At 42.8% G+C, this 115,343-nt stretch carries 113 protein-coding genes and 5 pseudogenes (2 of these 118 cut by a window edge); 64 read left to right on the top strand and 54 right to left on the bottom strand.

Annotated elements, in window-relative coordinates; all coding sequences use genetic code 11:
* The 3 genes from AACW75_RS00285 to AACW75_RS00295 form a co-directional block, all read right to left on the bottom strand.
* On the bottom strand, positions 1-474 hold the 5' portion of the coding sequence (locus AACW75_RS00285; RefSeq protein ID WP_135454824.1) for an adenosylcobinamide-GDP ribazoletransferase. 333 nt of this gene lie to the left of the window's left edge; 474 of the gene's 807 nt are visible here — the first part of the coding sequence; the start codon lies at positions 472-474; its stop codon lies off the left edge, out of view.
* Positions 474-1,529, bottom strand: coding sequence for a nicotinate-nucleotide--dimethylbenzimidazole phosphoribosyltransferase (cobT, locus tag AACW75_RS00290; RefSeq protein WP_135454826.1), 1,056 nt, complete (start codon positions 1,527-1,529; stop codon positions 474-476). The genes AACW75_RS00285 and cobT overlap by 1 nt, the downstream gene beginning before the upstream one ends.
* 73 nt (positions 1,530-1,602) lie before the next feature.
* Entirely contained in the window at positions 1,603-2,214 is a 612-nt protein-coding gene (locus AACW75_RS00295) for a flavin reductase family protein (protein WP_017075098.1), read from the bottom strand.
* 679 nt (positions 2,215-2,893) lie between these two features.
* On the opposite strand from AACW75_RS00295, the gene AACW75_RS00300 reads away from it, so the two are divergent.
* Both AACW75_RS00300 and AACW75_RS00305 read left to right on the top strand, forming a co-directional pair.
* Positions 2,894-3,589 carry an NAD-dependent epimerase/dehydratase family protein gene (locus AACW75_RS00300; RefSeq protein WP_135454828.1) on the top strand — a complete coding sequence of 232 codons (696 nt, stop codon included), beginning with the start codon at positions 2,894-2,896 and terminating at the stop codon, positions 3,587-3,589.
* Positions 3,590-3,774: 185 nt separating this feature from the next.
* On the top strand, positions 3,775-5,148 hold the full coding sequence (locus tag AACW75_RS00305; RefSeq protein ID WP_017075100.1) for an L-cystine transporter: 1,374 nt from the start codon (positions 3,775-3,777) through the stop codon (positions 5,146-5,148).
* 131 nt (positions 5,149-5,279) lie between these two features.
* On the opposite strand, the gene AACW75_RS00310 is transcribed toward AACW75_RS00305, so the two are convergent.
* Together AACW75_RS00310 and AACW75_RS00315 are read right to left on the bottom strand one after the other, a co-directional pair.
* Positions 5,280-5,672 carry a GlcG/HbpS family heme-binding protein gene (locus AACW75_RS00310; RefSeq protein WP_135454830.1) on the bottom strand — a complete coding sequence of 131 codons (393 nt, stop codon included), beginning with the start codon at positions 5,670-5,672 and terminating at the stop codon, positions 5,280-5,282.
* Positions 5,673-5,681: 9 nt separating this feature from the next.
* Positions 5,682-6,689, bottom strand: coding sequence for an aldo/keto reductase (locus tag AACW75_RS00315; protein WP_135454832.1), 1,008 nt, complete (start codon positions 6,687-6,689; stop codon positions 5,682-5,684).
* A 143-nt stretch (positions 6,690-6,832) separates the two neighbouring features.
* On the opposite strand from AACW75_RS00315, the gene AACW75_RS00320 reads away from it, so the two are divergent.
* The 4 genes from AACW75_RS00320 to AACW75_RS00335 all read left to right on the top strand — a co-directional run bounded on the left by AACW75_RS00320 (position 6,833) and on the right by AACW75_RS00335 (position 11,204).
* On the top strand, positions 6,833-7,723 hold the full coding sequence (locus tag AACW75_RS00320) for a LysR family transcriptional regulator (RefSeq protein ID WP_135454834.1): 891 nt from the start codon (positions 6,833-6,835) through the stop codon (positions 7,721-7,723).
* A gap of 283 nt (positions 7,724-8,006) precedes the next feature.
* Positions 8,007-8,768 (top strand): YdcF family protein, encoded by a 762-nt coding sequence (locus AACW75_RS00325; RefSeq protein WP_135454836.1) that lies wholly within the window; start codon positions 8,007-8,009, stop codon positions 8,766-8,768.
* Positions 8,769-9,289: 521 nt separating this feature from the next.
* A complete protein-coding gene (locus AACW75_RS00330) occupies positions 9,290-10,762 on the top strand; it encodes an aerolysin family beta-barrel pore-forming toxin (protein ID WP_145568279.1) in 1,473 nt (490 codons plus the stop codon).
* Positions 10,763-10,982: 220 nt separating this feature from the next.
* On the top strand, positions 10,983-11,204 hold the full coding sequence (locus AACW75_RS00335) for a hypothetical protein (protein WP_135454838.1): 222 nt from the start codon (positions 10,983-10,985) through the stop codon (positions 11,202-11,204).
* Between the two features lie 190 nt (positions 11,205-11,394).
* Here the strand turns inward: AACW75_RS00335 and AACW75_RS00340 are convergent, their stop codons facing one another.
* Complete coding sequence (locus tag AACW75_RS00340) at positions 11,395-11,916, bottom strand: DUF2058 domain-containing protein (RefSeq protein WP_017075107.1); 522 nt, start codon at positions 11,914-11,916, stop codon at positions 11,395-11,397.
* A 403-nt stretch (positions 11,917-12,319) separates the two neighbouring features.
* On the opposite strand from AACW75_RS00340, the gene AACW75_RS00345 reads away from it, so the two are divergent.
* Both AACW75_RS00345 and AACW75_RS00350 read left to right on the top strand, forming a co-directional pair.
* On the top strand, positions 12,320-13,654 hold the full coding sequence (locus AACW75_RS00345; protein ID WP_135454840.1) for a sphingomyelin phosphodiesterase: 1,335 nt from the start codon (positions 12,320-12,322) through the stop codon (positions 13,652-13,654).
* A 15-nt stretch (positions 13,655-13,669) separates the two neighbouring features.
* Positions 13,670-14,686: a chromosome partitioning protein ParA gene (locus AACW75_RS00350; RefSeq protein ID WP_135454842.1), complete on the top strand. Its 1,017-nt coding sequence runs from the start codon at positions 13,670-13,672 to the stop codon at positions 14,684-14,686.
* Positions 14,687-14,752: 66 nt separating this feature from the next.
* On the opposite strand, the gene AACW75_RS00355 is transcribed toward AACW75_RS00350, so the two are convergent.
* Positions 14,753-15,790 (bottom strand): AraC family transcriptional regulator, encoded by a 1,038-nt coding sequence (locus AACW75_RS00355; protein ID WP_135455089.1) that lies wholly within the window; start codon positions 15,788-15,790, stop codon positions 14,753-14,755.
* 160 nt (positions 15,791-15,950) lie between these two features.
* On the opposite strand from AACW75_RS00355, the gene AACW75_RS00360 reads away from it, so the two are divergent.
* The gene (locus AACW75_RS00360; protein ID WP_145568278.1) at positions 15,951-16,964 is read left to right on the top strand and encodes a DUF2804 domain-containing protein; all 1,014 of its coding nucleotides are present in this window, start codon (positions 15,951-15,953) and stop codon (positions 16,962-16,964) included.
* Between the two features lie 135 nt (positions 16,965-17,099).
* Positions 17,100-17,948 carry a sterol desaturase family protein gene (locus tag AACW75_RS00365; RefSeq protein ID WP_135454846.1) on the top strand — a complete coding sequence of 283 codons (849 nt, stop codon included), beginning with the start codon at positions 17,100-17,102 and terminating at the stop codon, positions 17,946-17,948.
* Positions 17,949-18,043: 95 nt separating this feature from the next.
* Here the strand turns inward: AACW75_RS00365 and AACW75_RS00370 are convergent, their stop codons facing one another.
* The 4 genes from AACW75_RS00370 to AACW75_RS00385 form a co-directional block, all read right to left on the bottom strand.
* Positions 18,044-20,500, bottom strand: coding sequence for a carboxypeptidase-like regulatory domain-containing protein (locus AACW75_RS00370; protein WP_135454848.1), 2,457 nt, complete (start codon positions 20,498-20,500; stop codon positions 18,044-18,046).
* 128 nt (positions 20,501-20,628) lie between these two features.
* A complete protein-coding gene (locus tag AACW75_RS00375) occupies positions 20,629-21,339 on the bottom strand; it encodes a fimbrial biogenesis chaperone (protein ID WP_135454849.1) in 711 nt (236 codons plus the stop codon).
* Positions 21,336-21,773 (bottom strand): DUF4402 domain-containing protein, encoded by a 438-nt coding sequence (locus AACW75_RS00380; RefSeq protein ID WP_135454851.1) that lies wholly within the window; start codon positions 21,771-21,773, stop codon positions 21,336-21,338. The genes AACW75_RS00375 and AACW75_RS00380 overlap by 4 nt, the downstream gene beginning before the upstream one ends.
* Positions 21,774-21,826: 53 nt before the next feature.
* Complete coding sequence (locus AACW75_RS00385; protein WP_017075116.1) at positions 21,827-22,261, bottom strand: DUF4402 domain-containing protein; 435 nt, start codon at positions 22,259-22,261, stop codon at positions 21,827-21,829.
* Between the two features lie 1,068 nt (positions 22,262-23,329).
* On the opposite strand from AACW75_RS00385, the gene sbcB reads away from it, so the two are divergent.
* The 5 genes from sbcB (at position 23,330) to purT (ending at position 28,532) form a co-directional block, all read left to right on the top strand.
* Positions 23,330-24,754, top strand: coding sequence for an exodeoxyribonuclease I (gene sbcB, locus AACW75_RS00390; RefSeq protein ID WP_135454853.1), 1,425 nt, complete (start codon positions 23,330-23,332; stop codon positions 24,752-24,754).
* Between the two features lie 25 nt (positions 24,755-24,779).
* On the top strand, positions 24,780-25,151 hold the full coding sequence (locus AACW75_RS00395) for a CidA/LrgA family protein (RefSeq protein WP_135454856.1): 372 nt from the start codon (positions 24,780-24,782) through the stop codon (positions 25,149-25,151).
* A gap of 2 nt (positions 25,152-25,153) precedes the next feature.
* Positions 25,154-25,831: an LrgB family protein gene (locus AACW75_RS00400; RefSeq protein WP_237297352.1), complete on the top strand. Its 678-nt coding sequence runs from the start codon at positions 25,154-25,156 to the stop codon at positions 25,829-25,831.
* A 470-nt stretch (positions 25,832-26,301) separates the two neighbouring features.
* Positions 26,302-27,189: a cytidine deaminase gene (cdd, locus tag AACW75_RS00405; RefSeq protein ID WP_017075119.1), complete on the top strand. Its 888-nt coding sequence runs from the start codon at positions 26,302-26,304 to the stop codon at positions 27,187-27,189.
* Positions 27,190-27,356: 167 nt separating this feature from the next.
* On the top strand, positions 27,357-28,532 hold the full coding sequence (gene purT, locus AACW75_RS00410; protein ID WP_135454857.1) for a formate-dependent phosphoribosylglycinamide formyltransferase: 1,176 nt from the start codon (positions 27,357-27,359) through the stop codon (positions 28,530-28,532).
* A 201-nt stretch (positions 28,533-28,733) separates the two neighbouring features.
* On the opposite strand, the gene AACW75_RS00415 is transcribed toward purT, so the two are convergent.
* A complete protein-coding gene (locus tag AACW75_RS00415; RefSeq protein WP_135454861.1) occupies positions 28,734-29,387 on the bottom strand; it encodes a thiopurine S-methyltransferase in 654 nt (217 codons plus the stop codon).
* Positions 29,388-29,710: 323 nt separating this feature from the next.
* Between AACW75_RS00415 and AACW75_RS00420 the strand changes: the two genes are divergently transcribed.
* Complete coding sequence (locus AACW75_RS00420; RefSeq protein WP_017075122.1) at positions 29,711-30,487, top strand: RelA/SpoT domain-containing protein; 777 nt, start codon at positions 29,711-29,713, stop codon at positions 30,485-30,487.
* A gap of 218 nt (positions 30,488-30,705) precedes the next feature.
* On the opposite strand, the gene AACW75_RS00425 is transcribed toward AACW75_RS00420, so the two are convergent.
* The 6 genes from AACW75_RS00425 to AACW75_RS00450 all read right to left on the bottom strand — a co-directional run bounded on the left by AACW75_RS00425 (position 30,706) and on the right by AACW75_RS00450 (position 35,003).
* Complete coding sequence (locus tag AACW75_RS00425; protein WP_135454863.1) at positions 30,706-31,143, bottom strand: c-type cytochrome; 438 nt, start codon at positions 31,141-31,143, stop codon at positions 30,706-30,708.
* Positions 31,143-31,595 (bottom strand): cytochrome C, encoded by a 453-nt coding sequence (locus AACW75_RS00430; RefSeq protein WP_237297379.1) that lies wholly within the window; start codon positions 31,593-31,595, stop codon positions 31,143-31,145. Before AACW75_RS00430 ends, AACW75_RS00425 begins: the two co-directional genes overlap by 1 nt.
* Before the next feature lie 17 nt (positions 31,596-31,612).
* Positions 31,613-32,839: a sulfite oxidase gene (locus AACW75_RS00435; protein ID WP_145568276.1), complete on the bottom strand. Its 1,227-nt coding sequence runs from the start codon at positions 32,837-32,839 to the stop codon at positions 31,613-31,615.
* Positions 32,836-33,060, bottom strand: coding sequence for a c-type cytochrome (locus AACW75_RS00440; RefSeq protein ID WP_372195664.1), 225 nt, complete (start codon positions 33,058-33,060; stop codon positions 32,836-32,838). Before AACW75_RS00440 ends, AACW75_RS00435 begins: the two co-directional genes overlap by 4 nt.
* A gap of 438 nt (positions 33,061-33,498) precedes the next feature.
* Positions 33,499-33,795, bottom strand: coding sequence for an integration host factor subunit alpha (gene ihfA, locus AACW75_RS00445; RefSeq protein WP_004734853.1), 297 nt, complete (start codon positions 33,793-33,795; stop codon positions 33,499-33,501).
* 476 nt (positions 33,796-34,271) lie between these two features.
* Positions 34,272-35,003, bottom strand: a complete 732-nt coding sequence (locus AACW75_RS00450; protein WP_135454867.1) for an SDR family NAD(P)-dependent oxidoreductase — start codon at positions 35,001-35,003, stop codon at positions 34,272-34,274.
* A 128-nt stretch (positions 35,004-35,131) separates the two neighbouring features.
* On the opposite strand from AACW75_RS00450, the gene AACW75_RS00455 reads away from it, so the two are divergent.
* From AACW75_RS00455 to AACW75_RS00475, 5 genes are all read left to right on the top strand, one after another.
* Complete coding sequence (locus tag AACW75_RS00455) at positions 35,132-35,890, top strand: helix-turn-helix domain-containing protein (RefSeq protein ID WP_135454869.1); 759 nt, start codon at positions 35,132-35,134, stop codon at positions 35,888-35,890.
* 194 nt (positions 35,891-36,084) lie between these two features.
* Positions 36,085-36,582, top strand: coding sequence for a Fur family transcriptional regulator (locus AACW75_RS00460; protein ID WP_237297353.1), 498 nt, complete (start codon positions 36,085-36,087; stop codon positions 36,580-36,582).
* 60 nt (positions 36,583-36,642) lie between these two features.
* On the top strand, positions 36,643-38,028 hold the full coding sequence (locus AACW75_RS00465; RefSeq protein WP_145568274.1) for a dihydroorotase: 1,386 nt from the start codon (positions 36,643-36,645) through the stop codon (positions 38,026-38,028).
* A gap of 35 nt (positions 38,029-38,063) precedes the next feature.
* Positions 38,064-38,624 (top strand): carbonate dehydratase, encoded by a 561-nt coding sequence (locus AACW75_RS00470; RefSeq protein ID WP_102552926.1) that lies wholly within the window; start codon positions 38,064-38,066, stop codon positions 38,622-38,624.
* Entirely contained in the window at positions 38,614-39,633 is a 1,020-nt protein-coding gene (locus tag AACW75_RS00475) for a CobW family GTP-binding protein (protein ID WP_237297354.1), read from the top strand. The genes AACW75_RS00470 and AACW75_RS00475 overlap by 11 nt, the downstream gene beginning before the upstream one ends.
* Before the next feature lie 128 nt (positions 39,634-39,761).
* Here AACW75_RS00475 and AACW75_RS00480 read toward each other — a convergent pair whose 3' ends face one another.
* Positions 39,762-40,634: an aspartoacylase gene (locus AACW75_RS00480; RefSeq protein WP_145568272.1), complete on the bottom strand. Its 873-nt coding sequence runs from the start codon at positions 40,632-40,634 to the stop codon at positions 39,762-39,764.
* A 265-nt stretch (positions 40,635-40,899) separates the two neighbouring features.
* Positions 40,900-41,814, bottom strand: a complete 915-nt coding sequence (locus AACW75_RS00485) for an EamA family transporter (protein ID WP_145568271.1) — start codon at positions 41,812-41,814, stop codon at positions 40,900-40,902.
* A gap of 104 nt (positions 41,815-41,918) precedes the next feature.
* Between AACW75_RS00485 and AACW75_RS00490 the strand changes: the two genes are divergently transcribed.
* Both AACW75_RS00490 and cqsA read left to right on the top strand, forming a co-directional pair.
* Entirely contained in the window at positions 41,919-43,307 is a 1,389-nt protein-coding gene (locus AACW75_RS00490) for an aminotransferase-like domain-containing protein (protein WP_135454882.1), read from the top strand.
* 215 nt (positions 43,308-43,522) lie between these two features.
* The gene (gene cqsA / locus AACW75_RS00495) at positions 43,523-44,704 is read left to right on the top strand and encodes an alpha-hydroxyketone-type quorum-sensing autoinducer synthase (RefSeq protein WP_135454884.1); all 1,182 of its coding nucleotides are present in this window, start codon (positions 43,523-43,525) and stop codon (positions 44,702-44,704) included.
* A gap of 286 nt (positions 44,705-44,990) precedes the next feature.
* Here the strand turns inward: cqsA and AACW75_RS00500 are convergent, their stop codons facing one another.
* From AACW75_RS00500 to AACW75_RS00510, 3 genes are all read right to left on the bottom strand, one after another.
* Positions 44,991-47,039 (bottom strand): ATP-binding response regulator, encoded by a 2,049-nt coding sequence (locus AACW75_RS00500; RefSeq protein WP_135454886.1) that lies wholly within the window; start codon positions 47,037-47,039, stop codon positions 44,991-44,993.
* A gap of 426 nt (positions 47,040-47,465) precedes the next feature.
* Positions 47,466-48,653: an alpha/beta hydrolase gene (locus AACW75_RS00505; protein WP_145568270.1), complete on the bottom strand. Its 1,188-nt coding sequence runs from the start codon at positions 48,651-48,653 to the stop codon at positions 47,466-47,468.
* A 37-nt stretch (positions 48,654-48,690) separates the two neighbouring features.
* Positions 48,691-49,566: an SDR family NAD(P)-dependent oxidoreductase gene (locus tag AACW75_RS00510; RefSeq protein ID WP_237297355.1), complete on the bottom strand. Its 876-nt coding sequence runs from the start codon at positions 49,564-49,566 to the stop codon at positions 48,691-48,693.
* A 328-nt stretch (positions 49,567-49,894) separates the two neighbouring features.
* On the opposite strand from AACW75_RS00510, the gene AACW75_RS00515 reads away from it, so the two are divergent.
* Together AACW75_RS00515 and AACW75_RS00520 are read left to right on the top strand one after the other, a co-directional pair.
* On the top strand, positions 49,895-50,470 hold the full coding sequence (locus AACW75_RS00515; protein ID WP_017075141.1) for a TetR family transcriptional regulator: 576 nt from the start codon (positions 49,895-49,897) through the stop codon (positions 50,468-50,470).
* 41 nt (positions 50,471-50,511) lie between these two features.
* Positions 50,512-50,871 carry a DUF5329 family protein gene (locus tag AACW75_RS00520; RefSeq protein WP_237297356.1) on the top strand — a complete coding sequence of 120 codons (360 nt, stop codon included), beginning with the start codon at positions 50,512-50,514 and terminating at the stop codon, positions 50,869-50,871.
* A 260-nt stretch (positions 50,872-51,131) separates the two neighbouring features.
* Here the strand turns inward: AACW75_RS00520 and AACW75_RS00525 are convergent, their stop codons facing one another.
* The gene (locus AACW75_RS00525) at positions 51,132-52,034 is read right to left on the bottom strand and encodes a Vmh family MBL fold metallo-hydrolase (protein WP_145568268.1); all 903 of its coding nucleotides are present in this window, start codon (positions 52,032-52,034) and stop codon (positions 51,132-51,134) included.
* Positions 52,035-52,215: 181 nt separating this feature from the next.
* Here AACW75_RS00525 and AACW75_RS00530 point away from each other — a divergent pair, with 181 nt between their 5' ends.
* Together AACW75_RS00530 and AACW75_RS00535 are read left to right on the top strand one after the other, a co-directional pair.
* Positions 52,216-53,109 carry a LysR family transcriptional regulator gene (locus AACW75_RS00530; RefSeq protein WP_145568267.1) on the top strand — a complete coding sequence of 298 codons (894 nt, stop codon included), beginning with the start codon at positions 52,216-52,218 and terminating at the stop codon, positions 53,107-53,109.
* Between the two features lie 143 nt (positions 53,110-53,252).
* Positions 53,253-53,654: an ACT domain-containing protein gene (locus tag AACW75_RS00535; RefSeq protein ID WP_017075145.1), complete on the top strand. Its 402-nt coding sequence runs from the start codon at positions 53,253-53,255 to the stop codon at positions 53,652-53,654.
* 109 nt (positions 53,655-53,763) lie between these two features.
* Here AACW75_RS00535 and AACW75_RS00540 read toward each other — a convergent pair whose 3' ends face one another.
* From AACW75_RS00540 to AACW75_RS00555, 4 genes are all read right to left on the bottom strand, one after another.
* The gene (locus AACW75_RS00540; RefSeq protein ID WP_145568266.1) at positions 53,764-55,650 is read right to left on the bottom strand and encodes a methyl-accepting chemotaxis protein; all 1,887 of its coding nucleotides are present in this window, start codon (positions 55,648-55,650) and stop codon (positions 53,764-53,766) included.
* A gap of 400 nt (positions 55,651-56,050) precedes the next feature.
* Complete coding sequence (locus AACW75_RS00545) at positions 56,051-56,533, bottom strand: enoyl-CoA hydratase (RefSeq protein ID WP_135454897.1); 483 nt, start codon at positions 56,531-56,533, stop codon at positions 56,051-56,053.
* A gap of 155 nt (positions 56,534-56,688) precedes the next feature.
* A complete protein-coding gene (locus AACW75_RS00550; protein ID WP_017075147.1) occupies positions 56,689-57,360 on the bottom strand; it encodes a hypothetical protein in 672 nt (223 codons plus the stop codon).
* Between the two features lie 76 nt (positions 57,361-57,436).
* Positions 57,437-57,898 carry a cytochrome c gene (locus AACW75_RS00555; RefSeq protein ID WP_145568265.1) on the bottom strand — a complete coding sequence of 154 codons (462 nt, stop codon included), beginning with the start codon at positions 57,896-57,898 and terminating at the stop codon, positions 57,437-57,439.
* A gap of 189 nt (positions 57,899-58,087) precedes the next feature.
* Between AACW75_RS00555 and AACW75_RS00560 the strand changes: the two genes are divergently transcribed.
* Positions 58,088-58,711, top strand: a complete 624-nt coding sequence (locus AACW75_RS00560; RefSeq protein ID WP_054546491.1) for a cytochrome b/b6 domain-containing protein — start codon at positions 58,088-58,090, stop codon at positions 58,709-58,711.
* A gap of 37 nt (positions 58,712-58,748) precedes the next feature.
* Positions 58,749-59,177 carry a MarR family winged helix-turn-helix transcriptional regulator gene (locus AACW75_RS00565; protein WP_145568264.1) on the top strand — a complete coding sequence of 143 codons (429 nt, stop codon included), beginning with the start codon at positions 58,749-58,751 and terminating at the stop codon, positions 59,175-59,177.
* 5 nt (positions 59,178-59,182) lie between these two features.
* Here the strand turns inward: AACW75_RS00565 and AACW75_RS00570 are convergent, their stop codons facing one another.
* Entirely contained in the window at positions 59,183-59,899 is a 717-nt protein-coding gene (locus tag AACW75_RS00570; RefSeq protein WP_145568263.1) for a DUF1826 domain-containing protein, read from the bottom strand.
* 278 nt (positions 59,900-60,177) lie between these two features.
* On the opposite strand from AACW75_RS00570, the gene AACW75_RS00575 reads away from it, so the two are divergent.
* The 8 genes from AACW75_RS00575 to AACW75_RS00610 all read left to right on the top strand — a co-directional run bounded on the left by AACW75_RS00575 (position 60,178) and on the right by AACW75_RS00610 (position 68,041).
* Positions 60,178-60,750: a YceI family protein gene (locus tag AACW75_RS00575; protein WP_145568262.1), complete on the top strand. Its 573-nt coding sequence runs from the start codon at positions 60,178-60,180 to the stop codon at positions 60,748-60,750.
* Positions 60,751-60,962: 212 nt separating this feature from the next.
* A complete protein-coding gene (locus tag AACW75_RS00580; RefSeq protein ID WP_145568261.1) occupies positions 60,963-62,207 on the top strand; it encodes an NADH:flavin oxidoreductase/NADH oxidase family protein in 1,245 nt (414 codons plus the stop codon).
* Between the two features lie 155 nt (positions 62,208-62,362).
* A complete protein-coding gene (locus tag AACW75_RS00585) occupies positions 62,363-63,058 on the top strand; it encodes a VC0807 family protein (RefSeq protein WP_017075154.1) in 696 nt (231 codons plus the stop codon).
* 198 nt (positions 63,059-63,256) lie between these two features.
* Positions 63,257-64,138 carry a LysR family transcriptional regulator gene (locus AACW75_RS00590; RefSeq protein ID WP_135454910.1) on the top strand — a complete coding sequence of 294 codons (882 nt, stop codon included), beginning with the start codon at positions 63,257-63,259 and terminating at the stop codon, positions 64,136-64,138.
* Positions 64,139-64,244: 106 nt separating this feature from the next.
* Positions 64,245-65,930: a thiamine pyrophosphate-binding protein gene (locus tag AACW75_RS00595; RefSeq protein WP_135454912.1), complete on the top strand. Its 1,686-nt coding sequence runs from the start codon at positions 64,245-64,247 to the stop codon at positions 65,928-65,930.
* A gap of 383 nt (positions 65,931-66,313) precedes the next feature.
* Entirely contained in the window at positions 66,314-66,589 is a 276-nt protein-coding gene (locus tag AACW75_RS00600; protein WP_004734824.1) for an HU family DNA-binding protein, read from the top strand.
* Between the two features lie 40 nt (positions 66,590-66,629).
* Positions 66,630-66,776 (top strand): hypothetical protein, encoded by a 147-nt coding sequence (locus AACW75_RS00605; RefSeq protein WP_017075157.1) that lies wholly within the window; start codon positions 66,630-66,632, stop codon positions 66,774-66,776.
* A 350-nt stretch (positions 66,777-67,126) separates the two neighbouring features.
* Complete coding sequence (locus AACW75_RS00610; RefSeq protein ID WP_237297357.1) at positions 67,127-68,041, top strand: VirK/YbjX family protein; 915 nt, start codon at positions 67,127-67,129, stop codon at positions 68,039-68,041.
* Positions 68,042-68,166: 125 nt separating this feature from the next.
* On the opposite strand, the pseudogene AACW75_RS00615 reads toward AACW75_RS00610, so the two are convergent.
* Both AACW75_RS00615 and AACW75_RS00620 read right to left on the bottom strand, forming a co-directional pair.
* Positions 68,167-68,403: pseudogene (locus AACW75_RS00615) on the bottom strand (Crp/Fnr family transcriptional regulator); the annotation flags it as partial.
* Positions 68,396-68,548, bottom strand: a pseudogene (locus AACW75_RS00620) (nicotinamide riboside transporter PnuC); the annotation flags it as partial. The pseudogenes AACW75_RS00620 and AACW75_RS00615, both read right to left, overlap by 8 nt.
* Before the next feature lie 371 nt (positions 68,549-68,919).
* Here AACW75_RS00620 and AACW75_RS00625 point away from each other — a divergent pair.
* The gene (locus AACW75_RS00625) at positions 68,920-69,120 is read left to right on the top strand and encodes a hypothetical protein (RefSeq protein ID WP_017075162.1); all 201 of its coding nucleotides are present in this window, start codon (positions 68,920-68,922) and stop codon (positions 69,118-69,120) included.
* A 43-nt stretch (positions 69,121-69,163) separates the two neighbouring features.
* Here AACW75_RS00625 and AACW75_RS00630 read toward each other — a convergent pair whose 3' ends face one another.
* Together AACW75_RS00630 and AACW75_RS00635 are read right to left on the bottom strand one after the other, a co-directional pair.
* Positions 69,164-70,255, bottom strand: a complete 1,092-nt coding sequence (locus tag AACW75_RS00630; protein WP_145568258.1) for a transporter substrate-binding domain-containing protein — start codon at positions 70,253-70,255, stop codon at positions 69,164-69,166.
* A gap of 212 nt (positions 70,256-70,467) precedes the next feature.
* The gene (locus tag AACW75_RS00635; protein ID WP_145568257.1) at positions 70,468-70,905 is read right to left on the bottom strand and encodes a PaaI family thioesterase; all 438 of its coding nucleotides are present in this window, start codon (positions 70,903-70,905) and stop codon (positions 70,468-70,470) included.
* Positions 70,906-70,940: 35 nt separating this feature from the next.
* Here AACW75_RS00635 and AACW75_RS00640 point away from each other — a divergent pair, with 35 nt between their 5' ends.
* Positions 70,941-71,219 (top strand): DUF134 domain-containing protein, encoded by a 279-nt coding sequence (locus AACW75_RS00640; protein ID WP_009846970.1) that lies wholly within the window; start codon positions 70,941-70,943, stop codon positions 71,217-71,219.
* A gap of 41 nt (positions 71,220-71,260) precedes the next feature.
* Here the strand turns inward: AACW75_RS00640 and nqrM are convergent, their stop codons facing one another.
* The 4 genes from nqrM to AACW75_RS00660 all read right to left on the bottom strand — a co-directional run bounded on the left by nqrM (position 71,261) and on the right by AACW75_RS00660 (position 74,252).
* A complete protein-coding gene (nqrM, locus tag AACW75_RS00645; RefSeq protein ID WP_145568256.1) occupies positions 71,261-71,458 on the bottom strand; it encodes a (Na+)-NQR maturation NqrM in 198 nt (65 codons plus the stop codon).
* A complete protein-coding gene (locus tag AACW75_RS00650; protein ID WP_145568255.1) occupies positions 71,455-71,916 on the bottom strand; it encodes a NifB/NifX family molybdenum-iron cluster-binding protein in 462 nt (153 codons plus the stop codon). Before AACW75_RS00650 ends, nqrM begins: the two co-directional genes overlap by 4 nt.
* Before the next feature lie 274 nt (positions 71,917-72,190).
* Positions 72,191-73,594 (bottom strand): sensor histidine kinase, encoded by a 1,404-nt coding sequence (locus tag AACW75_RS00655; protein ID WP_237297358.1) that lies wholly within the window; start codon positions 73,592-73,594, stop codon positions 72,191-72,193.
* Entirely contained in the window at positions 73,578-74,252 is a 675-nt protein-coding gene (locus AACW75_RS00660; protein ID WP_145564763.1) for a response regulator transcription factor, read from the bottom strand. The genes AACW75_RS00655 and AACW75_RS00660 overlap by 17 nt, the downstream gene beginning before the upstream one ends.
* A gap of 249 nt (positions 74,253-74,501) precedes the next feature.
* Here AACW75_RS00660 and AACW75_RS00665 point away from each other — a divergent pair, with 249 nt between their 5' ends.
* From AACW75_RS00665 to AACW75_RS00700, 8 genes are all read left to right on the top strand, one after another.
* The gene (locus AACW75_RS00665) at positions 74,502-74,999 is read left to right on the top strand and encodes a GlcG/HbpS family heme-binding protein (protein ID WP_145568253.1); all 498 of its coding nucleotides are present in this window, start codon (positions 74,502-74,504) and stop codon (positions 74,997-74,999) included.
* Between the two features lie 225 nt (positions 75,000-75,224).
* A complete protein-coding gene (locus AACW75_RS00670) occupies positions 75,225-75,947 on the top strand; it encodes a DUF1007 family protein (protein ID WP_145568252.1) in 723 nt (240 codons plus the stop codon).
* Between the two features lie 97 nt (positions 75,948-76,044).
* Positions 76,045-77,160 carry a nickel/cobalt transporter gene (locus AACW75_RS00675; RefSeq protein WP_145568251.1) on the top strand — a complete coding sequence of 372 codons (1,116 nt, stop codon included), beginning with the start codon at positions 76,045-76,047 and terminating at the stop codon, positions 77,158-77,160.
* Positions 77,161-77,458: 298 nt separating this feature from the next.
* Complete coding sequence (locus AACW75_RS00680; RefSeq protein WP_237297359.1) at positions 77,459-77,971, top strand: YcxB family protein; 513 nt, start codon at positions 77,459-77,461, stop codon at positions 77,969-77,971.
* A gap of 79 nt (positions 77,972-78,050) precedes the next feature.
* On the top strand, positions 78,051-78,776 hold the full coding sequence (locus tag AACW75_RS00685; RefSeq protein WP_145568249.1) for a metallophosphoesterase family protein: 726 nt from the start codon (positions 78,051-78,053) through the stop codon (positions 78,774-78,776).
* Between the two features lie 166 nt (positions 78,777-78,942).
* On the top strand, positions 78,943-80,145 hold the full coding sequence (locus AACW75_RS00690) for a YbfB/YjiJ family MFS transporter (protein ID WP_145568248.1): 1,203 nt from the start codon (positions 78,943-78,945) through the stop codon (positions 80,143-80,145).
* A 14-nt stretch (positions 80,146-80,159) separates the two neighbouring features.
* Positions 80,160-80,789, top strand: coding sequence for a glutathione S-transferase family protein (locus tag AACW75_RS00695; RefSeq protein ID WP_145568247.1), 630 nt, complete (start codon positions 80,160-80,162; stop codon positions 80,787-80,789).
* Positions 80,790-80,891: 102 nt separating this feature from the next.
* Positions 80,892-82,952 (top strand): FUSC family protein, encoded by a 2,061-nt coding sequence (locus AACW75_RS00700; RefSeq protein ID WP_145568246.1) that lies wholly within the window; start codon positions 80,892-80,894, stop codon positions 82,950-82,952.
* A gap of 134 nt (positions 82,953-83,086) precedes the next feature.
* Here AACW75_RS00700 and AACW75_RS00705 read toward each other — a convergent pair whose 3' ends face one another.
* Both AACW75_RS00705 and AACW75_RS00710 read right to left on the bottom strand, forming a co-directional pair.
* Positions 83,087-84,109, bottom strand: coding sequence for a DUF2955 domain-containing protein (locus AACW75_RS00705; RefSeq protein WP_145568245.1), 1,023 nt, complete (start codon positions 84,107-84,109; stop codon positions 83,087-83,089).
* A 12-nt stretch (positions 84,110-84,121) separates the two neighbouring features.
* Positions 84,122-85,171 (bottom strand): HlyD family secretion protein, encoded by a 1,050-nt coding sequence (locus AACW75_RS00710; RefSeq protein ID WP_145568244.1) that lies wholly within the window; start codon positions 85,169-85,171, stop codon positions 84,122-84,124.
* A gap of 403 nt (positions 85,172-85,574) precedes the next feature.
* Here AACW75_RS00710 and AACW75_RS00715 point away from each other — a divergent pair, with 403 nt between their 5' ends.
* Positions 85,575-85,817 carry a hypothetical protein gene (locus AACW75_RS00715; protein ID WP_017075180.1) on the top strand — a complete coding sequence of 81 codons (243 nt, stop codon included), beginning with the start codon at positions 85,575-85,577 and terminating at the stop codon, positions 85,815-85,817.
* Positions 85,818-86,266: 449 nt separating this feature from the next.
* Here AACW75_RS00715 and AACW75_RS00720 read toward each other — a convergent pair whose 3' ends face one another.
* Together AACW75_RS00720 and AACW75_RS00725 are read right to left on the bottom strand one after the other, a co-directional pair.
* The gene (locus tag AACW75_RS00720) at positions 86,267-86,629 is read right to left on the bottom strand and encodes a NirD/YgiW/YdeI family stress tolerance protein (protein ID WP_017075181.1); all 363 of its coding nucleotides are present in this window, start codon (positions 86,627-86,629) and stop codon (positions 86,267-86,269) included.
* A 446-nt stretch (positions 86,630-87,075) separates the two neighbouring features.
* A complete protein-coding gene (locus tag AACW75_RS00725) occupies positions 87,076-88,887 on the bottom strand; it encodes a PLP-dependent transferase (protein WP_145568243.1) in 1,812 nt (603 codons plus the stop codon).
* Between the two features lie 142 nt (positions 88,888-89,029).
* Here AACW75_RS00725 and AACW75_RS00730 point away from each other — a divergent pair, with 142 nt between their 5' ends.
* The gene (locus AACW75_RS00730; protein ID WP_017094327.1) at positions 89,030-89,485 is read left to right on the top strand and encodes an Lrp/AsnC family transcriptional regulator; all 456 of its coding nucleotides are present in this window, start codon (positions 89,030-89,032) and stop codon (positions 89,483-89,485) included.
* Between the two features lie 11 nt (positions 89,486-89,496).
* On the opposite strand, the gene AACW75_RS00735 is transcribed toward AACW75_RS00730, so the two are convergent.
* The gene (locus tag AACW75_RS00735) at positions 89,497-90,123 is read right to left on the bottom strand and encodes a type II secretion system protein (protein ID WP_145568242.1); all 627 of its coding nucleotides are present in this window, start codon (positions 90,121-90,123) and stop codon (positions 89,497-89,499) included.
* Positions 90,124-90,533: 410 nt separating this feature from the next.
* Between AACW75_RS00735 and AACW75_RS00740 the strand changes: the two genes are divergently transcribed.
* From AACW75_RS00740 to folM, 9 genes and pseudogenes are all read left to right on the top strand, one after another.
* Positions 90,534-91,442 (top strand): dienelactone hydrolase family protein, encoded by a 909-nt coding sequence (locus AACW75_RS00740; protein WP_145568241.1) that lies wholly within the window; start codon positions 90,534-90,536, stop codon positions 91,440-91,442.
* A gap of 287 nt (positions 91,443-91,729) precedes the next feature.
* A complete protein-coding gene (locus AACW75_RS00745; protein WP_145564721.1) occupies positions 91,730-92,533 on the top strand; it encodes a MetQ/NlpA family ABC transporter substrate-binding protein in 804 nt (267 codons plus the stop codon).
* Positions 92,534-92,734: 201 nt separating this feature from the next.
* Positions 92,735-93,415 (top strand): haloacid dehalogenase type II, encoded by a 681-nt coding sequence (locus AACW75_RS00750; RefSeq protein ID WP_145568240.1) that lies wholly within the window; start codon positions 92,735-92,737, stop codon positions 93,413-93,415.
* Between the two features lie 80 nt (positions 93,416-93,495).
* Positions 93,496-93,588 (top strand): annotated as a pseudogene (locus AACW75_RS00755) (Lrp/AsnC family transcriptional regulator); the annotation flags it as partial.
* Positions 93,589-94,021: 433 nt separating this feature from the next.
* Positions 94,022-95,641: an endonuclease gene (locus AACW75_RS00760; protein WP_145568239.1), complete on the top strand. Its 1,620-nt coding sequence runs from the start codon at positions 94,022-94,024 to the stop codon at positions 95,639-95,641.
* Positions 95,642-96,077: 436 nt separating this feature from the next.
* Positions 96,078-96,575 carry a 2-amino-4-hydroxy-6-hydroxymethyldihydropteridine diphosphokinase gene (gene folK / locus AACW75_RS00765; protein ID WP_145568238.1) on the top strand — a complete coding sequence of 166 codons (498 nt, stop codon included), beginning with the start codon at positions 96,078-96,080 and terminating at the stop codon, positions 96,573-96,575.
* Between the two features lie 156 nt (positions 96,576-96,731).
* Positions 96,732-97,103: a dihydroneopterin triphosphate 2'-epimerase gene (gene folX, locus AACW75_RS00770; protein ID WP_004734786.1), complete on the top strand. Its 372-nt coding sequence runs from the start codon at positions 96,732-96,734 to the stop codon at positions 97,101-97,103.
* 17 nt (positions 97,104-97,120) lie between these two features.
* Positions 97,121-97,759: a GTP cyclohydrolase I FolE gene (gene folE, locus AACW75_RS00775; RefSeq protein WP_145568237.1), complete on the top strand. Its 639-nt coding sequence runs from the start codon at positions 97,121-97,123 to the stop codon at positions 97,757-97,759.
* Complete coding sequence (gene folM / locus AACW75_RS00780) at positions 97,756-98,472, top strand: dihydromonapterin reductase (protein ID WP_145568236.1); 717 nt, start codon at positions 97,756-97,758, stop codon at positions 98,470-98,472. The genes folE and folM overlap by 4 nt, the downstream gene beginning before the upstream one ends.
* Positions 98,473-98,588: 116 nt before the next feature.
* On the opposite strand, the gene AACW75_RS00785 is transcribed toward folM, so the two are convergent.
* From AACW75_RS00785 to AACW75_RS00795, 3 genes are all read right to left on the bottom strand, one after another.
* Complete coding sequence (locus tag AACW75_RS00785; protein ID WP_108189161.1) at positions 98,589-98,957, bottom strand: hypothetical protein; 369 nt, start codon at positions 98,955-98,957, stop codon at positions 98,589-98,591.
* A gap of 15 nt (positions 98,958-98,972) precedes the next feature.
* Complete coding sequence (locus AACW75_RS00790; protein ID WP_108117319.1) at positions 98,973-99,845, bottom strand: patatin-like phospholipase family protein; 873 nt, start codon at positions 99,843-99,845, stop codon at positions 98,973-98,975.
* An 82-nt stretch (positions 99,846-99,927) separates the two neighbouring features.
* Positions 99,928-100,266, bottom strand: a complete 339-nt coding sequence (locus AACW75_RS00795) for a hypothetical protein (protein ID WP_004734781.1) — start codon at positions 100,264-100,266, stop codon at positions 99,928-99,930.
* A 509-nt stretch (positions 100,267-100,775) separates the two neighbouring features.
* Between AACW75_RS00795 and AACW75_RS00800 the strand changes: the two genes are divergently transcribed.
* Together AACW75_RS00800 and AACW75_RS00805 are read left to right on the top strand one after the other, a co-directional pair.
* Positions 100,776-102,284: a DUF3360 domain-containing protein gene (locus AACW75_RS00800; protein WP_017080605.1), complete on the top strand. Its 1,509-nt coding sequence runs from the start codon at positions 100,776-100,778 to the stop codon at positions 102,282-102,284.
* Positions 102,285-102,948: 664 nt separating this feature from the next.
* Entirely contained in the window at positions 102,949-104,031 is a 1,083-nt protein-coding gene (locus AACW75_RS00805) for an MBL fold metallo-hydrolase (protein ID WP_145568235.1), read from the top strand.
* Between the two features lie 91 nt (positions 104,032-104,122).
* Here the strand turns inward: AACW75_RS00805 and AACW75_RS00810 are convergent.
* The 4 genes and pseudogenes from AACW75_RS00810 to AACW75_RS00825 all read right to left on the bottom strand — a co-directional run.
* Positions 104,123-104,230: pseudogene (locus AACW75_RS00810) on the bottom strand (alpha/beta fold hydrolase); the annotation flags it as partial.
* Between the two features lie 10 nt (positions 104,231-104,240).
* On the bottom strand, positions 104,241-105,383 hold the full coding sequence (locus AACW75_RS00815; RefSeq protein WP_145568478.1) for an MFS transporter: 1,143 nt from the start codon (positions 105,381-105,383) through the stop codon (positions 104,241-104,243).
* A 519-nt stretch (positions 105,384-105,902) separates the two neighbouring features.
* Positions 105,903-106,751 (bottom strand): hypothetical protein, encoded by an 849-nt coding sequence (locus AACW75_RS00820; RefSeq protein ID WP_237297360.1) that lies wholly within the window; start codon positions 106,749-106,751, stop codon positions 105,903-105,905.
* Positions 106,752-107,149: 398 nt separating this feature from the next.
* Positions 107,150-107,287, bottom strand: a pseudogene (locus AACW75_RS00825) (alpha/beta fold hydrolase); the annotation flags it as partial.
* Positions 107,288-107,356: 69 nt separating this feature from the next.
* Here AACW75_RS00825 and AACW75_RS00830 point away from each other — a divergent pair.
* Together AACW75_RS00830 and AACW75_RS00835 are read left to right on the top strand one after the other, a co-directional pair.
* Complete coding sequence (locus tag AACW75_RS00830; protein ID WP_108155592.1) at positions 107,357-107,614, top strand: hypothetical protein; 258 nt, start codon at positions 107,357-107,359, stop codon at positions 107,612-107,614.
* Between the two features lie 60 nt (positions 107,615-107,674).
* Positions 107,675-107,797: a hypothetical protein gene (locus AACW75_RS00835; RefSeq protein WP_258183960.1), complete on the top strand. Its 123-nt coding sequence runs from the start codon at positions 107,675-107,677 to the stop codon at positions 107,795-107,797.
* Between the two features lie 119 nt (positions 107,798-107,916).
* Here the strand turns inward: AACW75_RS00835 and AACW75_RS00840 are convergent, their stop codons facing one another.
* Positions 107,917-108,789 carry an alpha/beta fold hydrolase gene (locus tag AACW75_RS00840; RefSeq protein WP_145568233.1) on the bottom strand — a complete coding sequence of 291 codons (873 nt, stop codon included), beginning with the start codon at positions 108,787-108,789 and terminating at the stop codon, positions 107,917-107,919.
* 328 nt (positions 108,790-109,117) lie between these two features.
* Between AACW75_RS00840 and AACW75_RS00845 the strand changes: the two genes are divergently transcribed.
* Both AACW75_RS00845 and AACW75_RS00850 read left to right on the top strand, forming a co-directional pair.
* On the top strand, positions 109,118-111,148 hold the full coding sequence (locus AACW75_RS00845; RefSeq protein WP_145568232.1) for a PHP domain-containing protein: 2,031 nt from the start codon (positions 109,118-109,120) through the stop codon (positions 111,146-111,148).
* Positions 111,123-111,422 (top strand): hypothetical protein, encoded by a 300-nt coding sequence (locus AACW75_RS00850; RefSeq protein WP_145568474.1) that lies wholly within the window; start codon positions 111,123-111,125, stop codon positions 111,420-111,422. The genes AACW75_RS00845 and AACW75_RS00850 overlap by 26 nt, the downstream gene beginning before the upstream one ends.
* A gap of 171 nt (positions 111,423-111,593) precedes the next feature.
* Here AACW75_RS00850 and AACW75_RS00855 read toward each other — a convergent pair whose 3' ends face one another.
* The 4 genes from AACW75_RS00855 to pheT form a co-directional block, all read right to left on the bottom strand.
* On the bottom strand, positions 111,594-112,361 hold the full coding sequence (locus AACW75_RS00855) for a hypothetical protein (protein WP_237297361.1): 768 nt from the start codon (positions 112,359-112,361) through the stop codon (positions 111,594-111,596).
* 2 nt (positions 112,362-112,363) lie between these two features.
* Positions 112,364-113,416 carry an AAA family ATPase gene (locus AACW75_RS00860; protein ID WP_145568230.1) on the bottom strand — a complete coding sequence of 351 codons (1,053 nt, stop codon included), beginning with the start codon at positions 113,414-113,416 and terminating at the stop codon, positions 112,364-112,366.
* Positions 113,409-114,524 (bottom strand): DUF262 domain-containing protein, encoded by a 1,116-nt coding sequence (locus AACW75_RS00865; RefSeq protein WP_145568229.1) that lies wholly within the window; start codon positions 114,522-114,524, stop codon positions 113,409-113,411. The genes AACW75_RS00860 and AACW75_RS00865 overlap by 8 nt, the downstream gene beginning before the upstream one ends.
* Before the next feature lie 195 nt (positions 114,525-114,719).
* Positions 114,720-115,343, bottom strand: partial view of a phenylalanine--tRNA ligase subunit beta gene (gene pheT / locus AACW75_RS00870; RefSeq protein ID WP_145568228.1) — the 3' end only. 1,764 nt of this gene lie beyond the right edge of the window; 624 of the gene's 2,388 nt are visible here — the last part of the coding sequence; the start codon falls outside the window, past its right edge; it ends in the stop codon at positions 114,720-114,722.

Genomic DNA, 115,343 nt, shown 5'->3' on the forward strand with positions numbered 1-115,343 from the left:
ATAACTGGTCACGATAACCATAAACAAAGCAGTCATGTTGACCAGTTCATTCAATAGCACCCACTTTCCAAGCAGAGCCATGATTAAGGCCGAGGCTCCATAAGTGCCAATGCGGCTATCTTTCATGATGGTTAAACGGCGCTCAAGCGTCATACCACCGCCGATACCATCAGCCATATCGGTTAGACCATCTTCATGAAAAGCCCCCGTCAGCATCAAGCTAAAGCTCATCATCAAGAAGATAGCAACTGCACTCGGCAATGCCGTATCGAGTAGCAAGAATACACCGCTACACAGAACACCAAGTAACAAACCAACCGTTGAAAAGTAACGTCCAGAACGATTCATACGCTCTGATGAATAGGGAGTGTTCTTCGGCATAGGTAAACGAGAAAAGAAGCCCATTGCCAATGAAAACAGTTCCCATTGATAATTGACTTTGTCTTTCAATGATCGTTGTGGCGCGTCACTCATTAGACTGTGACTCCTGCACTCTCGAAGCTCGCCATGTTGTTGTAAAACTCAGCCGCGGCGCGAATGATTGGCATTGCCAACGCCGCGCCCGTGCCTTCGCCTAGTCTCAATCCAAGATCAAGCAATGGCTCTGCGGCCAACAGTTCTAATACAATTTGATGTCCCGACTCTTCAGAGCGATGAGCAAAGATCATGTAGTCGCGGCAATTAGGTTCAATTAAGGTCGCGACATACGCAGCAACTGAAACGATAAAGCCATCGACCAACACAGGGGTTTTGGTTTGGTAAGCGCCAAGGAAGCCCCCCACCATTTGAACAATTTCATAGCCGCCCACTTGAGCAAGCACTTCTTTAATATCTTTAAGCTCTTTAACTTCTTTAAGCTCTAAACCTTTGCAACGAGCAACACCTTGTTCCACAACCGCTTTCTTACGTTCCAGTTGCTCACTGTTAATGCCGGTTCCTAGGCCAACACACTCCGATGCAGCACGATTCGCTAATGCACTTAAAATCGCTGAAGCGCTGCTGGTGTTGCCGATGCCCATTTCACCAAACATGATGATATTCGTGCCATTTGAAATGGTTCTAGATACAAGCTCTGTGCCTAGTTCAATCCCACGTTCAACCGTTTCTAAACTCATTGCCGCTTCGTTGGCAAAATTATTGGTTCGCGTACCTAAGCGCTGAGAGATCAGCATCGGGCTATCAGATTCCACAGGTAACAAAATACCAGTATCTACGACAGTGATATCAATATCATTTACGGTACAGAAACAATTAATGGCCGCGCCGCCCTGTAAGAAATTCAACACCATTTGTTGTGTTACAGCACTTGGAGCAATACTCACGCCTTCATCTGCTATGCCATGGTCGCCAGCAAAAATGATAATACTTGGCTTGTTCAATTCGATATGTTCTACCGCAGCTTCTTTGCCTTGGCTCTGAATCAAAGCGAGCTGATGAGCGACGTTTTCTAATAAGCCCAGCGCGCCTAGCGGCTTAGTTTTTTGATCAATGCGATGTTGGATGTATTGTGAGTATTTGGTATCTAGCATAAACGTAAGGGCACTTAAATTTGAGGAGACGAGTTTCAATAACACTGATTCTGCTTGAGCTGAATTGATCGCACTATTTAGGACGAGCCACTGAGAACACATTGGAAAGCGTGGCGTATTCACCACCGCCGAGTCGAGATAACGGGTCAAGAGCTAACGCATCGATCTTAAGGCGATCGCTGTCTTTATCGATCACATCTTCAGAGATGTACACGGTCTCAACTTGAGCAAAGATAAGGCTTTGTGGAACATCACCGACTTCTTTTACTTCATACAGTGTGCAACCAAAAGCCACAGCGCACTCTTTAACTCGAGGTAGAGAAAAGCCATCAAATTCAACCAACTCGATATTATTCGCAGTCACTTCTGATTCACCATGATCGAGTGTTGCCGCTGTTGCGGTCATCGCTTCTGCAGAGCTTGCTGATGCAATATGAATCACCATTTTACCCGTTTCAAGGGCATTACGGGTGGTATCTTTAATCTCACCACTTGGCTTCTTGCCAACCGACAACATCAATAAAGGTGGGTTACTCGACACTGGTGTGAAATAAGAAAAAGGGGCCAAGTTGAATACTTGTTCAGAAGACTCCGTCAATGCCCACGCTATAGGGCGAGGCACAACCGTTTGGGTCATCAAGTGATAGATCTGAGTGGGTGCGAGAGTGTCGAACTTGAGGTTCATAGCTCATCCTTGTCTATGTAAATTTCAAGCCAGTTTACGTGTTAAGAAGAGTCGTATCTATGGCTATCTGGTAGAAAACGCAGAGAGTGTTCCTTATTTGAACAAATACACCTCATCATTTCTCAAATTGAGAATCAAAAAGACAGAAAAGTAACACTAAGCAACCACCCAAGCGAAAAATCAACAACTTACGTTTTGGCATTGATTATGCTTTGTTTAAAGAGACTTATTAATCTCTCCATTGATAGGTTGACAACAAAGCAAGTTAAGCAAAAGAGTAAGTTAAGTAAGAACGTAACAAGTAACAAAAAGTGATTGCCCTCACTTGAAACAAACAGTCGACTACTAGCAAAAAGCAACAAACTAAAGAATAAATAAAACAAAGATTTAGGAGGTGGAATGTTCGCAAACCAAAGCAAAAGAAAACCAATTAAATCGAGTAAGAAAACAAGTAAAAAGGTGAAGAAAATCCCACTGTCCTTCACCTAAAAAGCGAAAAGCCCGTTGCCCAGCGGGCTTTTCGCTTTCTAGCACTTTATTTTCCCACTATCAGTACTGATAACTTTTGACAATCATTGGATTGCTTTAGCGCTGAACACTGCCTTATGTAAGTTTTATTCGCTTAAAACTCAAACACTGTTTATATTAAACAAGCACTTGCAAAGCGTTAAGGATAGCTATGAGTATTTCTGGAGATAAAACATCGGTCGTTGTGGCTGGTGCTACTGGGCTAATTGGCCATCACGTCATAAAGTTACTTATTGACGAACCCGCGGTCGAAAGTATCTATGCTTTATCCCGACGATCACTTGATTCACAATTTAGCTCGAACAAACTCCACACACTCATTCACAATGACTTGCAAGTAACCAGCTGGGACGACGCGAAATCAACACCCACTCTTGGCGTTATCTGCCTAGGAACCACCAAGAAAAAGGCGGGTTCAAAAGAAGCATTACGTAAAGTCGATGTAGAGTTGGTTAGCCAGGTTGCTCAATCGATGAAGTTTCTCGGCGTTCAAAGAGTCGCAGTGGTATCCAGTTACGGTGCTGCCCCTGATTCCTATTCACACTACCTTCGTTGCAAAGGGCAAATGGAGCAAAACTTAAAACGTATTGGCTTCAAGCAGCTTTTCATCGCACGTCCTGGGCCGCTAGTGGGCCAAAGGGATGAACCGAGAACCGACGAAAAATTTCTACAAAGTGTCTTTCCTCTGTTATCGCCATTTATGTTTGGGAAGTTTAAAAACCTACGCCCTATTCAATCGAAAGATGTCGCTCAAGCCATGTTGTTCAGATTATTCGAAAATAACTTCCAAAATATCGAAATTTACTCGTCAAGTGACATGCTCAATTTATTGGCAAAATATCGCTAAAAAGGTCATCTATTCACCATAATGTTGAATATCCACCCATCCCATTGAGTGGATATTACTAATTGTTCTATTAAATTACTTTTCCTTATTTCACGTTTTGTTACAGGTCGCTACTGTAGCTAACAGTATCAGCGCCCATATATCTAAGCGCCCTATCGATTTAAAGAAATTCATAAGGAAAACAAATGTCATTTTCAGCTATCGCTGCCTTAGCGGTATTCACTGGTATCCTCTTCTTTCTCTACGGACAGCAGAAAAAAGAAAACACGCTTTCTCGCCTCGTTCTATTAGGTTTGGTTTTTGGTAGCGCTTTCGGATTAGGCTTACAGCTGCTACTGGGTGAAGGCAACCCAGCCGTCAAAGAAACTTTGGATTGGGTAAACGTTGTTGGCAGTGGTTATGTCGGCCTACTGAAAATGGTGATCATGCCATTAGTCTTAGTTTCAATGATCGCGGCAGTCGTGAAGCTTGAAAAAGGTGGCTCGCTGGGTAAGATTTCCGGCATTACGATTTCGGTATTGCTAGTAACAACAGCGATTTCTGCGATTGTGGGTATTGCCGTCGCTCAAGCATTCGGTCTTTCGGCAGAAGGCTTAACAGAAGGTGCTCGTGAAACAGCTCGTATCGCAACATTAGAAAGCCGCATGGGCAGCGTGTCTGACCTAACAATTCCACAAATGTTAGTTAGCTTCATTCCGACTAACCCGTTTGCAGACCTAACAGGCGCTCGTTCTACTTCAATCATTGCGGTGGTTATCTTTGGTGTGCTCACAGGTATCGCTGCACGCAAGGTAATGGCAGAAAAAGAAGAGCTAGAATCACCAATCCGCACTTTCGTTGAAGCCGCTCAATCTATCGTGATGCGCTTAGTTAAGATGATTATGGCACTGACGCCATACGGCATCGCTGCGTTAATGGCGAAAGTAGTTGCTACATCAAGTGCTTCAGACATCCTAAGCTTACTGGGTTTCATCGTTGCTTCTTACGTAGCAATCATCCTGATGTTCGTTGTCCACGGTGTGCTGGTCTCTTTTGTTGGTGTAAACCCGAAAGAGTACTTCCAAAAAATCTGGCCTGTACTGACATTTGCTTTCACCTCGCGCAGTTCTGCAGCCACGATTCCACTGAACGTTGAAGCTCAAATCACTAAGCTAAATGTGCCACCAGCGATTGCTAACCTGTCTGCAACTTTCGGAGCAACAATTGGTCAGAATGGTTGTGCGGGTATCTACCCTGCAATGCTAGCCGTCATGGTTGCGCCTACGGTTGGTATCGACCCAATGGACATCAACTTCATTCTGTCTCTAATTGCCATTATCACAGTGAGCTCTTTCGGTATCGCAGGTGTGGGTGGCGGTGCAACATTCGCTGCACTTATTGTACTACCCGCGATGGGCCTTCCAGTAACAATTGCAGCACTGCTTATCTCTATCGAACCTCTTATCGATATGGCACGTACAGCGCTTAACGTATCTGGTGCAATGACAGCCGGTACGATTACAAGCCGCCTAATGGGTAAGAAAGACAAGCAACAAGATTTAGAGCAAGCGAACGCTTAATTCTGAATCAAACAGCTCGACCATTAAAAACCGATGCCCATGCGTCGGTTTTTTATTATCTGTCGTTCCTGTCTTTAGTCACTTAGTCACTTAGTCACTTAGTCACTTAGTCACTTAGTCAAAAATAGCGCTTACAGCACAAGTTGAATCACTTTCTCAGCCAGTGCTTCATCGTTATCTTCGCTCAATCCGCTGATACCAATTGCACCTATCACCTGCCCTTGATGTTGGATTGGAACACCACCTTTAAAACCGGTGATCTTTGGGTCAGTCCAATAACTCAGATCTTTTCCAGTTTCTCTCGCCCAAGCACCTAAATTACCACTCGGTTGTCTGTCCCTCGCAGATGTATAGGCTTTGTTTTGTGCTAGCAATCCCGCTTGTACACTCACATTATCCATTCGTAAAAAAGCCAACAACTCACCATGTGTATCGCACACACTGACTGCAATCGTTTGTTGGTTATTTTCTGCGGTCTCTAAAGCAACACTAATTAATTGCTGCGCGATTTTCTGATTCAACATGTCCAATCCTTAAGGCAATGCCTGACCACGTGAATACACGTATAACTTGTACCACTCTTCACGAGACAGATGTATCTGAGTCGCTACTGATGAAGCTTTGATTCGCTCTAGATTAGTCGTGCCAATAACGGGCTGAATGCTTGCCGGGTGACGAAGTAAAAACGCCAACACAATCGCTTCACTTTCAACGCCGTATTGATTCGCTAATTGAGCCACATAGTGCGCAGTCTTTTTCACATTTTCATGTTCTGAATACAAACCTTGCTCAGCAAATCGGCCTTGTGCCAAACAGCCCCAAGCTTGCAGTTGGATGTTATTCATTTGGCAATGTTCTAGTGTGCCTGCCGCAAAGTCAGATTGATGGTGGCCTTGCGAATTAATCATCACCCCATCATTCAACCAATCCAGTTTGGCTAAGCTCATCTCAACTTGATTCGCGACAATAGGCTGGCCTAACGCAGATTGTAGATACTGGATTTGGTGGCTGTTCATATTCGACACGCCAAAGAAGTCGACCTGGCCTTGTGCTTTCAGGTTCTCAAGTGTTCTTGCCAGTTCATCAAGTTCCATCAAGGGGTCAGGGCGATGTAGTAACAGCACATCGAGTTTTTCTGTATTCAAACGATTCAAGATGCCCTCTACCGATTGGCTAACCCAATCTGCCGAGAAATCATAGCGACCAACATTGCCCTCACCTTCAAAACGAATGCCGCACTTAGATTGAACGAACATCTGATCACGTAACTCTGGTGCTTGCTGCATTGCTTGGCCAAACGCTTGTTCGGCTTTAGTAAACGTATAAATATCAGCATGGTCGAACAGATTAATACCGGACTCTAGTGCCGTGTCTATAACGCTACGAGCTTGAGCTACATCTGTTGCGGAAACAGGATTATCATTCCAACCGCCTCCTAAGCCCATGCAGCCATAGGCAATTCGACCGACATTTGGGAGATGGATGGATAACGGAATCTTTTTGCCATCCGTTTTGTTCGTTGATTCAATACTGTTCGTCATATCAGTTCTCACTTAGAAGGTTTATTGCCAAGAAATATGTTCCTATCATATTGTTCTTTTGAAAAAACAGAATATGCTAGTTACGAAATGATTGTTCTGTATGGCGAACAATGGAATTGTAATGGCTTTGAAGGAATACGTGAATGAACGAGCACAAAAGAATAGAACGACTGATCCTATTTGTAGAACTTGCTCAGCAGCTCAACTTTACCAAAGCAGCAGAAAAGCTCGGCATATCAAAAAGCTACCTTTCAGAACAAATCAAGCGTTTAGAAAACGACTTACAGTGCCCTCTTTTAGTCAGAACCACACGCAGTGTGCGCTTAACCCAAGAAGGCGAACGCGCGTTGCAACAAGGCTTAACGATTCGTTCTCAAGTGTTGCAGCTCGAACGCAGTGTTTCTGAGCAACACGACATAGTAAAAGGCACGTTACGCTTAACGGCACCAAAGATGTTTTCAGAGGTATTCCTGTTCGATATCTGCCAACGTTTCAAGCAGCAATATCCAGAAATCCGTTTTGAAATAAACAGCAGTTACACCAACTATAACCTTAACCAAGACGATATCGACATCGCCTTTCGCGCGACTAATACACCACCTGAAAACATGGTGGCAAAACGCTTAATTGCTTATCAGCATGATTTAGTCGCAACGCCCGGCTATCTCGATCAGTTTGGTCGCCCAGCAAGTGCTCAAGACTTAAACGACCACCAATGTTTGGCGACATTGCATCAAACGCAGTGGCCTTTAAAATCGGCCAACCTTAATGTCTCAGGTTGGCTTTCTAGCAATGACAACCACTTACTCAAACAACAAGCAATGGCAGGAAACGGCATCATTCGTATCGCGAGCTATTACGTTGCGAAAGAGATCCAGCGTGGAGAATTAGAACAAGTACTACCCGATGAGTGCCTACAACAAGGCAACAGTATTTATTTGTTCTACCCTCAAGTGATTTATCCAGCCAAGAAACATCAAGTGTTCATTAAATTCGTTCAGCATTACTTTGATGGTTTGAGTTTAGCCAGTTGATAATTTGACGTGTAGGAAAATTGATGACTGGGAATTTAAATAGCATGACAAAAGGTTAGGCATAACCCTCACAGTTTATATGCATATATTTAAAAAGGAGTAATCGAACAATAATAAAGCGTTTTTGTTCGTACTTTTACCGACTTTAATATTTTATAGAAATAAATCGTGCATTTGTTCAATAATACAATGAGTTAGCTATTAACTATCAACATAAGTGATATATGATGCGACGCTTCAATATGCTACATCAGCTTGGCACCAGTTCGATAACAGGATCCTCATGAGCTTTATTATACTATTACTTATTCTGCTGTTCGTTGGCATCACACGCTTACTTCAATGGCGTAAGACCTCTTATTTTTTGTTCCTTGTTCTTATCTCGTCATTTGCGTTGATTGGTTCAGGTCTAATTCCTCGTTACTTATTAAACGACCTACAGGCCGATTATGAAGGTAAACCTGACATTCAATGGTCTTCAAATAACGCAATTGTTCTACTCGGTGCTGGCACTCAGTTAATCAAAAGTACTAGCGAATTCGAGCCGACCTTCTTCTCTTACGGAAGAATCAATGAAACCGCTAGCCAATATAAAGATTGTGCGAAAGCTCAAACCACATGCAAAGTGATCATTAGTGGTGGCGATGCTCAGAACAACGGCGTAACTGAAGCTGAAATCTATGAGCAACAACTGCTTAGGCTTGGCGTACCGATGGACGACCTTATCCAAGAGCCTAACAGCGTCAACACGTGGAAAAATGCTCAGCTGACTAGCGACCTAATGAAGCATCACAAATTCAACAACATTGTTCTTGTTTCATCGGGCCTACATATTCGCCGTAGCGAGCTCTACTTCAACCACTTCGGCTTAAATGTTATTCCAGTGAGAGCCGATTATATGGCGGCTCAGATTTCATGGCTGCCATTGTGGTATAACTTCGCGGTGACCGACTTTGCTTTACATGAGCAATTAGGCTTTGCTCGATACAACATCTACAACTTCATGGGTTGGAACAGTAAGCGAGAAAAGCCCGGTGATGCTTAATCGCTTTCTCCTAATTCATTAAGTCGTTGATTTTAGTTAAGTTAAAGTTTTACAAACTAAAAATGCAGCAACAATCGAAAGGTTGTTTGCTGCATTTTTGATCCTGCCTATCACTACAAACACGACCGCTACAAACACTCGTCATTGGTTCAAACTTCCTTCCGCTATTCTTTGTCACTTCACCAATCACATTACGAATAAAGATGACGAATAGACGTCGTTAATAAACTGACGAACCTCAGTCTGTATAACGTTAAATACTTGAAAATTAAACACTCACTATTCAAAGGACTGAAAGTACCCGAACACCTCAAGATAAACGGCTCTCAAATAACAAGTTCATTATTGTAGCTAACTGATATTTATAAGGATTTATTTTCAATTCATTTCAGTATTTTTGGCATTGTTTTATATGACAAGGTACACCCCGCTAGTCACCCTCGGCTTTTAAAAACACCTATAAGATCTAATAAATCGAATCCAATAAAAATAGCCAAATAATGGCACTTAGGAACTTATTTATGCTCAACGTCAGTAAAATCATTCTATTCACCACTGCCCTATCTTTAATATCTTTTACCACTTATGCAAAGATATACTCAGACCAAATCGTCTTAGATAAGCTCGGCGAAGATACCTGCCGCTCCGCTTATCGCCCACTCACTAATACAGAAGCTCAAGAACATAAAACAGCCCTGATATCTCGTATGAGCGTGTGGGAAATTACAGGCCTTAAAGACGATTGGGTGATCATGGGGTCTGGTTATCACGGCCTAATAAAACAAGGGCAATCAAGCGACAACACTTGGTGCTATCCGGATACCCCAGATGCAGGTCTGCCTTATTACGAAGATCAGGCGATTCAAGAAGCTAACAACCTAGATGTTCAAAAAGCCTTAGTGAATGACCATGCAAGCTTCATTAGGCCACTGAGTTACTTGGCTCATAACCTGGGTTTCGCTTGGGTTGGCGGAGACAATGGGCGCTATGTTGGCCAAGACATGGCAATCAAACAGCTCAGCCACGGTTGGGAGATTAAAGGGAACAGTGATGGAACCTGCACAAGTGACCGTTGCGATCAAAAAACCGCAATCACGATCGATAACTTTTCCTACACCTTAGATGGCGCAGCATTTAGCCATGGTTTGGTCAACGAGCCCAACCAAGAACTCATCAAAACGGTATCAGCTTACGCGATCAACGAAAGTGATGAACCTAAACAGGTCGTCGTTAACCTTAGTTTCGAGCAATCCACACATTGGCGTAAAACCAACCGCTTTGAACTTTCAGGTTCAGTCGCCGTTACCGAGAACTTTAGTTGGCCACAAGTCGGTAAAACGGAGGTAACAGTGGTTCTAGAAAAAGGCCAACACTTCTCAAATACTAATAGTGGCTCTCGCTCTGAATCAACTGAACTGCAAGCCATCATCACCGTGCCTAGCAATTCAGTGTTGCCCTTTCAAGTCGAGCTTTTCCGCTCAAGCATTTCTTACCCGTACCGAATCAAAGCAAACATGAGTTACGACGTTAACTTCACGGGTTTCCTGAGATACAGCGGTAATGCACTGAGTTCTCACCCAACAAACCGACCTACGATCTCGCATACCTTCACCATGGGAACCAATAGCGAAGAACAAGCGAATATCCGTTACCAATGGGATCACCGCTATATTCCTGGAGAGATGAAATGGTGGGACTGGAGTTGGGCAATCAATGCCAATGGGCTGGGCAGCATGCAATATGCCGCCGGAGCAAGCGTACGTCCATTCTATTCTTACGTATCTGGTCAGTTTAATGCTGAATCTCTATATTCAGGCATGATCGATATTGGAGAGCAGCACTCTGTAGACTCATTCGATGTGATGACAACATTAAACAACCACAACACCTATCATGCTGGCGACATTCGAATTGTCACTGACTTTGATGCTGAAGCCCTAGCCCAATTGGGATACCAAGGTGCTCAACTTATGATTAATTCAACTCAACAGTAAGTTATATAAACAAAAACTGAAACTTTTCCAAGCCCATTGCCCTCTCTCTGGGCTTTATTCATCGCATACTTTCTTGGTAATGGATCGACAATCGCACCCAAAACATTCACTCTCTGAATCGTTTTTCATTGACTTAAAAATGAAATCATAACGACACATTAATTTGCGTAACTTAGGGGGCAAATAGGCAACTAACTTACAGTGCCTATCAGGAGGATGTATGAAACCAAATAGATCTATTGGATTAAGTGGACATATCAAACATTGCCCATGTTGTTCTACCGAATTGGTCATCAAAGACCACATTCACGTTTGCCCTCGTAATGAAATTGGCGACTGTTACTTCGATGGTTATGACCAACACGAGCAAAGCACTAATTTTGGTATTGCTGAGCATTCACGCGTAGGTGATAACCTTGTTTACGAAATCTCCGAACGCTAGGCGTTCTTGGATAACTGTTGAAGTAGTTGACGTGCTTGAAGTAATTGAAGAATTATTGAAGTCACTTCGCACCAAAAAAAATGCAGCGACAATCGAGTGATTGTTCGCTGCATTCTTAGATCCTGTAGATAAAACTGTGAATCTCGACGTTACGCTAGCTCGCCAATGGGCTGTAGCTAAGTAAAGCGAATTACCACATTAGATCATCTGGGATCACGAAGTCTTTGTACGGGTCATCTTCGTCTACTTCATCAGAGCTTGAAGCTTGAGTATCAACGATAGATTCTTCGTCACGCATTGCTATCTTGTTCGCTACCGCAGTAGGAATAACAACATAGCTTTCGCCTTGGCGAGCAATACTCAGAATACCTTTACTTAGTTGCTTTTGAGTCAGATCTTCTACGTAAAGGTATTTAACCACAGTACCATCGGTGAAGTTGTATTTGATCTCACCATTTTTCTGTTCGATCTTGTTCATCTCAATCAGTTGCTTCACTTGAGCTTTAATTTCTTTGCTCAACTGCTGTTCTTTCAACTGTTGGTTTAGCTCTTTGTCTTTCGCTTGCTGCGCCAGTTTTGTTTCTTCTGCTGCCGCTTTTGCTTCACGAGACTGAACGCGAGACTTTTTAGAGCCCTTCTTCGCCTTCTTTAATTTTTTCTCATTTACCAAGCCAGCTTTAAGCATTTGCTCTTGGAGTGTTAACTTTGCCATGACTTTCCCAGTTCAGGATTAAAAACGACACTATCATACCTGTTTTTGAGGAATCTGTTTACTGAACAATGGCAAAATTTATGCTGATAGAGCAAGGCTGTTAGCGTTATCCCTTACCGTGATTCACAGCATCCACTTTTGGTTATTTTCCGACCTGTGATTTCCAAGAAAACACACCAACAATGACTTACCCGCAGATACAAATCATTCCTCTGTTTGTTAGCGTACGCGCGTATCACTTATCATTCCAACAAAGCAATATGTTCATTTTCAATGAGTAAGCAATTTTATAAAAGCATGGCATATATCTCATATCTGGATAATTACCATAGAGTTATAACTCCAATGTCATAACTCTTGACTACGTTATCCTAGACATCAATCAATAAGGATAATGTAAAATATGAAAACTCAATGGACTTGGTTAGCTGCAATTGTGGCATCAACATCAATAGCCTCTACCTCTGCGATCGCAGACACGGACGTATATCTCACCAACAACACCAATCAAGAGATGACCATTCAAACCCATCACACTGGTACAGACTTACTAGAGCTTGGCAACGAATGGCAACAACATGCGGAAAAGATTGGACCTTGGGAGACCAAAAAGCTAATCAGCTTCAATCGTTGGACGGGTGTAAAATCTGGAAAAACATATGAGTTCGACACTGTGATTTCTAACACCGTTGGAGAAAATGTTACGCTAAACCAAACCATGAAAGGACATTGGTATAACTCGTCACTACAACATGGTTTAAGTGCATCCGATGTTGATTTAACACTGTACGATGACCGTAACATTCACCGCAGCTCAACCGATGCTTTCGATATCAATACCGAACTGGCACTGAAAGCTGACAACACCGCACGCTACGATGATATTTACTACACCATCACCCCACAGAAAGTGGATGAACAGCCAGAGCCTGACGCCAACACTTTGAAAGTGATGACTTACAACATCTGGGCGTTACCGGTTATCGCTTCACATATTGGTGACCGTTACGACCTGATCCCAGAGTATGTAAAAGGCTACGACGTCTTGGCACTTCAAGAAGTCTTCGCCAATGGACGAGATGAGTTTTTGCGAGAGCTTGCCAAAGAATACCCTTATCAAACCAAAATGCTGAATAAAGATGGCGTCAACATTTACGACGGTGGCGTGATCATCGTCAGCCGTTATCCCATCGTTAATGAAGCTCAGTACGTTTTCCCTGATTGCACGGGCACCGATTGTTTCGCTGACAAAGGGGTTAACTACGCTGAGGTCATCAAAAATGGTCAGGCGTACCACGTGTTTGGTACTCACACCGCATCATTTGACACCGATACCGCGCGTGACTATCGACAACGTCAGTTCAAACAGATGCGAAAACTGGCTCAATCTTTGAATATCCCAACGTCTGAAACTGTGGTCTACAGTGGTGACTTCAACGTTAACAAGATCAAATTTCCAGATGACTATCAACAGATGTTAGCCAACCTCCAAGCAAGCGAACCTCAGTATTCTGGTTATACCGCTTCGACTTTCGATCCTCGTATCAATAACTTTGCGGGCGAACCTATGTCGGGTGGCGAAAACGTCGAATACCTTGATTACGTGGTCGTAAGTTCGGAATACACAGTTAAAACGCATAACGACAACCGTGTGGACGTACCGCGTTCAACCAGCAGTGAGCTGTGGAAGCACTACAACCTATCTGACCACTTTCCTGTCAGCGCTGTTATCAAGTAATCCGGTGAATCAATAATGCATCGAGTTATCTTAATCATCATGCTCGTCCTAGTGACGAGCATGATTGGCTACACATGGTCGTCTAAATTAACGAACACGCCAGCGACCGAATTCACCCAAACGGAGAGCGCCAATGACCGTGCCTTGGCTACCCCGATGAGTTCCGATAATACAGGGGTTGGAAATACAGAGCCTGGCAATGCCAAACCTACCGAAGTTAGCGCGAATAACAAACAGAAACACAAAGGCGAACGAGAAAAAGATACTGGCATTGCCGAGACTCTGGTTTCACTAGAAGACTTCGTTTCATTGCAAGGCCAAGCATTGATGAACGAGCTCGATAGTTTTTGGATTCAGTGCACACGAGATAACAACTGCAAACAACAACTGGCGCAGCTTAAAGAACAAGTTCCCGCGGAATGGTTTCAATTGTTGAGCCACTACCCACAAACTTCTCAAGAGTGGCAAGTGATGGAGAGTTCGATAGCCTTGGAGTCATTAGATTCACTTGAACAGCGTGTCGGCCTGTTCAAACAAGCGGCCGAACAAGTGTGGGGAGAACTCGCCCACCAGCTTTTTTCTGATCAGTTTACGCATTTAGATTTCACCTTGAGCACAAATCAGTTCACAGAAGTGGATGCTGATGACTTTGTCGAACATTACCAAAGCTTAATCAGCAACTGGCAAAGTGACACCACAACCTTAAACACCGAAACACCCGCTCAGCAATACGAGCTCGCGGTATCACTGATTCCCGATAGCTATACGCCATCTCAAATGAACACCATCAAAACAGAGCTCCAACACACCTACTTGGACGATGAGCAAACATCAAGTATCCAAGCCAGAGAGCAGCAAGTCGAACAACAAACACAAACGGTTCTTGATTATCATCAAGAGTTCGATGCGTTCAAGGCAACGTTAGATTCGCAACGCTCAGGAAGCCATTCAAACTGGGATAGCCAAGCGTGGGGTGATTACTATCAAAAAGAAGTCTCTGAATTTCGTGAGTCGTTCTTCTCTGGTCAATAGGGAGCAATAAAGGGGGGTCACTAGAGAGCTCAATCCTGAGTCCCTATTTATTCTTTGTTCGCCAAGTTAATTCTTAGTCGCTGAACGAAACTGAGCCGGTGTTTTGTTCAGCCAACGTTTGAATGCCCGTCTAAAATTTGCGGGGTCGCTGTAACCTAACCTATCCCCTATATCATCAATGCTCATGGTAGTGCCGAGCAGCAGTTCTTTGGCTAACTCCACTCGAACTTCGGTAAGCAATACTTGATAACTTGAACCATAGTTGGTCAATTCACGCCTGAGTGTGCGAGAACTACAGCCAAACTCGTCAGCCAGTTGCTCAATAGTCGGAAAGCTACCGGCGGTCTGATAGAAGATCGTTTTGATCTGATTAGTGAGTAAATGTTTTGAATCGAGCGTCTCCACTATGGACTGGCAAGACACCAGATAACGCTTGAGTGTCGCGGCATCGTGAGTAAGCAACGTTTGAGACAATACCGACGCATCAAAACGCAGTTCACAATGGTTTTGTTCAAAAATCACCGGGCACAGGAAACGCTCGTCATAGAGCTTGGCGTAATTAGGGCGAACATAAGGCAAAGCCAAAGTTTGAATATCCAACTCATGACCAGTCAGTTCTTTGAACAAAGAGACGATTGAACTTAAGAAGTACTCACTGCAGAAAGGAAGGAGATCGCCCACTTCCAATGTGTTCTCAATCTGAATCACCGCTTGCTCGGAATCTAGAAACAATTTCACTGAGAATATAGGGCCATTCAGGCGCAAATACTTAAAGCCCGACTTGATTGCCTCCCCGACATTTTGACTAGTTGATAGCGCATAACCCAACACACCAAAGTGGCTCAAGCTGGCATGTTCTCCCAACCAAAGCCCTAAACCATCGTGCGGAAAACTCTGATTAGCCGCGCTAAACAACGAAAGCTTATCAGCGTAAGTCAGTTTTCCATTCGGGTCTCGCCAATCCATGGTTTCTAAACCCACATCCATGAGTAGCCTTTCAATATCGATACCTCGTTGCTCTAAGGTATTCAACAGCAGCGCTATATCTAATGTTCCCAACTGATGTCGATGTTCTGTTGGCATGTATTCAGCAATAATTTCCAATTTACTTTCCATATAAGCACTCAAGCTTCGCCGATCATAACCACGATGTCATAGCAAAGACGTGATTCATCGCTAACTCTTGTCCGAACATGACCTCCCAATTCAACCCTTGAGGCATCACAATACCACTGGTTGTTAATTTTATGTGAACAAACGAGCGATGATAAAAACCAAATCAGCACCACTTAGCCTCATTGACTCAAATGGTCAGGCCGTTATTGGGCACTTCGATGGCATGCCTAAAGCGCTAAACAGTGAACAGTTCGACTATCGAAATACAATGGACAAAAAAGCCAACGCTTGGCAAAAACACTTCCACTACAAACAATTTCAGTTTGTCAGCATTGTCACGCCCACTCACGTTATCGGGGTCGCGATTGCTGATATTCGTTATCTGAGTTCCGCCTTTGTTTACCTATACGATATTGAAAGTAATCAACTCGACGAGTGCTCTTGGTTAAGGCCGTTAGAGTTTGATAAGCAAGTGACTCAATCTCCTTTTCAGGGAACCACCAGCATCGCTAACCAAAGCATCGTCTTCGACATTCACAACGGTGAATGGCGAGTTCGTCTCAATACCAAACTACTCAAGGCCGACATTACTCTAGTCTCAAATGAAACCGGTCTTCCGATGGCAATGTGCAGCCCTACGGGGTATTCAGGTTGGACTTACACCCAAAAACACAATGCTTTGACTGTAACGGGTCAGATCAAAATTAAAAGCAAGTCCATCAACCTAGAACAAGCGCTTGCGGGGTATGACTTTTCTGCGGGATACATGAGGCGCGAAACCTGTTGGCGCTGGACGAGCATCAACACGCTTATCAACGGAAAAAGTATTGGCTTGAACCTAGCGGCGGGCGTGAATGAAACGGGAAGTTGCGAGAATGTATTATGGGTGAATGGTGTAAGGCACCTACTTAACCCAGCGAACTTTACATTCAATCGAGATGACATCGACTTACCGTGGCAGATCACATCGCAAGATGGACGTATTAACCTGACCTTTACGCCTCTGAATAACCGCAGCGAAAAGCTCAACTTATGGCTGCTAAAGAGTAACTTTCGCCAGTTCATTGGTCACTTTTCTGGTTCGATTGAAGACAACGATGGGAGCGTCCATCACATCGACAATGTGCTTGGCCTGACCGAAGATCATTTTGCTCGTTGGTAACTCGTTGGTAAGTCTCTACCAAAAAAGGAACACGGTAAACCAATTCATCAATTCATCAATTCATCAACTCATCAACTCATCAACTCATCAACTCAGTCAGACATTACACAACTATCGCGACACAAGGATTAGCGAATGGACATCGACTCATTGATCAATCACCCAGAATGGCTGCTGTTAGTCTTAGCGCCTTTGTTCGTAATCTGTATGTTGGCCGAATATTTCATTGGCCAAAAACAGGGCCGACTGCCGGATAATTCTCAATACAAACTGCCAGAAGTGATGTGTAACTTCGTGTTAGCAGGCATGCATCAACTCTCAGACTTATTAACTGGTTTGTTAGTGGTTCAGTTGTATCTATGGCTATTTGGTTGGCACTTAATGGACATCGAAATGGGTGTGCTAAGTTTTATTGTGTTGGTGGTTCTACAAGACTTTTTCTATTACTGGTTCCATCGAGCAAGCCATCGAGTTCGCTGGATGTGGGCAGCCCATGTGGCGCATCACAGTTCTGAACACATGAACTTCAGTACCGCATTTCGCCAGAGCTTGATGTACCCAATCGCGGGGATGTGGCTGTTCTGGTTGCCGTTAGTAATCATCGGATTCGAACCAAAATGGGTAATCTTCGTTGTGCTCCTCAACCTAGGTTTGCAGTTCTTTGTTCATACACAGTGGATAAAACGGTTGGGCCCGTTGGAGTATATTTTTAACACTCCTTCTCACCATCGTGTGCATCACGGAAGAAATCCGCAATACATCGACAAAAACTATGCGGGCGTACTGATCATTTGGGACAAGCTGTTCGGCACGTTTGAGCCTGAAGTCGAAACGGTTCGTTACGGCGTCACTAAACCCGTAAACAGTTTTAACCCGATCACGGTGACCTTTCAGGAATGGAAGGCGATATTAAAAGATCTGAAAAACCAAAAGTTAACCATGAGGCAAAAAATGAAGCTGATATTGTCGCCTCCATCAGACTAAGTAAGCTAAAAGCTAAAAGCTAAGTAAGCTAAGTAAAATAAGCAGCCCAAATAGATGATTAAGCAAGGTATGTAAATTAAACAGACTAAGCAGGCCTAATACACTTTATGAAAATCGATAAGGTTAAAGGTTAGGTCGCTTACCCAAAAATCCCCGTCCAAATCGGCACCTTGTACGTATCGTTTATCCCCCATTTCTAAGGTGATAATGTATTTCCCGGCGATGAGCCCTTCAACCATATAGAAACCATCGCTTTCGATCTCACTCGAATACTCGGTGCCTTTTTGTATGTGCTTAAAGTGCAAATAGGCATTGTCTTCTAATGTACCTTCAAGCGTACCATCGACACCAAAAGAGACCACCATTTCAATATGAGCATGAGTCAGGCCTACTTGCTTGGTATTCACAAACACAGGGTTTTGAATTGGCGTCAGGTTTAAGTCGAGCGCGCCTTCATCTATATAAATAGGTAGATTATCTCTGGCAGGAACACTGGTGAATTCAAATCGACCTTTCGAGTCACTGACAGCTCGCTGATCGAGTATTTGTAGGCTAACACCGGCTATAGGCTGTTTATGGTGATCGTAAACAAGCCCAGTTAGCTTTGAATGATTGTACTTATTCCACTCAACAAACTCTCCGATGTTCTCATCAAAATAGGTTTTCGCGCCAAATTCAGTGGTCATTTCTACGCCGTATCTGTCTTCATTTCCTTCTAACTTGAACACGAAATAAGGATTCACACGTGCTTCTACCGAAGCAGTAAACGAGATATCCTGCTTTTGATATCGGGCTGATACGTTAGTGGTGAGTTCTTGGAAAACATTAAGCGGATCCAATACACATTCTTTGCAGGCATTCCTTAGAGAGAGTTCTGTGCGTTCATGGTGACCAGAGCCATTGACCGTTCCTGACACATTCCACGACGTGTCTGAAAAACCACTTTTGGCTAAACCAATGGTGTGTAAATAGTCATCTTGATGAGAAGTCTTGGTGTAGCGATAATCACCTGAATATGAGAGAAACAGATTGCGCGAGACCTTGGAATTCAGTTTCGGCTCAACACTCAATTCATCTTCGTCGTTTCTCACGGTTAGAAATGCCGTAATGTTGGCAAGAGACAGATTATATTTGAACACATCGTATTCCATCGACTCCAAATCCAACTCGTCAGTTTTATTGAGTTCAATAGAGGCAGACTGGTCGCTGCCCAGCAAAACATCAAACTCCATTGGAAAACGATTAAAGTCCGGGAGCCAACCAATATGGCCAGCAAACCAATGCGCTGGTAAGTATCGTCCCTGCAAGCCGATAAGATCTTTTCCATCTTGCCTAATAAAAGCACTGCCCACCGTGAAGTAATCAGCCAAACCATATTCCAGTGACACTGCACCCGCTCGGTCGGCTCCTTCGTTACCAACCACTTCAACGCCCCACTCATTACTAGGCAAGAATGCATCTTCTAAACCCGCGACCGTAATCTCTTCTTCTCTCCACACACCTTTGGACAAGTAATAGCGGAACTTAATGGTGTCGCCAGGGGAAATATTGTCTTCTTCGACAACAAAACGTCCAAATTCATCGGAGCGATAGGTGTTTTGATATATACCATTTACCAGTACATCGACACTGATATTAGGTTGCGTTGTGCGCTCCAGTTGCAGATTACCAAACTCCAACTGACGCTTTCGGTTAGTGTAGTAAAGGCCATCTTCTAAGGTTTGATTGACGGTAAAAACACTGCCATCCAACAACACATGCCCTACTTCTAATGAGCCTTCGCCGTCATGCGCTTCTACCGCGATGTTGTAATAAACGATGGGGTTTTGTTCGCGAGTATCGATGGATAACCGAGACAGGGAATTTTCGGTCGTTAGTATGGTGTCAGAGATAGCGTAAATGTCGGCGCCCGTCTCACTGTCTTGATAAACAGAGGTTGCCAATCGAGTCGCTAACCCCACGCTAGCCAGTGGCTCAATCGCAGAGGTATTGCCAGCCTGTTTTAAGTCTTCTGCTTTTTGTCGAGATTCACTCTTTATCTTAGAGATAACCGCTTCGAGTTCAGTCAAGGAACTGAATTCAGGCGTGACCGTGAGCCGATAATCATCGATATCCCAACGGACTTTGGCCGGAATACAGGCTTGCAAGCTATACCAATGAATATAGGTTTCCGAGTCAATCACTTCATATTTGATTGTCTGGATATTGTTGTCATCGCGATAACAAATGGCTTGCTGAGTGTCCACGATATACGGCGGCGATTCTCTCCCTACATCTTGTGGCAAGTAGATTTCACAGTATCCGCTTTCATCACACTGGCCATTCATTTCTAACAAATAAAAAGCCGCATTGGAGATCGAGATAAACGGCTCTTCGTAGTCATCCATCATAACGCGATAAAAACTGTCACCCACTCTCCCCACTCGAACCTCAATGTGCGCTGGATAAAGTTCGCTTGCCTCATCAATGGATTCTGAATGTACCCCAAAAGACAACAAAGACAGAGATATAGGGAGCGACAAGAGAGCTTGCCAAACCGAGCGTTTGAACATTCTGTTTTACACAGTTCGCTATTGCGACGCGGCAGTTGCTTGTACTGGTATTAACCGTACAAATGTCAAAAGCGCAGATGTAAACAGCACAAACGTTAACAGCATATGCGGTGACAAGAGTGCAGGCATTACAAAATGCATTCGTGCAGTGGTTGATCGTTTTGAAGTAAAGACACCTTAGACCCTCTAGGGAACTGCTTCGTTAGTTCAGCATTACGCAGCAACACCACTTTTTCGCTGTGATCATCAACATTCAACTTGGCATTGAACTGAAAGTTACCATCATTGCGAATGGTAAGACTCTGGTTGTCGCAGGCAAACTTCACATCTTGTATCTGCTTACCTTTCTGAACATAAACAGGCACGTAGCTGTTTATATGAAAATTAAGTTGGAATGCTGACCCATTATTAGATTGATCCTTAGCCGACAAATTCACTTCTGATAACTCTCTCGCCTTTGCGATAGGAGAAAACCACAAGTAAGCACGGTATTCGCCGTCTGGCATGTCATCGGGTAGCGCATTCATACGTAAACGAACCGTACGTCTTTGATTAGGTTTTAGTTCTCGAATGATGGGTGGTGACACCTTGATCCAATTGGCGATATTTTCAGATTCCGCCACATTCGAATCGGTTCGTACCAATCCAGTTGCTTTGATTGGACGATAGATCGGTTTAATCTCAAGACGAATGGGTTGATCAGAATTGTTTTCAACCACGATTTTTTCCGTCACAGACGTGTCAGCGTCTAAAACAAAACGAGTTGGCGCGATAAGGAGTTGGGCATGGGCTTGAACGGTGAAAAGTAAGCCGAGAACACATGAGATAAACAACTTCATTTATAATTAACCTCAAAAGGGATAGTACTGGTGTAAGTGCCAGCAGGATGATTAGCGCCAATTTTCACTTTTGCACCAATACACAGTAATTTGCTTCTTCCGTTACTTTGGATTTTTGCTCTACCTCGTTTTGATAAGCCACAACCAAAATAAAACTTTCTAATACGGAGACGTTTGGATTTACGAGAATGGTTGAGATATTGCTTAGACGGAAGAGAGACCACAATTTTTTTGCCTGGTTCTCCTTCAGCGTAAAAACGCACCACATGAATCTGACTATTGGCCGGATTAGCATCTGCATTTTGTCCCGATCCAGAGATATACATACCCGGAAATTTCACTTCCATATTTTCAGGAACAATTTCTAGAGCATGAAATGGGCTTGAATAAATAATTAAACCGATATAGGCAGCGTATTTTAAAAAAACGTTCATAGTAATAACGGCTGCTAAATAACAGCCGTAGATATTAGACTTGTTTTATATAATTACTGGTAAGTGACATCAACTGCAACGTTTGCAGTATATGTACCAGCAACTAATGTCGCACTTGAAGTACGAGCAGTACCGCCAATTTTAAGATCCGCAGAACCACCTGTTAGAGTGATCGCGTTATTAAAGTCAAATTCAGCTGCAATTGTATTTGCGCCGTTAGCCAAGTTTGTATCAGAAATACTAACGGTTACTGCATCACCAGACTCTCCAGAAAGAGTAAACGCCGCAGCTCCTGCATCAGCTTGAGCGATAACAACATCCGTTGTGTTGTCTGAAGTGATGATACCAAAATCAAGATCACTTGTTTTTGTCATCGTAATTGCTTGTTTTACTTCTAGTGTTGCATCAAAAGTGTCACTTACAGCGAAAGCGCTCGCAGAAGAGATAGAAAGTGCAGATACAGCAACAACCTTAAAGACTTTGTTCATTTCTTTAATCCTTTATATAAAATTGGCTTTATTATTAGAGTCACTTAATCGTCAATCAGAGTTAACAATTAAGTAACAACAATCCTATTTAGAAAATATATATATTGACACTTATTTATAAACAAATGAGGCGCAGTGAGAATAAGATCACTAAAATTGATACAAATAACATTAGTGAAATTAGTGTTATTCAATCATCTGTATTAATTATATATAAAACTCGTTTTACATATAATTCCCTGCTTTTTATAAGTTAATATTCTTATAGAAATAAAGCGATTTACCTTATAAAAGACTAATAAAACTTAAATAACCATGAATTAGTTAGGACTAATAAATCAAGAATCGGTATTTACATATTATTATATAGATCATCATGCTGCAATAAAGTCTCAATAATGAAACACGCAATCACTAATTCTATTTTGTAATAAAAATGAAATATATACCCTTTTAAAAATCACTAAAACACTGAAGAAAAAATTAAATATTAGCGGTGTAATCATTCAATTAATGACAAATAAATGGACGTAAAACCTCACATTCTAATTAAACTAAGGTGATTATTTGGTATCTACACTCAATACCAATACCTAATGTCACAACACTTAGCTTGAGCCGGGGTCAAACGCTAAAGCAATAGCGGTATCATTTGTGGGCAATGCCCTTTGTAAAGCAAGGTTCAAACCAAATCAGATTAGTATCTCTCCCCCACCCCTTCTCTCTGCCTTCCTTCGAACTTCAGCACGCAAGTTCAGGTTATGCCTTGATACTTCGCGATTAATAACTCGCCGAATTGCAGTCGACAACTTGATGTACCGTTATCGTCAAGCTGTTATCGCTATGCCGACAGTTAACGCCAAGTAAGCAATTGATGGGTTCACGTGTTAATAAATGACCAAAATTGCACTCAAAACTCAGTGCAGCGACGTGATCGAATAGGAATGCACCGTTTTACTGTAATTTATTTGTGATCTGGGTTGCACGCGTACCGCATCCTATCAGATACTGAACAAAACTAACCTTCAGCCACAGTAGACGGTCTTCGCTTACTGTTCAGGAAATTCAATGAGTTCAGATAATCAGCCAACCTATTTCTTTTTCGATTACGAAACATGGGGCGTCAGCCCAGCGAAAGATCGCCCGAGTCAGTTCGCCGGTGTTCGTACCGACCAAGATTTCAACGTTATCGGAGAGCCATTGGTTATCTATTGCCAACCTCCTGCTGATTACTTACCTGCACCTGAAGCTGCACTAATTACTCGCATCACACCTCAAAAAGCAATGTCTCAAGGCTTACCTGAACCTGAATTTATCGCGAAGATCCACGCAGAGCTTGCTAAACCGAACACGACTAGCCTTGGCTACAACAGCATTCGATTCGATGACGAAGTAACACGCTACACCTGTTACCGTAACTTCATCGATCCATATGCATGGAGCTGGCAAAACGGCAACTCTCGTTGGGATTTACTCGACGTAATGCGCGCGGTACATGCACTTCGCCCTGAAGGCATTGCTTGGCCTGAAAATGAAGAAGGTTACCCAAGTTTTAAACTGGAACACCTATCAGTGGCAAATGGCATTGAACACGAAAACGCGCACGATGCGATGGCCGATGTTATTGCTACCATTGAATTAGCGAAGAAGTTGAAAGCTGCACAGCCTAAAATGTTTGACTACCTTTACAGCATGCGTCACAAACGTAAATTGAATGAGTTAGTCGACATCGTAAACATGACGCCTTTAATGCATGTTTCGGGTATGTTTGGTCGCGATTGTAATTACACGAGCTGGATTGTGCCTATGGCTTGGCACCCTACCAACCAAAATGCGGTTATCGTTATCGACTTAGCCAAAGACCCTAGCCCATTGCTAGAGCTTGATGCAGATGCCCTTCGTGAAAGGCTCTACACTAAGCGCAGTGAGCTGGGCGAAGATGAGCTTCCCGTACCCATCAAACTCGTCCAATTGAACAAGTGCCCTATTCTTGCGCCAGCGAAAACCCTAACGGCTGAAAATGCGGAAACTATTGGTATCGATCGTCAACAGTGCTTAAAGAACTTAGCGCTATTACGTGAACATCCAGAGATCCGCGAAAAACTGATCGGTTTGTATTCACAAGAACGCAAGTACGAGAAAAGCGACGACGTAGACACTCACCTTTACGACGGCTTCTTCTCACCAGGCGACAAAACCGCAATGGACATCATTCGTGAAACTGACCCAAATAACTTAGCAGCGTTAGACATCACTTTTGGCGACGAACGTATTAAACCTTTGTTGTTCCGTTACCGCGCTCGACATTTCCCGTGGACGTTAGACGAAGCTGAACAACTGAAATGGGCTAACCACTGTCGTGAGTTTTACGAAAGCCGTCTGGAAGAGTACATGCTGAATCTAGAGAACCTCGCACACGAACATGAAAGTGACGAGAAGAAAATGGCTATCTTAAAAGCGGTTTATCAATACGTAGAAAAGCTAGCGAGCTAAATTCATTATCAAGAGATGTGACACTTTGAAAGAAAGATTGATCAAACTCGTTTACTGCTTAATCTCCTTCACCTTAATTATAGGTGCACTCACAGCAGGTAACGCGTTACAGCACTTATTGGATACCTCAATCCCAGGCAGTATTTTTGGCATGTTGATTTTGTTTGCTGCCATGGTGGTTGGTATTGTTCCTGAGCACTGGGTACAGCCCGGTGCAAGCTTGATTATTCGTTTAATGATCTTATTGTTTGTCCCTATCAGTGTCGGACTCATGGATCATTTTGACATGCTTATCGCGAATGCATTACCCATTATGGCAAGTGCCGTTGGTGGTACGCTGATCGTGCTAGTTTCTTTATCATGGTTTTTAGACCGCTTGCTTTCGAGAGGTCAATAATCATGTGGATTCTACTGACTATTGTAGTGTTCTTGTTTGCTCGTTGGGTAAGCCAAAAAGTTAATTCGCCGTTTTGTAATCCTCTGCTCATCAGTATTGGCATCATCATTCCAATTCTGTTGTTTTTCAAAGTACCTTTTGAAACCTATTACGCAGACAACACTTGGATTACCTACATGCTTCAACCTGCGGTAGTGGCACTTGCCTTCCCTTTATATGAGCAGTTACCTCAAATCAGATCCAACTGGCGCATCATCACGTTTGCTTGCACGCTAGGCAGTGTGATGTCTCTGACCACAACCGCACTGATCGCCGTGGCTTTTAAAGCGGATTTAAGTTTGATCGCGAGTTTGTTGGGTAAGTCGGTCACCACACCGATCGCGATGGAAGTCTCAAGCCATTTAGGTGGCGAAGCGGCAATTGCCGCGATTCTGGTACTTATTGTCGGTTTGTTCGGAGCAATTTTTGCTTACCCTATCTACAATTTGATCGGTATTAAGAGCCCTATCGCACGAGGTTTAACCATGGGCACAGTATCGCATGCTTTGGGAACGGCAACTTGCGCTGAAAAGAACCCACAAGATGCGGCATTCAGTTCCCTAGCTTTAGTACTTTGTGGCGTAATTACCTCGATTATTGCACCGACCATATTTTCTATCGTGGTTTGGATCTACGCTTAAGCTAGTAACTAGCAACTAATAGCTAATAGCTAATAGCTAATAGCTAATAACTAATAACTAATAACTAATAACTAATAACTAACAGCTTACGTTAATGGCCTACAATTTCAGTTAATGGCTGCAGCTTAACCTAATGGTTTACAACTTCAGCTAATGGCTTCAGTTTAAGCTAATAGACTGGGACTTAAGCTTTAAAAACACCCAATGAGCCCAAGCGAAACTCTGAGCATTTCAGTGTCTGTTTGGGCTTTTTGTTCTCATTTGTTCATCAATTTCCAGCTAAACGCACCCAATTTCAGACAGCAAATGCGATATCAAGGGCAGTTTTTGTCCTTGCAATCGATTTCATCTGTGACCTCACTCTAATTATGCAAACCAATGTAACAGCAACAATACAATGGTGATCATTATCACAGAAAAATCCTGAGTATTGCATAGAATTAAAGCCTAAGGTCAATTAAGGATTCAACATGAACAGTCGTATTACCCTGGCGCTGGAAAGTGCTCCAACATCAATGAAAGCGCTTTTGAGTGACATCGTATTAGCAGACAACTTTGACGCCACTATTTCTAAAGAGCAGTTTCAAAGCTTACTGGATGCAAGCGGCCTTTCTGATAAAGAAGCTCGCCTAGCTTTACTGCCAATCGCAGCAGCATACTCTTATGCACCGCTTTCTGAATTCTATGTTGGTGCCATCGTGCGTGGTCTATCTGGTCGCCTGTACTTCGGTGCAAACTTGGAAATTGCAGGTGCACAACTTGGTCAAACAGTTCATGCTGAACAATCAGCCATCAGCCACGCTTGGATGAAAGGTGAAGAAGGCCTTTCTGATATCACGATCAACTTCAGCCCTTGTGGTCACTGTCGCCAATTCATGAACGAACTGACGACGGCAAAAGAACTTAAAGTTCAATTACCACAGCGTGATGAAATGTCACTGCAAGAATACTTACCAGACTCTTTCGGCCCTGCTGATTTGGGTATCACTACTGGCCTAATGACTAAGCTGGATCACCAGTACACGTCAGAAGAAACCAGCCCTGTTGTGGTAAGCGCACTAACAGCATTAAACCGTAGCCATGCGCCATATACTAAAAATCTAAGTGGCGTTTCGCTACAACTGACAACGGGTGAAATCTTTACGGGTGCATACGCAGAAAACGCGGCATTCAACCCGAGCCTACCGCCACTACAAGTCGCGCTTGTTCAACTTAAACTGGCTGGCTTCGATTTCGAACAGATCGAAAACGCTGCCTTAGTTGAAATTGCCGATGGTAGCATCAGTCACCTAGCCGATACTCAGTCTACGTTAGAAGCGATTAACCCCGATATTCCAGTGACTTACTTAGCAATTTAAGTACATGTAGTTAACAATATTTTAAATAAGCAGCTCTAATTTATAGAGCTGCTTTTTTTGTGCTTCTAATTCACGCCACAAACCGCGCAAACGTTTGCTTTTATCATTCAAATAAGTATGATCACCCCGTTTTCAATCAATCGTTCAAAAGATCGGAAGGAATTTCTATGTTTGGTACCGCTACTCGTGAAAATGCTACTCGTGTACTTCTATTAGGTTCAGGTGAACTCGGTAAAGAAGTTGCTATTGAGTGCCAACGTTTAGGTTTAGAAGTTATTGCATGTGACCGTTACGCTGATGCACCCGCTATGCAAGTCGCACATCGTAGCCATGTATTAGACATGTTGGATGGCGATGCACTACAAGCTGTCATTGAACTAGAAAAACCAGATTATGTGGTTCCAGAAATCGAAGCTATTGCCACCAGCAAGTTGGTAGAGATGGAAGCACAAGGCCTAAATGTAGTGCCTACGGCTAACGCGACTAAGTTAACGATGAACCGCGAAGGTATCCGTCGTCTAGCCGCAGAAGAGTTAAAACTGAGCACGTCTCCATACCGCTTTGCTGACACATTTGAAGACTTCGCTGCCGCTGTTGAATTCGTGGGCATGCCTTGCGTTGTTAAGCCAGTAATGAGTTCATCAGGCAAAGGCCAAAGCGTAATAAAAACACAAGACGATATTCAGAAGTCTTGGGATTACGCACAGGAAGGCGGTCGTACTGGCGCTGGTCGTGTAATCGTTGAAGGCTTTATCGATTTTGATTACGAAATCACGCTTCTAACCGTTCGCGCTGTTGATGGCGTTCACTTCTGTGCACCTATCGGTCACCGCCAAGAAGACGGTGATTACCGTGAATCATGGCAGCCTCAAGTGATGTCAGACAACGCACTTAAAACGGCGCAATACACCGCAGAACAAGTGGTTAATGCACTAGGTGGTCACGGTATCTTTGGTGTTGAACTGTTTGTTAAAGGCGATCACGTTATCTTCAACGAAGTATCCCCTCGCCCACACGATACTGGCTTAGTGACTCTGATGTCTCAAGACTCATCGGAATTCGCACTGCACGTTCGTGCTTTTACCGGGATGCCGATCAAATCAATTACTCAGTATGGCCCATGTGCATCTGCGGTTATTCTAGGCCAAGGCACTTCAACCAACATTCGTTTTGAAGGTCTTACAGAGGCGCTAGACGCACCACAAACTCAAGTTCGCTTGTTTGGCAAGCCTGACATCGATGGTCGTCGCCGCCTTGGTGTGGCGCTTACTCGTCGCAGCAGTACAGAAACAGCAATTGAAGATGCGATTGAAAGTGCGTCAAAAGTAAAAGTGATTTACTAGCTGTTAATTACCATTTTCTAGCTAATGACTACTAGACTACTAATTGGCAACGACTAACTCAGAATTGAACAATTACGGTTTCACACCTAAACAATCATGTATTCAAATCTGAACAATAAAAAGACGGGCTACTGAGCCCGTTTTTTTATTGTTATCATCTTTTATATTGAAAGGATCTTTTCGCTTGAGAGCTAACTGAGCTTACGCTTCAGATTCAATCAAATACACTTCTTCACTAAATCGAGACAAGCCTTTCTTCGCAATCTTAGGGTGTTTATCGTTTGCGATATCTTGATTCAACAGCGTGATCTTATAACCTGCGAACAACTGATCAATCTCTAGTTTAGGTACGCTAAACGGAGGCCCCGCCATCTCGCTTTGATCGTAATCTAGCGTCACAAGTAAAATCTTGCCGCCTGGCTTTAACCGTTGCTTTAGGCGTTCTATATATTGCACGCGCATCTCAGCAGGCAAAGCAACCAAAGAGGCACGATCATAGATAATATCGACAGGTCGAATCGGCGCTGAGAAGTAATCGCCAGTGTAAACACTCAGCTCATCGAATTGATAAAGCTCATGTTGGCCACTAATCCGAGTCACGGTCGGTGTATATAAATGCTCAGAGAAAAATGCTCGAACCGCGATCTGGCTTAATTCGACACCTTGAACGTCTTCATGCTTCGTCGCTAACCAAATCAGATCTTCACTCTTACCACATAGAGGCACGAACACACTCTTCTCGTAGCTAGGCTCAGTCTTTTTCCAAAATTCAATCAGAAGTGGGTTCACATCTTCAAGGTGGAAGCCAATTTGGTTGGCTGCCCATTTATTGTGCCAAAATTCAGGATTATTCATCTTTCGTTCATGTTAAACAGTCATAATGCAAGGGTACAGTATAGAAAGGTAAGAGCAACCTTACCTTGGTTTAAAGTTCGCCTTGCTCCCGCTAAAAGTTAAACACTGGCTGAGTTCAAAATTCTTAAAACCGGGGAACAAACGCTTGAATTATTTGTCTATATGTTCACATTTTAAAGCAATATTAAACGTTAGAGTTGGTTTCTGCCTTAGCTAACCCCATTTAATATGTAGTGAGTTTAGTTAAGCTGTTTTTACTCTTGTGCGTTACTGGTTACCCCTTTTGACTACCCGTTTTTGTAACCTTGTATTTTGGAGTTTGAATGAGTGTATTTCTCCGTACGACGGCCCTAATGCTTTTAGTATTGAGCCGAGCGCCTGCATTCGCAGCAGCACCTGTTTCAACAAGTTCAACTGATCAATCGCGCACTCCTGCGCAGAATCAAGTATCGTCAAACGTATTCCGTCACAGCCTAAGCGGCCTATACGGTATCAAAGCATTCGACTCACGTCCGACTCAGCCCTACACCGACTTCGACATTCTGTACAGCAAAGCGCACCAAGGCCAAGCTGAACTAGAAACTATCTGTAAAAGTACTGCCCTACTAACGAATTCTGAAGCGCTATTTGCTGGCGTTAAGTCTCAATCTCGTGCAGAAGAGAAAATCGAATTGGAACTGGATGGCGATGTCACAAGAATTACCGACTTAGCTCGTGCCACTATCATCGCAAATGATGTAGAGAGCTTGGTTGAAGTCTACGAAGCGCTAAGTCGCGAAGCAGACGTAGTGAAATTGAAAAACAAATTCAAATCTCCTGCTGATTCTGGCTACCGTGACCTTAACCTATTGGTTCGTTTGCCTAAGACCAACATCATTGCTGAGGTTCAACTTCACCTTAAAGCGATTGCAGATGTGAAAAGTGGTCCTGAACACGAACTGTATGAAATCATTCAAGGTATTGAGCGTCATGCCATTGCAGAAAAACGCCCAATCAACGATATCGAGGCGGCGCAAATCAATAGCCTTAGACGCCAATCTCTAGAGCTATACCAACAAGCATGGCAGCCGTACATCACTACTCACATTAAAGCGGCGTAAACTGTTTAGAACATAACTCAACACAAAATCAAAGGGCTGCATTAATTGCAGCCCTTTCTTGTCATTCTTACTCAAGCCAATCAATGCGCTAGTCTTGTTACTCAAATCTCTTACTAATCTACTTATCTACTTATCTACTTATCTACTTATCTACTTATCTACTTATCTACTTATCTACTTATCTACTTATCTACTTATGGCAGCCTACTGCTAGAGACCTATTGTTGAGAATATTCTTTAGACCGATTGTATAAATCCAACGGTTTCAAAGTACTGTAAAACTCCGCCGCGTCTTGAAGATCTTTATCCGATAACGATTTTACGACCGACTGCATGTACAAGTCTTGTCGACCATCACTCTTAAAATCACGCAGTTGTTTGAGAATATAACTCGCCTTTTGCCCTTTTATATTTGGGTAAGATTGAACGAAAGGAATAATTTTGTCGCCATGACATTGGCTACAAAGATTTTGAACCAATTTTTCACCAGCGGCCAAGTTTGGTAGGTAGGGTTCTGTTTCCTCCACCTTCACTTCAATCGTCGGAATGACATTTGTGCTCGCTTTAGGTGGTTCATCAGAGCACGCAGAAAGCGACATTGCGGCAATGGCAGGCGCCAAGAATATAGACAGCAATTTGAATGAATTTATCGTCATTACTGCTCTCCCGGCATCGGTGGCATTAACGTGCTATCAATAGGCTTACGGCGATACTTATTCATATCGATACCTTTTTCTTGATAATACGTACTCAAATAATCCAGTACCGGATCCCACGTATCTGAGAGATCCCACAAGCCTTGCGTGTCGACCATCCATTGGATGGTTTCTCGCCATTGCTCTCTGTTTCCGCTATTTTGAGCAACAATTAAACTGGTATGGCAAGCATTGCATTGACCATTAACAATCTCCCACCCCGGCGCCATAATCAAACCTGAAGCTTTATCGACACCGTAATATTCTTCCGGATTTTCAGGGACTTCATTAGCATGAACAAGCATCGACGTTAACAAACTGCACACCAATGCAGCTCTCATTATTCCTTTGCGATAACCGAGCTTTTCTCCATAACTAGCATTGGTGTGATTAAATTTTTCATGGATAAGCATCTGGGCAATAGACTTCATTACGACACTCTTACCGCAATACGATGACAGCCATTAAACAGATAACCTTTGGGATTCCATTGCGGTTGAACAACAGGTTGGCTGTCCCCCTCGCTATCCGTCGCTTTCGCCCAGATTTCGTAGTAGCCCGCCATAGGAAGATCAAGATCTGCTTCCCATTGTTGCCAAGCCCCTTTATTTACGGGCTTATTCAATTTGGCATCGTGCCAAGTCGTACCATAGTCGTAACTGACTTGCAGTTTCTCCACACTTCTCAATCCAGCCCAAGCGTGACCACTTACCGTCACCTTTTTGCCGAGTGAAAACTCAGTCCCGCTCTTTGGTGAAGTAATTAACGATTTGACGATCATCTCTTCAATAATTCTAAAATCTTTGTTATCGACCTTCTCACCCGGCGCTATCGGATGTTTTGGTACTTGATAAGCAGGTGCCGCCATTTTGTGACCGTCATGGATCTTGTTGCGAATACTAATACCCGTCGCACACTTTTGAGATACCGATGCAGGGCGTCCGCCAAATACCGTTCGCAGAGGATAACCATGAAGATATGGAATAGGCTCTCCATTCATTTCCCATGCAATTAAAGCGTTGTCGTTCATCGCAGCCGCAATAGGTACACCACGCGAGATGGCCTCTCCTTTGCCGCTTAAGTGTTTGTCAAATCCATGGTTACCCACATAGACAGCATCGCCTTTGATCCCACAGTCTTTAAGAACATCACTGAGCAAAACACCCGTCCATTGGGAACAGTAAACACCTGCATTGTTCCACTGATTGCCCTTTGTACTTGGGTAGAAATTATTGCGGCTATTACCACCACACTCTAAAACAAGGCTTTGAGTATGATGTTTGAACTTCGACTTCAGCTCTGCAATCGTATACGTTTTACTTTGTTTTACTGACTCGCCTTTGACTTCAAAAGTCCAAGTTTCTGGATGCATTGCGTTAAAATCTGGCATCAGACCATTCCAACGAACAAAAGGCACATCTGCTGGTGTTACTGCCGGAGCAAGCATACTTTCTGGCGGGTAAGCATTCAGAGGGTTGGTATTCAAAACGGTGTAGTAATCAGGCAGATCTTCTGCTTTCGCCCACGTCAACGCATTTACATCAACAGCATCCAAACCTTCAGGGCGGTTCGCAGCAAATACCCAAGAAACTGGCAATGCAGAAACTGCGGTTGCCGTCATTGCAGCTTTAAGAAACTGTCTTCTATCTAAACTCATTGCGGTGACCCTTTATGATTCAGTTTGTAAAAGTAATCGGCTAATTTCTCGATGTCTTCGTCAGATAATAGCTGCGCGACTTTTGACATCGTTTGATCGGTGCGTTTTCCACTTTTAAAATCTGACAATTGCTCAGTCAAATAGACTTTGTTTTGCCATTTCAAGTTGGGAATAGAAGGAAATGATGTGTCGTCAGTGCTGCCATGACACGCGATACACATGTTGGCAATTTGTTGGTATTCAGCTGCGTTACCAATAATCGGTAATAAGAGTAACACCCAAGTGATAGCGGCTTTTCGCACAGCCCCTCCCTAGATCCAGATCAATAAATTAGCTTGATCGATTATTAATTGGGCGCATTACAGCAAAAAGATTTAGGTATTTATATTCAATTATAATTAACGACTGTTCAGTTTATTTGAACGCTAGATCGAAAAATAAACACTTAAATTGACAGTGAGAATTAGAAAGAGTTAGGTATGTGTTTTGATAATGAATTGAGGGGGCACTAACCGAAAAGTCACTAATGAATCTAATGGCTAAGGATAGATATAGATATAGAGATAGAGATAGAGATAAAGATAGAGGAAACAGTTTTAGCGTAGTTTAAAAGCCCATCAGAAACAAAAAGACCACGCTAGGCGTGGTCTATTGCTTGGCTACTTCTCGATTTTAATATTCTCGACTCGGGCCTTTAATTTTTGTCCCGGTCTAAAAGTAACAACACGTCGAGCAGAAATTGGAATGTCTTCACCAGTTTTCGGGTTACGACCTGGTCGCTCGTTTTTCTCGCGAAGATCAAAGTTACCAAAACCAGACAGTTTTACCTGTTCGCCATTTTCGAGTGCTTTACGAACTTCTTCGAAAAACACTTCAACCGTTTCCTTGGCATCCCGCTTGCTGTATCCGAGTGTTTCAAACAGGTTCTCAGCCAAATCGGCCTTCGTGAGTGCCATAAAACTTTCCTCAAAGCTATGTTAAACATTGCTACCATCGCCAGTAGCGCCAAAGCATTTACCCTATTCAATCAATGAGATAAGGTCATTTACAAGGAAAGTGTATGCCAAGCTTCTGATTTTCGCCAACTTTTTTATCTCAACTATTGAATTATTCTTTCAAATCAGAAAGATAACTCTCTTCGAATTTTACATATATGCTAAAAAACATCTACTTAACGGCCGCCAAATAGAGTTATAAACCATAAATGGCCTAATAAATAGAATTTAAAACTTTAGTTTTCTAAATATTAATTTCTGAGACTTTTCTCCTATATCTAATAAAATCAGCCACTTGATTTGATATCGAACTCAACAGAGGTTACTTAATAACCGTTATTAAATATGAGATTTGTATCATTTCAGAATTTAATTCGAATCGACATGAATAGTTTATGTCGACATAGCTTATGCCAACATAGTTTATGCCGACATCGCTAATATTGAACATGGCTAGTCGATGCTCCATCAACATACCAGTTAGCCCCCGAGACAAAACTCGCAACAGGGCTTGAAATAAAGGTGACTACATTGGCTACTTCTTCAGGGGTGGCTAAGCGACCCATTGGGTTTCTATCGATAACTTTCTGGAAAGTGTCCGGTGCTTCACGCTTACACCGCCCCCATAAACCATCAGCAATATATGTGTCTCCAGGCGAAACAGTATTAACTCTCACCTTACGAACGTAGGTCAAAGACAAGGATTTCATATAATGGGCAAGCGCGGCTTTCCCTGCTCCATAAGCATTGGCGTTACAAACTGTATATCCACTCGCTTTCGACCCAATATAGGTAATTGCAGCGTAACGCGACTCAAGCAATTTAGGTAAAACTAACGCAATGCCCTGTTGCGTGGCTGCAATGTCTTTTTGTAGAACATCTTCCCATTCATCAGAGAGTGCACTTACATTGGGAACAAAAATATCGATATTCGGAATTGACTCGATCCAAGCTTTCATTTGTACCAAATCATGAACATCGACCACTTTTCCGACAACTTGCTTTGACGCCTTTCCGAGTTGTTTAAGCAGCTTATCTATCCGATGTTGAGAACGGCCACAGAACCAAACATTCGCCCCTTCGTTAGCAAAGCCTTCAACTATTTTCGCCCCAATTCCACTAGAACCTCCAGTGACAACAACATTGATATTCCCTAACCTTAAATTCATCGCAACCTCTCAAATAGTATTGACTACCGAAAGGAAGTATCAAAAAAGATCGCTTATATTTCAAAGGGAATAATAAAAGTGACACTTTATGCTACCTTAGGTGTATGAAATAGCGATGGTATAGAGTAATGGACGCACTTGACGACGAAATTTGCACAACAATCAAACGCCATTTAAAAAAGGCAGGTATCTCTTATAAAGAAGTTTCAGAATTCACAGAATTTTCCGAAATAAGCATTAAACGATTGCTGAACGGCCATCAATCGCTCTCTATTTTGAAGTTACAAAAGATATGTCAACTAATTCAGCTTCCTCTATCAGCCATTATCACAGAAGCAGAAGAAGCATTAGCCTCGGTATCACTATTTACGGATGAGCAAGATGCAGCCTTCTGTAAAGAGCCGCCGTTATTTACTATTTTCCAAGATATTGTAAATGAAGGAGCAAACGCTCAACAGTTAATGGCCAGTTATGATTTAAACGAACCATCACTGCATATCTACCTCAGGAAACTTGAACAGTTAAAACTAATAACGATGTTATCTGACTTAAAATTCCACGTCATTGTGCCCACAAATACAGCTTTCTCTGAACAAGCGCAATTTAGCGTCACGTTCAAAAACCAAGTCATAGATGCATTAAAACAGGCCGTGCAATATATCGATGCACGTAACAAACAGGCTTACTTTATTACTGCCAGGCTTAGGCTGACCGAAGACGAATTTAAAGAATATAACGCTAAGCTTGAGGAGTTAATGTTAAAAACACTAAAGATTAGTCAGTCGCATAACCGAATGACTGAAGGAGTCAACGACTATGCCATTGTCGACATGGGCGCCAAGGGTATTTTCCACCCAACACTCAAAGCGCCAGTAAATTTGGTTTAAAAATTTCAGCATGCTCATTATTCCGTAAACCCTCGCCATGATTGCTTGGCGAGTCTTTTCATTACCTACCTCAGCCAAAACTAATATTCATCACCCTGAGTATTTATCCTCGACACCACAAAGAAAAAGTACGTTTCACACCTCAACTTGATATGTTATAACATATCAATATTATTATTAATTATGTAGATTGAATGAGAGACATTGAAGCGATCATTGAGCACGTAAAACAAGGCTGCAAAGCCAATGGCCAACAATTTACGGCAAAAAGACGATTGATATTGCGGGCATTGGTTCACACCGACAAAGCGTTGTCTGCGTATGAACTCGTTGATTATTGTAAAGAGCATTTTGACCAAAATGTTCAAGCGATGTCGGTTTATCGAGTGTTGGATTTTCTTGAACAGCAACACTTAGCGCACAAGCTACAAGTGTCCAACAAGTACATACTTTGCGACCATATTCTTTGCGAACATGAACACGGGATCCCTCAATTTTTGATTTGCTCTAAATGCGACAAGATCAGTGAGCAGACTATCAACCCTACCATTATTCAAGATCTTCAATCCCATGCAAAACAGGAAGGTTTTACCGTGGTCACGCCTCAACTAGAGATCAGTTGCGTGTGCGATGAATGTGGTGATGCAGAGGAACCCAGTACCAATACCAATACCAATACCAATAAAAGTTAACCCTTATCTCTTATACATATCTACTGCATAGAACGAACCAAAAGGAGAAATTGAAACGTTATGTCTGCAATGCTCATCAAAAATGCCCGCGTGGTTAATGAAGGCATCACCACCGAGACGGACTTATTAATCGTCGGCCAACGAATTGAACGGATCGCCAAGAACATAGCCCCAACACCAGACGATGAAATCATTGATGCCCAAGGTTGTTATCTGATTCCGGGAATGATTGATGACCAAGTTCACTTTCGCGAACCGGGGCTTACCCATAAAGGCTCAATCGCCACAGAGTCACGAGCTGCGGTTGCAGGCGGTATCACGAGTTATATGGAGATGCCGAACGTAAACCCTGCTACCACAACCATTGAAGCCTTAGAACGAAAATTTGAAATCGCATCACAAAGCTCACTTGCAAATTACTCATTTTATCTTGGGGCGACTGAAGACAATCTAGAACAGATCAAGCAACTCAACCCAGAACGACATTGTGGTGTAAAGGTGTTTATGGGCGCTTCAACGGGCGACCTGTTAGTTGAAGATCCTCAAGCGCTCAATGCCATCTTTCGTGATTCTCCCGTCCTTATTGTCACCCATTGCGAAAGCGGGCCGGTGATCGCTCAAAACCAAGAGCAATTAAGAAAAGAGAAAGACGTTTTCACGATTGAAGACCACCCTATTCTTCGAGACGACAAAGCTTGTTATGACTCTTCTTCTTACGCGATTGAACTAGCCAAAAAACACAACAGTCAACTTCATGTGCTGCACATCACGACAGCCAAAGAACTGGCTCTGTTTGACGAAGGGTCAATTCAAGACAAACGTATTACGGCAGAAGCTTGTGTGCACCATTTGTGGTTCACCAACAAAGACTACGCCGTCTTAGGAAACCAAATCAAATGTAATCCTGCCATTAAATATCCAAATGATCGCGACGCGCTGTTAGCGGCATTAAGCACCGGCCAAATCGACATCATCGCCACTGATCACGCTCCACATACATGGGATGAAAAACAAGTTCCTTATGAGCAAGCACCGGCTGGCTTACCCTTAGTACAACACGCCCTGCTGAGCCTATTTGACCATGTGCGATTGGGCACAATGACCGTCGCTCAAGTTGTCGAGAAAACCGCGCATAATCCGTCTATTCGTTATGCGATACAAAAGCGCGGCTTTATTCGCGAAGGCTATTACGCCGACCTAGTCTTGGTTGATCCGCAAGCTCCAACTTTGGTCAGCAACGAAAGCAGCTTGTATCAATGTGGGTGGTCACCATTCGCAAGACACCAATTCTCTGCTCAGATTAAGCATACATGGGTAAACGGAACCAAGGTGTATAGCAATCCAGAGTCAACAGACAACAATACACATACCACTCATGTACATGTACCAAATGAGACTCCAAACGAAATGCCAACTTCAGCAATGAGGCTGTCATTCAAACGCTAATCCAGCTGTCTACCCATCAACATAAAGAAATCAATATGTTAAGAAGAAATCCAAGCGGCCATATGCCAGAAGTCTCGGAGACCGCTTTCATTGACCCAACGGCCATTATCTGTGGCAAGGTCATCATTGAAGATAACGTGTTTATTGGCCCTTACGCCGTTATTCGTGCTGACGAAGTCAATGAACAAGGCGATATGGAAGCCATAGTGATTAAGCGCGATACCAATATTCAAGACGGTGTGGTTATTCACTCAAAAGCCGGTGCTGCCGTCACTATTGGTGAACGTTCATCGATCGCCCATCGTTCTATCATTCACGGTCCTTGTGAAGTCAGTGATGACGTATTTATCGGTTTCAACTCCGTCGTGTTTAATGCCTTTATAGGCAAAGGCTGTGTAATTCGCCATAACTGCGTGGTAGACGGGCATGACTTGCCCGAGAGCTTCCACGTACCACCGATGACCAATATTGGTTCAGGGTTTGATTTGAATAACATCTCAAAGGTACCACCTGAATATTCGGCGTTTTCAGAATCGGTGGTTTCAGCCAACCATACCCTTGTGCAAGGTTATCGGAGAATTGCCAATGAGCTCTGATAAAAAGCCTATCTTGGGTATTCCAACCAATATCATTACCGGCTTTCTCGGCGTGGGTAAAACCACTGCGATTCTCAACCTAATGAAGAATAAGCCCGCTGATGAAAACTGGGCTATTTTGGTGAACGAATTTGGAGAAATTGGCGTTGATGGCAGTTTGATCCAAGGGAACGACAGCAAACAACAAGTGTTTATTCGTGAAGTGCCTGGCGGCTGTATGTGTTGCGCGGCTGGTTTACCGATGCAGATCGCACTGAATCAACTGCTGTCTGAGGCAAAACCTGATCGCTTATTGATTGAGCCAACCGGGCTTGGTCACCCTAAAGAAGTGCTAGAAGTCTTGTCTTCAGAGCATTACCGCAAAGTCTTGTCACTGCAGAAGAACGTTACTTTGGTTGATGCCCGTAAGCTTTCTGACACACGCTATTCTGAACACGATACCTTCAATCAGCAAATCACTATTGCCGATACCATCGTGGGTAATAAAGTCGATCTCTACAAAAGTGGCGATGCAGAAAAACTGGCTGAGTACGTCGCGCAGGTTTGTCACCCAGACACCAAGCTAATATTTGCCCATCACGGTAAGATCCCTTCAGACGAGTTTGATGGAAACACCAGCTTTTACCATCATCAAGCTCATGGGCACTATCATCATCATCATCATCATCATCATAAGCAAGATAAGCCACTCGCTTCAGAATTACCGATGCCAGAGAGCGGTATGATAAAGGCGAGCAACCAAGGTGAAGGATTTGAAAGTGTGGGTTGGCGATTTTCACCCGAAAAACAGTTTGACCACCAGCGCTTACGAAGCTTTTTAGTGGGCTTGAAAGCGGAACGAATGAAAGCGGTGTTCATTACACAAAGTGGTATCTTCGGTTACAACTTAACAGAAGATGGTTTGACGGAGTCGGAACTGGATGATTGTCTTGAAACAAGAATCGAAGTGATCGGACATAACATCGACAATGGCTTAGAAAGCCAACTGCTCGCGTGCTTGGTTAACTGATTAAGCGCGTAGCAAAACACTGATGATCCAAATTACTCATGAGTGCAACGAATCGCGGCACTCATGAGTTTTGCGAACAGTTAACTGATTATTAGATTAACTGTTTAATCGATTAACTTATCAACGGACTAACTGACCGAAACTAACCGCTTCTCGGCCAATGCCATCGCAATGTTCGCTTTGGCGTAAGCACTCTCATTAATGAAGTGTGGATAGATATCTTGTTCGCGTTCCCAAGAAACATCATAACCAAAGAAAGTCGCAAGCAACGGCTCCCCTTGCTTCACTACTTCGAAGTCTCGGCCACATATTTTCGGGTGCACCGTAGCGATTCGCATACCGTCTTGATCGAGCGGTACATTCACCTCTTCAACATAGAAAAACGCACTGTAGTCTTTCAACTCTTTAATCTGTTTAAGGTTATGCTTCTCTACGTAATCGAGTACGGCAGTCAGCATTTGTTTCATCAATGTGAGCGTCTCGAACTTGATCGAACCATGCGCTTGAGCCCCGACTTCGATCATCACACCATGCTTCCCTGCGGTGCAAAGGTATGGCTGCTCATCCCATGGCTTTCTGTCTTCAAACAAAATGTTGGCCTCAGGCATTCGCTGCTTCACATACGCGCCCATTTTTTGATAGAAAACATCATTGGAAAGCAAGATTAACGTCGCCCCCATATTGCTGGTCGTGTTGTGTAAATCCACGATCAACTGCTGCTCTCTGCTTGCGTGTCTATCTATAAACTGTCGTGCGGCTGTGTACTCAGCTAAGCCTGAAGTGTCGTCGTTGTTAGCATTAGAAAACTGACGATTTAGGTCCGTATCAACATATCGGACGTTCTGCTCTACCGCTTTAGGGTTTGCGATAACAGGATGGGTCGAAAACGTTGAACGATCGGCGGCATACAAACGCTCTTTGATGAGTTTGTTTAAATAGATTCCTGAGAGCTCATTACCGTGTGTTCCTGCAACCAGTAAGACTTGATTAATGTTGTCCATATCATTGATTTCCAAATATCGAAAGTGCAAGTCATCCTTGCTTTATTGTTACGATATAACATAACAATAAAGCAAGCATTTCTCCAGAACACTTCATAATCAGGCACTAGGTAGTCCTAAATAGACACGAGAATTCAATATTGCAACGATAACTCATGGTGAAAAATGCATACACAAAGGCCCCGCAATTGCGAAGCCTTAGTTTTTATTCAACACTGTAGTTTCAATGATTAGTCTACATCATGCTTCTTTGCAGTGAATCACATCACAACGGCTTAACAAGCTTTCCGTTATCCTCTGCGCTATCCGGTATTTTGGTACTCAAGGTCTTCGCAGGTTTCACGATCAAACCAATCCCGACTAAGAACAATACTGATGCGACAACTTGGGCGACTGACAGTACTTCGTCATACATAAAGTAACCACTGATCAATGCGAAGATTGGCACAAGCAAGGTTAACGGTGCGGTCGTGCTTAACGGATATTGGATCAACAACTTATTCCACACCCAGTAACCAAATAGCGTGGTTGGGTAAGCCTGAAACAACACGGCAATCGTAGTGTTCCAATCCCACTGTTCAATCCCCTGCCAAATAATCTGATCGCCATGCAACATAGCAGCAAACAACACCAATGGAACTGGCGCAAACAACATTCCCCACACGTTAAACGCAAAAGCCTGAGTCGTTTTAGATGCCTTAACAATCACACCCATTAAGGTCCAACTACACGCTGCAATCATGATCAAAATCACGCCATTAACAGTGACATTACCCGTCGCTGCTGATACCAATACCGCGAGTGCACACATCGCCAACATTGCGCCAATCAGCTTACGAACTGAAGCCGCTTCCTTGAAAACCCATACCCCCACCGCCATGCCAATTAATACGTTGGTTGAAAGCAGCACCGATGACAGCCCTGAAGACAAGCCTGCCGTGATAGACCACGAAGCCATACCCCAGATGCCAACACCAAACACAAAGCCATAACTCATTAGATAGCGCCAAGCGACATTAGGCTTTGCGACGAAAAAGATCACTGGAATTACCGCCAAAGTAAAACGTGCCGCCGTTGCTAATAAAGGATGGACATTGGTCACACCCATTTTGATCATCGAGAAATTGAATCCCCAAATTGCCATGACAAACACAGCTAACAACAAATCATTTCTTTTCATGCTCACTCCTCTTTTATTTTGAATGAGTATCCCTTGATCAATAAAACCAGTACAGATACAATTTTTACAATAAAAACCAGTACAGTTAGAGATAGGTCGTATCGATGAGTATCTACAGAAAGCTTGCGAATCAGTTTATTGATGAGATTGAAGCAGGAAAAAGGCCCGAAGGTGGGCGTATGCCTTCGCTGCGCCAGTTAGCTAAACAACAAGCCATCAGCATGTCGACCGTAGTGAGCTGTTACCAAGAATTAGAATCACAGGGTTGGATCCATTCACGCCCACAGGCGGGCTATTTTGTCTCGCCTCACAAGCCTTCTCACTCCACGCCGGAATGGGCACAGTTTGAAAGCAAGGTTTCCCGAGTTAGACAAACTTCATCGACTCACAACTCAATCAATGGGCCTTTAGGGGTCTCCAGCACCACCAATGATGAACAATCGATTGTTGAACTAGAACGCAGCTTTCGTCGCTCAATCAAACGGATGGGCAGCAGGCTCAATCATTATCCTGATACACAGGGTGAGCCGATGTTACGACAGGCGCTTTCTACCCATTTCGCCAAACTCGATCTGCACTTCGCGCCCGAGGATATGGTAATAACTGCTGGTTGTATGTCGGCCATTAAAGCGGCTCTGGAATCGTGTACCAAAGAAGGCGACACGATTGCGATAAGCTCCCCTTGCTTCAATGGAATACTAGAACTGCTGGGAAGAATGTCGCGCAAGATCATCGAGATCCCGTCTTTAGATGACGGTGTCGACCTACAACAACTGGAAGCCCATCTTAAAAACAAACAGGTTGATGCTGCGATATTCTGCACGTCACATATGAATCCTCAAGGGATCAATATGTCAGCCCACCAAAAACAAAAACTCGCTGAGTTAGCTAACCAATATCAAATCCCGATCATTGAAGATGATGTGTATTTAGAGCTTTCCTATTCCTCGCATACCCCGCTACCTGCAAAATATTATGACAAAGGTGGTTATGTATTATGGTGCGGTTCAGTGTCTAAGAGCCTCTCACCAAGCTATCGGTTAGGGTGGTGTTTACCCGGCAGATACATCGATGAATACAAGGCTCAGTTCTCGGCAGCTAATTATGGTGTTGCTCTGCCCACGCAGCTTGCTGTCGCTGACTTTATTGAATCAGGCCAATACGCTAAACATGTCAGAAGAAGGTGTACTCAGCTCCTTTCATTAAGGCAGCAATACTTGAGCTATTTAACCCAACACCTTCCTCAAGGCGTGAAAATCAGTAATCCTCAAGGTGGAATGGTGTTGTGGTTACAGATCCCAAGCCTTGATCAACACGCTTTCTCGGAAGGTATCGTTCATCAACAGATAGATATCCGACTTGGACAACTCTTCAGTACGCTAGACCTGTATGGCAACTGCCTGCGTATCAATATGGGTTATTCCATCGAAGGGCAAACAAAGCAGCAATTGGACGGTTTAATTCAGCTTATCCACCAATATTCAGACGCGTAATCCGTATAACTTTTTGCGAAAAACGGTGATTATTCTTAATACAAAACCAAGTTAGAATTCCGAACCGTAAGGAATTCAAATCACCTTAAAACCCTTAAATACCGAGTTTGCAAGGGTGTGCAAAATTATGCAACTTGACTAATGACAGCTCATTTATTTTCTTCAATATATCTCCCGTCAGCGCTGGCGTTTTTTGTATTCGAAGAGAACTTATTATGAGTGATAAATCTAAAAACAAACCACTACCTTCCTTTATTGAAGAACGCTTGAACTTTTATATTCAAGATCTCATTACACAAAACGAAAGCCAAAGGCACTTGGTATTGGGGAAACGCCCTAGCCATGATGCTGTGGTTATGCAAAGCAACGATTACCTCGCTTTGTCGCATAATAAACAGATACAAACAGCGCATCGGGATGCGATTTCAGAGCACGATGATAATGTGGTGATGTCTGCCATCTTCTTGCAAGATGAACAGTCTAAACCTGCATTTGAAACCGAGCTCGCTAACTTTGTGGGAATGGAAAGCTGCTTGCTTTCTCAATCAGGTTGGGCGGCTAACATTGGCTTACTGCAAACGATCTGCCCTCCTAACACGCCTGTGTATATCGACTTTTTTGCACACATGTCCTTATGGGAAGGTATTCGTGCTGCTGGCGCGACGGCCCACCCTTTTATGCACAACAACATGAATCATCTGCGTAAACAGATTCAACGCTATGGTTCAGGTGTGATTGTGGTCGACTCGGTCTACAGCACCATTGGTACGATTGCCCCACTACGCGACATCTACGAAATGGCGCAAGAATTTGATTGTGCATTGGTCGTCGATGAATCCCACTCATTAGGCACTCATGGTTTAAATGGTGCAGGTTTGGTTCAAGCTTTAGGACTGACCAACAAAGTGGATTTCATTACCGTCAGCTTGGCCAAAACCTTTGCCTATCGTGCCGGTGCCATTCTAGGCCCTAAGCGATTGTCAGAGACGCTACCTTTTGTTGCTTACCCCGCTATTTTTAGCTCTACCGTGTTGCCACAAGAAGTCATTCGCTTAGAGAAGACATTGGAGGTCATTAAAGACTCTGATGACAAGCGAGACATCTTGTTCAAACGCGCTAAAGCACTCACTACGGGACTAAAGCGAATCGGTTTTAGCATTCGCAGTGAATCTCAAATAGTGGCGTTAGAGTGTGGCAGTGAAAGCAACACTGAGCGTGTGCGTGACTTCCTAGAGGAACGTGACGTTTTTGGTGCTGTATTCTGTCGGCCCGCGACTGGGAAAAACAAAAACATCATCCGCTTTTCGGTAAATGCAGACATGACTCCACGCGACATCGATCATGTTCTCACGGTGTGTCACGAGGCCTTTAATCATTCTGGCTTAGAGTTTGTTTAGATAATTGGAGTTTGTGCAAAGGGTTAGAATTCATGTAGACAGTTAGAGTTCATGTAGGCCGTTAGCTCGTGTAAACAGTTAGATCTCGAGCACATAGTTAGTTCATGTAAACGGTTAGCTCTTGTAAACAGTTGGCTCGTGTAAATGCATGGAATTAATATAAACAGCCACAACAACCAATTAAAAACGGCAGGACGGAATGGAAGCTATCATGTCTCGATACAAAAAGAGCCCAGCATCTCGCTGAGCTCTTTCTTATTGTCTTATCTGTTTTGAAAACTGAAAGCTAAATCCACAGCGCGATTTTATCGAACAGTCGGTTCTTATCTGCTGGTTTAACAATGAAATCAGACATACCGGAAGAATCCATCTTCTCCAAGGTGACAGGAGAACTGTCTCCAGTATGCGCAATGATCGGCACGGATGAGTACGCTTTATTAGCACTTCGAATGCGGCGAGAAGCTTCAACACCATCCATAATTGGCATCTCAATATCCATCAGGATCAAGTCGATATCATCGGTATCCAACGCATCTAGCGCCTGCTGACCATCCTCTTTCTGAATCACATCAAAGCCCTGTTTTTCCAAAAGCATCGCAGTAAAACGACGTAAGGATTCGTTGTCATCAACCACCATAATGGTGCGTTTGATCGTGGTATCTAAAGGCTTTGCGGACGTGGTTGGTATCACGTAACTCGAATCAAACAGCAAGCGATCGATGGTAAGTTGAGTATTCAAAAGCCACGCTTGTGTTTCAACCCAGATAGGCTCGAAAGAAACGTTACGGACGCGTTTAACCGGATGATTTTCGAACAAATAGACAATTCGTGATTCTGTGAATGAAAGCAAAGACTCAATTTTATCAAGGCAACTGGCTCTTAAATCTAAGCTCTCCATATCGACAAAGATCAGGTCGAACTCAAATTGATACTCTTTTTTATTAAGTGTCGACGCAACATCTAAGACCGTCAACTCAAACCCCATCGTGCGAGCCAATTCCTTGGCTTTGGTGATCAGTATGTTTTGCTCACTCACTATCAACACGTTCTTTAACTTGGTCAGTTCACTCTTAATATCTTTAACTGTGCTTGAAGTCAGTACGGGGAAAACCATTGTAAACTGAGTCCACTCATCCACTTCAGACTGACATTTAATTTCGCCACCAAATGAGCTCATTACCTTTTGGCAAAATGGTAAACCCAAGCCATAGTTGCCCGATTTACCCGTAGTATAGAAATCTTGGAAAATGCGGCGAATGACATCACTTGGAATACCAGAACCGTTATCTGTCACTACGATTTGATTGACGATATCATCACTTTGCATCGTGACATGAATATGAAAATCTTCTGGACTTCGGTGATGGAACGCATTCTTGAACAAGTTGTACATCACATACTTCAATAGCGTATCGCTTCCTAAGAAACTGAATTCACTCTTCACATCCAGAGATATCGCCTGTCTATCGAATGCACGCTTGTAGTTAAAGCTTTCTATCGCATCCTCGACCACCGTTTTCGCTGAATGCTTTTTAAAGGTAGAACGCGAAACGCGATTTTCATCAATGGAGGTCAATAACAGATCAATGGTCTCGTTCCCGGAATGAATGATATCCATCGCCTCGTCACCCACTTCACGAAGTTGTCTCACCTCTTGATCGCTCAGTTCATATTGTACTTTGTGCTGACCGACTTTTGGGTTCGGCAATATAGATTGCATTACATCTATAGACGTCAGTAAGCCACTTAAAGGGTTTCGCATTTCATGCGCAATACCTGCGCCAAAAGACTTTGCCAACGATACCTTGGCTTCGTGCTCTACCTGGTTTCGGAAATAGAATAAATTGCCGAACAAGTAGATAAACAAAAAGATAGGCACATGCGTCCAGTCCATCGAGAGTTCGAGATAGAAACCTTGAGCCACCCATGCACCCAATGTGGCAATGGCGATTCCAGCAAAGGTCTGTGCGAACATCACCTTTGTCACATGGACCAACAAAATATGTAGGAAAATGGCTGACATGAACGACATAACCCAAACATTGGACCAATTGTTCATTAATAGCATGTAGAAAAAGAAACACGGCAAGCAGAGTGTGATAGCAACTTGATAATAAGCCGGTAGGTATTTCCGTAACTCAAACGGCGCACGATTACGATAAATGATTCCGAAGAATAATACCGAGCATACCAAGCGCAACGTTAGGTTTTCATAAGACTGGGGGAACAGAAACTCCCAAACAACATAGTAGATTGGGAAGCCGATAAGGCCCATCCAACCCACTAAGGTAAGATTTGGTTCTGCGTACTGATAAACTTTACGAATTGCGTTCATACGGAATACTTTGTTAACTAAGCCCTAACGTTTACAAATTCTATGATTTAATTTTTGTTCTTATATTTTGTCACGGATTATATTACACATCACCTCCGAGCAATGAGGTTTCAATCAAATATATATCAAGGTTTTTGCTTTTAAACTTGAATTTAGGGCCCCTGTAAATACTGATAAAAGTAACAAGACACTTTAGCCGATACAATAACCATCTTCCCTATCTAATAGAGCAACCAACTTTAAGTGTGAACCCGTTTCCTTCCAATTTGCGCTTGCTGGGCCCGAAATCATTAGCAGCGGTAATAGCAATAGCAATAGCAATAGCAATAGCAGCGGTAATAGCATTAACAACAGCAACAGCAACAGCAACAGCAACAATGCAGGGTACAGTCTTTGATATATTTCAGTGTCCTTCTAATATCGACTTTATAGGGCAGTGATAGATTTGGCGTAATCCAACATTTGGTCAAAATATGGATTGTAGGTTAGCCTCGCATGAATTTTCCCTTCTTCCTTGTATCCCCAAGCGGAATACCACGGTTCATCACTATTTAAACAAGCTTCATAATCAAGAGGATCGGTACTGTTATGGCACATTTGGAATTGACCATTAGCGCCATAATAGAAATTGTCTTCACGGTATAACAAGCTCATGTGAGAGAAGTTACTGATGCGTTTTGACGGTACACGGCTGTCGAAATGAACAACGCGTTTATCTAGCGTATCGGGTTTGTCTCCAAACCAAATGAATCGACTGTTTGCGTTGGTAAACTGCGTTTCAAACAGTTTAAGGACTTCATTAACATTAACGACGCTGTCATCTTGAGTGACGGCTAAAAATGCAGGTCTGTCGAAAGGCTTGCTTTCTAGAGATTTTTGAACCTCGTAGCTAGTCCAATAATACTGCGCAAAACCATTCAAAGGCACGCTATTGTATTTCATTTGATTGCTGTGATTTTGCGGGTCGCCTTGGAACACCCAGTCCACAAATAGAGCGCCAGCAGGCGCAAGGAAATCAATATCACTGTCAGATTTAAAGGCAGGAGAAAACAGATACAGAGCCTCTATGCTTGGGTCGCTATTCGCATAATCCGTCACCAAATTCGCACCAGTAGAAAACCCAGCTAAGGAGACTTCCAGCCCCTCTCTCTGCATAATTTCGACTTGATTTTTAACCGTGTTTTTCCAGTCAGATATACTTATAGGTACCAAATCGGCGGGACGACTACCATGCCCCGGAAGCAAAACACTACGTACTAAGTAACCTTCATTGGCGAACTCTTGGGCAACATCGACAAAAGACCAAGGAGAGTCGCCCAGACCATGCACAAAAATGATGCCCTTTTTCAGTGTGTTTGCTTGGTTTGGAGATATTTCAAAAGGGGTATTATAAGAAAGCTCCGCCGCATGATCGTCTTGCAAAAACACGCGATTCTCTTCAAGCCAAGTTTGAACGGTTTGTTGATACTCTGGAAACGAGTCAAACTGTTGCACTGGAAACGCACTAGTAGACTTGTCATAGAGTGGATGATCATATTCCTGCTCGCTGCTAATACATCCAATCAGCAATAAAGCACAACCCATGATCACAAGAGCATTGAACTTATATTTCATAAAAATATTAACCTTAATGTATAACGAAACTTCATTACTATTTTCCAGATAACTTAACGTCGCACGCTTGCAAGTATGGTGCGGCAATCGATTCAAGTTGGTCCCACAGCTTCCTAGAACCAGATCCATCACAACCAGGATCATTCTCCGGTAAGTCAACTAAGCCAAACACATTGTGCCAATAACTTCCTCTTGGAAGACCTTGTGTCGCACCAATCAGAGAGGAGTGAGAACCTTGCTCTTCCGACACAAGCTGCTTAGTACGAAACCATGCAAGAAACCCTTTTTTGCTGCCAGCAAAACCACTGGCAACCACTCCGGGATGAACCGCGATTGGATGAATATTTGGGTAACGCTCTGATAACTCCCGCACTTGCCATAAATTGCCCAGCTTGCTTCGTGAATAAGCACTGGATGTACAATCAAAAGGGATGTCAGCCGCACACTCATTTGCCAGAATGTAAATATCTCCGCTGGTGATCACCAGGCGAGCATCGTCAACCAACATATTTTTCTGCATAAGGAGTCGGTAAAGGATGTGATGGCCTAACACATTGACTGAAAATGTTTTTTCATAGCCGGAAGGTGAGATTTCAGCCTTTTTAGACACCAGCCCGGCGTTACAAATGACAATATCGAATGGCGTCTCCCCCAGCTGTTCTACAGCAGTGACAATACTCTTAGGATCCGCAAGATCCATATAGATTGATTCGGCATGAAGGATGTAATCCGTCGCATCCGACAAGCCTCTCGCCAACGACGTCACCCTCGCACCTTTAGCAAGTAAAGAACGAGTAATGAACTCACCAATGCCAGCGGCTCCGCCCGTTACAAGTACCCTTTTCCCATCAAGCCGTGGTAACTCAGGGCAAGCATGATGTTTTCTTTTCTGTCCAATAATGGCCGATATCACTCGGCGGTGCCGGCCCTTAGGGGGACGACTTGCAATCAAACTTAGCGGCATAGTGATGATCCTGATAGACTCGATAATAACAAATGACAATTTACAATAAATGTCATTTGTTACATTGTCAACGCACCAATTTGATATAAGAGCGCAATAACTCTTATGTATAACGGCAATAACTTATGTAAAACGGCAATACCTTTGCATTAAACGATGACCTCGTTTGACTGAGTAGACGGTAATCGATAGCATCAGGCTAATACTGTCGTTATCGAAAGTTCTTATTTTCAAAGTCTTAAATAAGGGTTTAGACACAATTTATTGGTAGTTAGAAATGCTTACTAAAGAAAAAATATTAGATGCATCGGAAATCGTTTTACGTAAGTTCGGCCCTAGAAAAACGACCGTTGTTGACGTAGCTCGTGCCCTTAATGTGAGTCACGGCACCGTTTACCGACACTTTGCAACTAAAGCGGAACTGCATGAAGCGATAACATTAAGATGGCTAGAGCGTGTCACCGCGCCATTAACCGAAATCACGCATAAATCAGAAAGTGCATCAGTAAAGCTTCGAGAGTGGTTTGAGTCGTTAACGGCCATTAAGAGAAGCATTTTTATTGGCGAGCCTGAGTTGTTTGAGTCGTATTCATCACTGGCGCAACAAACACCCGAGCACGTAAAGTCAAAACACATCAACCATCTGTTGCAGCAAGTTGAGTCGATTTTGAATGATGGTGTTACAGAGGGTGTCTTTGAAATTGAGGATTGTGCTATTACTGCGCGCTGCTTCTTTTTTGGTACCGTGCGTTACCACCACCCGCTTCACTCATCAGAGTGGACGAGCGACACCATTGAGCAAGAATTTACACAGCTTTTTTCTTTGTTAGAAAAAGCCATCTATAAACACTGATTTCTAATCGCTTTCATTAATAGCCGATTGGATAAGAAAGGATGATTGTGAAGCGTACACTGTTTCTATGTGGGTTAATGGCCAGCCAATTGCTATCGCTGAATTATGCATTGGCCTCACCTCAACAAGAGATTGACCATCTGCTTACCTTTGTTGAATCAACGCAGTGCAAATACGAACGAAATGGTGCAATTCACAACGGACCAGAAGCGGCTGCGCATATAAAAAAGAAAGCTAATTATTACGCCGACGATATTAAGTCTGCTGAAGATTTCATCGCGTATTCAGCAACAAAAAGCATGTTGAGTGGGCGTCATTACCAAGTTCACTGTGAAGGTAAAGCATCGGTTAACAGTGAAGTTTGGTTGAAAGCCGAACTTGATGATTTTCGATCTCGCTAACTTGCTAACTTGCTTACTTGCTTACTTGCTTACTGCTTACTGCTTACTGCTAATGAACAACAAAGCACGTAACAAAGTGCAAAAAAAAGCGCTCCTAAATAGGAGCACTTTTTGTTTTTTGATACTTCCTGTATCCATAGACAAGTCCAATCTGTAGTACCTTCACTGAAAGCCAGATCATCGATATCTCCAGTTGTGTATCAACTTAAATCTAGCACATAATCTTCAGGCTTTTCTGAAACGCAACTGAGATAATGAACTTAGTGCCAATCCATCTCACCGCTTAGTACTTTGGCACCTAGTTCTAGGTCGCCTTCTGTTGCCTTGAATTGTGGGTATGCTTTCTTCATGTAATCACTGATATCAACCGATGTTGGGTTAGTGGTACTTACTAGTGCTTTTTCAACTTCAGCCACGTAGTCCATTGTAAATTGAACACTGTTAACACCGGTTGGCATTTCACCTAAGTAATGGCCTGGAATCACCACCTCTGGCTCAAGTGCTTTCATGTATTCTAGTGATTGCGCCCATTGTTCACGAATATCTTTTGACTGTGTATCTGCCATCCATACATGTACTCCGCTATAAACGGACACACCACCAAACACAGTCTTTTCAGATGGAACCCACAGGTAAGCTTGGTGTGTATTGATTTCTCTCACTTCAATAGTTTCACCTTCAATGCTCAGCGTAGTGTCGTTAAGAACGGTTGGCACAATGACTTTAGACGGCGCGTTGTCTTCTAAAATCGGGCCCCAGTATTCTAGCTTTGCATCTTTGGTACGCTTGATATGCGCAACAATCGCTTCACTGGCAACGACCTCAACGTTAGGAAATGCGGCTACAATCGGCTCCAATCCGAAGTAGAAATCCGGGTCGCCACTGCTGATGTAAACCATCGACAACTCTTTACCTGTGGCTTTGATTTTTTCCACCAGATTTTTTCCATCTGCGACGCTAAATTGCGCGTCAAACAGAATCACTTCTTTCTCACCCGAAACCAATACCGAGCTTGCTGGGAATATCGCGTTTTCACCTGGATTGTAATGGGTGATCGTTAGATCCGCTGCAGACACAGCCGTTGATGCAGCCAATATGGTTCCTAAACTCATCGTTCTTAAAAGCGTGGTTCTTGATAAAAGGAGCTTAGATAGCTTTGTCATAGTTTTATTCCGTAATTTGAAGCTGAATTTCTGCCAGCTAGTTGAGTATGAAAAACATCTTATTTGATTGGATTTAGATGAAATAGGCATCAAATTAACTTTCACTGTTGCATTTTTCGGACATATAATGAAGTTCGCACATATGCTGTGTGTTAATCCTTTTCTTTAGATGGTGAAAATAATGGATAGACTTGAGGCAATGAATGTCTTCGTCACAATAGTCGAACGTGGCAGTTTGAGTTCAGCGGCAGAGCACCTCGACATCTCAAGAACCAAAGTGACACGCTATTTGGGAGAACTAGAAAGTTGGATGGACACACGTTTACTTCACAGAACCACTCGTAGCCTAAGCTTAACCAACGCAGGAAAAGAGATACTTGAAGTGGCGCGAGAACTGCTCGCGCTTGAAGAGTCCTTGAGCGGCATCAGAAATCAAAACCGCCAGCAGTTAAAGGGGCAACTGCGTATAACAGCCAGTTATTCTATTGTTGATAGCTTTTTGATTGATGCAATCAGTCACTTCATCGCTCAATGGCCAGAGGTGTCTATCGATATCATCACCACAGATGAAACCGTCAACCTAGTCGAATCTCGAATTGACCTCGCCCTGCGAATTACCAATGAACTGACTTCAAATATCGTCGCCAGACAACTCGGCGAGTGCCGCTCTGTAACATGCGCGTCACCTCAATATCTAAAAGAGAAAGGTGCACCCAAAAACGCGCAAGATTTAGCGCACCACAACTGTCTGTCATTCAGTTATTTTGGCAAAACCGCGTGGAAGTTTAATGGCCCCAATGGGCTCGAATCAGTGCCGATTAAAGGGAATATCAGTGCAAATACGTCCGAAGTTCTGCTTTCTGCCACACTCAAAGGTAACGGTATCTGCTTACTGCCATTTCCTTCCGTCGAGGGCTTGGTGCGTGAAGGCCAATTAATACAATTATTGCCAGAGTGGAAACCCAAAGTATTGGGTGTGCATGCTATTTATGGAACGCGTAAACAAGTGACGCCGTTGTTAAGAGCTTTTATCGATCACTTATCCAATGAAATGGAACAATCTAAAAGCTGGTAGACTGCCACCATCATTAATAAAACTGATGTTTAATTAGAATTATTAATTTTACTTATGACCCGTTAGCTCATATCGTAATTCGCATAATTTAGAACTCAGTGAACATAACCAAAAGCCATGTTCACACCTACAAGGAAATAAATATGACTGCCATTACTGATTTAGACATTCTTCTGAAATCCATGTCGCCAGAATTAATTGAAGGGAACTATGTTTTTTGCACGGTTGATGGAGCATTGCCTGATTATATTCAGCTTGATCCAATCGCGACATTCCGTGAAAAAGAAGGCCTAACGTTGGTATTAAACGAAGACGCTGCAACTCAGGCCCAACTCGATTTTGAAGGCGTGTTTAGCCTTATTACTCTATCGGTACATTCTAGCCTTGAAGCGGTTGGATTAACGGCCGCTTTTGCCACAAAGCTGGGGTCATATGGCATTAGTGCCAATGTTGTTGCGGGTTACTATCACGACCATATCTTTGTTCAAAAAGACAAAGCAGATGAAGCAATGAGCGCACTTAGAGAGTTTGCAGAATCAGAATAACGCCTAGCTGAACAGTTCTTCATAAATACAAAAAAAGCGACGTAATGTACGTCGCTTTGGCGCGTTGCTAACCACTAGTTCACCGATCAGGCATCAGCGAATAAGTCAGTTAAGCAAGCTTAAACGTTGCTACCTTGTCACTTAGGCCTGCAGCCTGGCTCTTAAGTTCGTTCGATTCAGTTAAGCTGTCTTGTGCACCAACAACTAAGTGGTCAGTCACATCTTTAATGGTCGTGATGTTCTGGGTGATTTCGCCCGTCACATGTGTTTGTTCTTCTGCTGCGGTTGCAATTTGAGTCGCCATATCACTAATCAAAGCAACGGCAGTATTGATCTCTTCAAGAGCGTGCGAAGCTCTGTCGGCATCTTCTACTGAATGCAATGCGAGCTTAGAACTACTCTCCATTAACTCAACGGCTTGGCCTGTTGTTTTCTGTAGAATATCAATCGTCGATTTGATCTCTTCCGTAGAAGAGTGAGTACGCTGTGAAAGCACTCGTACTTCATCAGCTACTACCGCAAAACCACGCCCTTGTTCACCAGCACGAGCCGCTTCAATGGCTGCATTCAGAGCCAGTAAGTTCGTCTGTTCAGCAATGCCTTGAATCGTCGCTAATACTGTCGAGATCTCTTGAGCGTGCTTGTTCAGTTCACTGATTACGTTACCCGCTTCGTTAACTTCATTGGCTAGGTTATTGATCGAGCCTTTGGTGTCTACTACCAGAGCGTGACCGCTGTTAGTACTCGTCGCTGAATCTTGTGCTGCTTTTGCGGTTTGTTCTGCGTGTGACGCTATCTCTTGCGTTGCACACGCCATTTCTGTTACCGCCGTCGCGACCATCGTGATTTCTTGTTGTTGATGGTTAAGCTCGTTCACCGAACGGTTCGCACGCTGAGTACTTTGCTCTGATTGGTTGTTAAGTTGTTCTGATTGACCACGAATATGACCAATCAACTGCTGAAGGCTACCAACAAAAGTATTGAAGTTATGTGCTAATTCCCCAACTTCATCTTGGTTTTCAACATGGATACGCTGAGTTAAGTCACCACTACCATTAGCGATTTGTGCCAAGGCTTTCGAAACATGGTTTAGCGGGCGAAATAGAATCGTACACAACAGGTTAAACAGCACCGTACATACAATCACAACAAGTAACGTCACTAAGACTTGGCCAAGTACAGCATCAAATAACGGTGCAACCAAAGAGTCGTGATTCACTACGCTAACAGTAATCAGCTCTGTTCCTTCAATCGCGCTCGCATAAAGAACATAATCGCTACCATTCAACTCAATGCTTGTATCTTTTCTGCTCGTTAGTGCTTTTTGTACATCCGAAAAATCCAATCCAAGCGAACTAATATTCTTGTTCAATAACTTGGTGTCTGGATGCGTGTAAACCGTGCCCTTCTTGGTCGCGATAAACATGTAACCTTCACCAGGAAGAATCACTTTTTCAAGGCTGTTAAGAATGTCGGTAATCTCAACATCCGCACCTAAAACGACTTGCTGACCATGCAACTGCATCGCAGTACCCAATGACACAACGTTAGCACCAGTCGCAGCGGCAACCGTTGGGTTGTCCATAAACACTTTACTAGGGTTTGCTACCGCATTGGTGTACCAACCCCATTGGCGAGGATCATCATTACCTGGTGGCAATACCACTCCGTTCGCGTTCTTTTGTGAACCATCAGGGAAGGCTAAAAATACATTATCAAAAGACGCCGAATCACGAACTTGTTTAAGATGAGTCACTAAACTGTCTTGTTGTGATTCTTTCGGAAGAGAAGTCAACGCGCGTTCTTTAGATAAGATCCAATCTGATACATATTGATTGTAAGATGCCGACGTCCCTTCTAAACGTTGTGCGACTTCAATATCGAGCCTTTGTAATGAAGCACGAAAAGAAAGAGCTTCGACCAAAATCCCCCCCAGGATAATGGCCATGCTAGCTGAGATCGCTAGCTTATTTTTAAGCGAGAGTTTCTTGAACATAGGAAACCTATAGTTTGGAAGTAAAAAACCGTGGCGAACAAATTGGTTGCCAAGACGGTTGCAAGCTGCATATATTTTACGCTTTAAAATAAATAATGAAACCAACCAACGAGTTGTATTTTGATATGTGTGAACGAGGGCACGAACGGCGATGCATTCACAAAACAAATACTCCAAAACTCCTCTGTTCAAATCATATCTAGAGATCTCTTGAAGTAAGATTTATCGAGTGCACTCTATTCTTTCAGCATTTTTTAGCCACCAAATAAAAAAGGACACAACGCATGGTGTTCTGTCCTTTTATTTAATCTAGAGCTTACCAAATAGCGTTTTTATTTTCTTTCAAGTCAAGATTCATACTTAAATATGTAAGCTTCTTTTCTCTAAATAATAGAAACATCTAACTATTCAGCTTTCTTTCATCAAACAGTTTTGGTTTGAACGAACCTAGCACTAACTCTGCGAGCAACGGAAGCGCGTTAGACATACCGATCCATTGTTCAATTTGAGCTTTATCTAAATATGCTTGGCTAACCTGCCCTTGAGGTATTGAAGCCTTAGCAAGCTCGACCAATTCAGGCATCATTGGCACTAAGAAAGCGAACGCATTGACGCTCAAGAACGCTAGCATCACAAGCTTAACTTTCAACCAGTTAGGTTTCTGCTTTACAGAGAAGTAGTAATATAAATCTGCAAATAGCTTTAGTCCTAAGCCCGGTAAAATCAGGATATAGGCACTTAACTCTTTGTACATACCAACGTGGTACGCCATTTCGGCAGTTTCATGCCCCAGCGTTGCGCCTATAACAATGTGAGACAAAATACCGCCCACATACATAATAGTGCCGATTTCGTTTAGGAAATTGATCAATCGATTATTCATACTGTCCGCTTTTATATTTATTTGCTTGTCTGTTTATCTGAGTATCTGAGTATCTGAGTATCTGAGTATCTGAGTATCTGAGTATCTGAGTAAGTTTGGTGCTGTTATCAATAACTAGGGTTATTCGTTAATAAGCGGCACTCAATCAACAACTATTATTTGTTATTAGTCAAAGAAAGCTTGTAACCCAAATATTGAATATTCACATCAGCGTACCCCAACGTAACGGCCTCAAATTGGTGACTCAGCTCTTTTGCATGCTGTGCATCCTGAGCAATAAAAGAAACCGAATACACAGGTCGAACAACATTGTTCTCAAGTTTTTGCGTATCAAGATATGAGGATGTTACAAGCCCTGCTTGGTTAAGGCTGATCACTCTTTGCAAATCAATACTAAGCACACGGTCTATTTCAAGAGCTTCAATTCCCTGTTTCCATGTAATGGTAACACCATAATTATTATAATCTGGCGTGTTATCTAGCCACTTAGAACCTAGCGGAATGATTTTGGCAATGTTAACCAAATCTTTTTTATAAAGCGGTAAATGAGCCAGTTTGTCTTGTACTTGCTGTGGGTCATTCGCTTCAATAACAAAACGTAATAACTGTACCGAACGGCCATCAACCTCGCTATGTGACACATACATGTCTTTGATTTCACCTTGGTCAATTAGCTTACTGAATTCAGCCTTTTGCTCTGGCATGTTGTCGAGCACCTGCTCTAAATTGTTGGTATTCCACTCCAGTTCAACGGCGTAGTCTGCCGCACTAGTGAAAGCAGAAAATAAGATTGAAGTGGCAAATGCGGTAAATGTAATAGTTTTCATGGTTTGTTCCTTTCTTGCTGAATAAATGTGATGAGTAAATTTGACTGGTCGATTTGGTTGAACGATTTAAACGACGTTACCAACGAGAGCGGTATGAGCGATGGCAGCTTTTGCAAGTGTCTTGCGCTGCTTCTAATCCTGATTCCGCTAACGATACATCACTGCTTTGACTGCCTCGGTAGAGTTCCTGAAAACCCTGATCCATTTGCCCAAGTAGTCGATTGAATTTCTCCGGCTGGCTCCAAATAGTTTCCTTTGCTTTGCTCCCCTCCTGGCTGCCCGACGGAAACAATGTCAGTAACGCTTGGCTATGTGTTGTTAGCTTTAAACTGGTTTCTTCAAGCGCCAGCCAATTCGTACCGTTGCCATCCAAAGTGTCATTGGCTTTCTCAACTAAGGTTTCAACCTGTGTAAAAGCGTCTTGGCGCTGTTCTATTTGGCTTGCATGACTTTGAGTAGCATCGTTTTGTGAGCCTATTGCGTAGGTACTTGTTAAAACGGTTGTCGTACACAGTAGGCTCGCCATTGTCTTGTTCATATTGTTCTCTCTTCGCTGTGTTTATCGTTCGTTATTTTATTTTGATGCCTGATATCGATGGTTCGTTTCGGTGTTTTGTCTTGCTTTGATGAATTCAATTTACACAACAATAGTTGCAGTTGCAACTATTGTTGTGTAAATTAATGCAAACCGAACGGATGTTAAGTAAACAACAAAGAGAATGAAGCTATGAAAATTTGGGATCTATCAACTCGCCTATATCACTGGGCTCAAGCCGCGCTTTTTATAGGTTTAATGGCATCGGGTATTTCTGGTAATGGACCCCATATTCAACTGGGGTTGGCACTCATGACATTGATCATTTGGCGATTGATTTGGGGTTGGGTTGGCAGTGAAACAAGCCGATTCAGACAATTTCTACGTTCACCAAGATCGGTTATTCACTATCTACAAGGCAAAGAAAAAACAAAGCCGGGTCATAATCCTGCAGGTGGTTGGATGGTTGTAACACTGCTACTGGCTTTAGTTCTTCAGTGTGTCTCAGGTTTAGCCTTAGCTGGATTTCTTGACCACTTGCCCTATGCAAATATTTGGTTGAATGACTCCGTGTTTTCGGTATTAGAAAACGTTCACCTTGCCATGATAAAAGTTCTTCCTACTCTGGTTGGTGTACACGTCTTTGCCGTTCTTTTCTATAAATTACGTTCAAAACCATTAACTTGGGCGATGATCACAGGCTTTCAAACACAAATCCAATTTAATGGAAGCGTAGCGTTTGTATCGCAATGGCGTGCGTTGTTTGTACTTGCTTTAGCTGCAATGTTTACCGTTATTCTGGTTGCATTGGCGTAAATTAAACCGATTTAATCTGGAGCGTAGGAACGAATCAATGAATGAAGTGCTTAATAAACAGCAAACCGCTCGTTGGTTGATCCATGTAATCGCAAACGATGCAGCAAAGACATTTGATTCAGAACTCAAAAAACATGGATTAACCATTGCTCTTTGGCCGACATTGATGTGTTTATGGGAAAAAGAAGGGGTGACTCAACGAGCGATTGCTCAAAAATCCAAAGTAGAAAATTCGACTACGACTCGTACCTTAGACAAACTCGAACGTCTTGGTTTGATTGAACGACGGCTTGACCCAAACAGCCGTCGCTCTTTCAATATTTACTTAACCGATAACGGACGTGCGATCCAAGAAGATCTCTTGCCGATCCCTGTCCAAGTCAATCAACAATACCTAAGTATATTAGAACCAGACGAACAAAAAGAGATCCGTCGTTTACTGCAGAAAATGGTCTCGCGTATATAGCTCGATTAACCAAAATCCAACGTCAGCAAGAGCCGCGTCTCGTCAGGTGAAGTCACTGGTGAGCGATGGACAAGGCCAGAATTTTCGTTTCCGCTCCAGCGCTCACCCTTTAACAGTGCAACATCGCCACTTGAGAGTTGCTTAATATCAGGCTCGTGACTGTACAGCCCTGAAGCCGAATCTGGTTGTCCATTACTTCCACGACCTAGCTTAGAGCGGTCGACCGAATAGTTTGGTAGCCATTGAGTTGCTGTGCCGTGATAGGTAGTCACTAAGCGGCAAGGCACTTGATCAAAGTGAAAACGTGGACACATTGCTTGATTCAAAACCGCTAAGCGCAGCCCGACTTCTTCAAGCTCGAACAAACAACAGAACATATCCACCAGCTCCGTCATATTGTCTAATAGCGCCTTTGAAGCCGTTCCATCCGTCGCAAACTCCAATTTCTCAAAAGCGTTGTCGGGTGAAAGGCTAATAGACTTACTAAATTTGGGATTCAAAGCGATAAACTCGTTGATTTCATCCGTTAGTTCTTCATCAAAATTGCGCTGCCAAATCGCAATGTTGATTCCAGTTTTGTATATATCGGATAATACCGTCGGCTCTTCTGAAGCGCTAAAACATAGGTTCTGGCTTGCCTGTTCCTTAATATTCTCGATCAAACTCGCACTCGATGACTGGCTGATACTCGTTGACAAAGATTCGGTTAAAACGGCATTCATTACGTGATCTCCTTACGTATTCTTATCGCCTCCCTCTTACTTTTATCATCAATATTTAAATGTAAGAGTGAATTATAGATATGTTATAACATAACAACCACAATCCGAACAACTAGCCGATCATGGTTCCAATAATATGGCGACGTACTCCCTTACCTAGGGTAATTTGTTGCATGCTGGGCTAAGCTTTTATTTATCTTTCTTTCCCAAAAGATATTCAAAATGCGAACCGGTTTATAACGTTAGACCTGTAAATTCATCAATGTGGTGACCAAACTATGAAAAAACTAATCCCTACGCTCGGTCTCTTTTGTGCCGTTATCTCTGCGCAATCTTTCGCGGAAAGCGGCTACACGTTAGATTCAAAGTTGTCGAATATCACCTTCGCAACCATTAAGAAACAGTTTGTTGTTGAGCCTGCGTCCATCAAAGCGTTATCAGGAGGGCTCACAGAAGATGGCCAGTTTTCTATAATGTTGGATTTAAAAAGTCTAAGCACCGGAGTTGCGATTCGTGACCAGCGACTCAATGAACTCTACTTTGAATCAATCACTTTCCCTGAAGTAAAGGTATCCGGGAAAATTGATCCCTCCATACTTTCTGGCGATCCGAAAAACACGACTATCGCAGCCGAAGTCACCTTACATGGCGTGACCAAGAAGATTAATTTCCCTGTTTTGGTGGTTCCTGCAGACGACTTTGTTATGGTCAATTCAGCTTCAACCATTATTGTAAATGGCGCTGATTTTGGAATATCGACAGATAACCTAAACAAGCTTTCAGCAACCGTTGGTGGGTTAGCCATTTCAGATAAGATCCCACTAAGCTTCAATCTTCTCTTCGACAAATAGTTTTTTCACACCCGCCCTCTTAAATCCCCCTTCAAGCCACACTCACTTATTTTTGTGGTTGGCACTTGAGGGGGAAACACTCAGTTATTCTCAATGTCTATAAAGTTCCAAACTGAACACATATAAACCAAACATGAGTCAGATTACTCGGAACAGTCGAAAAAATAAGACATACTAAAGCCATCATATAAAAAGATAGTAGCCAATAGCGCATGAATTCGAGCAACCTCAGCAAGCCGTTCACTCTTTCCAACGGTCAAGTCATCAAGAATCGCCTCTTCAAATCAGCGATGAGTGAACAACTTGGCGACAAGCAACATAACCCTAAAACTGGCTTAACAACCCTATATCAACGTTGGGCTGAAGGTGGCATCGGTTTATCCATGACAGGTAACGTGATGGTTGATAGAAATGCGCTTGGAGAGCCGAATAACGTTGTTTTGGACGAGCAAAGTGACCTCAGCATCTTTCGCCATTGGGCAAATGCCGGAAAACAAAACGGCTCACAGATATGGATGCAGCTAAACCATCCAGGCAAACAGATCCCTAAATTCCTTTGTGATCAGCCAGTCGCCCCTTCAGCAATCTCTTTAGAGCGCGGGTTAGAGAAAGGTTTTAACACGCCTCGCGCGCTCACTGTTCCTGAGATCCACGACGTGATTAACAAGTTTGCCCATAGCGCTAAGCTAGCAAAGCAAACGGGATTTACTGGCGTGCAAATTCACGGCGCTCATGGTTACCTAGTGAGTCAATTCTTGTCATCAAGACACAACCAACGTAACGATAAATGGGGTGGTTCATTGGAGAACCGACTTCGATTCGTACTCGAAGTTTACCGTGCGATCCGCAAAGAAGTGGGTAACGATTTTCCCGTGGGGATTAAGCTCAATAGCGCTGACTTCATGAAAGGCGGTTTCACCGAAGAAGAGTCGATGCAAGTTGTACAAACGCTCAATAACAACGGCATCGACTTGATTGAAATATCCGGTGGCACATATGAAAGCCCCTCGATGATGGGTTCTAAGAATAAAAACGAACCTGTAAAGGCAAGCACGTTAAAGCGTGAAGCCTATTTTATGGATTACATGGTTAAGGTAAGAAAGCGAGTAAATACACCTTTGGTGGTCACTGGTGGCTTTCGAACGGCACCAGCAATGAACGAAGCATTGCAAACTTCCGCGACTGACTTTATTGGAATTGCACGAACCATGGCGGTTGACCCTGACTTCCCCAATAAACTGATAGACGATCCAAACCACGGAATGCCGTTAACTGTGCCAACGACAGGTAAGCCGACATTAGATAAAGTGGCGATGGTTGGACTGGTTTGGTACGAGCATCAAATGTGGCGCATTGCCGCTGGGAAAAATGCCGACCCCAAATTAAGTGCGCTTAGTGTGGTCATTAAAACGATTCTAAGTGCTGGTTGGCATGCCTTTAAAAAAAGCAGAGCCTAACGGATTTATTTTATTCAATTCAAGGCATTAAGCGGTCTGTAACGAGGTAAATGTCACATGTCGTTACACAGCATGGTGCCTTAGGGCTTTACATCTTAGGCGAGGTAAACAACAATCCCTGAGAATAAATCCATAACATAATGTATTTAGAAATTATGAGTAACACAGAAAACAAAAAATCGAACCCTCTTTTCGAAATCGTTTTTAACGTATTTCTTCCGTCATTCATCTTAATGAAGTTCAGTGGAGAAGAGCATTTAGGAACGGGTTTAGCGCTACTTGTCGCATTGGCTTTCCCTATCGCTTACGGTGGTATGGAGCTAATCCGCAACAAGAAATTTAACTTCATCGCGGCACTTGGTTTTGTGAGTGTGTTATTAACAGGTGGCATTGGCTTCTTCGAATTAGACACGCGTTGGTTAGCATTAAAAGAAGCATTAATCCCCGGCCTGATTGGTCTAGCGGTTCTTGGTTCTACTTTCACTCGCTACCCGTTCATCCAAAAAGTTATCTTTACGCCAGCACTGTTAAACATCTCTCTAATTGAAGAGCGTTTAAGACAGTTCGGTAACCAAGCAAAGTTTGACCGTTGCCTCATGACATCAAACTACATGTTCGCGAGTACTTTCGCCTTTTCTTCTGCGATGAACTACTTTCTTGCAACTTGGATTGTCACAAGCCCTGCCGGCACTGCAGCCTTTAATGAAGAACTTGGTAAGCTGACACTTTACAGCTACCCAGCCATTGCTATCCCAAGCATGCTGATGATGTTAGGCATTTTCTATTACATTTGGCGCCAAGTTCGCGCTATGACGTCATTAGAAACCGAGAAAATCTTTATTACTAAGTAGCTCTTACCGAACTACCTTAGTGTCTCGTCCTAAAATAGAAACACACCAAAGCTCAGCACATCCGCTGGGCTTTTTTGTTGGATGTCGCTTAACTACCCCGTTTCCCACACACATTACCAACTGCAATTTAAATACCGAATGTGCATGTATTTTCATGTGTTACTCTTTAAGAAAGGGGCGAATTTAGAGCGGTAAAACATGAAGAATCAAATAGACGACTATTATGTATTTTGTCAGGTCGCAAAATACGGCAGTATGAAAAAAGCCAGTGAGCGAGTAAAACTGCCACTTTCTACTGTAAGTCGACGAATTGTAGGGCTTGAACAAGGCTTGGGAGTCCAGCTTTTTATTCGGAGTAAGAATAAGCTAACTCTATCTAACCAAGGGGAGAAATACTTCCAAGCACTCAATAAACACCTAGAAGCTTTTGTTCATTCATTGGATGCGTTACATGAAGACTCTGGAAAGTTGCATGGTAAAGTGGTGATATCTGCTACTAAGCAGTTCTACCTTAAGTTTATGTACCCATACCTCAAAGACTTACTCAAACAGAACCCAGATCTCTCGATCGAACTTAAAAACTCCCATAGCTCAACCGAACTCACCGAAGATGTAGATATCGCTGTTGCAAGCGGCGAACTGCCCGAGACAAACCTCATCGCCAGAAAGTTGATAGATGTCCCGTTAATCTTCGTTGCAAGCCACGAATTTCAGACTTCTTATCAATCAGAAATCGCCAATGGTGAATTCAATAAAACGCCCTACATTGGTACATTCTCTCACCCTACTCTAACCGTGTTACGTCGCTCTACCGAAGAACAGTTTCGACTCAAAATCGATTGCCGCCTCACTGTTATGGATATGGAAATGGTCGTCGTTGCCGTACTAGATTCTCTTGGTTATGCGGTCATTCCAACCTATATCCATGAAGATATTGCCGCTGCTGACAAGGTAATTGAAATATTTGATGACTACACCATCAGCCCGGTTAGATTCAGCTTGTTATATAGAGATAAAAATCTGCAGACCGCAGCTCAGCGGGCTGTTGTCGAAAGCATAATGGACGGTTTCCAAAAATGAGATTGCCGAACTCAAAAAGTCGTCTATATCGATTTTTATGATCCTTTTAATATTACCTCATCCAAACACAGCAACCGCTGACAATAAAATTCAATGAGGTAACACCATGAAAAAAGTATCACTATCAACCTACATCTTAATGCGCCTAAAAGAACTAAATACGAACCACATTTTCGGCATCCCCGGTGATTACGTACTTCCATTATTTGACGAAATCCTTGATGGCGACCATGGCGTGCAACACATTATGCCTTGCAACGAACTTAACGGAACTTACGCAGCTGATGGTTACGCCAAGCAAAATGGATTTGGGGCAATGGCGGTCACATTTGGTGTTGGTTCACTTAGCTGCGCCAATGGTTTAGCCAGCGCTTATGCCGACGATACGCCGATTCTAGTATTGGCCGGAGCACCAGCCATTAGCGTATTGAAAACACCAACCGAACGACTTTATCATCACGCTATTGGTAATAAGTTTGATACCAACGTTGATATGTTCAAACATATTACTTGTGTGAGCCAACGAGTTGAGAGCATTGATACCGCACCCTACTACGTTGACCAGATGCTACGTAAAGCCATGCAAACTAAAAAGCCAGTATATTTGGAAGTCCCATACGACATGCAAACAATGGATGTCGATGCACCAACAAAACCATTAGACTTAATGTTAGATCAGTCTTCGATATCAAACCTTGAAGCCGCATTGCAAGAAACCGTTATTCTATTGCACCGTTCACGCACCCGTAGCGTCGTGACAGGCCATCTACTTCAACGTGAAGCACTCGTTCCTCAAGGTATCGAACTGGTTAATCAACTAAATGCGGCTGTAGCAACAACATTTACCTGCAAAATGGGTGATTTTGAGGCACATGACAACAATGTTGGTATTTATATGGGTGAAGTCAGCGAAGACTATACAAAAGAAATGGTCGACGGTGCTGATGTTGCTATTGCATTAGGGGTCACATTAAACGAGTTCGATACTGGAGTGTTCTCCACCCAACTCGGTAAAAAACAAGATGCTATCTGGATCCGTCAAGATTATGTAGAAATCAACGGTCGTCGCTTTGACCAAGTGTACTTACGTGATTTTTTGCCAACATTATTGGGGGCGATTAAAGATATCGAAGCTGGTCAATTGATATTACAACCAAGAAGAAAATTTGCATTTGAACAACGCGACGCTTTTGTACCAACAAACAATGACTTAACTATTGATCGACTGTTCATTCAATTTTCAAATTACCTAGAAGAAGGTGATATGTTGTATGGCGATACTGGTGGCTTTATCAATAGTACACAAGCTGAATTCCCTGCAGATATTATTATGCACGGTTGTGGAAACTGGGGGTCACTTGGCGCCGGGTTCGGTATGTTCGTAGGCGCAAACTTTGCGAATGAACAACTCAATCGCCGATCTATTACCATCCAAGGTGAAGGTGCGTTTACCATGAGCGCTCAAGATCTTGCTACATTGATTCACCATAAAAAGGACGCTGTTATTTTTCTTCTCGATAATTCTGGTTATGGTGCAGAACGAGCGATTAACCCAGGCAAACAGCGCTCGTATAATGACATTGCGGTTTGGAAATATGAAAAACTTGGCGAAGCATTAGGAGGCACCGAAGGCAAAGACGTTCATAGCTATGTTGCCCACACAGAAAAAGATATGGCAAACATCTTTGAAGCATTGAAAGCCCCTAAAGGCATCAATATTGTTCGAATCATGTTAGACCCTGATGACTCTGCAGCCTTCAACCTCCGCTTTAGTCAATTACTGCGTCACTAAGTCGCTTTAATTCTATACTTCACTACATTTAACACCCCACAATATTTACACCTCACCATCAAAGCCTAGCTCTATCGCTAGGCTTTTTGTTTCTATTCTCTCATTTAACCGACCAGTAATACGCTCACTTATGATTGGCTTTATCAATCAAATGAAAGGTTCGCGTTCACCTTTCTCATGCCAGCTTGATAGCGAGCATTTAAATTACCAATAGCTAAAGAACTGCATTCGGTTATACTGAAAGATGATTTAACGCTCAATCTTGTTGATTACTTTACAATACCCTGCCTAGGTGTTAACACTATTTCAGCCCTTATTGCTAAGATAGAATAAGCTTGGCCTTAAAGATAAGCGCCAGCCGTACTCAATAAGGAATATAGAATATGAATAAATCTCAGTTGGTTGAACACATCGCAACTTCAGCAGACATATCAAAAGATCAAGCAGGTTCAGCGTTAAACGCACTTGTTGAAGGTATCTCAAACACATTGGCTAAGGGTGATGATGTTGCCATCCTTGGTTTCGGTAGCTTCAAAGTTAATTCTCGTGCTGCTCGTACTGGTCGTAACCCACGAACAGGAGAAGAGATTCAAATTTCAGCATCAAAAACGCCTGCATTTAAAGCAGGTAAAGCATTAAAAGAGTCATGTAACGCTTAGAGTCAATACCAACTCAAAGCAGAATCCAAGGAAGATTACGATGTCTATAACTAAAGAAAAAGTTAAAGCTAGCCGCAGTAAAAAAGCAGGCAAGTCAACCAAAGTACAAGCCGAAACGCCGAAGACTCGTCAACGTATTGAAGAGCTTCTCGAACAACGTGAATTGGCCAAACTGTTAGAGTTATAGTTTATTCTCCTTCTAATGCCACTGCAGCCTTGTAGTGGCATTGTTTGTTTAAGAACCAGCCCTCCCTGATTCCCCACATCTATCCGTGATTTGAGCTCCTCCCCCCAAGACAATTGTGACACTACAATCACATGGTTAAGAACCCTACATTGATTAAACCGCGTTCAACATGATTGGAAAGCTGGACACTATCTGAACGCTAAGTAACTGACTCAATTACATTGTCATACATACCCATACATACCTAAATTGCACTTTTCATTATCATCATCGGCATTGATGTTTATGAGAGTAAATGAAGTGGTTCGCACGCTGATGTGTTCGGGCACTGCTTCTTTGTTGAGGTGATTATGAATGTAGTTCGTATGGGAATTGACGCAAATGTCCATAAAAATAAGGGCAAATACAAGGCGATAGTTAAGTTTGCAGTTCGAGCGTTATTTTATTATTCAGACACTAGAAAAATGAATGAGAACTTCAGCTCTATCGAAAGAAAGCTCTTATTTAAAAAACAACCGAACTTCCTATCTAAGTTTGTCACACCTTATTTATGTACTGACTTTAGTAAGAAAGAGAAAATCGACATATTATCAAAGCATTATGATTGGTTCGAAGATAAGTTCACTACAACAGCTCGCCATCAAATATATAACGAAAGACTTAACCTTTTAGAGCTAGAGATTAATGAACAAGCCTATTTTCTGAACTTGAGCTTTGAGAGAAACGCCAGAAAAGAAGGCGAATTGACCCTTTCCCTCACTGACTCTATGCTGAACAAAATGTACACCATATCATTCACTGTATTTAATAATGATATCTACATTGGTGGCGTACAAGGTGGAGCAAATGACAATGGATTTAGCCGCACGTTTACAAAGGCATTCTATGGTTTGAGACCTAAATCATTCATGGTAGAAACGCTGCGATTAATGGCCACCAGCTTAGGTATCAATCACATTTATGCGGTCAACGAATCTGGGCATGTTTCGAACTCATTACGCTACGGTAAAAAAGGGAAAGCGATAAGCCTTAAATACAATTGCTTATGGGAAGAGCACGACGGACAACAACACGATAAGTGTTTTTATACGCTGCCGATCCAGCCTACAAGGAAAGACCTTGAGACTCTTAAACGCCAAAAACGAAAATTATATCGTGAACGTTATGCCTGGTTAGATCAGTATGAACAAGATCTACATAACGTAATGAGTCAGCACACTCATGGTTCTGACGTACCAACAATTCAACTAGCAAAGGTTAGCTGATTTAATTCTGTTGAATAGAACATTTGGCCTCGCAATCGCGGGCCTTTAAGTATCACGTCTTCCTGTTATCCTCATCACTAGGGATCAAATCACCCTCCGAACTCAGCGGAATCACCTGCTTACTCTCACTCGTACGAGTCAATAAACGCTTGAAGTGCCTGCTGATCGATAATCTCCAACCCTTGTTGCCCTTTCTTGATAAAACCTTTAGCGAGTAAGTCCTTAACCGCTCTTCGGTATACCCTGCTCGATGTACCAAATCGTTCCGCTTCTTGATTCACTTTATCGAAACCGCCTAACACGGTATTTGTCTGACTTTGAACCAATAAGTCGTAGGCAATGTTGTAGGTAATTGAGTGTAGAAATGGTTTTTTCTTGGCTTGCAAACCAAATACACAACAGGCCAAATACAGTGCCAAAAGCTTCAATCCAGCTCATGGCATAGCCATCCCCTATTGGGATGTTGACTAAGGTATTATTGATATCAAGTAGGGCGAATAGGTCCATAAAAGTGTCCTTTATTATTTGTTTTTTAGTAGCACTTATCTTATTGCGCCTTCAGAAACAAATAGGAGGACATTTGTCCCCCCTAGATTGCATGCGATCATAAATCAGAATAATAATTGGCGAAATTGAAATTCATCGCAATAAGTTCAACTGTTCCTCACACATTCAATCCTTTGCGTATATCTCCATTAATGAAAAGAACCACTTCCAAAAACGAAACTTTAGCTTACTGGTTTTAGGCGGATATCGCGTTGACGGGCGCGTTTGAGAAGCGCATTCTTTAATTTCGAACAGAACAAACTTTAACCTCACGAGAGTGTGATTAACCGATCCCTTGTTCTGGTAACGCATCTAATTGAATGGCAGGTCACATGAATAAGATTGTTATGTTAGTAATGGGGCTGTTTTTCACCAGTCGATTGTTTGCCAGTATTGTTCCGCATGCTAGTCAACTGGAGCACGATGCGCCTATCCTAATTCGCTCAGCATTGATTGTTGGTGTTGCGGCTTATGCCGTCTGGACAGCAGTGAAATATTTCAAAAAGAACAAAGCCTCTAGTTCCGAAATGTAGCAGTAAGAACCCAGAAAGCTTTGTAGTATTCCGCTGTTGTTGATTATTGATCCGCAAAATAATCAACCAAGATTTTACGCCACTTTCGCGACTCACGAATCTTCAATAACGCACGGTTTATCTCTTCTTCGTACGCGTTGTTTTCCGTAATGATAAAGCCATAATTTTGCTTTTCTAATTGGTAAGGCAACACTTCCAGATCTTCAAATTGCCCGCTTATTCTGCCATTACCGATCATATATTTGAGAACCACATCATCAGCGACAATCGCTTCCACTTCGCCTTCTTCTAAAGCCGCCAACAGTCTTGGCATATCGATATAACTCTTGTGTCGAATACCAAAACTGGTGAGCATTAAAGAAGACGTCGTTGCGACTTTTGCCCCAACTTCCACGTTCGCAAGATCATTGATGCCTTTAATCTGCGAAGACCCTTGACTAAGCGTGAGCTTGCTGGCTAACACGGCGGTAATGCTGGCGATGAACAACATACTCAACACGCCAATGAACACCGTGGCAATTCGCCCAGTTAAGCTCTTAAACTCAAAGTAATTGAATGGACCTCGGGTGATGAACAGCAATCCGAGTATGAAGCTTTCTAACCAACGACCCGTTCTGCTTTTCATCGAGTAGAGTTTTTCATTTTCTCCGTGTTCCAATAGGTAAAAAAACGCACCTATTAAGCCGGAGATACAGATGATGACACCAATGATTATCCATAAGGCGGGGTTTAAGAATATGGAATGTAGGGAGTGAAGATAACCTTGCTTCTTAACGGCGATCGCGAGATGAGTTTCGTAAAAGGAGTGGGAAAAGTCAGCGAACAACTCACGTTCTGGAGTGATTGAAATGCAGGAAACACCGATGTCGATTTGCTCTATTTCAATGGAATTGAGTAAGTCATCCAAGCGATGAGTCTCTATCGTAAACTCAACCTCCATTTCCTTCGCTATCTGCTCCCAAAGCTCGATACTCAGGCCATTCCATTCACCTTCCATAGAACTAATTACAAAAGGCGGACAAGGGTATACACCGACTTTAAGGGGAGAAGAGGAAGCAAAAGCACTGAAGAATAGAAAAAGAGAAACGATTGAAGTGACACTGTATCGGAGTGTCAATTTGAACAATTTGTGCATCAGCAGCCCTCCGGAAGAAGACAGCAATGAATTGAATACGAAGGCTCGACTAATGAACACACATCAGCACGATCAGAAGTGAAGAAAGTTTATGATAAATTCAATGCTGCCCTAGCTTTATTAGTTATTACCTTAACTATAGAAAACCTCTATTTATTGTGCAAAAGAATGGGCGTAACAAACTAACGGCATAGGAAACCTCGGATCGATAACTAGTGAGATGACATGAACTGGCTTTGTGCCGATGAACACAACTTTCCGCACTGCGTAATTTGGCTTTCTAAGAAATAGATATTTCGTCTGCTTTTGACCCATCGTGCGCGAACTTCCAGTTCTTGACCAATCGAAATTGGATGATGGAAACGAGACGTTAAGCTGACCGTCATGGCAGTGACCTTATTTTGAAACAAGCAATGCAGCATCGCGCTGTCATGTAACGCGGTGACAATGCCACCCTGCATGATGCCATCGTAGCCCTCAGCTTTATCTGTTGGTACAATCCTGGCTAAAGCTTCATACTTATCTAAAGTTTCATGCTTAGCTAAAACTTCACGCTCACCAATAGCTTCAAATATTATTGGATTGTCTGAAAAGAAGCCTTGGCTGCATACTTGGCAGCGCCGATGATTGTGTGGAATGAAAGCCTTCATACTTACCTTTTAACCTTTAATACTTAGAGATTGATATGGCTCGACCAAAAAAACATCGCCAGTTATGCACCCGAGCGGCTTACTCTTGTTTTAAGCCTAATGGCGTTCCTATGGACGAGCTTCATAAAGAAGAATTGCTATTAGAAGAGCTGGAAGCCTTACGATTGGCTGATCAAGAAGGACTGAGCCAACTTGAAGCCGCTGAACAAATGCAGGTGTCTCGCCAAACGTTCGGCAACATCATTAAACGTGCACGAGCCAAAGTCGCCAAGTGCATCGTCAACGGCCACGCGTTAGTGATTCAAGGCTCATAGTTCGAAGCTTTAACGTTACTTGTCGAGAGACTCCTATAGCCTTAACTTGATGGTTCAGAGATCTGATATAGCTTTCGACTCTGCCCTTCACATACATCTTTGCAATTACATTCACGCTCAATATCTATCTGTGCCAACCCTCCACAACTGCCTTTAATTGGTTGGCGTGAGAAAATCACACCGATCGCCATCAACGCAACCATTCCAATGAAGCCTAATAGTGTTAGTAGGAATGTCATTTACGACACCCTCGTATAACGCCTAGTTGATTCGGTTGTGACGTAAAAATCGCGCTATCTTTCTTGTGTTCTTTGTTGCCACACCCTTTCTTACTTTGCCCTTTTTTACTGTGACAAACGTTTCGAGGCTCTCGACCATAATCTAAATCGGTCACTTCTTGCAGATTATCAAAATCCAAAGCACCGATTTCCACCTTCCCTGTTGTTGCCAACACTCTAATATCGTTATTGAACAAGTGCGCCAGCATCCTCTTTCCTATGTGACGGACAACGACAGCCTGCACGTCGTAAGAACGGAGGACTGAAATCCATTGCTTCTTTTTATTGCAAGACGAATCGGACTCAACCAAAGGAACCATCTGCTTTATTTGTCGTTGCTCATCGACAATCGCGATCTGTGGTGAACGAGCAAAATGGTTGCCGACATGAAGATTAAGACAAGGTACTGCGTATAACATGGTAACTCCCTGTTATTGGTGATCAGGCGTTCAGCATACTCCTCATTATTGGCATATGCCAATAACTGTAATGTGAAAAATTAGATTTACTGGATCGATAACTAAGATCAAAAACAACAATCAACCGATAGGGTTAGCGCAGGTTACTCAATTTCCCGCACCTGTTCATGGAGCGCCTCCCTTACCTAAAAACAAGAATGCCCCATTAGTGCGGGGCATTCTTTGTACGGAAGAGTTGAAATTTCAAAGACAGAAGTGACGATACCAATCGTTGTTACAACGAAAGAGTAAAAATACTCCCCACACCCAACTCAGATTTCACGACTAAGGTACCTTCAAGATTATCAACCATGGCAAGCGCTAGAGACAAACCAAGGCCATACCCCTCGACGTTGCTACGGCTGCTGTCGACTCGGTAAAGCCGCTCGAAAATCAGGTCCTGATACCTCTGTTCTATGCCAACACCATTGTCTTGGACGGTTATCACGACCTTACCCTCTGCACTTTGCTCGGCTTTGATCGTCACTCTTCCTTCGGGTTCGGTGTACTTAATCGCGTTATCAACAAGGTTAACCAACACCTGAGTCAACTTGTCAGGGTCTGACTGAATCACAAGACCATCAGCGCTCTCAACCACCAGCTCGATTTGTTTATCTTCTGCGACATCTTCGTACCAGTTAGCTACATTAGCAATCACATCAGAGACCTGAGTCGGTACTTTCTGTGGTGTGCGTTTGCCCGTCAGTTCGTCATTCAGCTTCATCAAGGCAGTTAGCATATTGCTCGCCTGCATTGCGTGTTCAGAACAGTCCGCCAATGCATCTTTCATCGCTTGTTGATCGGCGTTATTGAGCAAAGCCGTTTGGGACGCCAAAGTGATGCGAGATAAAGGGGTTCGAATATCATGAGCAATCGCATCAACCGTCGTATTCAAGGTTGTCGTTACGTGCTGAAGCTTTGCAACTGCAGTGTGAACACTGGAACTGATCACGTTAAGTCCTTGCGGTATTTCAGATTCGGATTCTGTCTTAGTGTCAGTGCTAGGAAACTCTAACTGCCCTTTTTTAAGCTTATCGAGCAGGTCACCAAAGGTAATGAGCGGTGACATCGCACTCTGGATAATGTTACGAGTAAATACCGCAGTCACCGCCACAAGTGCAAGCAACGCATACAAGGTCATCAGCCACTGATTGTAAGCGATATAGTCTCTCGATCGGTTATCCAAAACTAGCCAGAAATCAAACTGCTCTCCTTCAATAGATAACGACATATAGGGACTAAAGATGAAGCTTTCCAACCATGAGCGATTCTCATCAATTTGGTAGCTGGAAAAAGGTTGTTCTATTGATAGGTTTTGAGCACCAGCGATGAATGTTCCCTCAGATGAAACGCCCTTCTCAACCTTATAAGCCGCGATGTTGTTTTCGAGTAGCCGATGAGGATTGGCTTCTAAAACATGAATCAATTGCTCACTCGAATCGTAAGTTAAAATGCGCTGATACTCAGTCGACATAGACGTAAGGATCTTCTTCTCGGTTTGATAGAGATCGAAAAAGAAAATAGCCCCGACGATCAACTCCACCAGCAACAAGCAGAGCAGTAAGGTCGACATAAAGCGAACCAACAAATGTCTCTGCGTTTTGGCAAGCGCCTGTTCAATACTATGACTTGAGGACATAGCCAACACCTCGAAGTGTGTGAATCAGTGGCTTAGAAAAGCCCTTATCGACTTTGCTGCGAAGGCGGCACACCAGTACATCGACCACGTTGGTTTGCGGATCAAATTGATGCCCCCAAACATGCTCGAGAATCGCCGTTTTCGACATCACGATCTCTGGATTTTCGAGCAGCAACTTCATCAGCATAAACTCGCGCTGGTTGATGGTGATCGTTTGTTGATCTCTTTGTAGCGTGTGTTTAAGAAGGTCTAGACTCAGCGAATCGTAATGCAGTTCTAATGCTTGAGGTGTCGGTTGTTTGCCTCGGCGCACCAAGGTTTGGCAACGAGCGAGCAGCTCAGGAAATGCAAAAGGCTTCACTAGGTAATCATCAGCGCCCGACTGTAATCCTTGTACTCGCTCCTCCACTGAATGCTTGGCACTTAATATGATGACGGGCGTCGCGTAACCCTGCCCTCGCAGCTCGGCAAGCACTTCAAATCCGTCTTTCTTGGGCAACATGATATCGAGAATGATCACGTCGTATTCTTCGGTTATGGCCTCATGCAATCCATCAACACCATCTGCTGAGTGCGTCACCGTTATCCCTTCTTGCTGAAAACCATTCACCAAAAATCTTGCGATATGAATGTCATCTTCAATCAATAGTATTTTCATTAACGTCCGTTTATCTGTTAGCCGTGGTCTGAATACACTCTATCAATATCCTTTCTCGAATATAACCAACATTGCAACTTTGTAATGTTCTAGAAAGCCAGTCGTAATCATGCATTCGTTAGTATGAACCTGTTGATTAAAAGTGGCTTGTTCATACCAAACAAGTCCCTAGAACCAAAATCCAATATTTAAAACCGAATATTTTTGAAAACAAATACTTTTGAAAACAAATGCTTTAACGGAGTAAACATGAAAACGACAAAACTTACTGTACTAGCGGCAACTCTTGGTTTCCTTAGCCTTTCTCACAATGCAATGGCGGCAGAAACACAATCGGTCTCTTTCACTCAAATATCATCAGAATCGGCATTCAAGCTTGCCCATGAAGCCGTTAATCAATGTGAAGCCGATGGCTACAAGGTTTCTGCGACTGTTGTTGATTTGTCGGGCAATGTGATTGCTCAATTACGTTCTGATGGCGCTGGCATCCACACACTTGATAGCTCACGCAAAAAAGCGTTCACCGTGGCGAGCATGAAGCAGCCGTCAAGTAACCTGATGAAGCTCATCGCCGATAAACCTATCATGCAACCCTTACAGAATATGGACGACAACCTGTTGTTCCTAGCAGGTGGCGTTCCAGTACAGCTCAACAACACCATGATTGGTGCGATTGGTGTAGGCGGCGCTCCGGGTGGTCATTTAGATGTTGCATGTGCTGAAAAAGCGATTAAGAAGTTCTTCTAAGCAAACTCATTTACTAGCCCAATTTGGTTATACCCTTGCCCGCCCCAACAATAATGCCTCGCACTTGCGGGGCATTGTTGCGAATAAAAGCAGTTGCGAATAAAAGCAACTCTGAATTGAAACCGATATTAGAAACGTTAACAGGCAGAACATGACACAAATTTGATGTGAACAACCCATCCAATTGTTATAATATAACATTACACTAAATAACCATTCGTCCTCATGAAACAGCTATTTGTTCTAACCAACGCACTCAATCAGCTCTCTTCGCGCTATGCAAGCCGCTTCTCGACTGGCTTGCGTTCTATTAAGCGTTTGCCTCTTTGGTTGGCATTATTGTCTTTTGCTCCGACCCTGCAAGCCCATCCTCACTCTTGGGTTGAAATGAAAACCCACATCGAGGGCGAAAACGGCATGATCACTGGACTTTCAATGGAATGGTCTTTTGATGCAATGACCTCGATGTACATGTTGGATGGAGAAGACGTCTCTGCCGATACAGAAGCTGAAACATTCAAAAAGCTCGCTGCGTCTGTTATTGAAAACATGATGTACGAGCACTACTTCACGTACTTTTATGATGGTGAAGAGCCCATCAAATATCAGGTTGCTGAACACGCCAAGTTTGAGCGTGACAAAGCCAAAATGGTTCTAACATTTGACCTACCACTTTCTAAGCCTAAACCTGTGACACGAGACTCGCTCCGCGTACTCATTTTTGACCCTAGTTACTTCGTCGACATGTCGTGGTTATCGAATAGCGACGTGACCTTGTCACCTGAACTAGCGAGACAATGTCAGTTGGAATTAATCGAGCCCAACCCGACGCCTGAACAAATGAGCTATGCAATGTCTTTACCTGTCGATACCGATCCAGACAACACATTAGGCCAACTGTTTACTCAATCGGTTGAGCTTCATTGTGCTGCGGTTCCAGTGTCTTAATCGCAGCGGCTCGTTGCTAGTAAGTAAACGTCTTAACTCAAACTCATTAAACCTCTCACTCACTATGAGAAAGGTCTCTGATACAGGTTCTTGTTAAATGAAGAAAAATAGCCTCAAAACAAACTATTACCTCATTGGCGTCGGCGCCCTGTTACTTGTTATTGTCGGTGCGTACCAATTGTGGTCTATATGGCCATCGTTAGTGATCTCTAGTATTCAATGGCAAAGGGAAGTTAACGCAGAGCTTGCCGACCTACTCTATGAAGCCAAATCCAATCCTTGGGGCGCAGGCAGTTACCTTATCGGATTCAGCTTCGTGTACGGTATGCTTCACTCTTTAGGCCCAGGACACGGCAAGGTTATCGTATCTACTTACTTAGCGACTCACCCGACTAAGGCGAAAGCCAGTTTAGTGCTTACGGTTGTGTCTGCGTTTTTACAAGCACTGGTCGCGATATTATTGGTGAGTGTATTGCTGTGGGGCTTTAGTGCGTCAATGCGCGTAGTGAATGACAAAGCGAATATGTTTGTTTCATTAAGCTTTGCGTTGGTGGCCGTGGTAGGTACTTTGATCTGCTGGAAGGCTTTAAAAAACATATACACCACAATGTGTAAGCCAAAGTTGAAAGTGAAAGCCATCACCACATTAGCAGCCGATGCGCCTTCAGCAATGGCCGCTCGTCCACCAGGCACAGTCCAATCGCCAATAGCGCTTCGCTCATCTGTATCTGTTGGTTCAGCGATGTTGAACCCGACTAACGCATTACAAACTGCGGAACACTCTCATGCAGATCATTCTCATACCGACTGTGGATGTGGCCACCAGCATGTTGCCGATGCAGACGCGATCAACAAAGCTTCCACGCTTCGTGAATACGCCGGAATCATAGTGACTATTGGAGTAAGACCGTGCACTGGAGCCATTATGGTTCTGCTTTTCGCCAATATGGTTGGTCTATATTGGATGGGGGTTATGAGTGCCTTTGCTATGGCAATAGGTACCGTATTAACGACCTCATTAATCGCTATGATGACGCTAACGGGCAAACATCTAGTGAAACGCTATTTGGCTGCAGGTAACAAGAACAATAACGCTTCATTGAAAGTCGCAGGTCATTACTTACAACTCTTTGGTGGCATTCTACTTGTATTGATTGGCCTACTACTAATGAACGGACAAGAGAGTGGTATGTCACCTGTTTTCACCATGTAGAGCTTTAATACGTAGCCATAAATCGGAGGTTCTTTTCACCCGCATCTCACACATCAAGGCCTCGCAAACACGAGGCCTTAGTTTTAGTCATCATTTAATATCAATTTTTAATATAAATTCAGGTAAACAAGTGAGCTATGCCGAGAGCAAACCCCGTCGGTATTATTGATTTACAAAAGAGCATCAAAACCGTTAAAGAAAAGTACCGACAAGCGATACAATGCTGGAATTACGAGATTGCAGCGCAGCAGCCCCTTTATAGAAATCTCATTCACAGAAAACATTAAAGTAGCCAGACATGTCTAAAGATCCCGGTTTCACCACAGAGTACATCCTCGACAAGACGTTTTTCACAGAGTGTTATGATCAAACTAGCCTTCCGACTCAATTTCCAAAAGCCTATTTAAAAGGAATACTGTTTCTTATTTTTGGTGTGGTTTTATTAGAGTTTGAACTACTACCTAACGGTTACGTTGGCTGGTTCTTTATCGTTTTGAGTGTGATTGAAGCGTTCAGTGTGTACTGCAAGAGAACCTGGTGGATATGGCGACAAAAAATCAGCTCCGGTGCTGGCAGCAAAGTGATCTTTCAAGGTGACGTTAACGGTGTGAGTTATAAAAACGCTAAAAACACCAATACTATCGCTTGGACTGACATCTCCCAACTGCAACAGACCGATTTAGGCTTTATCCTTCATATTGGAAAACAGCGCCAATATGTCAGTAAATCTTGTTTAAGCGATGAAGCCATTGCGTTTATGGTTGAGCAACACGAAGCTTCCAAAGCACCTAAAGCACCTAAAGCAAATTAGCATCAATAAATGCCTGCCAATTTGGCAGGCATTTTTCTATCACCTTTGATAATGCGTATGGCACAACCGGACAACAACAATGAACACCATTTACCAAATCAGTGATTGTCATCTTTCAGATGAATCCAGCTATGAGAACCTGCGTAGAGCATTGGAATACGTCAGTAAAGACACAGCATGCAAGACCATTTTTCTGACCGGTGATATTTGTTGTAACCCAAAACCGGGAGACTACGTTCGATTAGAAGGGTTCATTAGAGAACACATTAACGAACAATCTATTTACGCGATTGCGGGCAACCATGACGACTCTTGCTTAATGCGCACAGAGTTAAAAGGTTCGACGATTTTCGTCACAGATAAAGCAATGATCAATGAACGAAAGTTTGTATTTCTGGACTCTAGCTTCAAGCCGTTGGATACGCGTCACCCACTCGGTTCAGGGCGCATTGATAACCGTGGAATGACAAAGCTAAAACAACAGTTAAGAAAAGCCAATGACCCTATCGTGGTTGTTCACCACCCTGTCATTCCAGTCGGTGCACCGTGGATGAAAGCCATCCGTCTAGAAAACGATGCCGATGTGATGAACGTGCTTAGCAAGTATCACGTGCGTGAGGTTATTTGCGGCCACGGCCATGACGGGATAACGGAGACACAACAAGGCGTAACTCAATACATGGCACCTTCAACAGCCTACGGCTTTGACCACTCTATCAATGAATACAATCGCAGCGAGAAGATTGGAATAAGTCGAATTCGTTTGTCGACTAACTCAATCGACTATCAAGCTGTGTATCTTTGACATTGAACTGAGTTCAAAAGAATGAACCCCAATGTAAATGACCAATCTGACATTTACAGAGAATATCAATCATCATCAAACTCCACACATTAGAGTAAAAACTCATTTGAGGGCACTCAGGTTAAAATGTTAGCGTAATGTTACAAACGCAAACATCAGGCGCGACATGCAGCAAATAAAACTCTTAAACCGCGCTACCTTCGCAGGGCTTGCGGCAACATTAGTCGGCAATGGTATTGGCCGATTTGCCTACATAGCCTTGATGCCAGTGCTCATACAGAGCGGATGGTTCTCAAGTGAAGATGCCTCAACGCTTGGGGCTGCAACGCTGATTGGTTATATCTTTGGGGCTCCTGTTTCAAGCTTTTTACAGCGATATTATTCAACAGGCACACTCATACGCGCCGCTCTTTTATTGAGCAGCTTTAGTTATCTTGGTTGTGCCTTAAAGTCTGCCCCTTTTGAATGGTTTTTAACACTGAGAACCATTGCAGGAATATCGGGAGCCATCCTTATGGTGCTCGCACCACCCCTGATCGCGAGCCTTCACCCGCAAGAGATGAAGGCAAGAGTCAGTGGCGTCGTATTCTCAGGGATCGGGCTTGGTGCCATGATCTCAGGAACGATCATACCTCTGCTTATCTATCAAAGTGTGGAAAGCGCATGGTTAGCTATGGGAGCCATCGCTTTTCTAGCGACCGTCCTTACATGGAACACATGGAGTATTGAGGTTAAGCAGAGTCATTGTACGATGAGCCCAGCTTCGTTTAGAGACTTATCTAAGCGTAAACGTGTCAGTATTCGACTTGTACTTTTAGCCTATACCTTTAGCGCCATTGGTTACTTACCTCATACTCTTTTTTGGGTCGACTATATTGTTCGGGAGCTGGGGAGGAGTTTTGCAAGCGGCGGTTTTTATTGGGCCGTATTTGGCGTCGGTGCCGCAATTGGGCCAATAGTGACCGGTGTATTAGGTGATAAGATCGGGCTCAAAAAAGCGTTATTAGCTGCGTTTTTTTGCAAAGCAATTGGCGTTGCACTGCCCCTATTAAGCACCAGTGACGTTGCGCTTTTTGTTTCGTCCTTACTCGTCGGTATGTTCACTCCAGGTATCGTCACACTCGTATCAACTTACACCTTAGAACTCGTTGGCACGCAGCTTCATACGAAATCTTGGGGAGCTATGACAATGGCTTTTGCTATCTCGCAAGGCGTGGTTGGCTTTGTGATGGCTCATTACGCCCCACAATTAAGCAGCTATAACGTCCTATTTATGATCAGCTCAAGTGCACTCATTCTATCGATTGTCTGCATTGTATTGACATCAACTGGGCAGAAAACATTAAACATTGCTCAAACAAGTTCTTAGCAAAGGAATCGCTCATGAAACTGTATTTAAATGATACCTCACCATTCTCACGAGCGGTGTTGGCCACTGCCTACCTATGTAATGCACCACTTGAACTTGAATGGGTCGATCCATGGCAGACACCCCACGCATTAGTCACAATCAATCCATTTAGTACCATTCCGGTACTAGAAACCCGTGATGGTATTACACTCACCGAGAGCTTAATGATTTGTGAGTTCCTATTACAGGCTTACCCAACTAAAACACTCATATTAACCAAGATTAATAATGCTAAACGCATGTCGTTATTGGGGACGAGCAAGACCCTTATGGAAGTGGCATTTCGCTGCGCTGCATTGAGCCGTTTTGACGCTGAACAAAATGTGCTGACAGTTAGAGGAAAGGAAGGTATTCAAAGAAGCGTTCAATCACTTATCGAGCAACTGAATAACACTCATGATTTACTTCAGCCTGATTTCTCAACGTTGTACCTACACGTTGCATTAGATTACGTTCTGTTCAGACACGCGAGTTTGCTCTCGGAAGGAGAAGTAGACACCCTCTCTACCGCATTACAAGATTCCCCTTTCAAAGACACACTGGCAACGTTAAGCCTAGACTCACTTTCCAATAAGCCAAGCTATCGCGATCTATGCCAATAGAAGAGGTTTACAGCGCTTCAATTTATCAATCTGTGATTGAAACCAGCACAATGTAGAGGTTTGACGTTACACTGAATGAGACACAGCAAGTTAAGAGGGTCTATGACGTTTTCTCCTGCCATTCTGCGTAAAATCTGGTACTCCCCTTCTATTAACCTAGGGCTTCGCGCCACCAGTGCCATTGTGCTGTTTCTCGGCTTAGGTTTACTGTCGAATCACATCAATATTGCCATGACCGCTCTCATGACCATGCCAGCGGCTTTAATTAGTGGACTTGATGCCGCAGGCCCTAGGCGATGGACACGTTTTACGATTACCGCAACCGCTTGGGGAATCACTTTGGCCACCAGTTACGCTCTGCTGATCAGCGGGCTGCCTTTATGGTTAACCTATGGCGCAATGGGTGCCTTGCTTGCCAGTGCTGCGGTCAATGGTCCATTTTGGGCGCGACTTGGCATGTCCAGCCTCCTAATTGCTGTCGTCACCCTATCACTCCATAATTCCAACACAGCGCTAAGCTTGTACCCAATGCTGGTACTTGGTCCCCTTACTTTTGCACTTTTTAGCTGGCTTTGGTTTGCCCTGTGGAAACACTATGCGCTGCGCGTGTGTCTTTCTGCGATTTACGAAACGTTGGCAGACTACATCCAATATCGCCAAGCCTTCTTGTTAGGAGGCGAAAATGAAGCGCCCAAAAGACGTATAAAATATCAGCTCATCGAGTTGTTCCAACAGGCACTTCAATCCGAATCCTTTCGCTCTAAGCACGAAGATGCTGACTCGCTCCGACAAGCCTTATTTCTCGCACTCGATACATTTGAAGTGATAATCAGCAGTCACACAACAAATCCAGACCTATTAAGCCAATTTCAGTCAAGTAAGCCAAAGAGAGACTTGTTATTGGTTTGGAGTCAACATTGCCAGCAAAGGTTAAGACACAAAGCCAAGCAGCTTTTGCACGATACGAACGAAGAGATGGAGCACTTAAGCCCATTAGAGCAAGAAGCCAATGACTTGATTGAATCGGTAAAGCTTGAAGACCAGCCCCGCTTTCGTTATTGGGCCTACGCAGTGAAGCACATTTCCCGTCGTATTGAACTTAATGAACCCGCTTATGAACGCTCTTTTGAAGTGCAGCCATTTGAATTGTCTTTTCGCCTACCAAACCGAGACAACCCGATTTGGCGTCATGTTACTCGTGTCGGTTTGATGTTCGCACTTGGTGCTGGGATTGCGGAATACTTTGAATTGATTCGCCCTGATTGGGTTCTGATTTCGATGTTAATGGTGATTCAGCCAAGCTTCTTGGCGACACGCAGTAAAACGTGGCAACGCTGTTTAGGTACGGCGCTCGGCGTGCTCTTTGCGACTTCCTTGATTCATATTGGCGTACCGACGACCGCGATGTATACGCTAATGGTCATCCTCTTGCCCGTCGCAATGCTTAATATCATGCGCAATTACTCGCTAGCCATTGGTTGTATTACCGCGCTATTGATTTTGATTTATCAGACCATGGCGCATCAAGGGCTCGATTTTGCCGCGCCACGTTTGATCGACAACATCGTCGGTGGCGCCATTGTGCTACTCGGTTATGGTTTGTTATGGCCGCAATGGCGAGGTAAAGAGATCCACAATCAAGCGTTAACAGCATTGAATAGCTCAAAAAGCTTGTTTGTGTATTGCTATGAACAATTACAAGTCGACACCGAACAACGTGACCACATGGCCTTAACCAAGCAACGTGCTGCAATGCTCACGGCAGAAAGCGACCTTGAGCTGATTTACAACGAAATGCAGCAAGAGCCAAAACATACTCGCGCCGATCCTCACTATTATGAAGATATGCTGAGTCATTATCGATTATTAAGCCATTACCTCTGCTTGCTGATTCCGTTAGTCAGAAAAGGCACGCAATACCAAGGCTCTCAACAAGTCGAACACTTAATTCATGATGCGATGGACGCGTTAATCAATACCATTCGTGATAACCGCGTCCATGAACTGCCCGCACTAACCAATAAAACCGATGCCGACCACCCAACCTCTACAACGGGTCAACGCTCAGTAGAAGAAATCATCTGGTTGGCGCTGATGACAATTAAGCAAATGCACGATTTAGTTCGGCGTAATCTTGAAAACAAAAAGTTTGAAAACGAATAAGCTAGGCACCAAAATACAGACCTATGGATGATGACTCATAAAGATTTAGAAGATTCAGCCAGAGTGAAAGCATTTTTTAATTTTATGAAAAGTGCAATCAAATCAGACCATAATCGGTTGGCCGGATTTGATTATTAGCGAACGAGTACCGGCTCTTCACCATTAGGCTTACGAACAAAATGACACAAAGCCCACAGCACAAACAAAGTTACAGTCAGCTCCCAAGCGCGTAGGAAGGTACTTTCCAACCCCAAATTGCTACTGGTCATGTACAACTGAATCGGCAGCATGGTCGCTAATAACGCATCGGTATGAACGTCTCTGGCTGGACCTTTCGCTTTGGTCATTGATGCGGTGATCATAAAGGCAAGCAAACCCAACACTATGGTGTAGTAACCGAATGTAGACTGATGCCCTGCCATCAACAAGGTGAACACCACGGCTACTGCACAGCCACCTACTTGAGTTTGAAAACGGCGGTCAACCACGTCGATAAAGCTTTTGTGTGTGGTTTGGGTTGCGGCAGCAATCACTGGCACCATGCAGAACGTTGCAGAGATGATGTCGACAATCATCAAGAATGCCAAACCAAGACCAATCAACGCGAGTGAAATTGCTCTGTTCTCAAATGTGACGGGCTGTTCTTTAAATACAGGAGGCTTACTTCCTTGCTCAACAGGGAAAAGAGCCACCATGGTTTTTGCTACTACCATGGTAATCAACATGGATACCAAAATTTCATGAATACGCATCGGCATATCCATGGTGGTGTGCTGGGCAAACACCACAATCAAAATCCAGTTGAAGGTTGGCATCAACATTTGACCTTTCTTCGCCGGCGTAGTGGCTCGACGACGCATAAAGTCGAAGAAGAACAGGCTAATTGTCCACACCACAAACGGATGCTGTGAAAACACCTCGGTCACCACCAACGCTGTACTTGCTGCCAATAAAGTGGGTGACAAGGTACGGATCAAGCCAAGCCAAGAGTAATCTTTGTTCTTGGTCATGATGATGGTTGGATACAATGCCAGATAAACGGGAGAGTCTAGGTTTAGTAGCTTTCCCAACACCATACAAATCGTCACAGTAAGTGCGACACGCAGCGCTTCATTACGTTGAGAATGACCCTGAGCGGTGTTTTCGAATGTCCACATAGCCATCTCCTACTAGTAGATGTAGCGAAATATTGAAACCAAGTGGATCCAAGCAGAGCCAATAACGTGCATTATTGGATTGCCGCTTTCAACAATCACACTCGCTCGTGAACCTGAGATCATCGAAGGATCCAGCTCGTTAACAGTAATGCGGGTACGTACTTTCTGTTGCTCACGGATCCAACGCGTATCATTGGTCACGTTAGATAGCTTGCCGTTGGCATTATTGGTGTCGTAAATCGCACGCTCTTGGCTACTCACTTCACCAGTAAAGACTTTGCCCGGTAGCGCATCAAAAGAGACTAAAACTTCGCGGCCATTAGTGAGCTTATCAATGCCTTTCTCATTGAAGTCCGCACTGATCCACGCATGAGCTTCGTCCACCAGCAGCAATGATGAAGTACCTTGAGTGATATAACTGCCCGATTGCAATTGTAAGTTGGTCACGACACCTTCTGTTTGCGCGACGACTTGAGTGTGGCCTAAATCCAGTTCCGCACTGGCAAGTTTTGCTTCTGCTAATTCAATTGCCGCTGTGCGGTCTTGGGTAGATAACTCAACCTCAATACGCTTCACTTCCGCGTTCGCAGCTTCAACCGCACTACTCGCAACTTGTGTATTGGTGGTTGCGTCATCAAGTTCTTGCTCAGTCGCGAGCCCTTTGTTGCGCAGCTTTTGGTTACGTGCGAGTTTCTGTTTCGCGTTGTGATATTCAAATCCTCGTTGGCTTTGTGTTTGTTTCGCTGCTGCTAACTGCTGCCATTTCGCTGAATCAGAATCACGGGCTTGATGTAGTTCGGCTTTCGCTTGTGCCACTTTCAATTGGTAGCTGCTGGTATCTATAGCAAATAATGGCTGACCTTTTTCAACCAACTCGCCATTACTAACCATGACATCGGTAATCACACCGGACACTTCTGGCGCAATGGTCGCTACGTTACGATACAAAGTCGCTTGAGTGGTAAAAGGGGAAACATTATCTGAGGTGACTAAAAAAGCGGAGAACAATGCTGCCGCTGAAAAAACAGTGTAAATAGCGTATCTATAAAAATTTTCGTTCATGCTTGTGCCTAGTTTTCATTCGTTATGAAGCGCCGCGCTCACGGCTTATTCGATTCTCTTTTCTACGAAAACTAGGTTATAACCATTCACAAATGGAAAATAGGACCAATAAAAGAAGTGTGAATTCCATATTTGGAAAGGTTGATAACTTGTGCCGATTTCGCTCAATAGTTGAGCGAATAGCTCAGATAGGGATGTGTGGAAACGTTCGCATTCAGTTACTACCCTTTCCTACTATCAATAAGAGGTTGAAGAAGTAAACCGTACCTAGCTACATTCCTTTGGATTACTGTATTTACACTAGCTTCTTATGGTTAAAATGCCGTATTGTACAAACAATCAAATTATAAATACTCGCGGCCTTTGCCACAGAGACTCTCCATTCTAAACAAAAAGACTTACTATGAATTTTGATATCAATGCACTAAAACACCACCAACTAGTCGAAGATGGTCAACTCGAGGGGTGTTACATTCATCAGCCAGTACAGGGCAGTCAGCCAGATGATAAAGCTGTTTTAACAGAGCGCCAAGCGCTGGAAAATCTGGGGTATAAGGTGGTACAGGTTAAAGCTAAAGGCGGGACAACAACGTTTGCCGAGGCTATGCAAGAACTTGCGAAGAAGACTGGCCACCAGCCTAAATAGTAAACGAGTGAGCAGAGAGAGTTACAACGTTCTCTAACGACCGTTTTTTGAGTCTCTCTGCCGAGTAATCTCAACATGAGCCATTTCATGCTGACAACCAATGGAGCAGACACTTTTCGCGTCAGTGAGTTAGCTCCTGTTCTCACGTTTTCCCCAGAATGAGCCACCGCTATATTTGGTCCCAAACACAAAAATGGGTTGGTACAGCCGAAATTCAGTCTATTACCTAAGAATCTAGCTTTATTAGAGACGGAGACTGTTTACTGAATTAATGTTGGACGGGTATGGCACTTAGCTATGAGTTATGAGTTATGAGCAATGAGTTATGAGCAATAACACAAAGTAAATACATGTTCTCTATTTGTCATAGTTCTAAAACTTTAAAGGAGCCACAATGAGCTCCTTTGAGGTTTAAGTTATCGCTTCAGTTACTACTGCATTCACTCGATTTAGCTACCAATCGCAATTCTATCAACTTCAATTGTTGCCTCTTCCCAGCTATCTTTTTCAACGTTGCCAACAATCGTTATCTTGTCATTTGGAGCAATCGTCAAACCAGCCCAAGCTTCATCCTCTACTTCGATCACAATTGTGTTTTTGCCATCAGTAAACTTGTACTCGTCATCTCCCAAAGAGTGCACAATGTTACCCGTCACCTGAACTTGGGTATCGTCTCTTGCTTCTAGGACTTGAGCAACCGTAACAGGAGCGCTAGCCGTCGGGCCATTAAATCCGCCCGTTGCAGGTAAAGTGTTTGCTGTTGCTAAGCCAGAAGCCAGAACCAGTGTAGTAGCAATAAGTACGTTTTTCATAAGAACCTCTAAGGAGTCATAGTTTGTTTTGATGGGTGTACTATGCAGGAGGTGGTATTAATCGCGGATGAAAGTAGCGTTCATAATTCATTCATGTTGAAAATACGTAGAATGACAATACCCAAAAAAACCATAACCATATGATCTTAATGGTTATCTTAATCGAATAGTTTTACTTTTTACGAAAATCATTCCTTTTCTAGAGCTCTTGCTCTTTGTTATTCAGTATTAGCCCAGTAATAAGTCATCAAGAGAGTCGCTTTCCAAGCACCAATTGAATAGTACTCGATGAAGCTACACAGTGAGAGCTTTCTAAAACTAAGGCCTCGCGCGCGGCCTTAGTTTTGCTATTTAGCGATTATGACTGTCCTTTAACGGTTACAGTTACCCTACTTCACTGACTTTTCTTGCTAACCTTTATTGCCAGCTTAGCTTACTGACCCAACTTACTGACTAAGTTGACTGAACTTCGGCAAGCTCTTCACAAACCTCTGGTGCACATCCATATAGGTTTGCATATAGATTTCATCGATATTGTCGCCACTCGGGAAGCTAGATGAGAAGTCGGCGTGCTTACGGTCAATGGACAATTTGGCCGCCTCAACTATATGAGCGATGAACATTCGAGGATCTTCTAAGCCGATAGAGATGCGCATTGTGGTCGGTTTGATGCCTGCTTCATTGAGCGCTTCATCGCTGAGCTCTGAGTGCGTGGTCAGTGCTGGGCACAAGGCCACGGTGTTGGTTTGCCCTAGACTCACTTGCATGCCGATAGCAGGCTCAAGCATGTCGAAGAACTGTTTAAACCCATCACGATTGATTGGCGCATGATTACCGTTACCTTCCATATCGATAGTAAACAGCGCCGCTGGTAGCCCCAAGTACATGTTGTTCTGGCAGTGTTCATAGTTATCGCTGTCTGGCAAAGCTGGACACGACACATTGATGTCTGGGTGAGCATCAAAGATCTTTGCGAGAGTCAGGGTGTTGATGGTTTTCTGCACCACTCGCATTTCATAGGTTTTCATACCATTGAGCACTTCGAACGCTTTGTCTGCGTCTAAGAATGCGCCTTTAATGTAATACACATTCCAAAACAGCGTTTCGTTCCATGGAATGGTGAACTCATCGCCGTTAGGTTTGTTACAGGTGACCTCCTCTCCTTTTGGAACAAACATGGTCTCGTTACGGCCGATGACTACTCCTGCAGTTGTGGTACCAGAACCCGCCAGTTCTTTGGTGTAAGAGTGAATGACATAATCGGGTCTTTCCATCACATCATCGCGTTTTAGTACTGGATGCAGTAATGGTGTACCCACTGTAGAGTCGACAATCACATCCCAACCACGAACGTGACCAGCTTTGCTGATGCTAGCAACATCTAAAACGTACCCATGCGGGTTACATGGTGACTCTAGGTAAACGTAGATTTTCTTGCCCGCAGCGAGGCGATCCGCGTATTTATCGGCAACCTCATCAAGACGAGCCGCAAACTCATCACCTGAGTAACCATCGACCCACTCTACCGCGACATTCAGGTTCGACGGCTTGCCAAACCAATCTTCCAATAACTGATAAGAACCGCCGTAAATATTGCGTGAGGCCAAGACTATATCTTCATGGCCAAGTAAATGACTCAACAACCCATCAATAGCCGCCATACCCGAGTTAAAGTTCCATGCGAGGTATTCGTTGGCTCTAGAGCCTGCCTCAATATCAACCATGTGGTTAGCCAGTGAAATCGATGTTGGGTTAAGCAGTCGAGAGTAAATATCGTGCAGCGGCTCTTTACCGTTGAACGCATCTTCAATCCATTCTGTACACGCAAACAAATAGGTCGCAGTGCGTGTAATAACAGGACTGGCAGAGAAGATTGCAGCAACATTATCAAAGATAGGATAGGCACCTTTAGAGGCAAAATTGCCATTATTGGTGGCAATGGATTGGTAAGTCGCACGCATTGGGTTTTGTAGGTTATCGAGGATCTTCGCGATCTGAAATGACAAGAAGCGTTTGGCGTTAAACCAAGCGATTCGGTCACTCTTATCAAGTTCTGAAAGTCCATCAACCGTTATTGCCCAAAGATCGTGTGTCTTGGTATTGGCTTTGTACAGGGTCGTCGCCAGTTCAATCAACGTGACGCCGTAATCACTGTTTGGATCGATACCGAAGTGCTTTGCTTGCTCAATGGCAAGGGCTTCTGCTTGTTCGTGTTTTGTGGTTTTACGCAGCGGGCTAAGTTGAGTTGAAGTATTCATAATTGCTAAGTCATTCCATGCTTGTTGTTCCTCCTTTAATTTTAGTTTTGGGCAGATGTTAAAAATTGCTATTTTCGAAGCAAGACATACACTTTGAGCAATAATATTGCCGAATAAACTTCAATATTGATGAGATATGCCAATGGACGAGATCGACAAGAAAATACTGGCTGAATTGCAAAGCAACGCACGACTGACTAATCAAGAACTGGCCGATCGAGTGGCACTTTCACCCTCTCCTTGTTTACGCCGAGTTCGGTCATTAGAGAAACAAGGGATTATTCGTGGCTATCACGCCAGTGTCGACCAAGAAGCCTGCGGCTTGCCTGTGAATGTGTTTGTGTTGGTGAAACTTGAAAAGCCGACTGAAGAGAACATGCGCGACTTCGAGCAGCACATTGAAGTGATTGATGAAGTGTTGGAGTGCTTTTTGATGACAGGCAATCACGACTACCTATTGCATGTAGTGAGCGAGTCACTCAAAAGCTACGAGCAATTTATCCGCAAACAATTAACTCGCCTGCCCAATATTGCGTCTATTGAATCCAGCTTCGCCTTCGGTCAGGTAAAAACAAAGACTAAGCTGCCCGTGAGATAATTAGTAACGACTTAGTTTGACTGTGCAGAAGACATTGGATAGTCATCTCCAATCATACAGATAAGTGCACCGCCAAAACCTTTGTCGTAACGTACTTTTCCGGTCGTATTCGAACTTTCTATATCCGTGTTGCCGTCGATAATCTGATTAATTTCTTGTGCCACTTTTGTTGGTACCAACCATATACAAGCCGCAAGAGAACAGGTTGCTGACGACGATTCACAACCTGTCTCGGAGCTTCCTCGTGCCCATTGGCTGCCCTTTTCCTTAAGCAGTAATTGCGTTGCTATGTAATCTGGGTGATCGATGTACTGATCACCACCTATCCATGTATCGCCATAAGGTAGGTACGGCCCTTGCCATGTTGATAAGCCCGGATTTTCAATTAAGTGATTGATGTTTAAGTAGCCGAAGTTCGTGTCGGTATCGGAAGTAATTGGAGGTAAAGAGCCATTGTCATGAGAATATTGCTCCGCTGCATCCAAGACAGTATTCAGTTGCCCGATCAAAAATGTTGCCTCATCGACACGGGAAATACGATTACCGATCTGGTTGTAGATAAAAAATGCGGCAATGAGCATGAGTAAACTAAACGATGCAAGTTTCCATTTTTCTATCTGACGCAAAAGTCTTAACATCTATTTTTTATCTCTCATCAAAACGGTTCTAATAACGCTATGGCTTCCCTTATAAGGAAAGATTATACCAGAGTAAAATCAAGCGGTTTGTATTGAAACATTCTGCCCTATTGACCGTAAATATGCCTAGCTCTTAAAGGTCAATTTAGAACTAGACCCTCCCCAAAAACAAATAATAGTCACCACCCAACTTCACTGACTTAATCCCATACCTAAACCTTGTGTTGATTGATTCAGTAAACAAACCAAAGAGATGGGAATCGATTCCGAAGTGATCGTTTTATCTGACTGTCATCTAATTTTTGTACTTTGATATAACAAATAGCTCAAAAGTTATTGAGCGATCGTTCAAATATATTAAGATTTCCACTATAGTTGATTGGTCAAACAACTCACAACAAGGAAAAGTTATGAATCAAAATACCGAATCTCAATCAACCCCAACTCGGTCTATCCCTCAAGAAGCATTTGATTGGTACGACGAATATGCACACGGCCTGATTGATCGCAGAGAGTTTATGACTCGTCTATCCGGGCTAGCTGTACTTGGCTTAACCATGACGACGCTAACTTCTGCACTGATCCCTAATTATGCGCAGGCAGAGCAAGTCTCTTTCAATGATCCTTCCATCACAGCAACCTACGAGACATTTCCTTCACCTAAAGGATACGGAGAAGGCCGTGGTTATTTAGTGGTACCAAAAGAGTTAGCGGATAATGCGCCAGTTGTCTTAGTTGTTCATGAAAATAGAGGCTTAAACCCATATATAAAGGATGTGGCAAGACGACTCGCAGCCGCGGGGTTTATTGCGTTTGCACCTGATGCACTCTATTCGCTTGGTGGGTATCCAGGTAATGATGATGAAGGTCGAGCAATGCAAAAATCATTATCCAGAGAGAAAATCGAAGAAGACTTTATCGCCGCTGCAAACTTTTTGAAATCTCATGAAAAAAGTAACGGTAAGCTAGGCGCAGTCGGATTTTGCTTCGGTGGCTATATCGTAAATATGTTGGCGGCGGTAATGCCAGAGCAACTGGATGCGGGCGTTCCATTTTATGGCACTCCTGCCGCACCCGATTTAAGAAAAAATGTTAAAGGGCCATTGCTCATCCAATTTGCGGGAATCGATAAACGTGTGAATGCAACTTGGCCAGAGTATGAAGCTGAACTCAAAGAGATTAGGGCAGACTACACCGCTTACATCTATGACGGTGTGAATCATGGCTTCCATAACGATTCAACAGGTCGATATGCTGAAGAAGAAGCAGAGTTAGCGTGGGCGCGTACACTTGAGTTCTTTAGTAAAAAGCTTTCTTAATAGGCAGCTTTACCGAACCCGTTTTCTTTAAGTTCCAAGTTACTGCCCTATACCTTATTCAACGAAACCCAAAAGGCCTCATACGTGCGAGGCCTTTGTTTTCTCAACGCTATATGGGCTTGCCCTACAGATAGGTTTGGGGTGTCGACATTCTGGTATTAAGTACACCTAGCTGCTTAATATCAATCTAGCTTTGCTTCTAACAAACCTATTGACCCGATCGTATAAATAGATAATATGGACATCTAGACGCCTACATGTCTTTTAGTTAATTAAATGGAGTTATCATGAACAGCTACAAAAAAATCACAGCATCCCTGTTGGCATTAGCATTCGTATTCGGCGTAACAGGATGTGGAAAAAAAGACGAGGCTGTCATCAAGATAGGGGCGACAGTTGGCCCACATGCACAAGTTGTACAGGCCGTCGCCAAAGAAGCAGCAAAGCAAGGGATTAACATTGAGCTCGTCGAATTCTCAGACTACATCACCCCTAACGCAGCACTGGACGATGGAAGTATCCAACTGAACAGTTACCAACATCAGCCATTTCTCGACAACTTTAATGCCAATCACGATAGCCAGTTAGTTTCTATCGGACGTTCAATTTTGATGCGTATGGGCGTTTACTCGAACAAGTACACTTCGCTTGACTCTATCCCAGATAACGCACGAATCGCGATTCCAAACGACCCAACGAATGGCGGGCGTGGGCTATTACTACTTGAAGATGCTGGACTGATTTCTTTAAAAGACAACGCTGGTTTCAACGCATCTTTAAACGATATTGTTAACAACCCGAAGAACATTCGATTTGTTGAAGTGGATGCCGCTCAGCTCCCCCGCTCTCTTGACGATGTAGATGCTGCTGTAATTACCATGAACTATGTAATGTCGGCTGGACTCGATCCTAAGAAACAAGGCATTTACTTAGAACAAAAAGACGCACCTTTAGCCGTGATGGTTGTGGCGGCGCGAGAAGAAGACAAAAATAATGAAACGTATAAAAAGATCATCTCAATTTACCACTCTCAAGAGATCAATGACTTTTTAGACAGCACTTTCAAAGGCACCATAGAAGCCGCAAATTAAGCTAAAAGAGTTCACCTTAGATTTGGCGTTGCCTGCTACTCATTAAGCAACGCCAGATTGAGCTGACGTGTTCATCGCTGACTCATTCCTGCCCCTTTTCAAATTAGAAGCAAAGCTTAAGTTACTTAAAGCAAGGTTCAAAACGGTGTGATGAGAGCGGATTATGTAAGTATGAAATTCAATTAATTCTGGGTTCTTCGCATGAAAAAAGAAGTGATACTGTTTGATATAAACGAAACGGTTTTAAATTTGGAGTCATTACAGCCTAAATTTAAAGCGGTGTTTGGCAGTGAGGATGCACTATCGCTCTGGTTTTCAAAGCTTTTACATTCCTCAACGGTTTGCATCGCAACAAACGTAAAATCTACTTTTTCTGAATTAGCGAATGCAGCGCTCGAGGCTATTGCACAGCGGTACAATTGTGACCTAACGACCGAAAGCAAAGGTGCCTTATTAACTTCCTTTGCCAATCTACCACCGCACACTGATATCAAAGAATCTTTACTTAAATTGCGTAACAACGGTTTTAAAACAGTCGCTTTTTCCAACTCATCCCTCGACCTTATCACTTCTCAAATCAAGAACTCGGACTTAGAAGATTATTTCGACACCGTCATTTCCGTTGAAGAAACAGGCAGTTTTAAACCTAGTTCAGATGTGTATAAATTTGCAGCAGAAACTTTACAAGAGCCTGTCGATAACCTTCGTCTTGTCGCTACTCACGATTGGGACACTCATGGTGCGTTATCTGCTGGCTTACAAGCCGCCTATATAGACCGCACAGGCGTTGAGTATCATTCCTTATATTTGAAACCGGAGATTAGCTCAAAGACGATGGATGGTGTGGTAGAACAGATAATTAAGCACAATTTAGAAAGGTAAAACCTCAAGAGGCTTTTGCTACTCCCGCTCGATACAAACAAAAAAGGCCTCGCACATGCGAGGCCTTAATTCTATCTACAGAGCAATTAACTCGCCTGACCAATATTGCCTCTATTGAATCCAGCTTCGCCTTCGGTCAGGTAAAAACAAAGACTAAGCTTCCCGTGAGATAAATCTGTGACGCTGTTGTTTGGGTTTATGGGGCGCTAGAAACTGATCTTCATCGTGCCTTGAATCGGTAGCAATATGTGCTTGCACGGTTTTCAACTAGAAATTAGAACCAAACTGAATTGTGCGCATAATTTTCAGTTGGTTAGGTAAGGGCTGGATCGAACTTTAGTAGAGGTTACATTTACTATAGGCAGGGCTTGTGGATAAGGGCTTATTTTTGGTTCATCGCAGCTTTCCCCTGAAAGCCGAGATGAACCTTTTTTTCAATAATCTAGCGCGTGAAAGCATTTGACAGATCGATACCACATCGCTTTACATCACATATATTAATAAAAGTGACAATGCTTACATTTATAAATGTGATGTGTATCTCCATTCATTTTTTGATTACTTTCTAAGCTTAGTTGGTTTTTATCTGATTAAACAGAAGGTTATATGATAAATAGAATAATAACACTAAGTGGCGTTGCATTACTTTGTTCAGCGAGTGCGCATGCGCAAGTGCAAAATGGAAGTTTCGAAAACTGGGAAGGAAACGTACCATCTGGATGGAGTGTGATTGACTCCGGCATTGCACTTTCCCTCTCTACCGACCCTGTAAATAACGGCAGTTTCTCTGCACAAGTAACAGTGAATACAAGTACTCAAAGTAATACCGATTTACTTCAAACGATAAGTGTTGAACAAGGGAAAACTTATGATTTCTCTGTCGATGTTTATCACACAGAAGGTAACGTGAAAGCTCGCCTTTTTGTTGATGGCTATTTAGGCTACTCGAATAATGGTTTAACGAATCAGTGGCAAGCATTGACTCACTCGTACAGCGCTACCAGCACTAAAGATATCGTTGTAGGCATACGATTTTATGATGATGCAGGTTTTGATGGTTCGGAAGTGGTGTATTTAGATAACTTTCAGCCTACGGAGACTCCACCAACACAAAGCTGCAATGACACAAGTGCCGCACTCACGCTAGTGACGGATAACTATGGTTCTGAAACCAGTTGGTCTCTCAAAAACTCAGTTTCTCAAACTCTTTATTCTGGTTCAGACTATCAAAGTAACACCAACAATGAAGTGGAAATGTGTTTAGCGGATGGTAGCTACACCCTAGAAGTCTCAGACTCTTATGGAGATGGAATGTGCTGCAGTGTGGGGAATGGTTCATACAGTTTGTCGGTAAACGGAACCGTTGTGGCATCTGGTGGTGATTTCCAAGCAAGTCAGAGTACAGAATTTACGATTGGTGGCTCAACGACTACACCGCCAACTGAACCACCCGTTTTAGGTGAGTATTACAAAGACGCTGAAGGCAAAGTGGGCTTTGCGTTAAAAACGGCCTTATATCAAATTATTGATAATCATAGTAGTCAGGGTTACACCGCTATTTGGACATTAGTGTCTGAGGCTGACCTAGACGCATACTATGACACTGATGGGTCGATTCTCGATATGTATTCGGAGAAACCTTCAGGCTCAGATTCAATCCAATTTACTAAGGTGACCGATCAATGTGGTCAATACAGCAAAGAAGGTGATTGCTACAACCGCGAGCACTCATTCCCGAAAAGCTGGTTTGGTGGAAAAGTCGAGCCAATGAACTCTGACGGTCACCATTTATTTGCCACTGACGGCTACGTTAACTCGAAACGTAGTAATTGGCCATTTGGTGAGGTAAGTAGTGCAACATACACATCAAGCAATGGTTCTAAATTAGGCAGTGCAGCAAACTCTCTTGGTTATGCAGGTACGGTGTTTGAGCCAATTGATGAGTTTAAAGGTGATTTCGCAAGAGCATATTTCTACATGGCAACACGCTATGAAAATGAAATCGCTAATTGGGAAGGGAACTCTACAAGCTCTGATGCCGCTCTGGATGGAACCAATACAACCGTTTTTGAACCTTGGTTACTTACTATGCTAAAGCGTTGGCATTCTGAAGATCCAGTAAGCCAAAAAGAAATCGACCGAAATAAGGCGGTACATGATTTCCAAGGGAATCGTAATCCGTTTATTGACCATCCAGAGTTTGTAAGCCAAATCTGGGGGAATTAATCGGAATATAACCACCATGACAATGGTTTCATGATTATTGAATTGAGCCCAATCCTTTGTTTGGGCTTTTTTTTGATAGGCATTAGAGAGCATGATTTTAAATATTTGAAAAAGCATATTGTCATGAAGGTCCATATACTTGTCAGTGATCTGCACCATCAATACTGGACGCTACGTTAAGCAACTTTCCATACCTTTAGTTATTCATGACCGATCATATTCAATTTTCCCAAACACATTTTTATCCAATACCTTCATAGGCCGAGCTTTGACTCGTGGCACTTTCTAGCTCACAGGTGCCCTTTTTTCGGGCTCAAAACGGGCAAAACTTGTAACAGAACCGTATTTTTCTTTTGTCTTCCTACCTTTAAGAGGATGCATTGCTGATCTTGATCGCGAGTTGGACGTATAGGCTGATTAAAAGGAAGGAAATACTATGGCCACCGTCTATGTCAGCATCGGAAGCAACATTAACCGCGAACATCACGTCACAGAATCTCTCAAAGCATTGCATGACCGCTTTGCGCCCCTACACATTTCCAAATTCTACGATTGCGAGCCTGTCGGTTTCAAAGGGGATAACTTCTTAAACCTTGTCGTTGGGTTCGAGTGTAACCTGCCCGTCGCAGAGCTGGTTAAGTTTCTGCATCAAATCGAATCAGAGAACGATCGCAAGCGTCAGACCAAAGCGTATGCTTCACGGACGATGGATATCGACATCCTTCTTTATGGTAATCAAGTCGGCGTTATTGATGGCGTAGATCTGCCTAGAGGCGAAATCACCGAGTACGCTTTTGTGCTCAGGCCGTTAGTTGATGTTGCCGCGAAAAAATGCCACCCCACGCTAGACATCTCCTTTGAGCAGCTCTGGGAAAACTTCGATCAGTTAAGTCAGAAAACCGAACCCATCCCTTTCAAACTCAGTTTCACTTAGCCTTTACATAACTGAAAAAGAATGACTGCAACAGGAACAATTGCGAAAGGAACAACGGCTAAAAGAACAACTGAACTCTTAATGACCTGAGCTTTACTGATCTTTTCTTAAAACAAGCACGTACCTGACTTTACTCTCTAAGGATTGGACACTGTTATGAATCACAACGCCATTATCACCATTACAAATCTCAGACTAAGAACCTTCATCGGCTTCAACGAAGAAGAAAAGTCTAAGCAGCAAGACATCGTTATCAATGCAGAGATCCACTACCCCGCTAACAACCTTTGCCTCTCAGATGATGTGGAGAACGCACTCAACTACAAAAACATCTGCAAGAAGATCATTCAACATGTCGAATCCGGAAGATTTCTGCTTTTAGAAAAGTTAACCAGCGACGTACTCGGCATTTGTATCGATCATCCATGGGTACGATACGCTCAAGTGAGAATTGATAAGCCTCATGCCCTACGTTTTGCCGACTCCGTTTCACTCACGCTTAGCTATGAAGCAGAGCTCGAAAATTAACTCATAAGGAGAGAGTCATGCTGAATACAGAAGCCGAAAAAGTAAGAGAAGCTTTGCTCGCAAAAGGACTTGAAACCCCAATGACACCGAGCGAAATGAATCCCAACCAGAAGTACAACCGCATCAAAGGACTTTTGACGGAAGTGGTCAGTACGCTTGGACTGGATTTAACCGATGACAGCCTTGCTGAAACACCTCATCGCATTGCAAAAATGTACGTTCACGAGATCTTTTCAGGGCTCGATTACGATAACTTCCCAAAAATCAGCGTTATAGAAAACAAAATGTCGGTTGATGAAATTGTGAAGGTATCGAACATAGATTTAACGTCGACGTGCGAACATCACTTCATTACCATCGATGGTTTAGCAGAAGTAGCCTACATACCTGAAAACAAGATTCTTGGGCTGTCTAAAATCAACCGTATTGTTCGATTTTTTGCTCAGCGTCCTCAAGTGCAAGAACGCCTTACTCAGCAAATCCTGGTCGCGATACAGACTCTAGTCGAAACAGAAAATGTGGCCGTGACAATTAAAGCCACTCACTATTGCGTTAAATCCAGAGGCGTCATGGATGCAAACTCTGAAACCTCCACAACCGCGCTTGGTGGTATTTTCAAAACTAACCCCCAAACCAGAGCTGAGTTTTTACGATGAGTGAAACGATACTGATAACCGGCGTAGGAAAGCGACTCGGCTTCGCACTGGCGCAGCAACTTTTAGCGGATGGATACAGCGTGGTTGGCACCTACCGCAGCGACTATCCTCAACTGCAACTGTTGCGCGATAGTGGAGCCGACTTGCAGCAGGTAGACTTTTATCAGCAAAGCAGCCTAGAGGGCTTTCTTCATTACGTTGGTCAAGAATATAAGACACTTCGAGCCATCATACATAACGCTTCAGACTGGAAGCCTGAGAACAAGACAAACCCCAGTGACAATGCCTCAAAAATCATGCACCAGATGATGACGATTCACGCCACCGTGCCTTATCTGTTCAATTTAACGCTCAAAGACCAACTGATGTCTGGCGATAAAACGTCAGACATCATCCACATCAGTGATTACGTTGCTGAAAAAGGCAGTAAAAAACACATTGCTTACGCGGCCAGTAAAGCTGCACTCAACAACCTAACGCTATCGTTTTCAGCAATGCTGGCTCCCAAGGTAAAAGTAAATACCCTCTCTCCAGCCATGATTAAGTTCAATGAACATGACGATGAGGCATACAAAACCAAAGCGCTGAAGAAAGCTCTGATCCCGACAGAAGCGGGCTTTGAGGAAATAATAGATGGCATCAAGTTTGTGTTGGCCAGTCACTACATGACAGGAAGAACCTTGCACCTTGATGGCGGCAGGCATTTGAAGTGAAGTCCATACCTTGTGGGCTTACGTCAACATAGAAACTCAAAAGACTAGCGACTGCTGTTACCAATAAACCGCTAGAAGCTAGAAGCTAGAAGCTAGAAGCTAGAAGCTACTATGACCTAGAAACTGCTAAAAGAGTGAGGAAGGCGTTTTTCTTCGTCCCAGCCGGATAACTCAATATTGGTCAATGACTTGCGCTTCTCATTACACAGTGAAGCGAGATTGATGATAGGCAGTTGGCTGCGAAACTGCGCGGTAAGTATGACCTTTTTACTTTCACTCAGGCTGCTTCGGCATTGCGCCAAAACCGCTTCAGTATCTAATTGGTGTGCGTTCTCGATAATCTGAATATCAGTATTCTCTTGATAGCAATCTATCAGCCAAGATACAGCGGACTCTTCTAAACTGGTGAGTACGATGACGTCTTTTTTTGCCATAAGCTCGTGGAGTTCAAGCTCTTTTAGTTCAGTTTCCATAATTACTCTCATTCAGCAGCAAATACATTAAAGCCGGTTACCCAGTTTAGCCTGTGCCAAATGGTAACCTTTGTCTATCATCTCTTGTGAGCGATCGAACTCTAAGGTGCCACAAGCATTACGTGGGATCTCAAGCGTAATATCGGCGGGATAAGCGGCCAGTTTCTGGCGAGCAATGGTCGATTGCATCGCATCAAACGCTTGGTTGGCAATGTCGTAAGCAGCAAAATTGAAGCTCATTTTACTTTTTACACTGCTACCGAGATTATCGATAAAGTGAACAACCTTCTCATGCAGGTTACTCTCTTTTGTTGGTAGGGAAACCGGTATCACTTCCTGTTGAAGCATCTCAGGTTCACCACCTAAGTTCACAGCAAGCGTAAAGTCTGTCTTATCACTAAAGGTAGGCGCAATCGGTACGGGATTGAGCACTCCTCCATCAATCAGCACTTCACCATTAATGACATGTGGAGTGAAGAACAGTGGTAAAGAGATAGAGGCGCGAATGGCGTCAAACAGAGAACCTGATTGAAGCCAAACCTCTTTTTCATCGGCGACGTTGGCAGCAACTGCGGTATAAGGGATGGGCAGATCTTCAATTGAAATCTCGCCGATCAATCCACGCAGTGTGTCGATGATCTTGTCCCCTTTGAAGATACCACTCGATTGCCATGAAAAGTCCAACATCATAGCCATATCCGATTGGTCGATACTGGTGACCCACTCTTCAAATTCATCCAACTTGCCCGCGGCGTAGACACCACCGATAAGTGCGCCAATTGAACAGCCAGAGATGGATTTTATCTGATAGCCATGCTCAATTAACCAACGGATGATTCCAACGTGAACCAAGCCTCTTGCGCCACCACTGCCAAGTACCAATGAGATCGTTTTTGCCATCGTATTAATCCTTTAGTTTTTAATTCTAGGGTGCTAACTCGCCGATTTACCAATTCGCAGATCTCAACTCACTGAGTCACTCTCAGTCCATACGGGTAATGAAGGTTTGCTCGTCATCCACAAAAGCCACATAGTCGCCGTGATAGATAAACACCCGACCACGCCCTTCCACTATACACGCTAGCTGTGGGTTCAAATCTTCTTCAAGATTTTCACTTTGATACGTGCCGGTATCAGTGATCACACCGCGGAGTTTAGGCAAAAATCCATAGCTACGCTTGGCTTGATCAATCAGGCTCAATTCACTGGTGGTAGAGAAGTAAGCTGGGATGGGACCAGCATCTTCAATAAACATCGGTTTCAGTTCTTCAAAAGCTGTAATCACCAGCCAGTCGATGCCGTTTACGTGATGGATAAACATTGTTTATAAATACCTAGTTTCTCGATAATTCTGATGCGGAGATTCTAACACTATCAGGGGCCAAACGTAGGAGAAATTGAGCTACTAGAGGCAATCCCTACCCCTGCTTATTACCCAATATATCCAACATAAAACTGGACCAGATGTCACTATCAAATCACATCAAGAACGCAACCAAGCATGCAACCAAACGTAAGTTGTTGGACTTTTTTCTGGGCCTTTAGAGTCGAACCATTTGTTGTTGAAAGTGACTTTGTTATTCCTGACATTAAGAGCCTACCAATAAACAGACACATACTATCTACAGGGTCTAATACTAGTCGTCCGACTCTACGACTAATGTCTAACCGACTGAGTCTATTTGTTTTTTTTGGTTTGGTATAAGGTACTAACAACTAAATGTTAATGAATTTTTAATTATAAGTTGACGCATTGTTTACACTTCATGCCGTGAGTCAACAACGTTTGTTGGAATAACACACCTCAGAGTGTGAACGAAAGGAATCAAAATGAGCACTACTTTAGAGTCCGCACATATACAAACAGAGAAGCCTCAAGCCAATGAGGATGAACTCACCTATGAACAACAACATAAACCAAGATCGGAATTTGATTCCCGAGAACAGTATCTAGAACACGAATTGCAAATCATGTCGCCTAAGCGCTGGCGTCCAAATTTGCCGTTTAAAGATTATCGATTTGAGATAGAAGACACCATCCCAGCGATGGCGGCGACCATTGGTAAAGTGGTTATGGTGGGCGCTATTGCAGCCACCTTTGCTGGGTCTCTCGGATTAAATGAAGACTTCATTCTAGAAAACGTTCGTTATGAACTCCTCATCGCCTCTGTTTTCATTATTATTTTCTCTGGCTTCCTGTTGCCGACCGCGAACCTCGCAGGTACACACGGCCCACTCATCCCTTTAATTCCAATTGTGGTTGCAGCAGGCGGACACCCTATGGCGTTTGGGTTATTGATTGGCGCTTTTGGCCTCATCTTAGCCATCAGTAAAGGTGGCAGCATGTTGGCCAACCTCACCAGTAAAGGCGTATGTGGCGGATTATTGCTCTACCTTGGCTTTGTTGGAACCGCTTCTCAAGTGAAAAAGCTGTTCGCTTGGGCTGAGGGAATTGGCATGAGCCACATTGCTTTTGTCGTGATCTTTTGCACCATTATTTTGTACGCATTATTGGAACATTTCCGTAAGCGTTGGCTAGCTGTACCTCTTAGCTGCTTGCTAGGCGGTACGATTGCATTTGCCATGGGTGCCCCATTCGCTTTCCACACTGAGCCAGGCTTACCTAACATGAACCCTATGTATTGGTGGGGAGAAGATACAGGCTGGATGCTTGGCCTACCGACGATTGAACACTTCATGGTGGTATTGCCGTTTGCGATTCTAGCCGTGGCTATGTGGTCGCCAGATTTCTTAGGGCATCAAGTATTCCAAAAGATCAGCTACCCAGAGCGTACCGAAAAAGTACACATGAACATCGACGACACCATGACCACGGCTTCAATTCGTCAAACGTTCGGTTCTCTGCTCGGTGGTACTAACTTTACTTCTTCATGGGGTACTTACATCGTACCGGCGGCGATTGCTAAACGCCCTATTCCTGCTGGCGCGCTGCTCACAGCTCTGTTCTGTATCATCGCCGCAGTTTGGGGTTACCCGATGGATTTAGCTATCTGGCAACCTGTACTGTGTGTGGCGCTGATTGTTGGGGTATTTGTTCCATTGCTAGAAGCTGGCATGGAAATGACTCGTGAAGGGAAAACCACACAGTCGGCAGCGATTGTTGTGTTCTCTTCAGCGCTCGTTAACCCAGCATTTGGTTGGGCTCTCACTATGCTGTTGGATAACTTAGGCTTAGTCGGTTGTAAAGAACGTAGTAGTGAACTGAGTAAAATGAGCCGCTGGGTGTTGCCTGGCACTATGTTCATTGTGTTAAGTGGTGTGATGGCGTTGGTTGGTCTTCTACCGGGCATACCGGCGATTATCCCAAGTTTTCGTTAACCTCTAGATTAGAATGATTGAGTGGTTGCTTCTTTCTGTTGTTAACTTTCAAACTGGATTCGTTATCTGCACTAAAAATTGAAGCTATCGTTGATAGTCTTTTTTGACAAAAAAAAAGCCACTTAATGTAAAAAGTGGCTTTTCTATTTTTCTACAATGTACATATCTTTTCTTTCTTTTACAGTGTTACGGTTTACGTTGAAACTTGTTCGTTTTCCACTGACGATGTTCCATCAGTTATTAAAGCGTAGTCTAATTGCTAGCCTTGTCAATAAACACGTCGACTCAGATTAACCAATCTTTTCTAATATCATTTTCTCCAGCCAGACTGGATTCTGGGCAGCTCAACTCCGTTAAGTCAATGGCCAAAACTATTGATGCGGATCACTCACGAGCACAATGAACTTGGCTATGACAAATGAGATAACGTGCAAAAACATCGAGGTATGGTAATTCATTGAAATATTGATACTTAATAAAAGGCTGTAGAGACCTTACGTAAAGGCATTCACTTTTGGTTTTTGCGGGCTTGAAGTTGATAGAATCGGTTTTGAGCTATACGCTCGCTGTTAACAAACAGTTAGTTAACTTAGTGTGGTTATAGCTAAGTTTATTTTAAACTGGCACATTATCGAATCACCATATAAAAAGTTTTAGAGAGTCAATGATGAACGATACGAAAATTTTCATTAGTGCCATTTTAGTCTTAGTTACTTTATCTGCATGTTCTTCACACTCGCCTGAATCCTCCCAAAAACCTTCATTGGTGGATGAGCCAAACCATCATACAAGCAACGGTTATCAGAACCACCCATTTGTAGAAACTGCCGCACCTAAAGGGGGCTTGTTCTATATACAAAGAGCATGGGACTCGGTGTTTGTCCCTGATATCCCCGATGGACATCAGCTAACAGAGAAGGAGTCTCTTCAACTTTTAAACTCTATTGAAAGCGATAGTGTTACTTGGTTAGGGCATGCAAGTTTTTTGATTACGACCTCTGGAGTGACGATCCTGACTGACCCTTTTTTGTCAAAATTCGCCAGCCCCGTCTCATGGGCCGGCCCAAAAAGGTTTGTTGATTTACCCATACCTATAAATAAATTGCCTCCTATAGATATAGTGATTGTTTCACATAATCATTATGACCACTTGGATGATCAAACAGTTAGGAAGTTAGAAAACAAAAACAATATTCATGTCGTTGTTCCTTTAGGACTTAAGTCTTTTTTTATCGAACGAGGGTATAACAAGGTTACTGAGTTAGATTGGGGAAAGTCAGTTTCGGTTTCAGGAATAGAGATAACAGCGGAGCCTTCTGTTCATGATTCAGCAAGAAGTACATCTGATCATAATAAAACGCTATGGGCCTCTTGGGTTATTGAAAGTTTACAAAATCGTCTCCTTTTTGTTGGCGATACAGGTTACTCAGAAACACTATTCAATAATGTCGGTGAGAAATATGGCTCCTTTGATTTTGCTATTTTGCCTATTGGAGCATATGAGCCTAGGGAATTATTGTGGATGTCGCATGCCACACCTGAAGAGGCTGTCTCTATCGGCATAGATGTTCGCGCAAAAACATTGATTGCTTCTCACTGGGGAACCATTAGCGGTTTATCGGATGAGCCAGCATTTGAACCTCCGATACGTTTTAAGAAGGCGGGAAGAGATAGTGGGTTTTCTGACAAAAATCTATGGACAATGAAAATTGGTGAAACAAGAGGGATCGCACCGACAACTAACTAACTCACTTTGTTCAATTCTTCCCCTTTCTCATTAATGTCAATCAAGGGGAGTTTAGGAGGGGATTATCAGCCTATTCTCACGTGCAACCGCCCTACTTCACTGACTTCACCGCTTTCATCAACGTTGTGTTGAACTGTTCTGGTTGCTCTAGCATTGGGAAGTTACCTGAGTCTTCAACGTAGTAAATACTGTAGTTTCGATGAGTGTCGCTATTGTTTCTGTAGCTTATCGAATCCATTAATCCGCTGATGAAGCTGCGTGCCCATAGTCAATGATACCAACAAGCTAATCAAAGCAATTATTGATCCTGTAACAAACACCCATTGATAACCAGACATCCAGATGATTCCCAACAAAAATGGTAAGAATACCGCTGCAATATGGTTAATCGTGAATGACAAACTCGCCGTTGAAGCCACTTCATCTTCCCTAATTGTCTTTTTAAAGTAGGTGTTCAAAGCTATCGCAAAACTAAAAATGATACTGTCGATAACATATAGCCCCGCAGCCGCATAATGATCATCCACAAATGCGTAAGATAAAAACACTAACACTAACGCGGCATACTCAATGACCAAAGCTTGCCTCTCTCCTACTCGATCGATAAATCTCCCAACATAAGGTAGAGCAAGAGTCGCTGCTAAGCTGGATACCATAAATAAAGTGGCCATCATCGCAATCGTATAATGAAACTTAGTCACCATCAGTAAGCCAGCAAAGGCCACAAAGATCTGTCTTCTTGCTCCACTCAAAAAGGTAAGAATGTAATAGGTCGTGTATTCACGTCGGACAATGAGTTTAGTGTGTTGTTTAACCTCTGTATGAGTATTTTTAAACGTGACCAAGTAAACCGCTAACCAGAAACATATCGCTCCACAAGTAAAGAAAATGGCCTTATCTGAAACGTTAAAAAGATAGCTCGCGACCATAATGCACAGAAAAGTCACCATCGAGAAAAACGAGGCAGCAGAGCGAATCTTTCCCATTGATTCACTAAAGTTCTCGGTCGCTAACAATTGTGTTGAGAGTGATTTGTTCACCGCTTCTAAATAATGAAAGCCAATAGACATGATCGTTGTGCTGAAATAGAAGCCATAAATCGAAGGCAAATACCCAGTCACGGCAACACCTAGCCCTAATATTGCAACCGACAATACCGCGACTCTTTGTTCTGAAGCGATGAACAACAGAAACAAAACAGTAAATGAAAGCAAGCCTGGGATTTCCCTAACACTCTGCAATACACCCACATCAGCCCCAGTCATACCAACAGTGTCGACAGCGAAGTTATTCATCACGACTCGCCACCCCGTATTCGCTATCACTGACGCGATGGCGATGAAAACCAACATCGCGAATGAGCTTCGCGATGTTAAAACCCTAAGCCAGAGAGTCATTTAAGCCGCCGATTCTAAAAGAAAATCTTGAATATGATCGCGCATGAATAAAGCCGTTCTTAGTTTTCCGTTCATATTCAGATCCTCAAAAATAATGGTATGTTCTGAGCTTGGTAACGATATGCAACTAAGACAAAGAACACAGAGACAATACATATGGTTAATAAATTGTTACACGATCATTTTTAGAATGTTATTTCTTGGGATTGATAAGTATTCAGAGAACTTTTACTTCTTTGAGAAACTCATTGGAGATTATTATTTGTCGCTGAACATATAGCGGCACTTGTCACGATCGGTATTCAGTTCCTCCCCTTTCCCGTTGCCAATAAGAGATTAGAGATGTAAACCAAGGGGAGGTTAGGAGGGGATTTGTAGCCGATTCTAACGTGCATCTACCAAAGTCGATTCACTCGATCTACAGAACACAAAAAGGCCTCGCAATCGCGAGGCCTTAGTTTAATAAAGATTTATCTATTGCTGAATAACTTCGCACTTGGTTTCATCTAAACCAAGCCCTTTTGCAGTTAACTTACATTGCTCTTTAATGTCTGTTATCTGGTTCTCCCACTGCTGATCAAAAGATGGAAGTGAATTACCGTTGATAGTTGCGAAATACTGATCGCGCATTAATAAAAAGTTTGACCTAATAGCCTGTTGATCAGCATAGATCTTAACAGCCTTAGTGAGCAGCTTTACGATATCTTTCGGGTCGTATGCTATTGACTGTCGTCCATCCTTATCAGCCCCACCGAGAGTAATTTGATACAAGATGTCATAGTAATCACGCTGAATACGATGCACTTGTTTCTGATATCTATCGTAACTGGCTTCTTTTACGGCCTTGTTTAACTTATCAATATTATCTTCCGTAAATTCATTAAGTATTTCAAAGGTATTGTTTTTTATTATTTCAGATTTGTCCTTCTGCGATTGCGCAATAATTAAGTATGAAAGCTCATTGAGGCGCAATGCCCTGCTCAATGCTAATTGTTTTGCTTGCGGTGAAATAACAAAGTTGATGATATCGTCCGCATTAGGCTTGGTTTCGGCGTACACTTCTTTAATATCAGTGACCTGTTTCACTTGAAAATCGGACATAAGTGTTGAGTTAGTTAGTACGTCTCCTTGTACAAATTTAGGTAGAGGCCTTGGAGCACACCCGATAACGGTATCTAGGGCTCTCGCGCCTAACGTAAGTTCGTTGCTAAAAACTTCAGTAAGTTGGTCGTTGTAAGGTTGGCACCAAGATTTGTCTGCAACTTCGTTTGTAGACACACATCCAGCGAGTAATAAAACGATTAGTGTTAGATACTTATACATAAGAAATCTCTTTATCTGACGTTGAGTTTAAAGCCTCCCCACATGATGAAAGGTGCTGTTAAAGTTATTTTTATCAGTAAAGAGGTCATTACAGGTTAGATTAGCCATTTACAGACAAGTGTGACACCTGTTGTATATTTAATGATGAAGATAGAAATATTTCGTATGTTAGGTGCTTGGTTTGTGTGAAGCACACAACACTCCCCTCCAATGCAGTTAAACGATCTCTTTAGATTAACGACCGAGGGGGAGAACATTCTTTGCCGCTGAACATATAGCAGCACATGTAGCGATCGCTATTCAGTTCCTCCCCTTTCCCATTACCAACAAGAGATTGGAGATGTAAACCAAGGAGAGGTTAGGAGGGGATTATCAGCCTATTCTCACGTGCAACCGCCCTACTTCACTGACTTCACCGCTTTCATCAACGTTTCATTGAACTGCTGCGGTTGTTCAAGCATTGGGAAGTGGCCTGAGTCTTCAATGTAATAAATGCTGTAATCCTTGATCTGTTTCTTGTTCGCCCCTAAATCCGTCAATCTCGGAATTTCTTGCTAAAAAGGTAGAAAAGTTTATAGTATTTTTAGATAAAGTTGAGAATCGATATGTCATTACAGAAAAAACAATCCAAAGTATCACTGAACATCAAAATCTCATCAGACTTAGATGTTCGTCTTAAGCGAGCGAGAAAAGCAGCGCGTGAACAGGGCTTAATGTTCAACGTATCTCAAGAAGTTGAAAAGTTTCTTGAGAAGGAAATAAAGAAAGTGGAACGTCAGCTATCAATCGATGAAGAGATTAAGAATAACCTCGAGGAGCTTGGTGGGCTTAATATAGATAAAATGATGAAATCAATGGATTAATCAAAACACTAACGTATTGATTAAACTGAATTTAAAAAATTACAAAGCGTGGAGATAATTATGGGCACAATAATTGGACTGTTAATTTTGGCTGGTATCAGTGTATTCCTAAAGCGTCAAACGGGGCTTCATTTGCATGAGTGGATTGCAAAAAAATATAAAGAATCTCAAGACAAAAAATAATGGACTCTATCAGATTGACAGATTCCATCGATTTGACTCAGAAAACTAAGGCCTCGCACACGCGAGGCCTTAGTTTTATCTATCAACGATTACATCCATCATTTAACAACTACAGCACCTTACTTCACTGACTGCACCCCTTTCATCAACGTTGTATTGAACTGCTGTGGTTGCTCAAGCATTGGGAAGTGGCCTGAGTCTTCAATGTAGTAAATGCTGTAATCCTTAATGTGTTTCTTGCTCGCTTCTGAATCCGTAGGCCATAGGCGAGCGTTGACCAATATTACTGGCACATTCACGTTCTCATACACGCGGTGTGCTTCGCCTGTCACGTATTGACCTAGATAATGGCGGAACTGGTTTATCGCGATAGCTGGCGGTGCTGAGGCCATGTCTTGCGTTACCCAGTAAAGTAAATCCGCGTCTACGTCTTTTGATAGCGAGTCTTTCACGAACATAGTAATGCCCGCTTGAAAGTCTGCTTCAAAAGGTTTGGTCATCGCATCTAGGTCGCTTTGTGAAACGGCTAGTGCGACGTTTTGCGATGTATCGACACCAATAATGCCCTTCACTCTTTTTGGCATCAGTTTAGCGGCTTCTGCAATCACACCACCCGCCATCGAATGGCCGACTAAGATTACTGAGTCGAGTTGTTCTTTTTCGATGACTGCTTTGATGTCTTTAGCGAATGCAACCATAGTGTACTCTTCGCGGTTGAACGATGAGTTACCGTGCCCTGCTAAGTCCATGGTGATCACTTGGTACTGCTTTGAAAACTCACTCACTTGGTTTTGCCAAAGCCTACTGTCTAAGCTCCAGCCATGAATGAAGATCAACGCTGTATCCCCGCTCCCGCTTTTGCCATACGCAATTTGCTCACCATCGTGAGATATCGCAATATCGTACTTAATCGTTGAGTCATGAGCCATGGCATTCATGCTGACAAGCGCCATGAATACCAAGAATGTGATGTTTAGAATTAAACGTTTCATAGTGTTTCTCTACTTACTTTGGAGGGAACACAGAAAGCGCCCCTCTCAATCAATATAGCCACTATAAAGTGTGAAGCTTTAGACAGGTCAAGAGTAGGAAGCATAGAGATTAAAAGTAGCACTCTTCGAGATGTCCTATTGGACGGCTACATTTCCTCTGACATTTGGGTGATTTGACACAAATCAAAACATTCATGTGTAAGCATCAAAGTTAATATACAACAGGTTTAACCAATTGATATTATGAATAACATTTAATTAAGAAAAACGACAACGTGATAGTAAATTATTCAGTTCACTATCTAGTTCCCAGCGTGCGGAGTTAAACTTGAAAAAAATTGATCTCCACTTACATACAGTCCCTACGATTAGCGATGCTGATTTTACATTCTCACTGTCCAAATTATGCGAGTATGTTTCTACAGCAAATTTAGATGCGATAGCTATAACAAACCATGACATGTTCGACTTAGAGCAGTTTTATGAGATCGACAATGCAGTAGATTGCGCAGTATTTCCAGGAATAGAAATTAATCTCGACAATGGTCATATTCTTCTTATATCGGAAAAACAAGATTTGGAGGATTTCCAAATTAGAACTTTAGAGGTAACTAAAAGAGTCAGGAATATTGGAGACTCTATATCTACAAGTGAACTGCATGAAATCTTTGGTGACCTTAGTAAATACTTGATAATTCCTCACTACGATAAAAAACCATCTCTATCAAAAAGAAGCCTTAATTTTCTGAGTGATTACATCACTGCTGGAGAGGTTGATAGCCCTAAAAAGTTTATTCGCCTATGTAAAGATGACTCCGAATTGACACCTGTGCTTTTCAGTGATCTCAGGTTGAAAGAGAGTCTTCGTAGCTTCCCCCCACGTCAAACTTATATCGATTGTGGAGAGGTTTCGCTAAAATCAATTAGGAGCAGTTTGAGAGACAAGACAAAAGTTTCACTATCAGAAACGGATGGAAATAGACTTTTTCAAGTCTTTGATGATGGCTTACATTTGTCAACAGGTCTTAACATCATTTTAGGCTCACGTTCTTCAGGTAAAACAGTTACCCTAAACCGAATTAACCAAGAGTGTGAGAATGTGAAATATATACCACAATTTTCTCTCGTTCAGCGGGATGATGCTAGCTATGATAGAGAGTTTAACCAGGGACTCGCTCGTGAAAAAAGTAACTTCTCAGATAAGTATCTTAGCGACTTTAAAGGTGTACTAGATGATGTCATCGATATAGACCTCGCTCAAAATAGGCGAAAAGTCTCTGACTACCTCGATAGCTTAATAAAACTAGCGGACGATGCTGGAAAGCGTGATTCGTTTTCAAAATCATTACTTTTTAATGAAAGCCTTTTTGATGTGAATGATGACAAAGTTCTTTATGACCTTATTAACTCAACTCGACTACTCATTAACAACACAGAATATAGAACTATCATCGATAAACATGTCGACCTCATTGGTCTGAGAGCTCTTCTTTGTAATCTGATAGAAATTTTTTGGAAAAAAAACTTAGAAAGGAAAAAGAGAAGCGCAGTTAACGATATAGTAAGAGATGTCAAAAATAAGCTACAACTTCGTTCATCATCCATACAAATTAAAGATGTCGATTTATATAGAGTAATCTCGGAACATCAAAAAGTTATTAAGTTCAATGAGATAACAAAGCTGTTACAAACGGAGAAAGTTATACAGAAAGAACATATCCAAAATTTTACTGTTGTATGTAAGCAACGTCCTTTTTCTGGTGCTGGTGAAGTAAAAAGTATTAGCGGGGTAAAAACAGCTTTTAAAGATGCATTTGACCAATATTCATCACCATATAAATATCTATTAGAGTTAAAAAATAATGAGGCTTTAACACCATCCGAGTTTTATAAATACTTCACATGTATAGAATATCAAATTTTAAACAAAGATGGCTTTACGGTTTCAGGTGGGGAGCGTTCTGAGTTTAGATTACTTCAAGAAATTAAAGATGCAAAGAACTTCGACTATTTATTGATAGATGAGCCTGAATCATCTTTCGACAACATATTCTTGAAGAGTGAGGTAAATCAGATTCTAAAAGAACTTTCTAAATCAATGCCTGTTGTCGTCGTTACCCATAATAACACTGTTGGAGCATCAATAGATGCTGACTATGTAATCCATACATCTAAAGAAGTTGAGAATGGCGAAATCATCTATCGCAGGTATTCAGGTCACCCATCAAACGTACATTTGACTTCTGTTGATGGAAAAAAAATAAATAATTTCGATATAACAATGAACTCTCTAGAAGCTGGTGAGAGCTCTTATAATGAACGAAGAGGCGGATATGCAAGCATTAAAGATAAAAAATAACCAAGGTTATTTCTTAACAAAAAATGGAGACTATGAACCTGTCGATAAACTTGATAAAACCGCTCTACTTAATTTGGTAAACCTATCTCTGGGAGATGACTTTTCAATTGAGGAATATGACGAGGAAAAGATTCGAAACCAGGCTCATGCAATTATCTATAAAAGTGTAAGTGAAAAATTGTTAGATCTATTTGGAAAACGTCAGCAATTTAAAGATGAATCGGAAAGCCTTTACAGAGAAGAATACGAAAAGTACCGTACCGAGAGTCTATAGTATTATTAATACAAAAAAGGCCTCACAATTCGAGGCCTTTAGTTTTTCTATTTATCAGAAGAGATTAGCAAAAGACAAGAACTGCCCCACCACTTCCAATTGCACACGACAAGCATAGAGATGCGAAAAATAAAGCAAGGATTCCATGATGAATACTTACTTTAATTAAGCTTAAACCTCCCTGAATACACAGGTTATTTCCTTTTCAGGTTTCCAAAGGTAAATAAAGCCACTAGATAGCATCACCTCAATACATTGATTCGGTTTTTCAATTATCAAATAACGATCATGATTTTGAGTTGAGTAGCACACCCCATTATATCGAACGGCACTCCAATTAGTATCCTTAGAGCGAACTAGAGGCTTATGTTCTTTAACCGATTTACTATTACTAACAAACTCAATAGTAAGCATCTTCTTAGGGAGGATCTCATCGAAAAATTTCTCAGTAGTAATCCCTCCACTACTCCAAGCTGGAGCAAAAAAGTAGTTATCACAAATCGTAATTTTAGTTGCATCAGCACAAAGAGATTCAAGGTGGCTAACAATATCGCTTCTAGACTCACCTCTCAAACATGTTTTTGAATAATTAAGTTCAATATTCTTTGCATTTATATTTAAATAGGGATAGGTATTCCTTTGATTATCAGCAGTTAGAACAAGATGATATTTAGACATCTTTCCTAACTCTTCGAGTGTTCTCGTTTGAATACCACCACTCAAAAAAGCTGAAAGTATTGACGGAGATATAATTTGGCTTTCATCTCTCTCTTGCTCTGTAAGCCCTTGATAACACCTATAAGCTTGACAAGAAGACTGTACAAAAGGCAACTTCAAATGAGAAAGCATATTGCTAACAAGTGAATGATTGGTACTTTTACCATTTTTAAAACGAAAATATTCAATGAATAATTCATCATCAAGTGCAACTTTACCCAAGACTAGCCTCCAATTTCAATCAACTCGTTAAGTGTGCTATCGAAAAAGCCTCTCGGGAAGTTAATTTTAACGCCATTTTTATCAATGTAGTGTCCATTACTATCTAAATTTAGAGTAATAAATGATGACTCAACGTTTTCTTTATAATGGATAATGACATCTTCGTTTTTAATCTCTTTCTTATAAACTTGATGACGAGTCTTGTTTATTAAATGTTCGCAATGTGTTTCTACTATAATTTGAACACCATTGCTTGATACAAAAGAGAAGAGAGCACTAAGTAATGATTGCGCTTTAGGGTGCAAGTGTATTTCTGGGTTTTCAATTATGACTACATCACCTTTTTTAGCAATTAGGCATAATATAACGACCTTGGCAACATAACTCATACCAGCCCCTAAATTAAGAGGAGAAACCGGCCCCAACTTGGCATCGTTAAAAGTGACCTTAACTTGAGAAGTTGATTGAGCTTCGGTTGTCAGCTCTGTTTGAGTCTCCGTAATATAGCTCAACCACTGACCTACTTGATATCCCAGTGTCTTCGATTCTTTATACTTACATAATTCATCTGCCAAAGGAGAGTCTTTGACTGAATTAAAATAACCTAATATATATTGACCAGAGGAACCAACCTTGTTAGTAGAACTAATAAGAGCAAGTTCTTCTGGCCCTTGTCTATTTGCGTTTAAATAAAACAACTCAGGCTCTTTATTATCACTAGGCATATCAAAGGAAAGGTCCACACCACCAGCAGATTTAAGACCTTCACTTGTAATTATTACATCACAACTTACTTCAGAACTAGACAGTGAAATATTTATCTCTTTGGCATTGATATTCTTATTTCTAACTGAAGAATAATCTTCTAAATACTGAGTTGAAGGGGCCATTTTATATTTATTAGCGTCTTTAGAGTGTTTTATAGCTAATAATACTGCTTGTATTACAGTTGATTTACCTGATGAATTCAATCCAGTAATGATTGTATAAGGTTTAAAATCAACACATTCTTCCTTTATACTTTTGAAACCTTTCACATTAATATTGCTAAGCAACTTTCACACCCTCAATTATTGTTCTTGATATTTCTATTCGACGCCAAAGTGTACTGACTTGACTATAATCACCATAAGTGGATTTATTCCCTGCGATATTGGCTTTATAGAAATTTAAAATATTTAAAACTTTACCCTTATCGGATTCTATTTTATTCATTAAGTCCGGATAAGTAAAAATATACGAAAAAACCTCAAATAGAGATATTAAAATAGTATTGTTATACTCATCATGTATGAATGCCTTTTCACCTAAAACAATGTGGATATCACGAAAAACTTTTTTCGATTGGTATCTTAGGTAATTTATAAAATCAGAAGGGCACCCATTTAAATACTTCATTGTTAGCGAAAGCAGTTCATTAACATCATTGTTATCATGAGGTACGTTCATATAGCCATTCGCACACAAGTAAAATGTCAAGTATCTCAAAGCCATATATTCTCTTCGCATGCGGTCAGAGCTCCCCATACCGAAAAAGCCGAATTCGGGTTCATTCGCTATGTTTATGAGTAACTCGGTAGCATTGCCTTGATGCAGAGCATGGCGTAACTCTTGTTGATTTAGCTGTGTTCCGCCTCTATTAATGCGCTCAAATATGTAGAACTTTACAACTTCAGGAGTTGGAGGCTGAACAATATATGTTGGAATTTGACAGTCCTCTATCTTCGCTTGAAGAATTGGGGGAAGGTCATTAAAAAAGAAGCCGTTGTACTGAGAAAGCATTCTCAAACCAGATAGGCTAAATCCATTTTCGACAAAATCACGCATAGCGGTGAGACGTTGCTTCCCATCGATTACTTGTCTTTGCCCAAATTCGTTCTCAAACAAGTACAACATTGGTATGGGAATTCCCATAAGTATTGACTCTATCAACTCGGACTTTTGCAATGGCTGCCAAGCATTAAAACGTTGGAAGTCCGGCGAAACATCCACTCTTCTTCTTTGAATCTGTCTAGTAAACTCAAATATACTGTATTGCTCTCTCGCAATACGTATTGTTGTACTTGGAGACATAGTATAGGAAGAGTCACAACTTTCGATGGCATCTGCTATTTCTAACTCATCAATATTACTATTGCCTGACATCGATTCGTATCTAGACATCTTTCACCTATATAACTTGAGTATAAACCACTGGATTATCTCATACTTGTTACCTTTCGTCATGCCTTGTTAGATTAACAAAACCACTCCTTCAATTATGCTCAATTACAAACCCATACCCTATTTTGACTCTTCACCATAGAAAAAAAGGCCTCGCAATGCGAGGCCTTTGGTTTTTCTATCTATCAGAAGAGATTAGTCGCGAAGTGCTGCGCCGAATTTCTCTGAGATTGAAGCTACGATAGCATCTACTGAACCAGCGATGTCTGCATCTTCAAGTGTGCGCTCTACAGACTGTAGGCTAAGTGCGATTGCTAGGCTCTTCTTACCTTCTTCAACGCCTTGACCAACGTATACGTCGAACAGTTTAGCGCCTGTTAGGAATTCGCCACCAGCAGCAATACACGCTTCTACGATGTCGCCAGAAGCAACTGCTTCGTCAACAACAACGGCGATATCACGACGGTTTGCAGGGAACTTAGATACGGCTACTGCTTCTGGAAGCACGCGAGTGTTGATAGCTGCCCATTCGATTTCGAATACGATAGTACGGCCGTTAAGACCAAACTTACGCTCTAGTTCTGGGTGAACAGTACCAATGATACCCACTTCTTTGCCGTCTACTACGATAGCCGCAGTTTGACCTGGGTGAAGTGCTGGGTGCTTCGCAGATTTGAAGCTGTATGCGATTTCGTTTGCAGAAAGCTCAAGAACGGCTTCTAGGTCACCTTTAAGATCGAAGAAATCTACAGTGTTAGTTGCAATGTCCCAGTGCTCTTCGCCACGAGTACCAGAGATAACGCCCGCAAGCATCATTTC

The organism is Vibrio sp. L3-7, assembly GCF_963898195.1.
Classification (GTDB): domain Bacteria; phylum Pseudomonadota; class Gammaproteobacteria; order Enterobacterales; family Vibrionaceae; genus Vibrio; species Vibrio echinoideorum.

Coding starts and splice junctions, on each gene's coding strand:
- cobT (WP_135454826.1), bottom strand. CDS start 1,529: ATGCTAGATACCAAATACTCACAATACATCCAACATCGCATTGATCAA.
- AACW75_RS00295 (WP_017075098.1), bottom strand. CDS start 2,214: ATGAACCTCAAGTTCGACACTCTCGCACCCACTCAGATCTATCACTTG.
- AACW75_RS00300 (WP_135454828.1), top strand. CDS start 2,894: ATGAGTATTTCTGGAGATAAAACATCGGTCGTTGTGGCTGGTGCTACT.
- AACW75_RS00305 (WP_017075100.1), top strand. CDS start 3,775: ATGTCATTTTCAGCTATCGCTGCCTTAGCGGTATTCACTGGTATCCTC.
- AACW75_RS00310 (WP_135454830.1), bottom strand. CDS start 5,672: ATGTTGAATCAGAAAATCGCGCAGCAATTAATTAGTGTTGCTTTAGAG.
- AACW75_RS00315 (WP_135454832.1), bottom strand. CDS start 6,689: ATGACGAACAGTATTGAATCAACGAACAAAACGGATGGCAAAAAGATT.
- AACW75_RS00320 (WP_135454834.1), top strand. CDS start 6,833: ATGAACGAGCACAAAAGAATAGAACGACTGATCCTATTTGTAGAACTT.
- AACW75_RS00325 (WP_135454836.1), top strand. CDS start 8,007: ATGAGCTTTATTATACTATTACTTATTCTGCTGTTCGTTGGCATCACA.
- AACW75_RS00330 (WP_145568279.1), top strand. CDS start 9,290: ATGCTCAACGTCAGTAAAATCATTCTATTCACCACTGCCCTATCTTTA.
- AACW75_RS00335 (WP_135454838.1), top strand. CDS start 10,983: ATGAAACCAAATAGATCTATTGGATTAAGTGGACATATCAAACATTGC.
- AACW75_RS00340 (WP_017075107.1), bottom strand. CDS start 11,916: ATGGCAAAGTTAACACTCCAAGAGCAAATGCTTAAAGCTGGCTTGGTA.
- AACW75_RS00345 (WP_135454840.1), top strand. CDS start 12,320: ATGAAAACTCAATGGACTTGGTTAGCTGCAATTGTGGCATCAACATCA.
- AACW75_RS00350 (WP_135454842.1), top strand. CDS start 13,670: ATGCATCGAGTTATCTTAATCATCATGCTCGTCCTAGTGACGAGCATG.
- AACW75_RS00360 (WP_145568278.1), top strand. CDS start 15,951: ATGATAAAAACCAAATCAGCACCACTTAGCCTCATTGACTCAAATGGT.
- AACW75_RS00365 (WP_135454846.1), top strand. CDS start 17,100: ATGGACATCGACTCATTGATCAATCACCCAGAATGGCTGCTGTTAGTC.
- AACW75_RS00370 (WP_135454848.1), bottom strand. CDS start 20,500: ATGTTCAAACGCTCGGTTTGGCAAGCTCTCTTGTCGCTCCCTATATCT.
- AACW75_RS00375 (WP_135454849.1), bottom strand. CDS start 21,339: ATGAAGTTGTTTATCTCATGTGTTCTCGGCTTACTTTTCACCGTTCAA.
- AACW75_RS00380 (WP_135454851.1), bottom strand. CDS start 21,773: ATGAACGTTTTTTTAAAATACGCTGCCTATATCGGTTTAATTATTTAT.
- AACW75_RS00385 (WP_017075116.1), bottom strand. CDS start 22,261: ATGAACAAAGTCTTTAAGGTTGTTGCTGTATCTGCACTTTCTATCTCT.
- sbcB (WP_135454853.1), top strand. CDS start 23,330: ATGAGTTCAGATAATCAGCCAACCTATTTCTTTTTCGATTACGAAACA.
- AACW75_RS00400 (WP_237297352.1), top strand. CDS start 25,154: ATGTGGATTCTACTGACTATTGTAGTGTTCTTGTTTGCTCGTTGGGTA.
- cdd (WP_017075119.1), top strand. CDS start 26,302: ATGAACAGTCGTATTACCCTGGCGCTGGAAAGTGCTCCAACATCAATG.
- purT (WP_135454857.1), top strand. CDS start 27,357: ATGTTTGGTACCGCTACTCGTGAAAATGCTACTCGTGTACTTCTATTA.
- AACW75_RS00415 (WP_135454861.1), bottom strand. CDS start 29,387: ATGAATAATCCTGAATTTTGGCACAATAAATGGGCAGCCAACCAAATT.
- AACW75_RS00420 (WP_017075122.1), top strand. CDS start 29,711: ATGAGTGTATTTCTCCGTACGACGGCCCTAATGCTTTTAGTATTGAGC.
- AACW75_RS00425 (WP_135454863.1), bottom strand. CDS start 31,143: ATGACGATAAATTCATTCAAATTGCTGTCTATATTCTTGGCGCCTGCC.
- AACW75_RS00430 (WP_237297379.1), bottom strand. CDS start 31,595: ATGCTTATCCATGAAAAATTTAATCACACCAATGCTAGTTATGGAGAA.
- AACW75_RS00435 (WP_145568276.1), bottom strand. CDS start 32,839: ATGAGTTTAGATAGAAGACAGTTTCTTAAAGCTGCAATGACGGCAACC.
- AACW75_RS00440 (WP_372195664.1), bottom strand. CDS start 33,060: ATGTGTATCGCGTGTCATGGCAGCACTGACGACACATCATTTCCTTCT.
- ihfA (WP_004734853.1), bottom strand. CDS start 33,795: ATGGCACTCACGAAGGCCGATTTGGCTGAGAACCTGTTTGAAACACTC.
- AACW75_RS00450 (WP_135454867.1), bottom strand. CDS start 35,003: ATGAATTTAAGGTTAGGGAATATCAATGTTGTTGTCACTGGAGGTTCT.
- AACW75_RS00455 (WP_135454869.1), top strand. CDS start 35,132: ATGGACGCACTTGACGACGAAATTTGCACAACAATCAAACGCCATTTA.
- AACW75_RS00460 (WP_237297353.1), top strand. CDS start 36,085: ATGAGAGACATTGAAGCGATCATTGAGCACGTAAAACAAGGCTGCAAA.
- AACW75_RS00465 (WP_145568274.1), top strand. CDS start 36,643: ATGTCTGCAATGCTCATCAAAAATGCCCGCGTGGTTAATGAAGGCATC.
- AACW75_RS00470 (WP_102552926.1), top strand. CDS start 38,064: ATGTTAAGAAGAAATCCAAGCGGCCATATGCCAGAAGTCTCGGAGACC.
- AACW75_RS00475 (WP_237297354.1), top strand. CDS start 38,614: ATGAGCTCTGATAAAAAGCCTATCTTGGGTATTCCAACCAATATCATT.
- AACW75_RS00480 (WP_145568272.1), bottom strand. CDS start 40,634: ATGGACAACATTAATCAAGTCTTACTGGTTGCAGGAACACACGGTAAT.
- AACW75_RS00485 (WP_145568271.1), bottom strand. CDS start 41,814: ATGAAAAGAAATGATTTGTTGTTAGCTGTGTTTGTCATGGCAATTTGG.
- AACW75_RS00490 (WP_135454882.1), top strand. CDS start 41,919: ATGAGTATCTACAGAAAGCTTGCGAATCAGTTTATTGATGAGATTGAA.
- cqsA (WP_135454884.1), top strand. CDS start 43,523: ATGAGTGATAAATCTAAAAACAAACCACTACCTTCCTTTATTGAAGAA.
- AACW75_RS00500 (WP_135454886.1), bottom strand. CDS start 47,039: ATGAACGCAATTCGTAAAGTTTATCAGTACGCAGAACCAAATCTTACC.
- AACW75_RS00505 (WP_145568270.1), bottom strand. CDS start 48,653: ATGAAATATAAGTTCAATGCTCTTGTGATCATGGGTTGTGCTTTATTG.
- AACW75_RS00515 (WP_017075141.1), top strand. CDS start 49,895: ATGCTTACTAAAGAAAAAATATTAGATGCATCGGAAATCGTTTTACGT.
- AACW75_RS00520 (WP_237297356.1), top strand. CDS start 50,512: ATGATTGTGAAGCGTACACTGTTTCTATGTGGGTTAATGGCCAGCCAA.
- AACW75_RS00525 (WP_145568268.1), bottom strand. CDS start 52,034: ATGACAAAGCTATCTAAGCTCCTTTTATCAAGAACCACGCTTTTAAGA.
- AACW75_RS00530 (WP_145568267.1), top strand. CDS start 52,216: ATGGATAGACTTGAGGCAATGAATGTCTTCGTCACAATAGTCGAACGT.
- AACW75_RS00535 (WP_017075145.1), top strand. CDS start 53,253: ATGACTGCCATTACTGATTTAGACATTCTTCTGAAATCCATGTCGCCA.
- AACW75_RS00540 (WP_145568266.1), bottom strand. CDS start 55,650: ATGTTCAAGAAACTCTCGCTTAAAAATAAGCTAGCGATCTCAGCTAGC.
- AACW75_RS00545 (WP_135454897.1), bottom strand. CDS start 56,533: ATGAATAATCGATTGATCAATTTCCTAAACGAAATCGGCACTATTATG.
- AACW75_RS00550 (WP_017075147.1), bottom strand. CDS start 57,360: ATGAAAACTATTACATTTACCGCATTTGCCACTTCAATCTTATTTTCT.
- AACW75_RS00555 (WP_145568265.1), bottom strand. CDS start 57,898: ATGAACAAGACAATGGCGAGCCTACTGTGTACGACAACCGTTTTAACA.
- AACW75_RS00560 (WP_054546491.1), top strand. CDS start 58,088: ATGAAAATTTGGGATCTATCAACTCGCCTATATCACTGGGCTCAAGCC.
- AACW75_RS00565 (WP_145568264.1), top strand. CDS start 58,749: ATGAATGAAGTGCTTAATAAACAGCAAACCGCTCGTTGGTTGATCCAT.
- AACW75_RS00570 (WP_145568263.1), bottom strand. CDS start 59,899: ATGAATGCCGTTTTAACCGAATCTTTGTCAACGAGTATCAGCCAGTCA.
- AACW75_RS00575 (WP_145568262.1), top strand. CDS start 60,178: ATGAAAAAACTAATCCCTACGCTCGGTCTCTTTTGTGCCGTTATCTCT.
- AACW75_RS00580 (WP_145568261.1), top strand. CDS start 60,963: ATGAATTCGAGCAACCTCAGCAAGCCGTTCACTCTTTCCAACGGTCAA.
- AACW75_RS00585 (WP_017075154.1), top strand. CDS start 62,363: ATGAGTAACACAGAAAACAAAAAATCGAACCCTCTTTTCGAAATCGTT.
- AACW75_RS00590 (WP_135454910.1), top strand. CDS start 63,257: ATGAAGAATCAAATAGACGACTATTATGTATTTTGTCAGGTCGCAAAA.
- AACW75_RS00595 (WP_135454912.1), top strand. CDS start 64,245: ATGAAAAAAGTATCACTATCAACCTACATCTTAATGCGCCTAAAAGAA.
- AACW75_RS00600 (WP_004734824.1), top strand. CDS start 66,314: ATGAATAAATCTCAGTTGGTTGAACACATCGCAACTTCAGCAGACATA.
- AACW75_RS00605 (WP_017075157.1), top strand. CDS start 66,630: ATGTCTATAACTAAAGAAAAAGTTAAAGCTAGCCGCAGTAAAAAAGCA.
- AACW75_RS00610 (WP_237297357.1), top strand. CDS start 67,127: ATGAATGTAGTTCGTATGGGAATTGACGCAAATGTCCATAAAAATAAG.
- AACW75_RS00625 (WP_017075162.1), top strand. CDS start 68,920: ATGAATAAGATTGTTATGTTAGTAATGGGGCTGTTTTTCACCAGTCGA.
- AACW75_RS00630 (WP_145568258.1), bottom strand. CDS start 70,255: ATGCACAAATTGTTCAAATTGACACTCCGATACAGTGTCACTTCAATC.
- AACW75_RS00635 (WP_145568257.1), bottom strand. CDS start 70,905: ATGAAGGCTTTCATTCCACACAATCATCGGCGCTGCCAAGTATGCAGC.
- AACW75_RS00640 (WP_009846970.1), top strand. CDS start 70,941: ATGGCTCGACCAAAAAAACATCGCCAGTTATGCACCCGAGCGGCTTAC.
- nqrM (WP_145568256.1), bottom strand. CDS start 71,458: ATGACATTCCTACTAACACTATTAGGCTTCATTGGAATGGTTGCGTTG.
- AACW75_RS00650 (WP_145568255.1), bottom strand. CDS start 71,916: ATGTTATACGCAGTACCTTGTCTTAATCTTCATGTCGGCAACCATTTT.
- AACW75_RS00655 (WP_237297358.1), bottom strand. CDS start 73,594: ATGTCCTCAAGTCATAGTATTGAACAGGCGCTTGCCAAAACGCAGAGA.
- AACW75_RS00660 (WP_145564763.1), bottom strand. CDS start 74,252: ATGAAAATACTATTGATTGAAGATGACATTCATATCGCAAGATTTTTG.
- AACW75_RS00665 (WP_145568253.1), top strand. CDS start 74,502: ATGAAAACGACAAAACTTACTGTACTAGCGGCAACTCTTGGTTTCCTT.
- AACW75_RS00670 (WP_145568252.1), top strand. CDS start 75,225: ATGAAACAGCTATTTGTTCTAACCAACGCACTCAATCAGCTCTCTTCG.
- AACW75_RS00675 (WP_145568251.1), top strand. CDS start 76,045: ATGAAGAAAAATAGCCTCAAAACAAACTATTACCTCATTGGCGTCGGC.
- AACW75_RS00680 (WP_237297359.1), top strand. CDS start 77,459: ATGTCTAAAGATCCCGGTTTCACCACAGAGTACATCCTCGACAAGACG.
- AACW75_RS00685 (WP_145568249.1), top strand. CDS start 78,051: ATGAACACCATTTACCAAATCAGTGATTGTCATCTTTCAGATGAATCC.
- AACW75_RS00690 (WP_145568248.1), top strand. CDS start 78,943: ATGCAGCAAATAAAACTCTTAAACCGCGCTACCTTCGCAGGGCTTGCG.
- AACW75_RS00695 (WP_145568247.1), top strand. CDS start 80,160: ATGAAACTGTATTTAAATGATACCTCACCATTCTCACGAGCGGTGTTG.
- AACW75_RS00700 (WP_145568246.1), top strand. CDS start 80,892: ATGACGTTTTCTCCTGCCATTCTGCGTAAAATCTGGTACTCCCCTTCT.
- AACW75_RS00705 (WP_145568245.1), bottom strand. CDS start 84,109: ATGTGGACATTCGAAAACACCGCTCAGGGTCATTCTCAACGTAATGAA.
- AACW75_RS00710 (WP_145568244.1), bottom strand. CDS start 85,171: ATGAACGAAAATTTTTATAGATACGCTATTTACACTGTTTTTTCAGCG.
- AACW75_RS00715 (WP_017075180.1), top strand. CDS start 85,575: ATGAATTTTGATATCAATGCACTAAAACACCACCAACTAGTCGAAGAT.
- AACW75_RS00720 (WP_017075181.1), bottom strand. CDS start 86,629: ATGAAAAACGTACTTATTGCTACTACACTGGTTCTGGCTTCTGGCTTA.
- AACW75_RS00725 (WP_145568243.1), bottom strand. CDS start 88,887: ATGAATACTTCAACTCAACTTAGCCCGCTGCGTAAAACCACAAAACAC.
- AACW75_RS00730 (WP_017094327.1), top strand. CDS start 89,030: ATGGACGAGATCGACAAGAAAATACTGGCTGAATTGCAAAGCAACGCA.
- AACW75_RS00735 (WP_145568242.1), bottom strand. CDS start 90,123: ATGTTAAGACTTTTGCGTCAGATAGAAAAATGGAAACTTGCATCGTTT.
- AACW75_RS00740 (WP_145568241.1), top strand. CDS start 90,534: ATGAATCAAAATACCGAATCTCAATCAACCCCAACTCGGTCTATCCCT.
- AACW75_RS00745 (WP_145564721.1), top strand. CDS start 91,730: ATGAACAGCTACAAAAAAATCACAGCATCCCTGTTGGCATTAGCATTC.
- AACW75_RS00750 (WP_145568240.1), top strand. CDS start 92,735: ATGAAAAAAGAAGTGATACTGTTTGATATAAACGAAACGGTTTTAAAT.
- AACW75_RS00760 (WP_145568239.1), top strand. CDS start 94,022: ATGATAAATAGAATAATAACACTAAGTGGCGTTGCATTACTTTGTTCA.
- folK (WP_145568238.1), top strand. CDS start 96,078: ATGGCCACCGTCTATGTCAGCATCGGAAGCAACATTAACCGCGAACAT.
- folX (WP_004734786.1), top strand. CDS start 96,732: ATGAATCACAACGCCATTATCACCATTACAAATCTCAGACTAAGAACC.
- folE (WP_145568237.1), top strand. CDS start 97,121: ATGCTGAATACAGAAGCCGAAAAAGTAAGAGAAGCTTTGCTCGCAAAA.
- folM (WP_145568236.1), top strand. CDS start 97,756: ATGAGTGAAACGATACTGATAACCGGCGTAGGAAAGCGACTCGGCTTC.
- AACW75_RS00785 (WP_108189161.1), bottom strand. CDS start 98,957: ATGAGAGTAATTATGGAAACTGAACTAAAAGAGCTTGAACTCCACGAG.
- AACW75_RS00790 (WP_108117319.1), bottom strand. CDS start 99,845: ATGGCAAAAACGATCTCATTGGTACTTGGCAGTGGTGGCGCAAGAGGC.
- AACW75_RS00795 (WP_004734781.1), bottom strand. CDS start 100,266: ATGTTTATCCATCACGTAAACGGCATCGACTGGCTGGTGATTACAGCT.
- AACW75_RS00800 (WP_017080605.1), top strand. CDS start 100,776: ATGAGCACTACTTTAGAGTCCGCACATATACAAACAGAGAAGCCTCAA.
- AACW75_RS00805 (WP_145568235.1), top strand. CDS start 102,949: ATGATGAACGATACGAAAATTTTCATTAGTGCCATTTTAGTCTTAGTT.
- AACW75_RS00815 (WP_145568478.1), bottom strand. CDS start 105,383: ATGTTGGTTTTCATCGCCATCGCGTCAGTGATAGCGAATACGGGGTGG.
- AACW75_RS00820 (WP_237297360.1), bottom strand. CDS start 106,751: ATGTATAAGTATCTAACACTAATCGTTTTATTACTCGCTGGATGTGTG.
- AACW75_RS00830 (WP_108155592.1), top strand. CDS start 107,357: ATGTCATTACAGAAAAAACAATCCAAAGTATCACTGAACATCAAAATC.
- AACW75_RS00835 (WP_258183960.1), top strand. CDS start 107,675: ATGGGCACAATAATTGGACTGTTAATTTTGGCTGGTATCAGTGTATTC.
- AACW75_RS00840 (WP_145568233.1), bottom strand. CDS start 108,789: ATGAAACGTTTAATTCTAAACATCACATTCTTGGTATTCATGGCGCTT.
- AACW75_RS00850 (WP_145568474.1), top strand. CDS start 111,123: ATGCAAGCATTAAAGATAAAAAATAACCAAGGTTATTTCTTAACAAAA.
- AACW75_RS00865 (WP_145568229.1), bottom strand. CDS start 114,524: ATGTCTAGATACGAATCGATGTCAGGCAATAGTAATATTGATGAGTTA.